Annotated in this window: 117 protein-coding genes, 3 tRNA genes, 3 rRNA genes and 7 pseudogenes (2 of these 130 only partly in view); 56 read left to right on the top strand and 74 right to left on the bottom strand. The window is 49.2% G+C overall.

What is annotated here, in order from left to right; all coding sequences use genetic code 11:
* A protein-coding gene (locus tag DY231_RS19755) for a TIGR04211 family SH3 domain-containing protein (RefSeq protein ID WP_115630971.1) crosses the window boundary here: on the top strand, positions 1 to 518 show its 3' portion. 103 nt of this gene lie to the left of the window's left edge; the window shows 518 of its 621 coding nt (coding positions 104-621); the start codon falls outside the window, past its left edge; its stop codon occupies positions 516 to 518.
* 60 nt (positions 519 to 578) lie between these two features.
* Complete coding sequence (locus tag DY231_RS19760) at positions 579 to 1,826, top strand: multifunctional CCA addition/repair protein (RefSeq protein WP_115630973.1); 1,248 nt, start codon at positions 579 to 581, stop codon at positions 1,824 to 1,826.
* Here the strand turns inward: DY231_RS19760 and DY231_RS19765 are convergent.
* The 8 genes from DY231_RS19765 to folB form a co-directional block, all read right to left on the bottom strand.
* Entirely contained in the window at positions 1,819 to 3,042 is a 1,224-nt protein-coding gene (locus DY231_RS19765; RefSeq protein WP_115630975.1) for an MFS transporter, read from the bottom strand. The two genes, DY231_RS19760 and DY231_RS19765, sit on opposite strands and share 8 nt — an antisense overlap.
* Before the next feature lie 29 nt (positions 3,043 to 3,071).
* Positions 3,072 to 5,552 (bottom strand): phosphoenolpyruvate--protein phosphotransferase, encoded by a 2,481-nt coding sequence (ptsP, locus tag DY231_RS19770; RefSeq protein WP_115630977.1) that lies wholly within the window; start codon positions 5,550 to 5,552, stop codon positions 3,072 to 3,074.
* Entirely contained in the window at positions 5,546 to 8,152 is a 2,607-nt protein-coding gene (locus tag DY231_RS19775; protein ID WP_115630979.1) for a glycoside hydrolase family 38 N-terminal domain-containing protein, read from the bottom strand. The genes ptsP and DY231_RS19775 overlap by 7 nt, the downstream gene beginning before the upstream one ends.
* 125 nt (positions 8,153 to 8,277) lie before the next feature.
* Positions 8,278 to 9,405 (bottom strand): PTS fructose transporter subunit IIC, encoded by a 1,128-nt coding sequence (locus DY231_RS19780; protein WP_115630981.1) that lies wholly within the window; start codon positions 9,403 to 9,405, stop codon positions 8,278 to 8,280.
* Positions 9,398 to 9,712: a PTS fructose transporter subunit IIB gene (locus DY231_RS19785; protein ID WP_115630983.1), complete on the bottom strand. Its 315-nt coding sequence runs from the start codon at positions 9,710 to 9,712 to the stop codon at positions 9,398 to 9,400. Before DY231_RS19785 ends, DY231_RS19780 begins: the two co-directional genes overlap by 8 nt.
* The gene (locus DY231_RS19790) at positions 9,694 to 10,194 is read right to left on the bottom strand and encodes a hypothetical protein (protein WP_115630985.1); all 501 of its coding nucleotides are present in this window, start codon (positions 10,192 to 10,194) and stop codon (positions 9,694 to 9,696) included. Before DY231_RS19790 ends, DY231_RS19785 begins: the two co-directional genes overlap by 19 nt.
* A gap of 147 nt (positions 10,195 to 10,341) precedes the next feature.
* Positions 10,342 to 11,160 (bottom strand): undecaprenyl-diphosphate phosphatase, encoded by an 819-nt coding sequence (gene bacA / locus DY231_RS19795; protein WP_115630987.1) that lies wholly within the window; start codon positions 11,158 to 11,160, stop codon positions 10,342 to 10,344.
* Positions 11,161 to 11,251: 91 nt separating this feature from the next.
* The gene (gene folB, locus DY231_RS19800) at positions 11,252 to 11,635 is read right to left on the bottom strand and encodes a bifunctional dihydroneopterin aldolase/7,8-dihydroneopterin epimerase (protein ID WP_115630989.1); all 384 of its coding nucleotides are present in this window, start codon (positions 11,633 to 11,635) and stop codon (positions 11,252 to 11,254) included.
* A 107-nt stretch (positions 11,636 to 11,742) separates the two neighbouring features.
* Between folB and plsY the strand changes: the two genes are divergently transcribed.
* Complete coding sequence (gene plsY / locus DY231_RS19805; protein ID WP_034493193.1) at positions 11,743 to 12,360, top strand: glycerol-3-phosphate 1-O-acyltransferase PlsY; 618 nt, start codon at positions 11,743 to 11,745, stop codon at positions 12,358 to 12,360.
* A 35-nt stretch (positions 12,361 to 12,395) separates the two neighbouring features.
* Here plsY and tsaD read toward each other — a convergent pair whose 3' ends face one another.
* Positions 12,396 to 13,409, bottom strand: a complete 1,014-nt coding sequence (gene tsaD / locus DY231_RS19810) for a tRNA (adenosine(37)-N6)-threonylcarbamoyltransferase complex transferase subunit TsaD (protein ID WP_115630991.1) — start codon at positions 13,407 to 13,409, stop codon at positions 12,396 to 12,398.
* Positions 13,410 to 13,656: 247 nt separating this feature from the next.
* On the opposite strand from tsaD, the gene rpsU reads away from it, so the two are divergent.
* From rpsU to rpoD, 3 genes are all read left to right on the top strand, one after another.
* The gene (gene rpsU / locus DY231_RS19815; RefSeq protein WP_001144069.1) at positions 13,657 to 13,872 is read left to right on the top strand and encodes a 30S ribosomal protein S21; all 216 of its coding nucleotides are present in this window, start codon (positions 13,657 to 13,659) and stop codon (positions 13,870 to 13,872) included.
* A gap of 166 nt (positions 13,873 to 14,038) precedes the next feature.
* Entirely contained in the window at positions 14,039 to 15,784 is a 1,746-nt protein-coding gene (gene dnaG / locus DY231_RS19820; RefSeq protein ID WP_115630993.1) for a DNA primase, read from the top strand.
* Between the two features lie 153 nt (positions 15,785 to 15,937).
* Entirely contained in the window at positions 15,938 to 17,776 is a 1,839-nt protein-coding gene (gene rpoD / locus DY231_RS19825; protein ID WP_115630995.1) for an RNA polymerase sigma factor RpoD, read from the top strand.
* Positions 17,777 to 17,837: 61 nt separating this feature from the next.
* Here rpoD and mug read toward each other — a convergent pair whose 3' ends face one another.
* Positions 17,838 to 18,344 (bottom strand): G/U mismatch-specific DNA glycosylase, encoded by a 507-nt coding sequence (gene mug, locus DY231_RS19830; protein WP_115630997.1) that lies wholly within the window; start codon positions 18,342 to 18,344, stop codon positions 17,838 to 17,840.
* A gap of 126 nt (positions 18,345 to 18,470) precedes the next feature.
* Here mug and DY231_RS19835 point away from each other — a divergent pair.
* Positions 18,471 to 18,546, top strand: a tRNA-Ile gene (locus DY231_RS19835).
* A 133-nt stretch (positions 18,547 to 18,679) separates the two neighbouring features.
* On the opposite strand, the gene DY231_RS19840 is transcribed toward DY231_RS19835, so the two are convergent.
* Positions 18,680 to 18,898, bottom strand: coding sequence for a DNA-binding transcriptional regulator (locus tag DY231_RS19840; RefSeq protein WP_115630999.1), 219 nt, complete (start codon positions 18,896 to 18,898; stop codon positions 18,680 to 18,682).
* Positions 18,899 to 18,989: 91 nt separating this feature from the next.
* On the opposite strand from DY231_RS19840, the gene DY231_RS19845 reads away from it, so the two are divergent.
* On the top strand, positions 18,990 to 19,403 hold the full coding sequence (locus tag DY231_RS19845; RefSeq protein ID WP_115631001.1) for a hypothetical protein: 414 nt from the start codon (positions 18,990 to 18,992) through the stop codon (positions 19,401 to 19,403).
* A gap of 44 nt (positions 19,404 to 19,447) precedes the next feature.
* Here the strand turns inward: DY231_RS19845 and DY231_RS19850 are convergent.
* The 17 genes and pseudogenes from DY231_RS19850 to DY231_RS19925 form a co-directional block, all read right to left on the bottom strand.
* Positions 19,448 to 19,582: pseudogene (locus DY231_RS19850) on the bottom strand (phage late control D family protein); the annotation flags it as partial.
* Positions 19,582 to 19,710, bottom strand: a pseudogene (locus DY231_RS19855) (phage tail-collar fiber domain-containing protein); the annotation flags it as partial. The pseudogenes DY231_RS19850 and DY231_RS19855, both read right to left, overlap by 1 nt.
* Entirely contained in the window at positions 19,707 to 20,318 is a 612-nt protein-coding gene (locus tag DY231_RS19860; RefSeq protein WP_115631003.1) for a phage tail protein I, read from the bottom strand. The pseudogene DY231_RS19855 and the gene DY231_RS19860, both read right to left, overlap by 4 nt.
* Entirely contained in the window at positions 20,311 to 21,219 is a 909-nt protein-coding gene (locus DY231_RS19865; RefSeq protein ID WP_115631005.1) for a baseplate assembly protein, read from the bottom strand. The genes DY231_RS19860 and DY231_RS19865 overlap by 8 nt, the downstream gene beginning before the upstream one ends.
* Before the next feature lie 4 nt (positions 21,220 to 21,223).
* Complete coding sequence (locus tag DY231_RS19870; protein ID WP_115631007.1) at positions 21,224 to 21,574, bottom strand: GPW/gp25 family protein; 351 nt, start codon at positions 21,572 to 21,574, stop codon at positions 21,224 to 21,226.
* Entirely contained in the window at positions 21,571 to 22,212 is a 642-nt protein-coding gene (locus tag DY231_RS19875; RefSeq protein ID WP_115631009.1) for a phage baseplate assembly protein V, read from the bottom strand. The genes DY231_RS19870 and DY231_RS19875 overlap by 4 nt, the downstream gene beginning before the upstream one ends.
* A gap of 69 nt (positions 22,213 to 22,281) precedes the next feature.
* A complete protein-coding gene (locus DY231_RS19880; RefSeq protein WP_115631011.1) occupies positions 22,282 to 22,731 on the bottom strand; it encodes a phage virion morphogenesis protein in 450 nt (149 codons plus the stop codon).
* Positions 22,724 to 23,191, bottom strand: coding sequence for a phage tail protein (locus tag DY231_RS19885; protein WP_115631013.1), 468 nt, complete (start codon positions 23,189 to 23,191; stop codon positions 22,724 to 22,726). Before DY231_RS19885 ends, DY231_RS19880 begins: the two co-directional genes overlap by 8 nt.
* Entirely contained in the window at positions 23,154 to 23,399 is a 246-nt protein-coding gene (gene lysC, locus DY231_RS25325) for an Rz1-like lysis system protein LysC (RefSeq protein ID WP_256682680.1), read from the bottom strand. The genes DY231_RS19885 and lysC overlap by 38 nt, the downstream gene beginning before the upstream one ends.
* On the bottom strand, positions 23,287 to 23,712 hold the full coding sequence (lysB, locus tag DY231_RS19890; RefSeq protein WP_115631015.1) for an Rz-like lysis system protein LysB: 426 nt from the start codon (positions 23,710 to 23,712) through the stop codon (positions 23,287 to 23,289). Before lysB ends, lysC begins: the two co-directional genes overlap by 113 nt.
* On the bottom strand, positions 23,709 to 24,218 hold the full coding sequence (locus DY231_RS19895; RefSeq protein WP_115631017.1) for a lysozyme: 510 nt from the start codon (positions 24,216 to 24,218) through the stop codon (positions 23,709 to 23,711). The genes lysB and DY231_RS19895 overlap by 4 nt, the downstream gene beginning before the upstream one ends.
* Complete coding sequence (locus DY231_RS19900) at positions 24,202 to 24,423, bottom strand: primosomal protein (protein ID WP_115631019.1); 222 nt, start codon at positions 24,421 to 24,423, stop codon at positions 24,202 to 24,204. The genes DY231_RS19895 and DY231_RS19900 overlap by 17 nt, the downstream gene beginning before the upstream one ends.
* Entirely contained in the window at positions 24,414 to 24,617 is a 204-nt protein-coding gene (locus tag DY231_RS19905) for a tail protein X (protein ID WP_115631021.1), read from the bottom strand. Before DY231_RS19905 ends, DY231_RS19900 begins: the two co-directional genes overlap by 10 nt.
* The gene (locus DY231_RS19910) at positions 24,617 to 25,117 is read right to left on the bottom strand and encodes a head completion/stabilization protein (protein WP_115631023.1); all 501 of its coding nucleotides are present in this window, start codon (positions 25,115 to 25,117) and stop codon (positions 24,617 to 24,619) included. The genes DY231_RS19905 and DY231_RS19910 overlap by 1 nt, the downstream gene beginning before the upstream one ends.
* Before the next feature lie 91 nt (positions 25,118 to 25,208).
* Positions 25,209 to 25,961: a phage terminase small subunit gene (locus DY231_RS19915; protein WP_115631025.1), complete on the bottom strand. Its 753-nt coding sequence runs from the start codon at positions 25,959 to 25,961 to the stop codon at positions 25,209 to 25,211.
* 3 nt (positions 25,962 to 25,964) lie between these two features.
* Positions 25,965 to 27,035: a phage major capsid protein, P2 family gene (locus DY231_RS19920; RefSeq protein WP_115631026.1), complete on the bottom strand. Its 1,071-nt coding sequence runs from the start codon at positions 27,033 to 27,035 to the stop codon at positions 25,965 to 25,967.
* A 31-nt stretch (positions 27,036 to 27,066) separates the two neighbouring features.
* Positions 27,067 to 27,888: a GPO family capsid scaffolding protein gene (locus DY231_RS19925; RefSeq protein WP_115631028.1), complete on the bottom strand. Its 822-nt coding sequence runs from the start codon at positions 27,886 to 27,888 to the stop codon at positions 27,067 to 27,069.
* A gap of 165 nt (positions 27,889 to 28,053) precedes the next feature.
* Here DY231_RS19925 and DY231_RS19930 point away from each other — a divergent pair, with 165 nt between their 5' ends.
* From DY231_RS19930 to DY231_RS19940, 3 genes are all read left to right on the top strand, one after another.
* Positions 28,054 to 29,826 (top strand): terminase ATPase subunit family protein, encoded by a 1,773-nt coding sequence (locus DY231_RS19930; RefSeq protein WP_115631030.1) that lies wholly within the window; start codon positions 28,054 to 28,056, stop codon positions 29,824 to 29,826.
* The gene (locus DY231_RS19935) at positions 29,826 to 30,860 is read left to right on the top strand and encodes a phage portal protein (protein WP_115631032.1); all 1,035 of its coding nucleotides are present in this window, start codon (positions 29,826 to 29,828) and stop codon (positions 30,858 to 30,860) included. Before DY231_RS19930 ends, DY231_RS19935 begins: the two co-directional genes overlap by 1 nt.
* A 545-nt stretch (positions 30,861 to 31,405) precedes the next feature.
* A complete protein-coding gene (locus DY231_RS19940; protein WP_115631034.1) occupies positions 31,406 to 31,717 on the top strand; it encodes a hypothetical protein in 312 nt (103 codons plus the stop codon).
* A 171-nt stretch (positions 31,718 to 31,888) separates the two neighbouring features.
* Here the strand turns inward: DY231_RS19940 and DY231_RS19945 are convergent.
* A pseudogene (locus DY231_RS19945) lies at positions 31,889 to 32,065 on the bottom strand (fatty acid transporter); the annotation flags it as partial.
* A 305-nt stretch (positions 32,066 to 32,370) separates the two neighbouring features.
* On the opposite strand from DY231_RS19945, the gene DY231_RS19950 reads away from it, so the two are divergent.
* The 5 genes from DY231_RS19950 (at position 32,371) to DY231_RS19970 (ending at position 37,290) form a co-directional block, all read left to right on the top strand.
* Positions 32,371 to 33,453, top strand: coding sequence for a DUF1254 domain-containing protein (locus tag DY231_RS19950; RefSeq protein ID WP_115631036.1), 1,083 nt, complete (start codon positions 32,371 to 32,373; stop codon positions 33,451 to 33,453).
* Positions 33,454 to 33,512: 59 nt separating this feature from the next.
* Complete coding sequence (locus DY231_RS19955; RefSeq protein ID WP_115631038.1) at positions 33,513 to 34,619, top strand: DUF1214 domain-containing protein; 1,107 nt, start codon at positions 33,513 to 33,515, stop codon at positions 34,617 to 34,619.
* A 95-nt stretch (positions 34,620 to 34,714) separates the two neighbouring features.
* Positions 34,715 to 35,494, top strand: a complete 780-nt coding sequence (locus tag DY231_RS19960) for a hypothetical protein (protein WP_115631040.1) — start codon at positions 34,715 to 34,717, stop codon at positions 35,492 to 35,494.
* A gap of 37 nt (positions 35,495 to 35,531) precedes the next feature.
* Complete coding sequence (locus DY231_RS19965) at positions 35,532 to 36,542, top strand: DUF1214 domain-containing protein (protein ID WP_115631042.1); 1,011 nt, start codon at positions 35,532 to 35,534, stop codon at positions 36,540 to 36,542.
* A gap of 247 nt (positions 36,543 to 36,789) precedes the next feature.
* Positions 36,790 to 37,290, top strand: coding sequence for a P-loop nucleotide/nucleoside kinase family protein (locus DY231_RS19970; RefSeq protein ID WP_115631906.1), 501 nt, complete (start codon positions 36,790 to 36,792; stop codon positions 37,288 to 37,290).
* A gap of 230 nt (positions 37,291 to 37,520) precedes the next feature.
* Here DY231_RS19970 and DY231_RS19975 read toward each other — a convergent pair whose 3' ends face one another.
* The 9 genes from DY231_RS19975 to DY231_RS20015 form a co-directional block, all read right to left on the bottom strand.
* Positions 37,521 to 37,961, bottom strand: coding sequence for a DinI-like family protein (locus DY231_RS19975; protein ID WP_115631044.1), 441 nt, complete (start codon positions 37,959 to 37,961; stop codon positions 37,521 to 37,523).
* A 109-nt stretch (positions 37,962 to 38,070) separates the two neighbouring features.
* On the bottom strand, positions 38,071 to 40,329 hold the full coding sequence (locus DY231_RS19980) for a replication endonuclease (RefSeq protein WP_115631046.1): 2,259 nt from the start codon (positions 40,327 to 40,329) through the stop codon (positions 38,071 to 38,073).
* Entirely contained in the window at positions 40,316 to 40,597 is a 282-nt protein-coding gene (locus DY231_RS25250) for a DUF5405 family protein (protein ID WP_172588714.1), read from the bottom strand. The genes DY231_RS19980 and DY231_RS25250 overlap by 14 nt, the downstream gene beginning before the upstream one ends.
* The gene (locus DY231_RS19990; RefSeq protein WP_115631048.1) at positions 40,598 to 40,819 is read right to left on the bottom strand and encodes a TraR/DksA family transcriptional regulator; all 222 of its coding nucleotides are present in this window, start codon (positions 40,817 to 40,819) and stop codon (positions 40,598 to 40,600) included. It abuts the gene before it with no gap.
* On the bottom strand, positions 40,819 to 41,049 hold the full coding sequence (locus tag DY231_RS19995) for a DUF2732 family protein (protein WP_115631050.1): 231 nt from the start codon (positions 41,047 to 41,049) through the stop codon (positions 40,819 to 40,821). The genes DY231_RS19990 and DY231_RS19995 overlap by 1 nt, the downstream gene beginning before the upstream one ends.
* A 70-nt stretch (positions 41,050 to 41,119) precedes the next feature.
* The gene (locus DY231_RS20000; RefSeq protein WP_115631052.1) at positions 41,120 to 41,503 is read right to left on the bottom strand and encodes a hypothetical protein; all 384 of its coding nucleotides are present in this window, start codon (positions 41,501 to 41,503) and stop codon (positions 41,120 to 41,122) included.
* A complete protein-coding gene (locus tag DY231_RS20005) occupies positions 41,500 to 41,688 on the bottom strand; it encodes a phage filamentation protein Fil family protein (protein WP_115631054.1) in 189 nt (62 codons plus the stop codon). Before DY231_RS20005 ends, DY231_RS20000 begins: the two co-directional genes overlap by 4 nt.
* A gap of 10 nt (positions 41,689 to 41,698) precedes the next feature.
* Positions 41,699 to 42,208, bottom strand: a complete 510-nt coding sequence (locus DY231_RS20010) for a phage regulatory CII family protein (RefSeq protein WP_115631056.1) — start codon at positions 42,206 to 42,208, stop codon at positions 41,699 to 41,701.
* Between the two features lie 30 nt (positions 42,209 to 42,238).
* Entirely contained in the window at positions 42,239 to 42,502 is a 264-nt protein-coding gene (locus DY231_RS20015; RefSeq protein ID WP_115631058.1) for a hypothetical protein, read from the bottom strand.
* A 129-nt stretch (positions 42,503 to 42,631) separates the two neighbouring features.
* Here DY231_RS20015 and DY231_RS20020 point away from each other — a divergent pair, with 129 nt between their 5' ends.
* From DY231_RS20020 to DY231_RS20030, 3 genes are read left to right on the top strand one after another with little or no spacing between them, the layout of a single operon-like run.
* Positions 42,632 to 43,210: a phage repressor protein CI gene (locus DY231_RS20020; RefSeq protein ID WP_115631060.1), complete on the top strand. Its 579-nt coding sequence runs from the start codon at positions 42,632 to 42,634 to the stop codon at positions 43,208 to 43,210.
* Positions 43,210 to 44,208 (top strand): phage integrase, encoded by a 999-nt coding sequence (locus tag DY231_RS20025; protein ID WP_115631062.1) that lies wholly within the window; start codon positions 43,210 to 43,212, stop codon positions 44,206 to 44,208. The genes DY231_RS20020 and DY231_RS20025 overlap by 1 nt, the downstream gene beginning before the upstream one ends.
* Before the next feature lie 11 nt (positions 44,209 to 44,219).
* A complete protein-coding gene (locus DY231_RS20030) occupies positions 44,220 to 45,974 on the top strand; it encodes an AAA family ATPase (RefSeq protein WP_115631064.1) in 1,755 nt (584 codons plus the stop codon).
* Positions 45,975 to 46,250: 276 nt separating this feature from the next.
* Here the strand turns inward: DY231_RS20030 and DY231_RS20035 are convergent, their stop codons facing one another.
* Positions 46,251 to 47,060 carry a CatB-related O-acetyltransferase gene (locus DY231_RS20035; RefSeq protein WP_115631066.1) on the bottom strand — a complete coding sequence of 270 codons (810 nt, stop codon included), beginning with the start codon at positions 47,058 to 47,060 and terminating at the stop codon, positions 46,251 to 46,253.
* 197 nt (positions 47,061 to 47,257) lie between these two features.
* On the opposite strand from DY231_RS20035, the gene DY231_RS20040 reads away from it, so the two are divergent.
* Complete coding sequence (locus DY231_RS20040; RefSeq protein WP_115631068.1) at positions 47,258 to 47,962, top strand: DUF2461 domain-containing protein; 705 nt, start codon at positions 47,258 to 47,260, stop codon at positions 47,960 to 47,962.
* Positions 47,963 to 48,053: 91 nt separating this feature from the next.
* Positions 48,054 to 49,238, top strand: a complete 1,185-nt coding sequence (gene nepI / locus DY231_RS20045) for a purine ribonucleoside efflux pump NepI (RefSeq protein ID WP_115631070.1) — start codon at positions 48,054 to 48,056, stop codon at positions 49,236 to 49,238.
* A gap of 37 nt (positions 49,239 to 49,275) precedes the next feature.
* Here the strand turns inward: nepI and tauD are convergent, their stop codons facing one another.
* The 9 genes from tauD to DY231_RS20090 all read right to left on the bottom strand — a co-directional run bounded on the left by tauD (position 49,276) and on the right by DY231_RS20090 (position 58,652).
* The gene (tauD, locus tag DY231_RS20050; protein ID WP_115631072.1) at positions 49,276 to 50,124 is read right to left on the bottom strand and encodes a taurine dioxygenase; all 849 of its coding nucleotides are present in this window, start codon (positions 50,122 to 50,124) and stop codon (positions 49,276 to 49,278) included.
* Positions 50,121 to 50,948: a taurine ABC transporter permease TauC gene (tauC, locus tag DY231_RS20055; protein ID WP_115631074.1), complete on the bottom strand. Its 828-nt coding sequence runs from the start codon at positions 50,946 to 50,948 to the stop codon at positions 50,121 to 50,123. The genes tauD and tauC overlap by 4 nt, the downstream gene beginning before the upstream one ends.
* The gene (tauB, locus tag DY231_RS20060) at positions 50,945 to 51,712 is read right to left on the bottom strand and encodes a taurine ABC transporter ATP-binding subunit (protein ID WP_115631076.1); all 768 of its coding nucleotides are present in this window, start codon (positions 51,710 to 51,712) and stop codon (positions 50,945 to 50,947) included. Before tauB ends, tauC begins: the two co-directional genes overlap by 4 nt.
* Positions 51,713 to 51,722: 10 nt before the next feature.
* Positions 51,723 to 52,697: a taurine ABC transporter substrate-binding protein gene (gene tauA, locus DY231_RS20065; RefSeq protein ID WP_115631078.1), complete on the bottom strand. Its 975-nt coding sequence runs from the start codon at positions 52,695 to 52,697 to the stop codon at positions 51,723 to 51,725.
* A gap of 206 nt (positions 52,698 to 52,903) precedes the next feature.
* Positions 52,904 to 53,377 (bottom strand): VOC family protein, encoded by a 474-nt coding sequence (locus DY231_RS20070; protein WP_115631080.1) that lies wholly within the window; start codon positions 53,375 to 53,377, stop codon positions 52,904 to 52,906.
* A 218-nt stretch (positions 53,378 to 53,595) separates the two neighbouring features.
* A 5S ribosomal RNA gene (gene rrf, locus DY231_RS20075) occupies positions 53,596 to 53,711 on the bottom strand.
* A 112-nt stretch (positions 53,712 to 53,823) separates the two neighbouring features.
* A 23S ribosomal RNA gene (locus DY231_RS20080) occupies positions 53,824 to 56,732 on the bottom strand.
* 219 nt (positions 56,733 to 56,951) lie between these two features.
* Positions 56,952 to 57,027, bottom strand: a tRNA-Glu gene (locus tag DY231_RS20085).
* Positions 57,028 to 57,112: 85 nt separating this feature from the next.
* Positions 57,113 to 58,652, bottom strand: a 16S ribosomal RNA gene (locus DY231_RS20090).
* Together the 16S, 23S and 5S rRNA genes with 1 tRNA gene alongside form the textbook arrangement of a ribosomal RNA operon.
* Before the next feature lie 1,221 nt (positions 58,653 to 59,873).
* Between DY231_RS20090 and DY231_RS20095 the strand changes: the two are divergent.
* Positions 59,874 to 60,130: pseudogene (locus DY231_RS20095) on the top strand (helix-turn-helix domain-containing protein).
* A gap of 53 nt (positions 60,131 to 60,183) precedes the next feature.
* Here the strand turns inward: DY231_RS20095 and DY231_RS20100 are convergent.
* From DY231_RS20100 to DY231_RS20155, 11 genes and pseudogenes are all read right to left on the bottom strand, one after another.
* Positions 60,184 to 60,375 (bottom strand): annotated as a pseudogene (locus DY231_RS20100) (Arm DNA-binding domain-containing protein); the annotation flags it as partial.
* 353 nt (positions 60,376 to 60,728) lie between these two features.
* Complete coding sequence (locus tag DY231_RS20105; protein WP_115631082.1) at positions 60,729 to 61,565, bottom strand: DUF4942 domain-containing protein; 837 nt, start codon at positions 61,563 to 61,565, stop codon at positions 60,729 to 60,731.
* Positions 61,566 to 61,647: 82 nt separating this feature from the next.
* Positions 61,648 to 62,136, bottom strand: coding sequence for a hypothetical protein (locus DY231_RS20110; RefSeq protein WP_115631084.1), 489 nt, complete (start codon positions 62,134 to 62,136; stop codon positions 61,648 to 61,650).
* Complete coding sequence (locus DY231_RS20115) at positions 62,133 to 62,441, bottom strand: TA system toxin CbtA family protein (protein WP_115631086.1); 309 nt, start codon at positions 62,439 to 62,441, stop codon at positions 62,133 to 62,135. The genes DY231_RS20110 and DY231_RS20115 overlap by 4 nt, the downstream gene beginning before the upstream one ends.
* 12 nt (positions 62,442 to 62,453) lie before the next feature.
* Positions 62,454 to 62,903 carry a JAB domain-containing protein gene (locus tag DY231_RS20120; RefSeq protein ID WP_115631088.1) on the bottom strand — a complete coding sequence of 150 codons (450 nt, stop codon included), beginning with the start codon at positions 62,901 to 62,903 and terminating at the stop codon, positions 62,454 to 62,456.
* A 94-nt stretch (positions 62,904 to 62,997) separates the two neighbouring features.
* Complete coding sequence (locus DY231_RS20125) at positions 62,998 to 63,816, bottom strand: DUF932 domain-containing protein (protein WP_115631090.1); 819 nt, start codon at positions 63,814 to 63,816, stop codon at positions 62,998 to 63,000.
* Between the two features lie 143 nt (positions 63,817 to 63,959).
* Positions 63,960 to 64,316: a hypothetical protein gene (locus tag DY231_RS20130; protein ID WP_115631092.1), complete on the bottom strand. Its 357-nt coding sequence runs from the start codon at positions 64,314 to 64,316 to the stop codon at positions 63,960 to 63,962.
* A gap of 54 nt (positions 64,317 to 64,370) precedes the next feature.
* On the bottom strand, positions 64,371 to 64,862 hold the full coding sequence (locus DY231_RS20135; protein ID WP_172588716.1) for a hypothetical protein: 492 nt from the start codon (positions 64,860 to 64,862) through the stop codon (positions 64,371 to 64,373).
* Between the two features lie 2 nt (positions 64,863 to 64,864).
* Positions 64,865 to 65,419 (bottom strand): hypothetical protein, encoded by a 555-nt coding sequence (locus DY231_RS20140; RefSeq protein WP_115631094.1) that lies wholly within the window; start codon positions 65,417 to 65,419, stop codon positions 64,865 to 64,867.
* 247 nt (positions 65,420 to 65,666) lie between these two features.
* Positions 65,667 to 66,551 (bottom strand): GTPase family protein, encoded by an 885-nt coding sequence (locus DY231_RS20145; RefSeq protein WP_172588717.1) that lies wholly within the window; start codon positions 66,549 to 66,551, stop codon positions 65,667 to 65,669.
* 109 nt (positions 66,552 to 66,660) lie between these two features.
* A complete protein-coding gene (locus tag DY231_RS20155; protein ID WP_115631096.1) occupies positions 66,661 to 67,449 on the bottom strand; it encodes a hypothetical protein in 789 nt (262 codons plus the stop codon).
* A 291-nt stretch (positions 67,450 to 67,740) separates the two neighbouring features.
* Here DY231_RS20155 and DY231_RS20160 point away from each other — a divergent pair.
* The 13 genes and pseudogenes from DY231_RS20160 to DY231_RS20220 form a co-directional block, all read left to right on the top strand.
* A pseudogene (locus DY231_RS20160) lies at positions 67,741 to 67,937 on the top strand (transposase); the annotation flags it as partial.
* A 343-nt stretch (positions 67,938 to 68,280) separates the two neighbouring features.
* Complete coding sequence (locus DY231_RS20165) at positions 68,281 to 68,922, top strand: inovirus Gp2 family protein (RefSeq protein ID WP_115631098.1); 642 nt, start codon at positions 68,281 to 68,283, stop codon at positions 68,920 to 68,922.
* A gap of 121 nt (positions 68,923 to 69,043) precedes the next feature.
* Positions 69,044 to 69,256 carry a helix-turn-helix transcriptional regulator gene (locus DY231_RS20170; RefSeq protein WP_115631100.1) on the top strand — a complete coding sequence of 71 codons (213 nt, stop codon included), beginning with the start codon at positions 69,044 to 69,046 and terminating at the stop codon, positions 69,254 to 69,256.
* A 140-nt stretch (positions 69,257 to 69,396) separates the two neighbouring features.
* The gene (locus DY231_RS20175; protein WP_115631101.1) at positions 69,397 to 69,831 is read left to right on the top strand and encodes a putative zinc ribbon protein; all 435 of its coding nucleotides are present in this window, start codon (positions 69,397 to 69,399) and stop codon (positions 69,829 to 69,831) included.
* Between the two features lie 53 nt (positions 69,832 to 69,884).
* Positions 69,885 to 70,223 carry a putative zinc ribbon protein gene (locus DY231_RS20180; RefSeq protein ID WP_440898615.1) on the top strand — a complete coding sequence of 113 codons (339 nt, stop codon included), beginning with the start codon at positions 69,885 to 69,887 and terminating at the stop codon, positions 70,221 to 70,223.
* Between the two features lie 75 nt (positions 70,224 to 70,298).
* Positions 70,299 to 70,765: pseudogene (locus tag DY231_RS20185) on the top strand (transposase); the annotation flags it as partial.
* A 408-nt stretch (positions 70,766 to 71,173) separates the two neighbouring features.
* Positions 71,174 to 72,526, top strand: coding sequence for a DUF1173 family protein (locus DY231_RS20190; protein WP_115631103.1), 1,353 nt, complete (start codon positions 71,174 to 71,176; stop codon positions 72,524 to 72,526).
* Complete coding sequence (locus DY231_RS20195; protein ID WP_256682681.1) at positions 72,520 to 73,242, top strand: hypothetical protein; 723 nt, start codon at positions 72,520 to 72,522, stop codon at positions 73,240 to 73,242. Before DY231_RS20190 ends, DY231_RS20195 begins: the two co-directional genes overlap by 7 nt.
* Positions 73,243 to 73,920, top strand: a complete 678-nt coding sequence (locus DY231_RS20200; RefSeq protein ID WP_115631106.1) for a PM0109 family protein — start codon at positions 73,243 to 73,245, stop codon at positions 73,918 to 73,920.
* Positions 73,921 to 74,004: 84 nt separating this feature from the next.
* The gene (locus tag DY231_RS20205; RefSeq protein ID WP_115631108.1) at positions 74,005 to 74,955 is read left to right on the top strand and encodes a DUF5655 domain-containing protein; all 951 of its coding nucleotides are present in this window, start codon (positions 74,005 to 74,007) and stop codon (positions 74,953 to 74,955) included.
* A gap of 446 nt (positions 74,956 to 75,401) precedes the next feature.
* Entirely contained in the window at positions 75,402 to 76,004 is a 603-nt protein-coding gene (locus DY231_RS20210; protein ID WP_115631110.1) for a hypothetical protein, read from the top strand.
* Positions 76,004 to 76,513 carry an ImmA/IrrE family metallo-endopeptidase gene (locus DY231_RS20215; RefSeq protein ID WP_115631112.1) on the top strand — a complete coding sequence of 170 codons (510 nt, stop codon included), beginning with the start codon at positions 76,004 to 76,006 and terminating at the stop codon, positions 76,511 to 76,513. Before DY231_RS20210 ends, DY231_RS20215 begins: the two co-directional genes overlap by 1 nt.
* Positions 76,514 to 76,524: 11 nt before the next feature.
* Positions 76,525 to 77,655, top strand: coding sequence for a beta family protein (locus DY231_RS20220; RefSeq protein WP_115631114.1), 1,131 nt, complete (start codon positions 76,525 to 76,527; stop codon positions 77,653 to 77,655).
* 57 nt (positions 77,656 to 77,712) lie between these two features.
* On the opposite strand, the gene DY231_RS20225 is transcribed toward DY231_RS20220, so the two are convergent.
* Complete coding sequence (locus tag DY231_RS20225) at positions 77,713 to 78,414, bottom strand: sce7726 family protein (protein WP_115631116.1); 702 nt, start codon at positions 78,412 to 78,414, stop codon at positions 77,713 to 77,715.
* A 677-nt stretch (positions 78,415 to 79,091) separates the two neighbouring features.
* On the opposite strand from DY231_RS20225, the gene DY231_RS20230 reads away from it, so the two are divergent.
* Genes DY231_RS20230 through DY231_RS20240 form a run of 3 tightly spaced genes read left to right on the top strand, consistent with a single transcriptional unit; the run spans position 79,092 to position 84,944 of the window.
* Positions 79,092 to 80,660: a type I restriction-modification system subunit M gene (locus DY231_RS20230; RefSeq protein ID WP_115631118.1), complete on the top strand. Its 1,569-nt coding sequence runs from the start codon at positions 79,092 to 79,094 to the stop codon at positions 80,658 to 80,660.
* The gene (locus DY231_RS20235; RefSeq protein ID WP_115631120.1) at positions 80,657 to 81,841 is read left to right on the top strand and encodes a restriction endonuclease subunit S; all 1,185 of its coding nucleotides are present in this window, start codon (positions 80,657 to 80,659) and stop codon (positions 81,839 to 81,841) included. Before DY231_RS20230 ends, DY231_RS20235 begins: the two co-directional genes overlap by 4 nt.
* 4 nt (positions 81,842 to 81,845) lie before the next feature.
* Positions 81,846 to 84,944: a type I restriction endonuclease subunit R gene (locus tag DY231_RS20240; protein WP_115631122.1), complete on the top strand. Its 3,099-nt coding sequence runs from the start codon at positions 81,846 to 81,848 to the stop codon at positions 84,942 to 84,944.
* A gap of 155 nt (positions 84,945 to 85,099) precedes the next feature.
* Here the strand turns inward: DY231_RS20240 and DY231_RS20245 are convergent, their stop codons facing one another.
* From DY231_RS20245 to DY231_RS20280, 8 genes are all read right to left on the bottom strand, one after another.
* Positions 85,100 to 86,365 carry a tyrosine-type recombinase/integrase gene (locus DY231_RS20245; RefSeq protein ID WP_115631124.1) on the bottom strand — a complete coding sequence of 422 codons (1,266 nt, stop codon included), beginning with the start codon at positions 86,363 to 86,365 and terminating at the stop codon, positions 85,100 to 85,102.
* 785 nt (positions 86,366 to 87,150) lie between these two features.
* Positions 87,151 to 89,481 (bottom strand): primase-like DNA-binding domain-containing protein, encoded by a 2,331-nt coding sequence (locus DY231_RS20250; protein ID WP_115631126.1) that lies wholly within the window; start codon positions 89,479 to 89,481, stop codon positions 87,151 to 87,153.
* 11 nt (positions 89,482 to 89,492) lie between these two features.
* Positions 89,493 to 89,825: a DUF5375 family protein gene (locus DY231_RS20255; RefSeq protein WP_115631128.1), complete on the bottom strand. Its 333-nt coding sequence runs from the start codon at positions 89,823 to 89,825 to the stop codon at positions 89,493 to 89,495.
* Entirely contained in the window at positions 89,822 to 90,079 is a 258-nt protein-coding gene (locus DY231_RS20260) for a hypothetical protein (RefSeq protein ID WP_115631130.1), read from the bottom strand. The genes DY231_RS20255 and DY231_RS20260 overlap by 4 nt, the downstream gene beginning before the upstream one ends.
* Positions 90,080 to 90,146: 67 nt before the next feature.
* On the bottom strand, positions 90,147 to 90,584 hold the full coding sequence (locus DY231_RS20265) for a hypothetical protein (RefSeq protein WP_115631132.1): 438 nt from the start codon (positions 90,582 to 90,584) through the stop codon (positions 90,147 to 90,149).
* A 3-nt stretch (positions 90,585 to 90,587) separates the two neighbouring features.
* Entirely contained in the window at positions 90,588 to 90,887 is a 300-nt protein-coding gene (locus DY231_RS20270; protein ID WP_256682682.1) for a derepression protein, read from the bottom strand.
* Entirely contained in the window at positions 90,880 to 91,434 is a 555-nt protein-coding gene (locus tag DY231_RS20275) for a host cell division inhibitor Icd-like protein (RefSeq protein ID WP_115631134.1), read from the bottom strand. The genes DY231_RS20270 and DY231_RS20275 overlap by 8 nt, the downstream gene beginning before the upstream one ends.
* Positions 91,431 to 91,697, bottom strand: a complete 267-nt coding sequence (locus tag DY231_RS20280) for a helix-turn-helix transcriptional regulator (protein WP_115631136.1) — start codon at positions 91,695 to 91,697, stop codon at positions 91,431 to 91,433. Before DY231_RS20280 ends, DY231_RS20275 begins: the two co-directional genes overlap by 4 nt.
* A 550-nt stretch (positions 91,698 to 92,247) precedes the next feature.
* Between DY231_RS20280 and sid the strand changes: the two genes are divergently transcribed.
* The 4 genes from sid (at position 92,248) to DY231_RS20300 (ending at position 95,528) form a co-directional block, all read left to right on the top strand.
* A complete protein-coding gene (sid, locus tag DY231_RS20285) occupies positions 92,248 to 93,051 on the top strand; it encodes a capsid size-determining scaffold Sid (RefSeq protein ID WP_172588718.1) in 804 nt (267 codons plus the stop codon).
* Between the two features lie 2 nt (positions 93,052 to 93,053).
* Positions 93,054 to 93,293 (top strand): ogr/Delta-like zinc finger family protein, encoded by a 240-nt coding sequence (locus tag DY231_RS20290; RefSeq protein ID WP_034497822.1) that lies wholly within the window; start codon positions 93,054 to 93,056, stop codon positions 93,291 to 93,293.
* A gap of 18 nt (positions 93,294 to 93,311) precedes the next feature.
* Positions 93,312 to 93,887 (top strand): phage polarity suppression protein, encoded by a 576-nt coding sequence (locus tag DY231_RS20295; RefSeq protein ID WP_034497820.1) that lies wholly within the window; start codon positions 93,312 to 93,314, stop codon positions 93,885 to 93,887.
* A gap of 267 nt (positions 93,888 to 94,154) precedes the next feature.
* The gene (locus DY231_RS20300; protein ID WP_115631138.1) at positions 94,155 to 95,528 is read left to right on the top strand and encodes a hypothetical protein; all 1,374 of its coding nucleotides are present in this window, start codon (positions 94,155 to 94,157) and stop codon (positions 95,526 to 95,528) included.
* A gap of 66 nt (positions 95,529 to 95,594) precedes the next feature.
* Here the strand turns inward: DY231_RS20300 and DY231_RS20305 are convergent, their stop codons facing one another.
* A complete protein-coding gene (locus tag DY231_RS20305; RefSeq protein WP_115631140.1) occupies positions 95,595 to 96,851 on the bottom strand; it encodes a tyrosine-type recombinase/integrase in 1,257 nt (418 codons plus the stop codon).
* Positions 96,852 to 97,015: 164 nt separating this feature from the next.
* Positions 97,016 to 97,100 (bottom strand) — tRNA-Leu (locus tag DY231_RS20310).
* Positions 97,101 to 97,349: 249 nt separating this feature from the next.
* On the opposite strand from DY231_RS20310, the gene DY231_RS20315 reads away from it, so the two are divergent.
* The 3 genes from DY231_RS20315 (at position 97,350) to sstT (ending at position 101,106) form a co-directional block, all read left to right on the top strand.
* Positions 97,350 to 98,348 carry a Gfo/Idh/MocA family protein gene (locus tag DY231_RS20315; protein WP_115631142.1) on the top strand — a complete coding sequence of 333 codons (999 nt, stop codon included), beginning with the start codon at positions 97,350 to 97,352 and terminating at the stop codon, positions 98,346 to 98,348.
* A gap of 244 nt (positions 98,349 to 98,592) precedes the next feature.
* Positions 98,593 to 99,561, top strand: coding sequence for a TerC family protein (locus DY231_RS20320; RefSeq protein WP_034493062.1), 969 nt, complete (start codon positions 98,593 to 98,595; stop codon positions 99,559 to 99,561).
* A 300-nt stretch (positions 99,562 to 99,861) separates the two neighbouring features.
* Positions 99,862 to 101,106, top strand: coding sequence for a serine/threonine transporter SstT (sstT, locus tag DY231_RS20325; RefSeq protein WP_115631144.1), 1,245 nt, complete (start codon positions 99,862 to 99,864; stop codon positions 101,104 to 101,106).
* Between the two features lie 33 nt (positions 101,107 to 101,139).
* On the opposite strand, the gene DY231_RS20330 is transcribed toward sstT, so the two are convergent.
* The 3 genes from DY231_RS20330 to uxaC form a co-directional block, all read right to left on the bottom strand.
* A complete protein-coding gene (locus tag DY231_RS20330; protein WP_034493058.1) occupies positions 101,140 to 101,685 on the bottom strand; it encodes a YgjV family protein in 546 nt (181 codons plus the stop codon).
* 88 nt (positions 101,686 to 101,773) lie between these two features.
* A complete protein-coding gene (locus DY231_RS20335) occupies positions 101,774 to 103,261 on the bottom strand; it encodes a UxaA family hydrolase (RefSeq protein ID WP_115631146.1) in 1,488 nt (495 codons plus the stop codon).
* An 18-nt stretch (positions 103,262 to 103,279) separates the two neighbouring features.
* Positions 103,280 to 104,689 carry a glucuronate isomerase gene (gene uxaC, locus DY231_RS20340; RefSeq protein ID WP_115631148.1) on the bottom strand — a complete coding sequence of 470 codons (1,410 nt, stop codon included), beginning with the start codon at positions 104,687 to 104,689 and terminating at the stop codon, positions 103,280 to 103,282.
* Between the two features lie 491 nt (positions 104,690 to 105,180).
* On the opposite strand from uxaC, the gene DY231_RS20345 reads away from it, so the two are divergent.
* From DY231_RS20345 to DY231_RS20395, 11 genes are all read left to right on the top strand, one after another.
* A complete protein-coding gene (locus DY231_RS20345; RefSeq protein WP_115631150.1) occupies positions 105,181 to 106,476 on the top strand; it encodes an MFS transporter in 1,296 nt (431 codons plus the stop codon).
* A 126-nt stretch (positions 106,477 to 106,602) separates the two neighbouring features.
* A complete protein-coding gene (gene exuR / locus DY231_RS20350) occupies positions 106,603 to 107,379 on the top strand; it encodes a transcriptional regulator ExuR (protein WP_115631152.1) in 777 nt (258 codons plus the stop codon).
* Between the two features lie 335 nt (positions 107,380 to 107,714).
* Positions 107,715 to 108,377, top strand: coding sequence for a DedA family general envelope maintenance protein YqjA (gene yqjA / locus DY231_RS20355; RefSeq protein WP_034493047.1), 663 nt, complete (start codon positions 107,715 to 107,717; stop codon positions 108,375 to 108,377).
* 12 nt (positions 108,378 to 108,389) lie between these two features.
* Positions 108,390 to 108,767, top strand: a complete 378-nt coding sequence (gene mzrA, locus DY231_RS20360; RefSeq protein WP_115631154.1) for an EnvZ/OmpR regulon moderator MzrA — start codon at positions 108,390 to 108,392, stop codon at positions 108,765 to 108,767.
* Between the two features lie 169 nt (positions 108,768 to 108,936).
* The gene (locus DY231_RS20365; protein ID WP_115631156.1) at positions 108,937 to 109,305 is read left to right on the top strand and encodes a DUF1090 domain-containing protein; all 369 of its coding nucleotides are present in this window, start codon (positions 108,937 to 108,939) and stop codon (positions 109,303 to 109,305) included.
* A 43-nt stretch (positions 109,306 to 109,348) separates the two neighbouring features.
* Entirely contained in the window at positions 109,349 to 109,654 is a 306-nt protein-coding gene (locus DY231_RS20370; RefSeq protein ID WP_115631158.1) for an ElaB/YgaM/YqjD family protein, read from the top strand.
* A 2-nt stretch (positions 109,655 to 109,656) separates the two neighbouring features.
* Positions 109,657 to 110,055 (top strand): phage holin family protein, encoded by a 399-nt coding sequence (locus DY231_RS20375; protein WP_034493038.1) that lies wholly within the window; start codon positions 109,657 to 109,659, stop codon positions 110,053 to 110,055.
* Positions 110,052 to 110,342 (top strand): YqjK-like family protein, encoded by a 291-nt coding sequence (locus DY231_RS20380; RefSeq protein ID WP_034493035.1) that lies wholly within the window; start codon positions 110,052 to 110,054, stop codon positions 110,340 to 110,342. Before DY231_RS20375 ends, DY231_RS20380 begins: the two co-directional genes overlap by 4 nt.
* 198 nt (positions 110,343 to 110,540) lie before the next feature.
* A complete protein-coding gene (locus DY231_RS20385) occupies positions 110,541 to 110,933 on the top strand; it encodes a DoxX family protein (protein ID WP_034493031.1) in 393 nt (130 codons plus the stop codon).
* An 82-nt stretch (positions 110,934 to 111,015) separates the two neighbouring features.
* Positions 111,016 to 112,008 carry a glutathione S-transferase family protein gene (locus DY231_RS20390; protein ID WP_115631160.1) on the top strand — a complete coding sequence of 331 codons (993 nt, stop codon included), beginning with the start codon at positions 111,016 to 111,018 and terminating at the stop codon, positions 112,006 to 112,008.
* Positions 112,009 to 112,112: 104 nt separating this feature from the next.
* The gene (locus DY231_RS20395; RefSeq protein ID WP_115631162.1) at positions 112,113 to 112,496 is read left to right on the top strand and encodes a DUF805 domain-containing protein; all 384 of its coding nucleotides are present in this window, start codon (positions 112,113 to 112,115) and stop codon (positions 112,494 to 112,496) included.
* A 60-nt stretch (positions 112,497 to 112,556) separates the two neighbouring features.
* Here DY231_RS20395 and DY231_RS20400 read toward each other — a convergent pair whose 3' ends face one another.
* Positions 112,557 to 113,335 carry the 3' portion of a LysR family transcriptional regulator gene (locus DY231_RS20400; protein WP_115631164.1) on the bottom strand. Its footprint extends 112 nt past the window's final position, so 779 of the gene's 891 nt are visible here — the last part of the coding sequence; its start codon lies off the right edge, out of view; it ends in the stop codon at positions 112,557 to 112,559.

Below are 113,335 nucleotides of genomic sequence, written 5' to 3' on the forward strand. Positions count from 1 at the left end.
GGGTGCGTAGTGGTCCTGGGGATAATTATCGCTTGCTTGGCACCGTCAATGCGGGCGAAGAAGTGACTCTGCTCTCGAGCAATGAAGAAACCAAATACGGCCAGGTTCGCGATGCGAATGGCCGCACTTCCTGGATCCCGCTAGCACAGCTGAGCACCACACCAAGCCTGCGCACCCGTGTGCCTGACCTTGAAAACCAGGTCAAAACGCTGACTGACAAACTCACGAATATCGATACCACCTGGAATCAGCGTACTGCGGATATGCAGCAAAAAGTGGCACAAAGCGACAGCGTGATTGCTGGTCTGAAAGAAGAAAACCAACAGCTTAAAAATCAGTTGATCGTGGCGAAGAAAAAAGTGGATGCCGCCAACGTGCAGCTCGATGACAAACAACGCGCCATTATTATGCAATGGTTCATGTACGGCGGCGGTGTCGCTGGTTTCGGTCTACTGCTCGGCCTGTTGTTGCCACACATGATCCCAAGCCGTAAGAAGAAAGACCGCTGGATGAACTAATCTGCAACCCTGTATCCTACACTTAGATATTATCGTAATTGGATGCAGGGGCATTAAAGCGTGAAGATTTATCTGGTCGGTGGTGCAGTGCGTGATGGGTTGTTGAACATACCGGTCAAAGATAAAGATTGGGTCGTAGTTGGTGCAACACCGCAAGAGATGCTGGATGCAGGCTTCCAGCAGGTTGGGAAAGACTTCCCGGTGTTTCTGCACCCTCAATCGCGTGAAGAATATGCGTTAGCGCGTACCGAGCGTAAATCAGGCCAGGGATACACAGGTTTTACCTGTTATGCCGCGCCTGATGTCACGCTTGAGCAAGACTTGCTGCGCCGAGATTTGACCATTAACGCGATTGCCCAGGATGAACACGGCGAGTATATCGACCCGTACAACGGACGGGCAGATATCGAAAAACGCCTGCTGCGTCATGTGTCACCTGCTTTCAATGAAGATCCGCTGCGCGTGTTACGCGTCGCGCGATTTGCTGCGCGTTACGCCCATCTTAATTTCCAGATTGCCCCGGAAACCCAGGCACTGATGTCCTCAATGGCCGCCAATGGCGAACTTGAGCACCTCACCCCTGAACGCGTCTGGAAAGAGACGGAAAATGCGCTCACCAGCCGTAACCCTCAGGTTTATTTCGATGTGCTGCGCAAATGTGGCGCACTGAAAGTGTTGTTCCCGGAAATTGACGCGCTGTTTGGCGTCCCTGCGCCAGAAAAATGGCACCCGGAAATAGACACGGGCATTCACGTATTGATGACGCTGTCGATTGCCGCACAACTCAGCCCGGAAGTTGACGTGCGCTTTGCCACGTTATGCCATGACCTCGGTAAAGGTTTAACGCCCAAAGAGTTCTGGCCGCGCCATCACGGGCATGGCCCCGCGGGTGTGAAACTTGTCGAGCAATTGTGCCAGCGTATGCGTGTGCCCAATGAAATCCGCGACCTTGCCAAACTGGTTGCCGAGTATCACGACCTCATCCACACGATTTCCATTTTGCAGCCGAAAACTATCGTCAAATTGTTCGATGCTATCGACGCATGGCGTAAACCCCATCGCGTTGAGCAAGTCGCATTAACCAGCGAAGCTGATGCGCGTGGGCGCACCGGTTTTGAAGCCAGCGATTACCCTCAGGGCAGATTGCTGCGAGCAGCATGGGTTGCGGCGAAAAGTGTGACCAATAAAGAAGTGCTCGATGATGGGTTCAGCGGCCCGGCGATTCGCACTGAGCTTAATCGCCGCCGTATAGCCGCTGTTGAAGCATGGAAAAAAGAAGCAGGGCTGACAACCCCTACGGCTAGCTGATTGCCGGTGGTTGGCGCATTTTCAGGCCAACCCCCATCAACACTAAATACCCAGCGCAAGGCAGTAAAAAACTTAACCGTAAGCCGATGACGTCTACCATCCAGCCTTGCAGGAACGGCAATATTGCGCCGCCAATTCCTGCCATAATCAGAAAAGCAGAAGCGAGGCTGGTTTTATCGCCCAGATTGCGCACGCTCTGGGCGAAAATCACCGGGTACATCAGCGAATTCATTAGGCCCACCAGCAGTAAACACACGCCTCCCCACAGATTTGCGAACCCTATGGCAGCGATCACCAGGATGCCTGCCATGACGGTCGCAATACGAAACGCGCAGATAGCATTCACGCGATGCGCAACCAGGCCGTACAACATTCTCCCGGCAAGCGAACCGCCCCAGTAAATTGCAATCAGCGAAGTCGCCTGTTGCAAGTCGAGGCTCGCGAGCGACTTGTCGCTGAGATAACTCAGGGCGGTCGTCCCAATCGCCACCTCCACGCCAACATAGGTGCCAATCGCCAGCAAGCCCATCACAAAGTGAGATTCACGGAATAACGCTCTGGTGCGTTGGCTCAATCGCTGCATCTGTAGCTGGCGAAAATCAGGCAGATGGCGGGTATATAACAAGACAATTAATCCACATGTCAGAGCGGCAAGTCCCAGGAAAAGCCAGCGTACTGGCTCCTGATGCGCGCCCACACTCACCGGGAAGATGACCAACAGGCTTGCCACCAGCAGTGGCGCAACCGTGGTTCCTGTGGAGTTAATCGCCGAGGCCAGACTCAACCGCCCTGCCGCCGTTTCTTGCGGCCCTAACCGCGTGACGTAGGGATTCGCCACCACCTGCATTGCTGCGACCCCCATCGCCAGGATGAATATCGCCACCAGTACCAGCGAAAACGTCACCCTCCACATCGCCAGCGCCATCAGCAAACAGCCCAGAGCGGCAAACCCCACGGCCAGTATCAACGTCATTTTGTAACCCAGACGCGCCATGAGTGCCGAGCAAGGCAAACACGCCACGAAGGGAGCCAGATAAAACGCCACGTTGACCAGCATCGCGTCGCGGTAGGTCAGCGAAAAGTAGTGATAGAAAAACGGGATCAATACACTGTTGATACTGGTCAGGCAGCCCCAAAGGAAAAAGGCGCACGCCAGAACGGTCAACGGCTGGCGGTGGCTTTGTGATGCATCCGGGAAGGGAGTGGTTAGGGTCATTTCAACATCGTCCGTTAAAAAACAGTCCGTTAAAGTGCCAGTTCAGCCGATAAAAGTTCGGTGATCGCAGAGGCGTCTGACAGCATTTGCAACTGTTCACGGAAGTCGCTGTGCATCAGTTTCCGGGCCAGGCGCGAGAAAATCTTCATGTGATTATCCTGCTCCTGATCATTCACCGTCAGCATGATAACCAGTTGCACATCAACACCTTCGCCCCAACTCAGCGGCGATTTTACGCGCAAAAGAGAAATACTACTGTGCAAAACATGTGGCGATTTACAGTGCGGAATTGCCACGGAAAAACCGAGAGCCGTGGAGAATACGGCCTCACGTTCCCAGATGGCCCGTTCAGCCAACGCGCCCGAAACGACCCGCTGCTGCACTTCCAGGTTATCGGTCAGCAATTTGATGGCTTCTTCTTTGCTGCTAACTGTTTTATCCAGCAACAGCAACTCCTTCGCCAATACGGGCTTGCGCGACTGTGCTCGCAAGAAATGCGCGACGCATTCTGTGACCTCCTCGCAGGTGTCACAGCCTATCGCCGTTTCAAGCAACTGCCGACATTGCTGCACATCCAGCACTTTGAGCGCTTCTTTACATGGCGTGATGGCGCTGGCCGCCATGCTCAATTGCGTCAACCCCATACCGACTAACAGCGGTAACATTTGTTTATCTGCTGCCATTTCACCACACAGACTTATCGCCAATCCTGCTGCCTGCGCACGGTGCGTGATATCTCGCATCAACGCTAAAAATGTGGGATTACGATAGTCATACAGATGCCGGACGTAAGGGTTTCCACGATCGCAAGCGAGAAAATACTGCGCCAGGTCATTGCTGCCGATAGAAACAAAATCAAGATAGTTAGCGGCTTTTTCCAGAAGATAGAGTGTGGAAGGCACTTCAACCATAATACCGAGGTGCCATTCACCAATCGGAATATCTTCCTGCTGCAAGGTTTGCGCAACATGAGCAAACTGACTGTGCAGCCATTGGATTTCAGCAAGTGTCGCTACCATCGGCACCATAATATTCACTGGCCCGACAGCGCTCGCTCGAAGTAATGCGCGTGCCTGAGTGGTGAAAATCTCGTGGAATTGCGGGTACATGCGCACGGCGCGATAGCCCAAAAACGGGTTTTCCTCTTTCGGTAAATCAAGGAAATTACAGGGTTTATCGCCGCCAATATCCAGCGTGCGAATGGTAATTTTCTTACCCTCAGCACTTTTCAATACTTCGCTATACGCTTGATATTGTTCTTCTTCATCGGGTGGTAGGCTGCGTTCACAGAACAACATTTCCGTGCGGAACAGTCCCACACCATCGGCACCGTGGGCAAAGACGCTTTGTGCTTCAATGGCCAGCGCAATATTCGCCAGCACGCTAAAGGTTGTCCCATCTGAAGTCACGACTCGCTGCTCACGCAGCGGTGCGCTCCGCTGCGCAATCGCCTGCTGTTTTTGCGTTTCCAGCCGATACCAGTTTTCCATCGTCGCATCCGGGTTTGCCACCAGCACACCGTAGCGACTATCGAGGAGCAGCATGCTGGCAGTGCGCGTCAGTTCTTCACTCTGGGCCACTCCACACAGCAAGGGAATACCGAAGGAACGCGCCAGAATCACGGTGTGCGAGGTTTCCCCGCCGTCTCCCATCACGATGCCTTTAAGATGCGGGTTACGCAGCCGCAGGAATTGGCCGGGCGTCAGCGTACCGTTGCAGATAACAATGCTGTCTTGTGTCAGCGTCATTTGCGCTTCCAGCGGTCTGCCCAACAGATTAGCGGCAATTCCCTGACAGAGATCGCGAATGTCGATAACCCTTTCGCGCAGATACTGGCTGCTGCTGTTGAGCAACGGCTGGCTCAACTCTTGTGCCGTGAGCGCAATCGCTTGTAATGCGTTACGTGCGCTGGCGTGCGAGAGCAGGCATGATTTGAATGCCGGATCGCTGAGCAATTTAAGCTGAGCCGCCAAAACCTGTGCGGCTCCGGGATCAGCGCTATTCAGTTTTTTTTGCGTTAACACCCAGGCCTCAAGCAATTGTTGCTGCTGGCGGAGAATGTCTGTTTCAGGCTCATGGCGCGAGAGTTCATGAAGATCCACGGAATCAATATGCAACGGGACACCACGTCCAATCCCTTTGCTGACGCCATTGCCACGGAGGTAAACCGGTTGTGCGTGCTCAATAAATACCGGTAGCGGCTGGTTATGCGTTTCCGGTGAGAGTGCCAGCGGTTCGTCGCAATCAGCAAACTCATTTCGCATAAACGCTTCCAGGCACTCAAATGCGGCCTGCTGATCGTCTCCTTCAATCAGAAACTGGCACGAGTCGCCCTGCGTGATATCCGCACCAATCATCCCCAGTACGCTTTTCGCATCGACCTGAGTCTTTTTACTCCGGTTAATCAGCGTAATGGAGGCATTGAATCGTTGCGTACGTTGTTCAATTTCACTGGCAGGACGCGCATGAATACCGTTGGGTAACGCGCAAATAAAGTCGAGGGTTAGCATGTTTTCACCCCTTCAAAATCGATGATGAAAGTGGCTGGCGCACAGCCTGACACCTTGTCCTGCGGGGTTTTCAGCGGCGTTTCTGCAAGCGTTGTGGATGTGACTTCGCCATTTGCGCTGATAACTCCACACGCTTGAGTTTGTGTCGATGGGTTCCAGCCTCGCACCACCAGCGCATCACTTTGTTGTGCCTTTTTCAGAGTGCTGAAATGCAGCTCGGTATCCCAGCTTAAGACGCTGTAATGCGACGGGAAAACGCGACCGTGAGGATTAGTACGAAAACGTGACCAGCCGGTAGCAATCCACGCGTGAAGATTGCCGCGGGCGCGTTCAACGTCACGCCAAAAAACGCTATCTGCGCCGTTATTCATAGCCAGTATGCTGAGTTTGAAATGGTGCATGCCCTGGATTTGCGAATCAGGCGACGGCAAAACCATGCCGGACGCGCGACCTGGACGATAAGGCATATTCGCCTGTCCGAGCCAGCCAACGCTGCGCAGCAACGTCACCGCGATAACATCCTGGCGGTCCTCAGGAATTTGGTATTCACGCAACCCTTTAGTCACCGTACATATTCCGCGCTGCGCGTCGTGCATCATCACCTGACTTTGCATCGGATAGATCGCAACCGGTGCTTCGGTCCACTGCTCATCCTGCCATACCGCCATTTCTGGCGGCAGGTTTGGACGCTCAATCAGACCAAATGGCTGATCGGCAAAGTGCACGTGCTGGGCAACGCCTGTTGGGAGCAATACTTGCACCCGGTGATCGCAAACGGTGTTATTGACGCTGACCTGCACATCCAGCCAGGCATTGCTGTGTGCCAGCGTGACGATCATCGTGATGTCGAGTTCAGCATTGGCACAGCGTTCTTGACGAGCGGCTAAATTCTGCGGCACCGCCATCTGCCAGTTGAGCGTCAGGCTGCTTTGCAACGGCCCTTGTACACCATGGAGCGACGTCAGGAATTCATCGCTGTTGATGAGCCAGTCTTCAAACGGCGGCGAATAGTTGTAGTTATCGCCCGCGTCGCCGCCATCAACCAGTTGCAAAATGTGAGGATAAATCTGCTGGCTGCGTTTGTCGGTAAGCGTCAGGATCCCTTTTTTATCCGCTTCCAGCCGCAGCCATTCATTTTCCAGTTTCACCACTGGTTGAGTCTGCTGGAGGAAGCCCGCGCGAACGCCCTCTTGCAGATAAAACGTCTGATAGCCGCACGCTGGAATATCGGTCACTTCGAGCAGCAACAGGCATTTGCGATACCAGGTGGTTTCAGTGCTGTTCGACAGCTCCTGAACAATGATCGACATATCCTGGCGGCTTTCTTCGATGATTTGCCAACGGCACTCTTTGCCTTCGCTATCGACCACGCGGAAATCTTGCTCGGGTGTGAAAATCGTCAATTCAACCAGGCCATGACTCCTTTGCGGACGCGCGTTAAAGATGATGATTTTCTTGCCGTCCTGCTGCGCTGTAATCCCTTCAGCCAGCATTTTCATATTCAGGTCAATAAGTTGGTTAGCCATTTCCAGGCCGGACTCAAGACGGTTTTTGACCATCGCATTCACGCGGTCTGAGTTGCAGCCTCCGATACTGTCGTGAGCATGGGATTTCATCGCTTCGCGCCAGATACTATCGACCGCATGCTGGGGATACGGCAGGCCAAGCCGCCAGTTAACGGCCAGCAATGGCTCGAGATGCAGGCTGAGTGTCTGTTCGAGTTGCGCATTCAGCTGTTTGATATCCACGCGGGTCGAGAAAATACCGCGGTGAATACGCATATATTTCGGGCTGATAAGCTCGCCCTGATACAGCGGCAGCGGGACGTTAGTCTTTTCCAGCGCCTGGAAAAACTGGCTGAAGCTACTGCCTACAAAGCGATATTCATCCTGCTGTTGATTGAGCTGGTCCAGCATCGCTGGCACGCAGTATTCAAACGGCGACTGATCATTGCCATTGGGCAACAAAACGTGGTCGGTCAGTGAAAAACGAATCTGTTTTGCCAGAACAGGTTCCAGCGCTTTCCACCCGGCGACAGGCTCTTCCGGCAGCCATTTCGCACAACCATAGCCCCACGGAAGCACTGCGGTAGTGACTTTGCTGCCATCAGCTGCCTGCCAGCTGAACTCACTGTGCGGCACATTAAATTCGCTCCAGCCGCGCCAGATGACCGCGTAGTCGATAGCGAACTGCTGTAAAAACATCGGTAACTGCGCACTTTGACCAAAAGAATCAGGCACATAACCAATTGGCATCTTGCCCCCAAAGCGCTGGCAATCGGCCTGCCCCAGCAGTAAATTGCGGGTAATTGATTCAGCCCCCACCACCAGAAAATCGCTCTGCGTATACCACGGGCCTGTCACGATTCGACCCTGTTCGATTAATTTCCGCAACCGGGTTTCCTGATGAGGCGCGACACTTAAATAGTCTTCAATGACGACGGTTTGCCCATCCAGAACAAATGGCCCTAACGTTATATCTTCTTCAAGGCGCTGTAATAAATCGCCCATAAAATAATAAAGCACGGCTTTTGAATCATTCTCAGTAAAATACCACTCACGGTCCCAGTGAGTATGTTGCACCAGATGAACAGTTTTCATATATCGACCTTAACGAGATACTGGAAATAATATTTTCCGCAGCATCACATCTTTATTTTAAATGTAGAAACTCCTGAGACTCAGCGGCCCCATTTATATTCACTCACACACCATTCAATAAGCCGTTAGCGGCTAACTTTAAATTTCGGTGCGGGAGCTACAGCTTTTTCTTCTTTGGTATTAGTAATATTGGACTGATGAAACACCAACAAAGAACCTAGCGCCACTATCGCGGAACCCACGGCTATCGACAGGATATAAATCGGCCAGCCATCGACCGCCAGCCAACCATAAAAACCAGAGATTGGCGCGTGGTTTACCGCCCCTAAACCGACCGCCATTGCCGCGCCCGTCGCGGTGCCGACCACATTGATAACAATGATTTTCGGATTCGCCAGCGCAAAAGGAATCGCCCCTTCTGAGACACCAATCAAGCCCATCAGCGTTGAGGCTTTACCCGCTTCCTGCAATGATTCCGGGAAGCGCTGTTTCCAGATGAGTGAAGCCACACCAAGGCCAATGGGCGGAATGATGATCGCCACCTGAGCCGCCGTGTTCGGGTCGTAAATACCGGATGCCAGCAGTGCCATGGCGGTCGTCACCGCCGCTTTGTTGACCGGGCCGCCGAGGTCGAAACCAACCATGCCACCGACCACCGCCGCGAGAATAATTTTGTTAGTGCCGGACATCGCCAGTAGCCACGCCTCCATGCCACGGTTCAGCGCTGCCAGCGGCGTGCCAATCACAAAAGCCATGATGATACAGGTCAGCAACGTGCCGCCCACGGGCAGAATAAAAATCGGCCCTGCCGAGGCCAGCGAGCGTGGGAGCTTCACTTTTGCCGTCAACAATCGCACCACATAACCTGCCACAAAACCGGCCGCCAACGCGCCAAGGAAGCCGGTTCCAAGATCACTTGCCAGCAGGCCACCCACCATACCCGGAGCAATGCCGGGTTTATTAGCAATCGCAAAGCTGATGTAACCCGCGACAATCGGCAGCATCAAGGACAGTGCTAAACCGCCAAAGCCGTCGAACTTATGCAGCATCTGTACGACAAGGCTCGCAGCCTGTTCATGGCTGGCATCCCATATGTTATCAATGCCATACATCGAAGCCCCGATGCGGGCGATGCCCATGATTACCGCACCAGCAATGACGAACGGCAGCATGTACGACACGCCCGTCATGATGGCGTTTTTCACTTCCGTTCCCGTGGAGGATTTCGCTCCGCCACCCTGAAATTTAGCCATGATTTATCTCCTGCTCGATGGCTTCAAAGACGGCCTCACCAAATTTGATCGGGTCTGCCACGCTGCATTCCAGTTTTAACATGCCATCAAAGCGCTCTTTGTTGTTGATGGCGACATCTGCGGCGATGATCACGCCATCGGCACGCGCCAGGTCGTCTGCGGTAATTTCGTTTTCTGCTCCCATACTGCCCTGGGTTTCGACTTTGATTTCATGTCCGCGGCTTTTGCCGGTGATTTCCAACGCTTCAGCGGCCATGAAGGTATGGGCGACGCCCGTTGGGCATGCAGCTACACAAACGATATACATAATGGTTTCTCTCTCGGGTCGGATTTGGACAATAAAAAAAGCACAATGGCGGTGAGGCGCATTGTGCTTTTTAAGCAATAAAGCAATGGGTTATGAGAATCTGAATTGGCATCTGACTCGCCACTCAAACGATGGCAAACCAGCAATTGATGCACACTGCGGGTGGTGAAGCTGAACGCTAATTCATGGCGAAGTTGTGCAACCAGACGAGCCTGAATAGTGGTATTTACGGTGTTGGAAGCATTCGGGATCGGCAGACGTTGAGCGGAGGCAAAAAGACTCTCACTAGCACAATCCCACAAACGAGACCAGCCGCCGGAAAACTCATCTTCGGTATTTTCCTGAGAAGATTCGTCAGCAACACTCAATGACTGAACAGAGTTGAAACAGCAAAATCCGCTCAGCAACGACTTCACGCTGCTGAATTTCCCCAGCAGACAGAAGAAGCAATAACTGATAAATCGGCGGACTATGGCTGACATATTTCCTCCAGGATAGAGCGTGTGATAATAGTCAGTAAACGGGTAACGTAATGTGATTGCTCGCACAATTTTTTACATTACAATGCCTATGCAGAGGAAATAAAAAAGCCACTCTAAGTGAGTGGCTTTTATTATTAATGGTTAACGTTAAAAGAATACGAAATAAACCACCGCGGCGACAACGAAACGATAAATCGCAAACGGAATAAAAGAAATACGTTTGATAAGTTGCAAGAAAGTTTTAATTGCAATCAGCGCCACAATAAAGGCGGTAATAAAACCAACGGCAAACATAGGCAAATCGGCCATGCTTAAAAAACCGATGCTCTTATAAACATCCAGAACCGTCGCGCCCATCATCATCGGCACGGCCAGCAGGAACGAGAACTCTGACGCGGCATAACGGCTAATACCCATTAACATACCGCCGGAAATTGTCGCACCTGAGCGTGAAAAACCCGGCCACAGCGCTAAGCACTGGAAGCAACCAATCATAAATGCCTGGCGATAGGTGATGTCATCAACGCCAACCGCGCGCGGCTCTTTCGGTTTCAAAAGTTCAGCCGCAATCAGCAACACCCCGCCAACGACTAACGCGTACATCACATTTACAGGATTAAAGAGCGACTTGATGGTATCGTGGAAAATCAGCCCCAGAACCACAGCAGGCACCATACCCAGCAAAATATGGATTAGCGTTAAACGGCCTTTGCCTTCACCTTCGTGCGGTGGACGACCAAAGTGAATACCGATAAGCCCAAACAGGCGACGCCAGAACATCACGACAACCGCAAGGATAGAACCTAACTGGATAACCACTTCAAAAGTTTTTGCTTTGTCACCCTCAAACCCCAACAGATGACCGACGATGATCATATGGCCGGTGGATGAGACAGGTAAAAACTCCGTTAGCCCTTCAACAACACCAAGAATCGCTGCAATAGCTAGCGAGTGCAGATCGCTCATTAATAAATCCTCTAACCCCTAAAACAAACATAAAAAATGCGGCAGCTGCCGCAAAAAGATGACAGTTATGACCAGCCTACGCATATTTGGTTTAACAAATATGACTGGACTCATCGGCTTTCAGATTACTGCCACGCTCAATCACAACTCCAACGTTTGCCGCCTGTGCAACAGCGCCTGGCTTGCTGACTTTTAAACGCACCCACGGTGAGTTAAAGCGGGTTAGCAGCAGTTGAGCCACTTCTTCGGCGACGCGCTCCACAAGTGCAAAACGGCCCCCTGACACATGATTGATAACCGCTTCGCTGACATCAGCGTAGCTCAGGCAATCATTTACATCATCGCTGCTGGCCGCCTGTCGGTTGTCCCACGCCATTTCGATATCGAAGACTAGCTTCTGAGTAATGGTTTGTTCCCAGTCATAAACACCAATGGTGGTGATTACAGTCAGTTGCTCTATAAATACAATGTCCATCACGCCCTGCCCGGTTTTTAGTCACGCCAGATACCACTTCCGGCGAAATATGCGTATTATCCACAGATGCAGAGAATACAACGACACTTTCAAAATGGAACAGCGTTATGAGTGCAATCGCGCCCGTCATGATCCTGCTTGCGTATCTTTGCGGCTCCATTTCTAGCGCCATTCTGGTCTGCCGAGTTGCCGGTTTGCCCGATCCCCGGCTTAACGGTTCCGGCAATCCAGGTGCGACCAATGTCTTGAGACTAGGTGGTAAAGGTGCAGCCGTAGCGGTACTGATTTTTGATGTTCTCAAAGGAATGTTACCCGTCTGGGCAGCTTATGAACTTGGCGTGACCCCGTTCTGGCTAGGCCTGATTGCTATCGCCGCATGTATTGGTCATATCTGGCCGGTATTCTTCAACTTTCATGGCGGTAAAGGTGTGGCGACGGCTTTTGGTGCCATCGCGCCCATCGGTTGGGATTTAACCGGCGTGATGGCGGGAACCTGGCTGTTGAGCGTGCTACTGAGCGGCTATTCATCCCTTGGTGCTATTATCAGTGCGCTGATTGCCCCGTTTTATGTCTGGTGGTTCAGACCAGAATTCACGTTCCCGGTCGCGATGCTTTCCTGCCTGATTCTGATGCGTCACCATGACAACATTCAGCGTTTATGGCGCGGCCAGGAAACTAAAATCTGGAAGAAGCTGCGCAAAAATAAAGACAAAAAAAAGGAGTGATTTCTCACTCCTTCTCGACTGACTCTACAAAGTTATTACGCTGCGGGTAACTCTGCCAGCGGCCAACGTGGACGCACCGTCACACTCAGCTCCCCTGCCGTTCCTGCTTTAAGGCGTATCATGCCCGCATAGGCAATCATCGCGCCATTGTCGGTGCAGAACTCAGGACGCGCGTAGAACACTTCACCCCGGCGCTTTGTCATCATTTCTTCCATGCGCACACGCAGAGTGCGGTTAGCACTTACGCCACCCGCCATCACCAGACGCTTAAAACCGGTTTGATCGAGGGCGCGTTTGCACTTGATCATCAGCGTATCAACGACCGCGTCTTCAAATGCGCGAGCGATATCGGCTCGGGTTTGCGGGTCGGCATCATTGCCACGAATAGTGTTCGCGGCAAAAGTTTTCAGGCCAGAGAAACTGAAATCAAGACCAGGACGGTCTGTCATTGGACGAGGGAAAACAAAACGACCCGCTGTACCCTGAGCCGCCATTTTTGACAGCATTGGCCCACCAGGATAATCCAGCCCCAACAGTTTGGCTGTCTTATCAAAGGCTTCACCGGCAGCGTCATCAATTGATTCGCCCAGCAGTTCATACTGGCCGATACCGGTGACGCTAATCAGCTGTGTGTGCCCGCCGGAGACCAGCAGCGCCACAAACGGGAACTCAGGTGGATTGTCTTCCAGCATCGGCGCTAATAAATGCCCTTCCATATGATGAACCGGCACGGCAGGAACATCCCAGGCAAACGCCAGCGAGCGGCCAATTGTTGCGCCCACTAATAACGCTCCGACCAAACCAGGCCCTGCGGTATAGGCGACACCGTCAATATCTTTGGCGGTTAATCCGGCTTCTTTAAGAGCCGCCTGAATCAATGGCACGGTTTTACGTACATGGTCACGGGAGGCAAGCTCCGGCACCACGCCGCCGTAGTCAGCGTGTAATTTCACCTGACTATACAATTGATTAGCTAATAACCCATTTTCATCGTCATAAATGGCGATGCCGGTTTCATCACAGGATGTCTCTATACCCAATACGCGCATGGCTTTCTCTACCTCAAAGTCTTGCGGCGAAGTTTATGCTTACGGGCTGTCAATGTAAAACTTTGCTCACCTATTGGCCGCAGGTGGTGTATAATCCGCACCCCTGGAAGATTCCGGCCTTAAAAGCCAGGTTTCTGGTTGTCCGGTGCTTTACAAAGCAGCAGTAGTTGCAGTAAAATTCCGCACCATTTTGAAATAGCTGACGCCTAAGTCAGCGGCAAACCGAATTTATCAAAGGTGAGAGTTAATGCCGGTAATTAAAGTACGTGAAAACGAGCCATTCGACGTAGCACTGCGTCGCTTCAAGCGTTCTTGTGAGAAAGCAGGTGTTCTGGCGGAAGTTCGTCGTCGTGAGTTCTATGAAAAACCGACTACCGAACGTAAACGCGCTAAAGCTTCTGCTGTGAAACGTCACGCGAAGAAACTGGCTCGCGAAAACGCACGCCGCACTCGTCTGTACTAATATCCTGGAGGTTCGCACCTCCGGAACAGACCAGTAGTAGTTGTAAAGGCCGTGCTTCCGAAAGGAATGCGCGGCTTATTTTCGTTCATGAACTGACATACTTCCTGCTCTTTCAATTTGCAGCTTTATCGCAAAACAGAAAGAAAGCGAGTACCAAACGGGGCCTATGGCTGGACGAATTCCACGTGTATTCATCAATGACTTGCTGGCTCGCACCGACATCATCGATCTCATCGATGCGCGTGTTAAGCTCAAAAAGCAGGGCAAGAACTATCATGCGTGCTGTCCGTTCCATAACGAAAAAACCCCCTCTTTCACCGTAAACGGTGAAAAACAGTTTTACCATTGCTTCGGCTGTGGGGCACACGGCAACGCCATCGATTTTTTAATGAACTATGACAAGCTTGAGTTTGTCGAAAGCGTTGAAGAATTGTCAGCAATGCACAATCTCGAAGTGCCTTACGAAGCGGGTAACGGACCGAGCCAGATTGAGCGTCATCAGCGGCAAAGTCTTTATCAATTGATGGATGGCCTGAACGCCTTTTATCAACAATCCCTGGCTCAACAATCAGCTGAACCTGCTCGCCAATATCTGGCACAGCGCGGTTTAAGTGCTGAGGTTATTCAACACTTCGCCATCGGCTATGCCCCTCCCGGTTGGGACAACGTTTTAAAGCGTTTTGGCGGCAATAGCGAAAACCGTCAGGCTTTGACGGATGCGGGGATGTTAATTACTAACGATCAGGGGCGCAGTTACGACCGCTTCCGCGAAAGGGTGATGTTCCCCATCCGCGACAAGCGTGGCCGGGTAATTGGTTTTGGTGGTCGCGTGCTGGGCGATGCCTTGCCGAAATACCTGAACTCCCCGGAAACCGATATTTTCCATAAAGGCCGCCAGCTTTATGGCCTGTATGAAGCTCAACAGAGTCAGCCAGAACCGGCACGTTTGCTGGTTGTGGAAGGCTATATGGATGTGGTGGCGCTGGCGCAATACGGCATTTCTTACGCCGTGGCCTCGTTAGGCACCTCGACGACGGCCGACCATATTCAGTTGCTGTTCCGTGTTACCGATACCGTTGTCTGTTGTTATGACGGGGATCGCGCAGGTCGAGACGCCGCATGGCGCGCGCTGGAAACTGCGCTACCTTATATGACGGACGGGCGTCAGTTGCGCTTTATGTTTCTGCCTGACGGTGAAGACCCTGACACGCTGGTACGTAAAGAAGGGAAAGAAGCATTTGAAGCGCGTATGGAACATGCCCAGCCGCTTTCTACGTTTCTTTTTAACAGCCTGATGCCACAGGTTGACTTAAGTTCTCCCGATGGCCGTGCTCGTCTGAGCACCCTTGCATTACCCCTGATAACTCAGGTACCTGGTGAAACACTACGCATTTATCTGCGTCAGGAACTGGGTAACAAACTGGGTATTCTGGACGATAGCCAGCTTGAAAAGCTGATGCCAAAGCTTGCTGAAAACAGTACGCCGCGCCCGGCTCCACAGCTAAAACGCACAACCATGCGTATACTGATAGGATTGCTGGTCCAAAATCCAGAACTGGCACCCAATGTGCCACCGCTTGGCGGTCTGGAAGAAGCGAAATTGCCAGGATTGAAACTCTTTATCGACCTGGTGAATACCTGTCTGGCGCAACCGGGTTTAACCACCGGGCAGCTTTTAGAGCTATATCGCGGCACAAATGAAGCCGCCACCCTTGAAAAACTCTCTTCGTGGGACGATATAGCAGATAAGGACATCGCAGAAAAAACGTTCAATGATGCACTTGAACATATGTTTGATTCGGTGCTGGAGTTGAGATTTGAAGAATTGATGGCACGTTCCAGAACGTCAGGGCTAACGCCTGCGGAACGTGAGGAAGTCCGTGTGATAACACAATCACGCGCGAAAAAGTAAATACCATCGGCTTAACTGCCGAACATTCGTCGGGTAAACCCGAACGCCGCAAGGATGGGCAGCGGCAATAAAATAAGTCAGCCCTCGTTACGTTATTGTTGGCGGTTTCGCCGACCGACACCAACCCTAATACTGAAGTGTGGATACCGTCTTATGGAGCAAAACCCGCAGTCACAGCTTAAACTTCTTGTTACCAAGGGCAAGGAGCAAGGCTATCTGACCTATGCCGAGGTCAATGACCATCTGCCGGAAGATATCGTCGACTCCGATCAGATCGAAGACATCATCCAAATGATCAATGACATGGGCATTCAGGTGATGGAAGAAGCACCTGACGCCGATGACCTGTTGCTTGCTGAAAACTCAAACAACACAGACGAAGATGCGGAAGAAGCTGCCGCACAGGTTCTGTCCAGCGTAGAATCCGAAATCGGGCGTACCACTGACCCGGTTCGCATGTATATGCGTGAAATGGGTACCGTTGAGCTGTTAACCCGTGAGGGTGAAATCGATATCGCTAAGCGTATCGAAGACGGTATCAACCAGGTACAGTGCTCCGTTGCCGAATATCCGGAAGCGATCACTTATCTGCTTGAGCAGTACGACCGCGTTGAAGCAGAAGAAGCACGTCTGTCTGACTTGATCACCGGATTCGTTGATCCGAATGCAGAAGAAGATCTGGCCCCTACCGCCACTCACATTGGTTCTGAGTTAACTACAGAAGAAAATAGTGATACTGACGAAGAGGAAGATGACGACGACGACGCGGACGATGACAACAGCATCGACCCTGAACTCGCTCGTGAGAAATTCGGCGAACTGCGCACGCAGTACGAACGCACTCGCGACACCATCAAAGCGAAAGGCCGTGCTCATGCTGATGCTGCCGCTGAGATTCAGCAACTGTCTGAAGTCTTCAAACAGTTCCGCCTGGTACCGAAGCAATTCGATTACCTGGTAAACAGCATGCGCGTCATGATGGATCGTGTTCGTACGCAAGAACGCCTCATCATGAGATTGTGTGTTGAACAGTGCAAAATGCCGAAGAAAAACTTCATCACACTGTTCACCGGCAACGAAACCAGCGAAACCTGGTTCAACGCTGCTATCGCAATGAACAAGCCGTGGTCTGAAAAACTGCATGACGTTGCTGACGACGTGCATCGCAGCTTGCAGAAACTGCAACAGATTGAAGAAGAAACCGGCCTGACCATCGAACAGGTTAAAGATATCAACCGTCGTATGTCCATCGGTGAAGCGAAAGCTCGTCGTGCGAAGAAAGAGATGGTTGAAGCAAACTTACGTCTGGTAATTTCTATCGCTAAGAAATACACCAACCGTGGTCTGCAATTCCTCGACCTGATTCAGGAAGGTAACATCGGCCTGATGAAAGCGGTTGATAAGTTTGAATACCGCCGCGGTTATAAGTTCTCAACTTATGCAACGTGGTGGATTCGTCAGGCTATCACTCGCTCTATCGCCGACCAGGCGCGTACCATCCGTATTCCGGTGCATATGATTGAGACTATCAACAAACTCAACCGTATTTCGCGCCAGATGCTGCAAGAGATGGGCCGTGAGCCGACACCGGAAGAGCTGGCTGAACGTATGCTGATGCCGGAAGACAAAATCCGCAAAGTGCTGAAAATTGCTAAAGAGCCAATCTCCATGGAAACGCCAATCGGCGACGATGAAGATTCGCATCTGGGTGATTTCATCGAGGATACTACCCTCGAGCTGCCGCTGGATTCTGCAACATCTGAAAGCCTGCGTAATGCAACGCACGACGTTCTGGCTGGCCTGACTGCGCGTGAAGCGAAAGTCCTGCGCATGCGTTTCGGTATCGATATGAATACCGACCATACGCTGGAAGAAGTGGGTAAACAGTTTGACGTAACCCGCGAACGTATCCGTCAGATTGAAGCGAAGGCACTGCGCAAACTGCGCCACCCAAGCCGCTCTGAAGTTCTGCGTAGCTTCCTGGACGACTAATCACATCGCCCTTCTAAAAGCCCTCCTCACGAGGGCTTTTTTATATCTGCAACTCTGCAGACTACCTACCTCTGGCCTTAAGCGAAAGATCCAACGCTCGATAAGACTCGGCGAGATCATCAAGAGTGGCTCGGTTCAAACCGCTGGGATTAGGTAAAATCCACACTTCAGTATCACCAATGCTAATATCCTGTCGCCCCCATTTCGCCCCACGCTGGCTAAAGGCTTGCTCAAACGCCTGCTTACCCAACACGGCAAGAGCCATCGGCTGATAATCCTGCATTTTAGTCACCAGCTCACGCGCACCAGAGCGAAGCTCTTGCAGCTTAACTTCGCTTGCCTGAACCGTCGGTCGTTCGACTAACATCGTGATACCACAGCGCGTATCAAGCAAATGCTGCTCTTCTTCAGGTTTGAGTTGTCGCTCGGTAAAACCAGCAAGATGTATCACCTTCCAGAAGCGATTTCCGGGATGCGCAAAGTGGAATCCCGTGTGCGCTGATGACCTACCTGGATTAATGCCGCAAAACACAACCCTCAATCCGGGTTGCAGGATATCGCTAATCATGACATTTCCTATAGTGATAGATTAAGAAGCAAACATAAGAGATTGATTCATCATTGTTTATAAAAACAGCAGATGTCACGCAATGACTGGATTGAAGCCCAAAGTTACATTATAATCCTGCGCCACGGCCCCTTAGCTCAGTGGTTAGAGCAGGCGACTCATAATCGCTTGGTCACTGGTTCAAGTCCAGTAGGGGCCACCAAATTTTAGCTTTAAAATCATATAATTAAGCCACTTCAAACGAAGTGGCTTTTTTGTTTCTGATTTTCGATGGCGATAGAATGGCGGTAGATTTTTATCGCCATCATAAAAAAACCCGCTCCAGGCGGGTTCTATTACATCCACAGCTGACGCTGACCGGTTGGTAATGGATGTGGTGGCGCAGGATTTACCTTGCCCGGAGTGACGATAAATCGCTCTACGGACTCCATTGTTACAAAAGTGCAACTGCAATTTATGTTAGTGCATTGGTGATAACGCTCTTTAGTATTCTCACTAAGATAGCGGCTTGTACGCGCATGTGCTGCGTGCTGACACTGTGGACAATGAAACATAATCACCCCAAAACTCCCAATAAGTGAATAAATAGTACACCTTAATTCATTAATTGTGAATTTTGATATTTTCTCAAGATAAGGACGTTTTATGTCACCGATTAAACTTACCCTTCTGGGTTCAATGTTAGTCATCTCCTCCTCTGCCCTAGCCCAGAACGTAAACACTAAAGTCCTGAACAAATACCTCGCCCCATGGCAACCTGTCGAAATTACAGCTGAGAAAGAAGGTGTTTTAGTCGCCCTCCCGAGTCGCAGCATTACCCCTGAGATTTACGATTTAGTTATAAAAACTGGCGTCTGTAATTCAATATGGACTAAAGATGCTCCGTCTTCATATCTGGTCGGAGTAAAAAACCTGCATATCACTAATCAATTTAAAGCGACTGGCTACTCTCTTGAGACCCCACTTAATACATGTAAGGAAATGGGGGATCTATCACCAACTGATGCAAAAACACTGATGCTTTCAAAAACCCATTTGTTTACAGGCAGCCTCAAGTAACTACCACAAAACTGACAACCTGCTGCAAAAGCGGGTTGTTTTAGTTAATCTTCATTATCTGCTTCGTAATCAACATCTTTTAACCTCACCTCAAGCTCTAAGGTTGTCGTGAAGCCGCTATTACTGAGTGAGTGCATCACCTTAGTGATCGTCCATGCCTGCTCGTCGATGACGCGCTTGTCGGCAGGGTTCCGCCCCCGTCACCCACCGCAAGCTGTGTCAGGTTTAGCTTTGTCCCCAGCGCTGTCGCGTTAGCCAGCCGCGCAGCGCCCTGATTCGTCAGAATGGCAAAGAATTTCGCGGTCATGCGTTCACTCTCAGGTTATCAATTAAATGGATGGCCGAAGCCGGGTAATAGGTGCCACCGACGGTGATTTCTTCCGGGGTGTACGGGTAAACGGTTAAGGCGTCGCCGTCATAACAACCAGAGCCGATAAAACCTTTACCGTCAGTGCTCAGGCTGATGGCAAGCCCGGTCAGATGACGACTTGCAGGTTTGGCATCCGCAATCAGGCGCTCCAGCTCCTGATACATTTCATCGGTGATGCCGGTATCGAGCACCCCGACGACCAGCCGGAAAGTGCCGGGCGTTTCATTAAGCTGCCACCATTCCCGCACCTCAATCAGATAGCCGAGCGGCTCCACGACGCGACGCAGCGCACTGATGGTGCCTTTATGGCGATGAACAAAATGCGCAGCCGCCACAACGTTGCGTTTGGTGGCTTCCGGCCAGCGCTCATCCCATCGGTCGACGGACAATGCCCAGGCCAGATAAGGCAGCAGACGAACCGGGCAGGTACGCCAGTTCCAGAGCGTACGCAGCGGCACCGGGACACGGTTCAGCTCCGCCAGCGCCTGTGCGGCAGCGACCTCCAGCGTGGAGGAGCCGACGGGTAACAACCTGACGCTACTCATCCGACGCCCCGACACTCAGGGTGTAACCGGTGCAGCTCGCCGCCTGATGCGGGTCGATCACAAGGTCGACGACCGGGCTTGCCAGCGCCACGCGCTGCACCCCTTCCACATGCAGCGCGGCATAGATTGCAGACAGACGAATATCCCTCCCGAGGCGGTGCTGCGTGGCGATATAGGTCTGTAATTTTTGCTCTGCTGCCTGGCGGATGGGTTCCGCTTCCGGCCCCGGATACAGGTGCAGCACCGCCGTGATCTGATAAGAAATAATGTCGGCACTTTGTACCGTCACCCGGTCAGCCACCGGGCGTACATCCTCGGCATTCAGTGCTTTGTCGACGATACGAATTAATTCCTCGCTGGCGGTGCCATCACCCTCTCGTGAGAGCACGGAAATCGTCACGCACGCAGGCGACGGACTTTCGACCGCAATATCAGCGACCCGCCCGTCAGCACTGCGGCCATGGAACTGATACGCCCCGACCGGACCCGCCACGCTTAACCCTTCAAACGACTGCTGTATACGCAGACGGAAATCACTGTCGGATTCCATCACCGCAGCCACCGGCGGGATGGCGGTGTCATCGGCGGGGGTGATCACCAGACGTGTGACGTTATTGTTTGCGCCGAGCACATCGAGGTCGTTTGCCCTGGAAAACGCCAGCATCACCGCCAGCGCCGACTCGTTTACCCGCTGGCGTAACAACAGCTCGCGATATGCGTTTTCCTCCAGCAGCTTGACGATGGGGTCGGATTCCAGCGCCAGCACCCGCGCGACGGCTTCCTGCTCCTCTTCGGGATAAAGGGAAATCAGCGTCGCTTTGCGCTCAGCGAGCAGGGTTTCATAGTCCAGTACCTCGACCACATCCGGGGGCGGTAACTGGCTCAGGTCAATGGTTGCCATAATCTCAGCTCAGGGGAATGGTTAAGGAAAAAGGCGCGCCGCCGGTGCCGGTACGCGTGCCGGTGATGTCGACGAATAACTCGCCTGCGGTTGTGCTTTCAAAAGTGATGGCCGTCAGCCTGACGCGGGGTTCCCATTTGAGAATTGCCATGTAACAGGCCGACATAATTTGCAGGCGCAGCGCCGGGTTATCGGGCTGGTCAATCAGTGCCGACAGCAGAGAGCCATAATCGCGGCGCATCACGCGTGAACCGATAGGGGTGATCAGAATGTCGCGCACGCTCTGACTGATATGTCCGGAATCGGACAAACTCAGACCGGTGGCACGGTTCATGCCGAGATAACGAACGGTCATTTTGTTCCCTCCGTCCAGCTCCCGCCGCGCTCGACGCCGCCGTGGTCATGGTCATCGACCTGCACGCCATTAGATTTGAAGGTGCCGCCGCTGTGCTCGATGTTGCCGCTCATCTTGCCGCCTTTTTTGACCTCAAGCGTGCCGGTGGTCAGCTTGTTTGTGCAGACCACTTCCGGTGTATCAAGGGTGATGCGGGTTGAGGCTTTGACCAGCACAACCGGCACCGTGGCGGTGATGGACTTTGACGCGGTGACATCAGCGGTTTTAATACCGCTCACGGTCAGTGCGCCGGTCTGCGGTTCGTACTCAATCACGGCACCATCAGGGAAAGAAATGTGCAGCGCATCGGCAGAGCCTGACGGTGCGGGATTGTCATCGGAATAAATGCCAGGCAGCACGAAAGCGGTATCCAGTTCACCGCCAATTGCCAGCACTAACACCTGCTCACCGACAGACGGTGCCCACCATGTGCGCGAACGACCCGCGCGGGACGTCAGCCAGTGAAGCCAGTCGGTTGTGATACCGCCGGTTTCCACACGACATAACGCCTTATCGGTGTCGACTTTCGTCACGACACCGATGCGGATAAGGTTTCGCAGTTGACGCGCAAGTTCCTGGATAGATGAGAGAGTATTCATGGGGAAAGGATGCCGCCCGGAGACTCAGGCGGCAACGCAGTAGCGTTTTATGGGGGGCGACACAACAGACTATTGCGAAAGGTGGCTGACTACGATCTCCTCAACGAGTTTTTCTTCTTCCAGGTTGAACCCCAACAACGGGCGCGCCTCATACTGCACGACCTCGCTGTAGCGGTTTGGCTTATCCCGCAATCCATCCTGGTGCACACGCGCCATGCGCTGGACTTTACCGGCAAACTCCACCACCGCAGCGTCATTCGTACCTTTCGCTTTCATATACCGGTTAGTGCGCAATTTGGTAAACATCGCCCGTTTAACCCGGCCTTTTTTGCCTTTCACCGGCTGGCGTTTACGGGCGGCATACGGTGTGCCGTCCGGTGCCTGCTGATTTTTAATGCGCTTTTGCTGCGAGGCTCGCAGGCGCTTTGCCATGTCTGAAGCCATCCGACGGCGCGCTGCCGGTGACAGGCTGGCAATCAGCCCGGCGAGCCTGTCCTCAAAGGGTTTGAACTCACTCATGCCACTGACTCACCAGCTCGCCATGCACATAAAGCTCCATCGGGCGGGTGACATTCTCCGGTAATGGTGGCTCAGGGACGTGCTTCACGTGCAGCGCTTCACCTTCCTGCCTGACCAGCGTGCGCTCGGTCAGCATCAGGCTGATACTCACATCGACACTTTCGTCGTCGTTAATATCGGCAATATACGTGAAGCCTCTTTTTTCCCCCTCATCGGTGGTCATGATGTCGGGCTGATTTTCCCGCAGCCAGGCGTTGACCGGGACGATGAGGTAATCCAGGTCGCCGTGATAATCGGTGACCACGACATTCAGCGTGTACTGATTTTCAAACGACAGCGAGGCCGCAAGTGTGGAGGCGATTTTCCCGCTGTCGATAAAAATGCGCAGCATGTCGGGATTATTGCGCAGCACCGGTGCCGCGTCACAGAGGGCTTTGCGTAAACTGGCGGGCTTGAGCATCGAGTTTGTCCTGGCAATGTTTTGTGGTTTCAGTCTGGGCGGCACAGCTGACCAGTGCCGCCTCAAGCTGGCGAATGTCCGCGCTTAAATCACCGTTAGTGTGCGGGCTGCTTGCCGGTATCGGACACCGCGCCACTTTCGGACAGCCACTGTAAATAATCAGCGGTGGTGGTGAAGGCGGGGCGGGTGTGCAGCCGGATAATGTCATCAGGCAAATCAGACTCATACCAGTCACGCAGTGCTTTATTTTCATTAAGTAACCTCGTCACGGTGTTGCCACGGTTCGCCGCAAGCCGGTTTGCGGTGGCGAGCTGGTTGCGTAAATCGACCTGCGCCTGTTCATTCCGCTGCCTGAGTTTTGCAGCAACATCGAGCTGATTGCGCAGCATGGTTATCTGGGTTTTCTGCTCACCGGCGACACGGTTTGCCTTTTCAAACGAGCAGGTCAGCGTGTTGTTTTCGCGCTTCATCCACATCAGACCGGCGACGGCCAGCAACAGCAAAATCATCAGTGTTTTCATTCCATCCCCCTGAGACAGTAAGCCCGCTCACGTGCGCGGCGGTTTTCCAGTCCGGTATTTTTCTTCCCGTTGACATACACCCAGCGCGGGAACTGGTTGCACGCCTGCGCCCATTGCTGGCGTTTGATAAACGAAACCAGCGTCGAGCGGCAGGCCGCGCCGGTGCCGATGTTAAAAGCAAAACTCACCACTGCGTCATACACCGGCTGCGGCATATCGACAGGCACACAGACGGCGAGGCGGCGCTCGACATTCAGCACGTCGCTGACCAGGTTCTGCGCGGCCTGTCGCTCGGTAATATCGCCTTTTGGCGTAACGCCTGCGGTGTGACCGATGCCTGACGTCCAGACACCGGCGCTGCACTGGTACGGCTTCAGGCGACACCCTTCGAGGTCGGCAATCAGTGCCAGCCCGTCGGGTGAGGTTTTCAGTAAAGAGAAATCCGGCAGCAGAATGGCAAGCGCCAGCACAGCCGCGACACTGCAACGTTTAACGATTGATGCCACGCACCACCTCCTCATTCAGCCCCATTGCGCGCAGATAGCGGAAGGTCTGGCGGCGATACCAGAAATTCACCAGCGCGGTGAAAATCGCGCAGCCTCCGCCGACATACAGCGCCAGTTTTTCCGGCGTCTGCGTACCGAAATACGCCAGTGCCACCGACAGCCAGTAAGTGACAAACGTGGTGATTTTTTCCATAGTCAGTCCCATAAATTCAGGGTCTCCGTGACCGGTGAGGAATCGACATCCGGCAGTTCAACGGCGGTGCCGTGTGGCAGCTCCTCACCGAGTTCTGCAAGACCGGGATTTGCCAGCAACACCGCTTCGACCACACCCTCGGTGCGCCGGTAATGGCGCGCACACAGTGCGTCGAGCGTGTCACCCTGTAGAGCCGTCACCCGCATCAGATTTGCCCGATGATGCAGCGGGATTTATCCTGGAGGCGCGACACCGCCCAGCGCATATCCCGCCACATCTCATCAATGGTGCTCTCGATGCTGTCGGCTTTTTTATCCCCTTTAGCACTCGCATCCACACCGCGATAGTTCTCATACAGCTTGGCGGTGGTCATCGCGGTCACGGCTTGCAGATAGTAAAAACACCGCACACTTTCACCATCAATCGCGTCAGCCGGTATGGCAGCCAGGCTGTCATACCCGAGTGCCATCTGATCACGGCGGTAGTCGCGTAACTCGGCGTTGGTTTCCGCCATCCCGTCAATAATCGCCGCACGCAGCCGCACCGGTGTGATGGTGTGCTCAAGGCGCAGCAGCTCGCGGATGCGCAGCGGCTCAACGTCGGGGAAAAAATCCGTATTTCTAATGGCCGCTTCCGCGACCGGGCGCGGGGGAATAACCACCCCAGCCTGCTGGGTTTCAGGCTTGCTGATAATCACTGTCGTCATGACAACCTCAAAATAGGTGGACGGTGGACGCGGTATCGATGAGGAATAAATCCAGTCTCAACCGACGTGCCGTCCGGCGCGGGGCGCATTCTTAAGCGGTGGTGTTAGCCACTTTGCGGGGGCGACCGCGTTTGCCTGGTGTGGTCGCAGGTTTACGCGCTCGCGGTTTTGTCTTTGGTTTTTTCACGGTGACGGGCTTTGGTTTCAGCGCGCTTTCGAGGCGCTCAATGTCCTTTTTCACCCCCGCCTGTGCATCGAGCTGCATCGCCCTTCTGAGATGGGTGATCGCCTCCACCTGCTGACCGAGGTCACGCTGTACCAGCCCGGTGATTTTGTGCAGCCTGCCGCGCACCTTGTCGGGCATATCGGCGGCGCTGGTCAGCGTCTGGGTTGCCAGCAGCAGACCGACATCCACCGGCTCACCGGCGGCGTGCGCACGCATGGCCGCCAGTGCCACATCCTCGGCGAGCACATACGGTGTGGTGCGTTTGTGCTGGGCTGGCATGGTCAACCCGTACTGCATCGCATAGCGGCCAATCTCCAGCGCACCGGCAATATCACCGGCATCGAGCTTCCATAGCATGACAGTCATCACGATGTCATCCTGCGCGCCTTTGCCTTCGGCCAGTACACCGGCGACCCACGGCGCATAGGACGGCAACAGCGCGCGCTTTTTGTCGGCCTTGCGCTCGATGGAATGAATGGTTTTTAACGTGCGCTGGTCTGCGGCCAGTTTGACCAGCATCTGCTCATAAGCATTTGCATGGCGCAGCGGGTTATCGTCCCGCTGCGCGGTCACAATGGCCGAGACCCGCATCATGTGACGTGCGGCGGGACTCGTCATGGTTTATGCCTCCGTTGCCGGTTCATCTTTCGGCGGCGCAGGGAACTCACCGAGCTGGATGTTTTCAACCAGGCAACCGGCGGCGTAATCCTCGATCACGTAATCAATGTTCATGGATTCGTAGTTTTCGATACGGTCGAGCTTGCCGTTCTCATCAATGATGCGGCGATGACTGTCATCCATGTAGTAAATCGACAGGTTCTCGAGGGTGGTCACCATCAGACCATTCGCCGGGAAGAACGGCACGCGTACGGCTGGCAGGTTGCCGATACGTTTCTGGCTGACAATCACGTCCGCCGCCATCGCTTCGGTGTTGGCCTGCTCCTGGTTCACAATCGGGAAATATTTGTCGGCCAGTAACTGACGGCCACAGATGACCACCAAATCCGGGTCTTCCTGATACCACGGCGCAATCATGGTATTGGTGGCATCCATCACCAGCGCATCGAGGTTGGCGTAATCGCCGTGTTTACCCACGCGGATCACATCCGAAACTGTGCCATCTTCAGCGGTATGTTTGTTCATCACGCGCGCTGGCGCTTCGTTGCGGTATTTCTGCAACCAGCCGACCGCCACGTCCTGCAACAGCGGATTTTTGCTGCGGTCAGACGTCGGCGCACGCTTAATGCCGTTGAAACCGGCCATCATTAAATCAAGCGACTGACGTTTGATAATGGCGTTACGAATACGCAACTGGAAGTCCTGGAAACGCGCCCATAAATCGAGGGTACGAAAACGAATATGGAAATCGAAATTGACCTGATCACATTCGTATTTATTGGACTCCAGCGCGGTGAAATCTTCGGTTTTGCGTTCATCACCACTGGCGGTATCGGCGGTGCTGGCAATCGAGCCGGAGACACCGACACCGATTTTTTCACCCTTCATTTCCGCGACCGGCACCATGTTGATGCGGGTCAAAAAGTCGGATGACTCCTGCATGGTGTTCATCAGCGTTTGCGTGACGGACGGGTCAACGCTGAATTTTTTGGTCATGTCGCCGGTGTCGACGTTGTTGAGCTTCGCCACCTGGGTGAGATAGGCGTTAAATTTAAAGCGGGTTTGTGGGCGCATTGTTTTTCCTGATTAATGAGGTTGTTCGGGGTTAACAGTTGGTCAACACAGAGTCGCCATTGCCGCCGCTTGCCGGTTCGCGACGACGTTGCGTAAAGCTCTCGGTGTTATCGAGTGAGGTTTCCAGCGTGGAGAGTTCGCCTTTCAGGGTGTTGAATGACAGCTCCATCGCATTCAGGCGTTGCTCAGTGGCGTCGTGGTTGGCCTGCACCTGCTCAGTAACTACCGTCACCGCTTCGTGCACATCGTTAAAACGCGCATCGTCATCAGCCTGTTTACGGCTGAAAATGCCTTTCACGGTGTCGGTCAGTTTGGTGAACAGGGTGTCGGGCTGGTCTTCAAATTCCAGCTCGGCCAGTGTGGCAACCGAGAACAAATCCTCCGGACGTTCCTTGCGACCAGAAAGCGGATTGGTTTTGGCACGCGAGCAGAATTCCAGATATTCAGTGCCGAGGCTTGCCGGGTCGTCGGTGACAGCCAGGCCAATCAGATAGCACTTGCCGGAGTTGGAGAAATTCGGGCGGATCTCCATCGAGGTGTAAACCTTCTGGCCTTTGCCGACCATTTCCACCAGATTCGCCAGCGGGGTGATGCGGGCGAACAGCGCGAGCTTGCCGTTGAGCGCGGAATCATCGTCGATGGTCTCGGCTTTCAGCTCGGTGACATCGCCGTAACGGCAAAACGGGCTGTCAGGTAACACACTGGTGATGTGCTCGAGATTGATGCGTGCGCCGTAGACACGCGGGTCGAATGAATCGGCCATTTCCTGAATATCGGTGCCGCTGATCACGCGACCGTCGCAGGTGTCACCTTCGACGCCGATGCGGAACCATTTAGAAACTTTCTTTGCCATGTTCAGGAGTCCTGAGTGTGGGGTGATTGGGTCAGGCTTAGTTTCCTGACTCTGCACCCGGCCTGCCATTCATCCCGGATGGCTTACCCCTGACACAACAGCACCTTAGCGCGCATCGCACCCCGCTTCAGTAGCCTTGCCTCTGTCGAATAACGCGAGGCAAACATGACCATCACCACCGATACCTCCATTCTTAAAGATCCACGACGACAGGCGTCACTGCTCTACTGGCAGGGGTTTTCCGTGCCACAGATTGCCGAAATGCTCGGACAGAAACGCCCGACAGTGCAGAGCTGGAAACAGCGCGACGGCTGGGACGGCATCGCGCCGATCACCCGAGTCGAAAACAGCCTCGAAGCACGATTAATTCAGCTGATTACCAAGCCGAAAAAAGACGGCGGCGACTTCAAAGAAATCGACCTGTTAGGCCGACAGATTGAGCGGCTGGCGCGGGTGAATCGCTATAACCAGACCGGCAGTGAGGCCGATTTAAATCCCAACGTGGCGAACCGCAATAAGGGCGAGCGTAAGAAGCCGAAAAAGAACTACTTCAGCGACGAGGCTATCGAAAAGCTTGAGGAGATTTTCTTTGCCGAATCCTTTGAATATCAGCTCGGCTGGCATCAGGCGGGGCTGCAACACCGTATCCGCAATATCCTTAAATCCCGCCAGATTGGCGCGACGTTTTATTTCTCACGTGAGTCACTGCTGCGCGCGCTGAAAACCGGCCATAACCAGATTTTCCTCTCAGCATCCAAGACGCAGGCGTATGTGTTCCGCGAGTACATCATCCAGTTTGCGCGCCTGGTCGATGTCGACCTGACCGGTGACCCGATTGTCATTGGCAACAACGGGGCAAAACTGATTTTCCTCGGCACCAATTCCAACACCGCACAGAGCCATAACGGTGACCTGCTGGTCGATGAGATTTTCTGGATACCCAACTTTCAGAAGCTGCGCAAAGTGGCATCGGGAATGGCATCACAACAGCACCTGCGCTCGACCTATTTCTCGACCCCGTCGACGCTGGCGCATGGTGCGTACCCGTTCTGGTCAGGCGAGCTGTTTAACAAAGGCCGGTCGGATAAAAGCGAGTGTGTTGACCTTGATATCAGCCACACGGCGTTAAAAAACGGCATGGCCTGCGCCGATGGTCAGTGGCGGCAGATTGTCACCATCGAGGATGCGCTCGACGGTGGCTGCGACCTGTTTAACCTCGACACGCTGAAGCGCGAAAACAGCGCCGAGGATTTCCGCAATTTGTTCATGTGTGAATTTGTCGACGACAAAGCGTCGGTGTTTCCGTTCGAGGAGCTGCAACGCTGCATGGTCGACAGCATGGAAGCCTGGGCGGATGACTGGCAGCCGTTCGCCACGCGTCCGTTTGGTTATCGCCCGGTGTGGATTGGTTACGATCCTTCACACACCGGCGACAGTGCCGGATGTGTGGTGCTGGCTCCGCCAGTGGTTGCCGGTGGCAAATTCAGGATTCTGGAGCGCCACCAGTGGAAGGGGATGGACTTTGCCACCCAGGCCGAATCCATCAAAAAGCTGACAGAAAAATACCACGTCGAATATATCGGCATCGATGCGACCGGCATCGGTCAGGGTGTTTACCAGCTCGTCAGAGCCTTCTACCCGGCAGCGCGTGAAATCCGCTACAGCCCCGAGGTGAAAACCGCGATGGTGCTCAAAGCCAAAGACACGATTGCGCGCGGATGCCTGGAGTACGACGTGAGTTACACCGATATCACCGCCTCGTTTATGGCTATCCGTAAAACCATGACCAGCAGCGGGCGCAGTGCCACCTATGACGCCAGCCGCAGTGAAGAAGCCAGCCACGCCGATGTCGCGTGGGCAACCATGCACGCGCTGTTAAATGAGCCACTCACCGCCGGTAGTGGCCACGCATCCACCTCAATTCTGGAGTTCAACTGATGGCGAAGAAACGCAAACATCACGCAGCAAAAAATACCATCACACCACCGGCTGCTGCACCGAAAAAAATGGAAGCCTTTACCTTTGGTGAGCCGTCGCCGGTGCTCGATCGCCGTGACATTCTGGATTACACCGAGTGCGTCGGTAACGGGAAATGGTTTGAGCCACCGGTGAGTTTTACCGGTCTTGCCAAAACGCTGCGCGCTGCCGTTCACCACAGCTCGCCGATTTACGTAAAGCGCAATATTCTGGCCTCAACCTTTATCCCGCACCCGCTGTTATCACAGCAGGATTTCAGCCGCTTTGCGCTGGATTTTCTGGTGTTCGGCAATGCGTTTCTGGAAAAGCGCATGAGTGTTACCGGCAAGCTGTTACGGCTGGAAACCTCACCGGCCAAATATACCCGCAAGGGTACCGGCGAGGATGCGTACTGGTTTGTGCAGTCGTTTGTCACCCCGCATGAGTTCGCGCCTAGCTCCGTGTTCCACCTGCTGGAGCCGGATATCAACCAGGAGCTTTACGGCCTGCCGGAATACCTCAGCGCACTTAACTCGGCCTGGCTGAATGAATCGGCAACGCTTTTCCGTCGCAAGTATTACCAGAACGGCGCGCACGCCGGTTACATCATGTATGTGACGGACGCCGCGCAGAGCAGCACGGATGTGGAATCCCTGCGCGAAGCGATGCGCAGCTCAAAAGGATTAGGCAATTTTAAAAACCTGTTTTTCTACGCACCCAACGGCAAACCGGACGGGATTAAAATCGTGCCGCTCAGTGAAGTGGCGACCAAAGACGATTTCTTTAACATCAAGAAAGCCAGTGCCGAGGACTTAATGAGCGCACACCGCGTACCGCCACAGATGATGGGTGTCATCCCCAACAATACCGGTGGTTTCGGTGACGTAGTGAAGGCCGCACAGGTGTTTGTGCGTAACGAGCTGACGCCGCTGCAGGAGAGAATTAAAGAGGTAAACGAATGGATTGGTGCCGAGGTGATCCGCTTTAAACCTTACGAGCTGACACCCGCCGAATAACTTCCGATTGCAGCCGCTGATATAGCGGCTCTTTTGCACCCTCGCCTCACGCCCTCAGACGCGCTACACGGTGCGTACACCGCCAACCACACCCAAGCGAAACGGCACACCCAAAAACGCCATCACGATGTGCTCAGGCGCAAATTAAATAAAATAAATACCACGCCAGCGCGCAATGCTATCCCCGCCACGCCTGCCCGCTTAATGTGTCGATTTTAATGCAGGTGCATGACCACTCGACATCCACGCCAGCTCTGGCGGCGCGCGGCCAGAACAGGCAAACATGACGCATGCAAAACCATGCATCTGATGCATGCACAGCTAAAAAACGGGGAAATCGAAGAAAGTTGGTATAAAAAACGGGGTCTATTCGCAAACAAATTTAAAAGTCAGCTCTGAGCGAACAACGGACGTTAGGCTCACACGGACATAATCAGTTTGTCGGAAGAACTCTAAATGTGAATAGTTCAGTTTGGCAGAATGCTTACTGTTTCACTTGAGGTCTGCTATTTTTAATTCCTTTAAACAACAGTCAGGTATGAGAAATGATCGTCAGAACATGGCATGGTTGTGTTCCGCTAAAACACGCAGAGGGTTTTGCTAAGCATCTTGAGAACACAGGTGTGGAGCATTCAAGAAGTGTAGAGGGAAACAAAGGCGCATTCGTGAGAAGGGAAACACAGGGCGGTTGGGAGCATTTTTTCCTTGCCACCTACTGGCAGGATCTGGGGGCGGTAAAGGCCTTCGCGGGTGAAAATTATCATGTGGCAGTGACATACCATGATGACGAGGAGTTTGAATTGCTTTCCGATCCCTACGTTTTCCAACATGAGGTAGAAACTACTTCACCGCTCTAGCTGTTTCTTCGGGTGACGCTGCCTGTCACCGGATTGCACATCACATTCCTTCTGCTCACCTTCGGATAAACTACTGGATGTCATGTCCGCCTCACGTCCTGAGACATCCAGCAACCGCGCCTTCGGACTGCATAGAGCGAGAAGCGGACTTAGCCGCTATCAAGAAGCCCATAGCCGTGTCATCCCTGCCGGGTTGGTCACTATTGTGGAAGCGTCCTGAGCACGCGCGGCCTGCCCCGCTCCCGCCAGAGCCGTATCTTCGGTACCTATCTCGTAAAAATAGAGCGCGCTCGCATGAGTTGTCTGCGAGAAAAACAGACCGAGACACATCAGCATCGGTTTTTTCATTTGCCACCTGATTATTATTGTCATTATTGAAATAGTTAATGCTAATAACAGCGTAGATTACGCCATTCAAATATCCACAGTTACGATGTTCAGCCCTGCAATATCGATTACATAGCTGAAGCGATCAAATAACCACTAGCCCTGTTTCCCGCTCGTTAGCGAAGAGGCATTCATCGCCAGGCAAACCGCATATTTACATCCAGCTTTAACGTGTTATTTCACTCTTTGCGGAAATATCAAATGTAAAATCTCAAATCTAAACTACTATTTTCAATAACATTCCCAGCCCCGGAGGTTGCAATTTTATGAAAAAGGTACTTTGCCTGAGTATGCTGGCTTTGTGTGTCAGTAATGCATGGGCTGCGGACGCTATCAGTCTTGATAAGGTCCGCGAACTCGAAACGACGCTTGTCGGGAAAAAGGATGTCAGTGTCACCCCTGAAAACTATGCTTTTGCCGAACTCGACGTGGCGATGAACGAAGAAGTGAAACATGGTGCAACGAATAAGTTTTATCACCACCGTATGCCAATGGAGATAGATAAGCAGCCTGCGGTATTAATGAACCGCGATACTCTCTATTCTTTTGCCATTATTGATGCTTCTCATGGTGCGACAGTTCACGTTCCCGAAGGGGATGGTCGTTATATTTCTCTGCACGTGATGGATCATGATCACACCACTGAACATGTGTATTACGGCGCAGGTGATTACAAAATTGACCCTGACAAAGCGACTCATTTCCTGGTTCTGAATATTCGCACTCAGGTGAATCCAAACGATCCGGCTGACATCCAGAAAGCACATGTCATTCAGGATGAATATAAGGTCACCTTCCCGGACGGCTACACGCCAAAAGCGTTCAAGATGATTGACTGGAACACAGATGAGCTGAAAAAACTTCAGGCCCATTATCGCCAGCTCGCAGATAAACGTGGCGTCAGTAAAACGTCCGGCCCACGTGGTGATTATCCGCAAGAGGATGTGAATATCGGTGCGGCAGTGGCCACGGGATTACTGCCTGACAAAGATGCCTGGTACTCATTTAATACCTATAAGGTGGATAAAAATACCTGCTATACCGCGACCTATCAGGTTCCGGGAATGGCAAAACCCGATCTCGGTTTTTATTCCCTGACGATTTACGGTGATGACCTGTACCTGCATAACGAAAAAGGGTCCAGTCTTTCTAACAAAGAACTGAAACTCGACTCGGGCGGAAAAACGTTCACCATGCATTATGGTACTGAGCAAACCTGCGGAAAAGACGCGCAAAATTTGCTTATTGCGCCAACGGATAACTGGACACTGGCTTTACGTGTTTATTTCCCAACCCAGGATATTCAGGACAATAAATATAAACTTCCTGAACCAAAGCCGGTGAAGTAATTCATTCCCAGGAGGAAGGCTGAGCATTCAGTCTTCCCCGTACCCTGAAGAAGATATCTATGAAAACAACATTACGCGCTTTAGCAATCGCTGTCGCCATGCTAACCAGTTCTGCAGTACTTGCCGTCGATACTGGTGTACAGGCTGACGGACAAGTCACGGCCCAGAACCCTTCGTTCGCCGCGACCAACGGTGTCAAGGTCACTATGGATAATCTTATCCGAGCCGAAACAGCCAAATATTTCGCCGCAGAGACATTAACGTCAGGGGGAAATAAATTCCGCCATGAACGTAAGGGTATTGATCTAAAAAATCAGACGGTTATCCGCTCAAATTTCGATTTGATTTATTCGTACGGTGTTTTCGATACCAAAGATGGATTAACAGTTTCAGTTCCTGCTTACGATCTTTATCAGAGTGTACATATTTTCGATGAGGATCATTTCACTATCGCCGTGGTTTATCCGGGGCAAACCGTCACCGTTAAACAGTCGGACTTAACACACGGTCGTTTTGTTTATCTCTTCATGCGCACTCAGCCCAGGAGTCTGGACGAAAAAGGAATAGCAGAACTGAATAACCGACAGGATATGGTGAAAGTAAGTTTTGGGGGCACGCCTGAACCCTATAAAAGTGACGTGAAATACGATGTTGATTCCTTCAACAAACTGCGTGCTGAAATTGTTCGCCGTGGTCCGAAAGAAGCGGTGATTTATAAAGGTTTTGTCTCTAAAGGGGATAAAATTATCACTCCACAATACCAGTTAGTGAATATTGGCGGTTGGGGTGGGCTACCGGCAAAACACGCTTTTTACTGGGTAGTGGCTCCGGCTGATGAAGACGCGAAGAATGCACAATGTAGCTCGACCACCATACGTCCTCTTCCCGTTCAGTATGACAAAAATGGTTACTGGTCCTTGACGGTTTACAATGCTGAAGGCTGGGTTAAATCTGACCCATTTGTGATTAATTCACATCATGCCAAAGCGAATAAAGATGGCAGCTACACGCTTCATTTCAACTGTGGCGACAAGGCGATTAACAATTTCCAGACTACGAAGAACTGGAACGCATTAATGCGTGCCTACTTGCCAAATTCTGTTGACGATATTCTTAAATTCTCCAAAGACATGCAGGAGAATCATCCTGTCATTAGTCAGAAATAACCTGCTATTAAGAGAAGTATCGTCAGGTCGACGGTATTTCTCTCCCTCAGGTTAGACCGCCGATAATTATTTATTACCGTGGTGAGGCATAGTCCGTGAATCTAACAAAACTACTTTTTGCACTTTCTCTGCCATTGGTCGCACATGCTGCTGAAGAACACGCACCGGATGCCGCACAGGCAAATAACCCTCTGGCAAATATGACTGCATTCAATATGCAGAACTACTATATCGGCGATATCAGCGGGACGGACAAAGATGCCAACCAGTTCTGGTTTCGTTACGCACAGCCTTTTTCTCTGGGAGAAAGCAACTGGTTGTTACGTGCTTCTCTTCCCGTTAACACCTATCCTTCTCCGCCTGACGGAGGGCATCAGACCGGGCTGGGTGATCTGAACCTTTTCACGGCGTATCTGATTGATACAGGCAATCCGGCCATCAGTTTTGGCTTCGGGCCTCAGCTTACTGCACCAACCGCGACGGAAAATTCTCTCGGCAGCGAAAAATGGTCAGCTGGGCTGGTTAACGTACTCTTCGATGCCAGTTCACCCAAAATTCAGTACGGTTATCTGGCGTCATGGCAGCACAGCTTTGCCGGGGAAGGGGATCGCAGTGACGTAAACCTGGGCGCATTCCAGCCCTTTGTCTTCTATCAACTGGGCGGCGGTACCTATCTGAGATCTGCACCTATCTGGAACTATAACTTCCAGAATGACAGTTACGGCATCCCTCTGGGGCTGGGCGTGGGGCAGGTCATAAAACAGGGCAAGACGGTTTATAACTTCTTCATTGAGCCACAAGGCTCCGTTGCCGATCGCGGACCCGGGCAACCACGCTGGCAAGTTTTTGCCGGTCTGAACCTTCAGTTCAATTGACACGAAAGCGTATTACTCACTTATACCAGAGGTCATAATGATAAAAGTAAATGCCATACTGATGACGACATTGATAATGGGCTCTTCAGCATACGCTGCTCAAACAGTTACCCCAGAAAACTATGCCCGTGCCGAAGTTGACCTTTCTTATCAAAACGTGGTTAACGACGTTGGCAGCAATAAATTCCGTCATGATCGCACACTGATGCCGCTGGATAAGCAACCTGCAGTGACCATGAACCGCGACACAATTTACTCCTTTGGCGTCTACTATGTTCCGAATGGCACGACGGTAACGTTGCCAAAATCAAAAGATGGCCGCTACCAGTCGGCAATGATCATGCAGAATGATGACTTCACCGATCAGGTCTTTTATGGCCCGGGTACTTTTGAGATAAAATCAAAAACCGAGTTTGCGGCAATCGTGGTGCGCACTCAGGTGAATCCAGGCGATCCGCAGGATATTGACTATGTCCATAAGTTACAGGATGAAATAACCGTTAAATGGCCTGCAGGTACCAAAGTTAAGTCTTATACGCCTGTAGACTGGGATAAAGACAGCCTGATGACGTTGCGTAAACAGTACCAGGCTGAGGCTGCGAAATTACCTAACTTCAATGACACCGCAGGTGCACGGGGTAAAATTGACCCGAAAATGCTGCGTCTTAGCGCCTCTGTCGCGCTCGGTTTGCTTCCCGCAGAAGACGCAGTTTACCTCTATCGTGATTTTGGTCTGAGCGGGGATAAATGCTACAAAGCTACCTACAGCAAACCAGATTTCAATGAAGGTGGTTTCTTCTCCTTCACGATGTATGGTGCGGATAAATACCTGCACGATGAGAATTCTATTCTGAATAACCGCACCATTAAATTCGATCCGGATGGCAAATTCACTATTTACTATGGTCCTAAAAAGGTCTGCGGTACGCAGAAAAACTGGCTACCCACTCCTGGAGATAACTGGTATCTGGGAATGCGTATTTATCGCCCTGGGGAGTCTGTCATTAATGGTTCTTATACCGTACCGACACCTGTCGAAGTGAAATAAGATTGTGAACGCGGGCCAGGTAAAACTGGCCTTTGTGTATTCCCGATGTCTTTGCATCAGGTGTTTCTGTCGGAGTGACTCTTAACACTAAGCGCTCTTTCGGCGGCTGTGAGCGAAAAGCGGACACGCCAAGTATTAACACGAGCAGTAATACTCTTCAGTTGTCATATCGCTACGGCATGAAATCCCACAATTCATGGCCCAGTGTGTTTTAATACTGTTGGATTTCATCGTTCTAGGACAAGTTATGCTAATCATCTTCAGTGGTTTGCCTGGAAGCGGGAAAAGCACTATCGCTCAGGCTTTGACAAAGCAGTTAAATGCTCTTTACTTGCGAATCGACACGATTGAGCAGGCCATACTTAAAGCCGAAGAAGATGGCCGTGAAATGGGGCCTACTGGTTATTTTGTCGCTTACTCACTCGCCAGAGAAAACCTGCTATTAGGAGCAACAGTAATCACTGACTCAGTTAACCCACTGGCGTTAACCCGTGATGCCTATCGAGAAATAGCTTTATCGGCAAGAACCGATTTTTTAGAAATTGAGATCGTATGTTCCGATATGATTGAGCATCGTAAACGAGTGGAAACAAGGGTGTCACAAGTCGAGGGGTTAACCCTGCCAGATTGGAAATATGTTACCGATTTGACTTATGAACCATGGAACAGAGAACACCTCATTTTAGACTCGTACAGTTTATCCAGCGATGAATGTGTATCAAGGATCATCAAACTTCTTTCGCGATGACTTGGTCTTGAGAGGCTCCCCAACAATTATTATGGTGGGTAGTTAGCAATGTCCGCTCCTGGCACAAAGCTGCCTGTCAGATTAGGTTAAGCTCGTAGGCCGTAACAGAGTCAGACAAAATCTGAGCTAATACATATTACGGTACCCATGATTTTCCTATGTATGTAATCCCCATACAAACAATCCCATGCTATCAAACATGGGATCAAGGTTTGTACCATTTTCAGTAACTAACGCCAGCTCTCATCTTCCCAAACTTCCTGAAGTATATTATCCAGCGCTTCACGGTCAGAATCCTTATCAAACCCCACCAACTCTACGCCTGTCGTCGAACCTTTTTTGACTACGACATGCGTTGATGGGAAAACAGACTGTATTCGCCTGGTCAACTCGCCTTGGAAAGCATCTACAATCTGCTGGCCAATTTGTTGGTCTTTATCCAACGTGATGTTTACTCTTACCTCCCCCACTCGTTTTAATCTTTCTTCAAAGGGCGTAGGAGCAAAAACCACTGAAAAAGAGTCACTTTTTAATAAGTTCCCCCTCGCAATTTCAGCAATTAAATTCAAGGCAATTTCACGGTCTCTTTCCTGACAAGCGCCTTCAGCCGTTAAACGCGCAATCATTTCGACCCGCTCAATCATAACGTGCTCATTCAACTCTCTATCCACACATCCTCCATCGCGAGATACTGTATATAAACACAGTAACATAAATTAACTGAATGTGCGAAATGAAATCATCAAGAAATACATTGTATGTGCATGATAAAGATGAATATTAATGGCACTTTTTCATGGCTGACTCTGCTAAATACGTTACACGGCTTACGATTTCCTGAGCTTTAGCATGATATTTCCTGGCCTTTGCATGTTGGGATGGAGCAGCGGAAAAGATTTCTCCAGCGGCCGAACCTTTCAGCCATTTACCATCAAAGCTACTGCGACCACCGGCAATCAGGTGCAACGCTTCGCCCCGGCTAATGGTAACGCCAGTGGTCAAATGTATCTCGCTGACCGTTTTTTCTATCACACCGTTCTGCTCATCCAGTCCGTGAATAAATTTTCTTCCGGTAGGCGATTTGGGCTTCCTTATTCGGTTCGTCAACTCTCGTTTTTCACGCCGACTAAGTGGATTTAATAAATCCAACTCCGGTAGGTCGCTTTCGCTTCCCGTACAGTTATTGACAGAACTCCGAGAGGGCGAAGGTTCGCCCTTAACGTCAACGGCCAAATCAACAGCACGTTTCGGGACAATCTTCCACTGCGTGAGTCGGGTTAAAATCGGAGCATCAGAACCTATGGCGGCATCATAGACACCACGAATCAAGACGGTTTCCTCTCCGTACTGGTTCAGGTCGTCGCGTGCCTCATAAAGTGTACGCACCTGTAAATCGTCGCGGCGCACAAACGGGCCGCCCTGCGCATTAACATAGCCAGCCCAATCACCGGCGTCAGCTGCATCATGCACGGCAGCAAATTCAACGCTCAAGCCATGAGCCGCATTGGTATCAGCCATGCGGCGTAATTCACGATAAACCGTAACCGGCGCACCGCCGAGAAATTGAAATTGACGGATATGCCAGCGCGCCGCCCAGGCCGAAACGGCGGGAGCTGTTTCTTTCAGCAACTCGCCGCTTTCGTCATCTTTTTCATTGTCGAGTGCATAGCCATCAATGTTTTTAGAAATGTATTTAGCGATATAGCCTGTAGCGCTACCTTTCTCCGGATCTATTGCCTCGGCATGGAAACGCGCCTTTCTGGCCTTTTCACTTTTCAGCTCGGTAAAGTCTTCTTTCCAGGCATAATCACGAATAATACAGCGAACGCGCTCCACATCTTCCGGCAGCATGAACATGAGCATATGCCAGTGCGGTGTCGCATCGTGGTGAGGTTCGGCGACACGTATCCCGAAGATACGAATTTCTTCGCGGTGTAGTTTGGCGCGGATACGCGCCCACAAATCGGTTAAATAACACTGAGTGTCAGCAGGGCTGGCACCCCTCCATTTAGCGTTACGGTAGCCAGCTTTTGTTGTGGCGTGATATTTTGATGGTGCTGTGATTGTGTAGAACTCGCCGACGTAGCCAAGCTCATTGCAGATATTTTCAAACCCTCGGATGCGGGTCATCAGTTCACAACGACGGATGGCGGGGTTAGCAACAGAACCATCATATTTTTCAATCAGGCTGATGCGATTGCCGTCCTCGTCCTCAAGCTCTAGCCCTTTAAGAAACTCGCGCGTGCGACGCTTTTGCTCTCGCCAGTCTGTGACACAGTTTTTACTTGCGTAAACCTGCTTAATCTTGCTCACAGTCCCAACCGCAATTTGCAGGTGCTCACGCCATGATGAAGCGACACGACGAAGGCGGCTACGCCACCACGTCTCTGTAAACATGCGGATAACCGCCGGGGCAATATCATCCTGATCCACATACTTCTTTGCTACTCGCTCCCAATGCGGAGGGGTGACATTGAACTGCAATGCAATTAAGCCTGCCTGGTTATACCAGGTATAAAGAGTTTTTAGCTCACCAAAACCCGAGTCATTAATATTTGCCAGCTCAGAGCGGGTAAAGTTCGCGATATCAGCGGCCAATAAATCAATGTCAGCTCGGGACATGTCCGGCAGGCAATTATATCGGCCAATCATATTGATTAGCCGTAAATCCATATATTCATGTATTTCGGTATCAATGCGGCAGCCAGCAATCCCGGTGTTAACACCAGCACTAACACCAGCAACATGATATTTGCTTGTAACAAGCTCAATGCGCGACAATACCTTTTTGCAAAAGCTAATTAAAAAAGCATTGGCTCGCCGATTCCCCTGCTCCCGCTCAATCATTTCCACAGTGCGATAAACATCGAAACGAATACTTTTAGGAAGACGAGAAATAGCTTTTCTTGCATGCAGCAAAGCTGCGAACATACGGTCGCGGCGGTGTTGTTGCTCATATGTTAGGTATGGGCTGGCTATTGCTGACCGTGGAGCATTCCAAGGATAAGCATAATTTACCGTGGTGCTAGGCGTCAGCATAATTGCCTTTTATGGCCTCGCTACATAAGCGCCCTACACGCTCAATCTCTGCCGCCATAACATGAAGAGAAGAGATATCAGAACCTTGAATATGATGATGAACCAGACCAGAAATGAGCTGGTTCAGCTTCGGGTAATAACCGATAGTATCGAGCCATTCCTCACCGGCTTTTTTTCCTGACTTTACGACCTTCTTCTCATTCAGAATGAATTGATATTGGTCGCTGGTAATCACCCATTTGTCGCCAATTTCGATACGAATGCTCATTTAAACACCTCTGTAATGCTTTGATTTGAGTTCTACAATTTGTTGGCATGTCACGCATAAGCCCACGCCCGGAATTGCAATGCGGCGAGCTTCTGGGATTGGTGCGTCACATTCTTCGCAGAGGAAACGAGAAGGCAAAGCGATACGGCTACATGCATTTTTGATATGTCGATCGCGGTCTTCTTGCTCACGTTGTTGCGCTAAATCCATTGAGTCGGCCATTAGTACAGCTCCATTGCTTGATGGCGATATGTCTCGCTTTCCTGAAAAAGCAAATCCAGCACTTCATTTATCTCAAGCTTATTGGCTCTAATGTGGTTCGCTAAATTCAGAATTCGAGAGGCCATTACCTCAGCTCTGGCGCGTCGCTCCTCACTTTTTGCGTCTGCGAGTAGCTGCTTAAGCTTGGATACTTCATTTTTTCTTGCGTTACTGCTTTCGGTATTACGCATATCTCTTTCTCCTAAATTGGGGCATAAGAATGCCCGGCGGGTTTACGCCTAATGTTCTGGAATGGATTAATTACTCAGCTAAATAGCAGTCGTGTTTTGAAAATCTTGCCGGGAGTAAACTTCCCCAGCGGGTAATTTCATTCATTGAACGGATAATCAACAAACGTCGCGCTTGGTCGAAAAACTCAAACGGCTTGCCGATTTCATCAGGTTTGAATGAGGACGGCTCCAGGCGGTTAGCCAGGGTCAGAACAACAAATTTAAAGTTGTTATCGAGCTTATTAAAATTGCGCAGCGCCGTGTTGTTGGTCGCTTTTAATTGCAGACGAAAACGCGCGAGACATTCATCACCGCTCATTTTTAACGGAGCATCAATCCGCGCATGTATCAGATACACATTGTTAAACGCCGTTTGCGGTGCCTTTACGGATTCAGCCAGAGCAGCACTTTTCATTGAGTCCTCCAGCGCTTAATTAGTCTGGTAACGAGTGATGGCTTGCGAGTACGCAGCCCATTTAACAATGCAGACTGGTCGCGGCTCGGGTGCCAGCGGTGGTTGTTCTCACCCATAATCCAGCCGTGGCCATAACTCATGGACGGGCTTTGGCGTTTCAGTAATGAAGCGAATGACGGTTCCATATGCATCACCTCAAATCAGGCCAAACGATGCGCCGATACCGCTCATGGTATCGACCACGCTCGACATTGCGGGGTTGGCCTGGAGTCGTGCCTGTAATGCCAACGCAGAGAGTGACAACATCCGAATACCAGCGTTAACACTCTCAATCATGTTGTACTTATGCTCGGGAGTAAGGCGTTCAGTGGATGCTGCACCATTCGCCAGTTCCCCTAATTCACTCATGGCTCGCATGACATAGTGCTGTAATTTATCTTTCGCTAACTCGTTAACTGGCACACATGGCAGGCAGTGAATTTGAGCCAGGAACCCATCAACAAGAATTGAGTCTTCCGTCAGGTCGGTAAGCAGCCATAACTCAGGCGGGGTAAATTGGTGAGGTTGATCCGGGTTTAGCTTGTTGCGTAACGTCTGCACATTCATGCCAGCTCGCTCTGCCAGTTTCGCCATATTGTGACGCAGAGCGAAAGCCCGGCACGCTTCGTCATAATGTGGATGTTTGGAAACCTGAAAATCAAACATGTCTCATCCTTATAATTCACATAAAGTGAATTAAGCGCCTATGACGAGTTGAAAACGAGAATGACCTAACGCTTTACGCAACTGATCTTCTTTCCAGCGAGCGTAATAGATGCGAATTGGGCCACCAGCTTTCTTGCAGCCCTTGCGGATTGTGCGTGGTTCGATTGGTACTTGTGGGTTATCGCCGGTAGTCCAACGATAAGCAGTACGTTCAGAAACACCTTCCAACTCTGCAAACTGTTGCAGGCTGACGATAGGTGCAGGCACTTTGATGATTGCGATTTCAGAAGCCATGTTGCATGATTCCCTATTTGCCAAAGATTGCAATTGATACGCCTGTTTTTGCCAACGTTCGCCATCAATTGCGTGGGTTTAGCCAAAATATATCTCCCAATTGAGAGATAGTAAATAGGTTTTATCGAAATGAGAATAGATTCTTTAGGATGGAGCAACGTAGAGGTCTTGGATCGAGTCTGCAAGGCGTATGGGTTTTCTCAGAAAACACAGTTAGCTAACCACTTTGATATAGCATCCAGTTCGCTATCGAATAGGTACACTCGAGGAGCCATCTCTTACGATTTCGCAGCACATTGTGCACTCGAAACCGGAGCTAATCTTCGCTGGTTATTGACTGGAGAAGGGCAGCAATTTGATGAATCAACTTCACCAAAAGAGAGTCAAAAACTTGACGTATTCACATTAAGTGAAGAAACACTTAAAAATGATGGAACTCTAAGTATTGACGGCCAGTTTTTCTCAAAACCCTTATCAAATGGAATAGCTGTTCGATTTGATGGAGAACTTCACTTTATCGACAAGTCAGCCTCGTTATCCGATGGTTTATGGTTGGTTGACATAGAAGGGGCAATCAGCGTCCGTGAGCTAACAAAGCTGCCAGGAAGAAAGCTGCACGTTGCTGGTGGTAAAGTTCCCTTCGAATGTGGACTTGATGATATACAAACATTAGGTCGTGTAGTGGGTGTATACAGCGAGGTTAATTAATGACTGTCCGTAAAAATCCCGCTGGAGGCTGGATTTGTGAACTCTATCCAAACGGAGCGAAAGGAAAACGCATAAGAAAGAAATTTGCCACCAAAGGCGAGGCGTTGGCCTTTGAACAATACACTGTACAAAACCCGTGGCAGGAAGAAAAAGAAGACAGACGCACGTTAAAAGATCTGGTTGATGCATGGTATAGCGCTCACGGCATTACTCTGAAAGACGGCCTTAAACGTCAGTTAGCAATGCACCACGCCTTTGAGTGTATGGGTGAACCGCTGGCACGCGATTTTGATGCGCAGATGTTTTCCCGCTACCGGGAAAAGCGGTTAAAAGGTGAGTATGCCCGTTCAAATAGAGTGAAAGAAGTATCGCCTCGCACTCTTAATCTTGAACTGGCCTACTTCCGGGCGGTATTCAATGAGTTAAATCGCCTCGGTGAATGGAAGGGTGAAAATCCGCTGAAAAACATGCGCCCTTTCCGCACAGAAGAAATGGAAATGGCCTGGCTAACTCACGATCAGATTGCACTACTGCTCGGGGAGTGCAAACGGCATGACCACCCTGATTTAGAAACAGTGGTCAAAATCTGTCTCGCCACTGGTGCTCGGTGGTCTGAGGCCGAGAGTCTCAGAAAAAGCCAGTTCGCGAAATACAAAATTACCTACACCAACACAAAGGGCAGAAAAAACCGAACCGTTCCTATTAGCAATGAGCTTTATGAATCATTACCTAATGATAGATCTGGTCGGCTCTTTAGTGATTGTTATGGCGCGTTCCGGTCAGCGCTGGAGAGAACAAACATCGAATTACCAGCCGGACAACTTACGCACGTTTTACGCCACACGTTTGCCAGCCACTTTATGATTAATGGCGGTAATATTCTTGTGCTTCAGAGAATATTAGGCCATACCGATATAAAAATGACAATGCGATACTCTCACTTCGCTCCAAATCATTTAGAAGATGCAGTAAAACTGAATCCTATTCATAACTATTAAAGGAGATTCCCGTGACACAAGCAGCTAAAGTTTACATTTCAGAAATATTATTCTCAAGCGGGCAAAAAATTTCATTTGAAGAAGATGAAAAAATAATAATTGTTGGCCCCAATAATAGTGGGAAATCACAAACCCTAAGAGAAATCATTGAAATAAGCTCTTCTGCGACAGTAAAAACTGGGCAGGTAATTAAAAAAATAAGCATGCACAAACAAGGTTCAATACAAGACTTGGAAAACCTACTAAAAAAGGGAGGTGCATTCATAAATAACAATTACATATATGGTGGTCAATCGATATATTACGGATGGCTATCCTCATGGGAGGATAAAGATCGGCTAACTAATATCTGTCCAATATTCATAAAGAATGTCACTGCAAATGATCGGTTAAGCATTTGTAATCAACAAAACAGTATTGCACCTGACGCACCTAAATCTCGGCCGCAACATTACCTCTATGAAAATAGTACATTAATGTCGCACATTAGCATGCTGTTCAAAAAAGCATTCAACAAAGACATCATGTTTAATTATCGAGGTGGCAGCGTTTTACCGATTCACGTAGGTAAGCTTCCCACTATTGATGGACTGGTAGATCGAGTCAGCGATGAATATGTAAATTTAGTAAGGCAAAATCCACTTCTTGATATGCAAGGCGATGGCGTAAAAAGTTATGCAGGGATTTTGTTTGAATGTGTAGTACAGAAACTCGATGTAACAATGATTGATGAGCCAGAAGCATTTCTTCATCCGCCTCAGATGAGAATGCTTGGAGACACATTATCCTCAGAAGTAGAAAAACAACTTTTTGTAGCCACTCATAGCAGCGATATATTAAGAGGTTTTTTAGAAGGTACAAAAGGGAACGTTAAAATCTTACGAATTCAACGTGAAGACGATACAAATGTTGTGCATATAATTGATAAAAAATCAGTTGAGCAATTATGGTCAAAACCAGTTCTTAGATATTCGAATGCATTGGATTCATTATTCCATGAGCAAGTGATAATATGCGAGGATGACAGTGACTGCCGGTTATTTAACTTCGTCGCAGATTATTTAGAGAAAAATAGTGACAATGTTTACCCTGACACCTGTTATATCCCAACAGGTGGAAAGCATGCTGTTGCTGGAATAGTTGAGGCATTACGCCCCTCTGGAGTACCTGTAAAAGCAATTTTTGACTTTGACCTAATATCAGAACGAAACACTTTAACCAGAACGTTAAATGCATTCGGTTCTGAGGGTGTTCAAAAAGATGAAATCATAAAACTATGGGAAAGAATTAATTCAGCAGTTACACAGTCCCACAAGCCACTAACACCAGATGAGTTTAAAACACAACTCTTAGATTGTATTAGTGAGATGCCTGCAGATAAAATATCAAAAGGCAAAGTTGAAGAATTGTTCAAACAGAGAAAACCATGGCATGACGTCAAGGTCAATGGATTCAATGGATTACCAAAAGGAGAAATACGTAAAACTTATAAAGAGTTAGAAGAAAAATTAAAATTCTTGGGTATATTTTTAATACCTGTCGGCGAGATTGAGAACTTTAGTGCCGAAACAGGTTTACATGGCCCATCCTTTGTAGAAAAGTTCTTATCATCTCGAGATGTCGAAGACTCAGAGTTGGCTCCGTTGAGAGATTTTGTTCATTGCGTCTATAGCACAAAGATTAGCTCGTTCAAACCAACTGGTATTAGTGATGAAACCCATTCTAATGGCGATAAAGTGGCGACAGAAATGGCGGACGCTGGCTAATTAATGGCAAATGATGGCAGTCTATGTCAATGAAAGATAAAGTAAATCATTGATTTTCGGTTGTTCTACTAGGAACTCATAATCGCTTGGTCGCTGGTTCAAGTCCAGCAGGGGCCACCAAATAAAACAAGGGCTTACGTGAAAACGTAGGCCCTTTTGCTTTTCTGGGTATCTATAGAATATTTTCAGGAAGTCAGCATCGAGACCAATGGTTAATGAACAACCACACATCTCGGTTAAAACCGCCCGCGATGTTCTTTGCAAAAGCAAAATGGTTCAGAGTGTGCGGAATACCTCTGAAAGATGGAATTTTTTGTAATTCACTCGGTTTATGCTCCCGGAGGAAATCCTTTCATTCATTTCTTTTACAAAGTAATCGATATCATCGCATCTGTTATTATCAGGTAGATCCGTATAATGATAATCCCACCATTTTAATTTTAATAATTGGTTGATGACATCTGCTTCGAATCTATATTTCATTACTCTTGCTGGAACCCCAGCGACTACCGCATAAGGTGGTACATCTTTCGTCACAACTGAATTAGCAGCGATAATCGCACCATCCCCGATAATTATTCCACCTTTAAGAACAACATCATTTCCAATCCATACATCATGGCCTATGACAGGATTTTTTGGAACGGTATTAAAGGGCTTCAATACCCATTCACTATCAAACTCTGCTTTCGCAAACTTATCAAAATTACCATTATATGTGAGCATGTGCGTTGTGAATCTGTTCATGGGGTGGTTTCCTCCCATAATCTTCACATTGTTTGCAATGCTACAAAACCTGCCGATGTTTACGTTACCAGTAAAATGACAAGTTGGAAAAGAGAAAGCCCCAACGCTCGAAAAATTTTTATAGGGCATCGTCGAATATTGTTCAGCAACAACATTTTCTTCAATTGTAACTTTCTCACCTTTACTGAAAGTTAGAACATTCCTTTCTTTATATATTTTCTTACCTCTGTGATTCAGGAAAATATCATTATCCAGGCAATACTCGTAATGCCTTTTAGTCCATCTGAACGTGTACCCTTTTTTGTTATTTTCTATAAAATTAAAAAGTTTTATTTTCATATGATTTAATGTTTTTTATATTCAACAGCAGGTAAGCGATTATAATACTTACGTTTAATATCCTGATGAAAGCGACAATAACATGCGTCTGGTCTCAGCTTCAAGCCCAGAAGTATTGATAATCCTCTTTGCTTTTTTCTCATTAAGATCAATGCTAACGGTTGCTGATCAACTGGATCAATAAGGGTTTATCGAGAATGACGACTCAAGCATCTCCCTCTACAAGTACGACGTTCACCGCAGCCAGCATGCAATTCCTGAACAAGCTCGCACAAAATAACTCTCGCGAGTGGTTTAAAGAGCATCAGGATGAATACGAACATGTTGTCAGAACCCCTGCTTTGCGGTTTATCGAGCAAATGCAGCCAGGCATTCTTGCCATTTCAACAAAGCTCACTGCGGTGCCAAAAAAAGTAGGTGGCAGTCTTATGCGCCCGCAGCGAGACAGCCGTTTTAGCAAGGACAAAACACCCTACAAAACTAATGTTGGCATCCAGTTTCGTCATTTCCAGGGGAAGGATGTCCATGCCCCAGGATTTTATCTGCATATTGCTGAGGAGGGCTGTTTTGTTGCCGCTGGTATCTGGCATCCGGAGTCAAAAGCTTTAAATGCAATTCGAGCCTGTATTGATGAAAATCCCAACGCGTATCAAAAGGCGTTAAAAACACTGCAAGACCAGGGGTTTATCATGGATGGGGACAGCTTAACTCGCCCGCCAAAAGGCTATGACAAAACGCATCCCCTTTTAACTGAATTGAAACGTAAAGACTTTATCGCCGTCAAAAATATCGATTTTGCAGAGCTATGCAAACCAGGTGCTATCAATTTTTGCACTGAGCAGTTTCAGTATTGTGCGCCGCTGATGGCATATCTGTGTTTTGCCCTGGAGCTGGATTTTTAGATTACTGCGAAAAAGTTGCCAAAACGTTAAATACGTCACACTTACGGTGCTACACTACGCGGCTAAATTGAAAATCGTGCCGGGTGGAAAAATGAGTGAGCATATAGATGGGATAAACGAACCGAGGGCCGTCACGCGGCCTAATTGGTCAGCGGTATTTGCCGTAGCATTTTGCGTGGCATGTTTGATTACCGTGGAGTTTTTGCCTGTCAGTTTGCTAACGCCAATGGCACAAGAACTGGGAATATCCGAAGGTGTTGCCGGGCAGTCCGTTACGGTCACCGCTTTTGTCGCGATGTTTGCCAGTCTCTTTGTCACAAGCGTTATTCGTTCTACCGACCGCCGCTTTGTGGTGTTTCTGTTCGCCATCCTGCTCACCCTCTCCTGCCTGTTGGTTTCGTTTGCTGAAAACTTCACGATGCTGTTGATTGGCCGCGCCTGCCTGGGGGTTGCGCTAGGTGGTTTTTGGGCAATGTCTGCCTCCTTAACTATGCGCCTGGTTCCAGCGCGCACGGTGCCAAAGGCACTGTCGGTTATCTTTGGCGCGGTATCCATCGCGCTGGTGATCGCCGCACCGTTAGGTAGTTTCCTGGGGGGAATTATCGGCTGGCGTAATGTATTTAACGGCGCTGCGTTGATGGGTGTGGCCTGCATTATTTGGGTGTGGAAAGCGCTACCGTCGCTGCCTGGAGAGACGACGCAACAGAAGCAAAATATGTTTGGCCTGCTTAAACGCCCCGGCGTGCTGGCAGGTATGGCCGCTATTTTTACGGCTTTCGCGGGTCAGTTTGCCTTCTTTACTTATATTCGCCCTGTCTATATGACACTGGCCGGATTCGACGTCGACGGTCTGACGCTAGTGCTGTTGAGTTTTGGTATTGCCAGTTTTGTCGGCACTTCGCTTTCAGCAGTATTTCTCAAACGTTCGCTGAAAACGGCTCTGGCTATCGCACCGCTGATTCTGGCATTGAGCGCAATCACGCTGGTCTTGTGGGGTTCGGATAAAATTGTCGCTTCCGCTATCGCCATTATCTGGGGCTTCGCCTTTGCTCTGATTCCAGTTGGATGGTCAACATGGATCACCCGCTCACTTTCGGATCAGGCAGAAAAAGCAGGGTCGATTCAGGTCGCTGTCATTCAACTGGCAAATACCTGTGGCGCCGCGATTGGCGGCCTGGCGTTGGATAATCTCGGCCTGCTTTCGCCGTTGGTATTGTCAGGCAGTTTAATGTTGTTAACAGCATTGTTAGTCGCCACGAAAGTGCGCGTGAAGTAAGTGTTTCGGGTGGCGCATTGCCACCCTGAAAATCGCATTATCCCCGCCAGAAAGGTTTGTCCCCTAAAATCGTCGCACGATGCATAATGCGGCGAGCCGGAAGATAATCGGCGTTCGCGTAATGCTGCGTGACGCGGTTATCCCAGATGGCAATATCATTTTCCTGCCAGCGCCAGCGCACCTGGAACTCGGGTTTTGTAATATGCGCGAACAGGAATGAGAGCAACGCGTCACTCTCTTTTTGTGAGAGATCGACAATCCGCGTTGTGAATCCTTCATTCACAAACAACGCCTGCTTGCCGCTTACCGGATGTGTTCGAATCACCGGATGCAGTAGCGGAGGATTTTTGACCACGGCTTCGCGCCAGCGCTGGTGTTCTTCTTCACTGCTCAGATACTTATATTCCTGGAACGATTTCCTGAAATCATGCTCTGCTCGCAGCCCGGACAATAAGCGCTTGAACGGTTCCGATAGTGCCTCATACGCAGCAATGCCACTGGTCCACAATGTATCACCACCAAATTCTGGCAACTGCTTTGCCGCCAGAATCGCACCGGCTGGCGGCGTTTCGATGAACGTCACGTCAGTGTGCCAGTTGTCATTGTCCGGCGGGTTATCGTTGTGCGTATCCAGCACGATAATCTCCTCCACGCCTTCCGCATGTGGATAAACCGGGTGGATGTGCAGATCGCCAAAGCGCTGCGCCAGTGTACGCTGCTGGGCTGGCGTAATCAGCTGGTCGCGCAGAAACAACACCTGATGGCGGATTAGCGCATGATAAATCTGTTCAAACTGGTTATCGGTCAAACCGCGGCTCAGCGTGACACCGCTCACCTGCGCGCCAATGTATGGCCCCAACGGCAAAACATTCACTTTTTCACTCATTGCCCTTCTCCATGCCATGGGGTTAAACGGCGCTGCAAGGCGCGTAAACCCAGCTCTAAACAAAATGCGATAACTGCAATCACGCCGATGCCTGCAATCACTACATCAGTTGCCAGGAATTCACCGGCGGACTGAACCATAAAACCTAATCCTCGTGTGGCAGCGATAAGCTCCGCCGCGACCAGGGTTGACCAGCCAACGCCAAGCCCGATACGAAAACCGGTCAGGATTTCCGGCAGCGCGCCGGGCAAAATCACATGCCAGACCACCTGAAGGCGTGATGCGCCTAGTGCTTCAGCTGCCCGAACGCGTACCTGTTTTACACTGCGCACGCCAGCCATCGTCGACATCGCAACCGGCGCGAATATCGCCAGGTAAATCAGCAAGATTTTCGATGTCTCCCCGATGCCAAACCAAATCACCATCAGCGGCAGATAAGCCAGTGGTGGCACCGGGCGATATAACTCAATTAACGGGTCGAGAATGCCGCGCACCGTTGGGCTAAGCCCCATCGCAATACCCACAGGGATGCCAATCAACACAGCCGCCAGCAACGCGGTAAGAATGCGCAGCAGGCTGGCGGCAAGGTGTTGCCAGAGCGTGGCATCCATAAAACCTTGAGGCCCGGCGATGCTAATGAGTTTTGTCAGCACCTGGCCTAGAGGCGGTAAAAACAGCGGGCTAATCCACTGCTCAGCAGCGATCCACCACCACAACAAAATGATGGCGGTGAGCGTCGCAAGGCTTAGCGTAAGCTGGCGCGAGAACGGCCAACGCAACGCCAGCCGTGTGCGGCGGGCCTTATCCTGAATAACGATGCTCATAAAAAGCCCTCGCGTTGTTCAAACACCCGGCTCAGCACGTACTCACGCTTCGCGATAAATTCAGGGTCAGATTTGATGCTGCGGCATGGCTCGCCTTCCGTAAATCGGCGGCCAAAATCAAGCGGCAAACGTTCCAGCACGCGCCCAGGCCCAGGAGAAAGCAGCACCAGTTCGGTCGCCAGGAAAACCGCTTCTTCAATATCATGTGTAATCAGTAGCACCTGACGGCGGCTTTCATGCCAGAGTTTTAGTAACAATGTCTGCATCTGCTCGCGGGTAAATGCATCCAGCGCCCCAAAAGGTTCATCGAGCAATAAAAGTTGCGGACGAGTGGCGAGCGCACGAGCAATTCCCACGCGCTGACGCTGCCCGCCGGAGAGCTGCCAGATGGCGCGTTTCGCCTTATCTTCCAGACCCACTTTGCGCAGCATATCGAGGGCAATTTCCTCACGCTGCGGCCTCGGTTGCCCGGCAAGTTGCAGGCCAAACGCGACGTTATCCAGCACCGTGCGCCACGGTAATAATCCTTCATGCTGGAACACCACACCGCGTTCAGCGCCTGGCCCCGTAACCTGTTTCCCCGCAAGAGTGATATTGCCAGAGTGGTAAGGAACAAATCCTGCTATCAGGTTTAGCAGCGTAGTTTTCCCACAACCGGACGGGCCCAGGACCACCATTAACTCGCCCTCGTCCACCGTCAGATTGATATCATTGAGAACGGTTTTTCCGTCGTAATCTGCGCTTAAATGCGAAACCTGTAACATGGCTAACTCCTTACTGCGCCAGTGTTTTCACGAAACGGTCGGTGACGAATTGGCTGTAATCCGTTTCCACCGCCGGGACTTTACCCTGCGCTTTCAGGAACTGTGCGGTGTCGACAATCGCTTTATTTACCGGGCCGCTGAGCTGCTCAGTTTGCTGGCTGGCGGTGAGGTAAGTATTACCCTTCACCAGTACCGGAACGTCGCTTTCTGGCACGCCACTCAGGCGAGAGAGTTTGCTCAGGTTGTCCGGCTGCTTCAGCCATTCATCTGGGTTATCGATATAGCTTTTCTGCGCGGCGAGAGCGCTTTTAGCGAAGGCTTCCACCACTTCCGGATGTGCCCTGGCAAAGTCTTTACGCACGACCCAGACATCCAGTGTTGGTGCGCCCCACTTGCCTACTTGTGCAGAATCAGTCAACACCGTGCCATCTTTCTCCAGCTCGTTGACCGCAGGTGCCCAGACATAAGCTCCGTCGATATCACCGCGCTGCCAGGCGGCAATTATTGCCGGCGGCTGAAGATTCAGAATCTCAACCTGGCCGGGTTTTATTCCCCAGTGTTTCAGCGCTGCCAGCAAACTGTAATGTGTGGTGGAAATGAACGGCACGGCAATACGCTTGCCAATCAAATCTTTCGGGTTGGTGATGCCTTTTTTTACAACCAGCGCTTCGGAGTTACCTAACTGCGAGGCGAGCAGGAACACTTCGATAGGCACTTTTTGGCTTGCTGCCACCGCAAGCGGGCTGGAGCCGATATTGCCGATCTGTACATCGCCCGACGCCAACGCACGCACAACACTTGCGCCGCTGTCGAATTTACGCCATTCAACTTTCGCGCCGCTATCTTTGGCGAAAGCGTTATCAGCCTGTGCGACTTTGGCGGGTTCAGCGGATGTTTGATACGCCACGGTGACATCCACCGCGAAGACCGGCGTTGCGATAAGGGCTAGTGCTGCCAGCCAGAGAGAATGTCGTTTCGCTACCATGATGAGTGCTCCTGTATTTTTGATAGGAGCAGTATTTCTAATGGCGAGAATTAGATAAAAGAATTAAAAATTATCGCTAATGCGTTTATGTTTTTAGATGAATTTTAGGGAAGGATAGTTGGGGAATGGGAATCGAAATGGAGTGGTCTTCAGGAAAATGATACGGGCCACAAGGCCCGTAGTGATCATGTATTAGCTAAGGATTATCAGCTAGTTATCGCAGCCTTGATTGCAGCAACGTCTATTTTCTTCATCGACATCATCGCTTCAAATGCGCGCCTGGCAGTGTCTCCGCCCGTGGCCAAAGCTTCGGTCAACACGCGCGGTGTAATTTGCCAGCTGATACCCCATTTATCTTTGCACCAGCCGCATTCGTTTTCCTGGCCACCGTTGTCGACAATTGCGTTCCAGTAGCGGTCCGTTTCTGCCTGATCTTCGGTTGAGATTTGGAAGGAAAAGGCTTCACTATGTTTGAAATGTGGTCCGCCGTTGAGGCCGATGCATGACACACCCGCAACGACAAACTCGACAACGATTGTGTCTCCAGCTTTTCCATCCGGATAGTCGCCGGGGGCTGGGATGATGGCACCCACGCTGCTGTCTGGAAAGGTTGCAGCATAGAAATGAGCGGCGACTTCCGCATCATGGTCATACCAAATACAGATAGTATTCTTAGCCATAAGTTAGCCTGCTTGTCATGTTCTCAGTTCCGATAACCGTACCCGCAGTGCCTTATTAGCATGCGCCTTTTATGTCTACCACCCATAAGTATGTACCGGATCTGGTTCATGTGGCTGAAAGAGGTGTGTTCTGTGGTCTGTATCGCTTAACGGATTTGCATAAATCGCAGACAGCAAAAAGCCCTGTACGTCAGTACAGGGCTTTCCACTTATTTGGAGCCTGGCAGTTCCCTACTCTCGCATGGGGAGACCCCACACTACCATCGGCGCTACGGCGTTTCACTTCTGAGTTCGGCATGGGGTCAGGTGGGACCACCGCGCTGTTGCCGCCAGGCATATTCTGTTTCATCAACCGTTATGTTATCCACATAACCATCGACTTAAAATCTCGGTTCAAGCTGAAAATCAAATGCTTAGTCTCTCAACCAAAACACCTTCGGTGTTGTAAGGTTAAGCCTCACGGATCATTAGTACTGGTTAGCTCAACGTATCGCTACGCTTACACACCCAGCCTATCAACGTCGTAGTCTTCAACGTTCCTTCAGGGGAATCAAGTTCCCAGGGAGAATTCATCTCGGGGCAAGTTTCGCGCTTAGATGCTTTCAGCGCTTATCTTTTCCGCATTTAGCTACCGGGCAATGCCATTGGCATGACAACCCGAACACCAGTGATGCGTCCACTCCGGTCCTCTCGTACTAGGAGCAGCCCCCCTCAATTCTCCAGCGCCCACGGCAGATAGGGACCGAACTGTCTCACGACGTTCTAAACCCAGCTCGCGTACCACTTTAAATGGCGAACAGCCATACCCTTGGGACCTACTTCAGCCCCAGGATGTGATGAGCCGACATCGAGGTGCCAAACACCGCCGTCGATATGAACTCTTGGGCGGTATCAGCCTGTTATCCCCGGAGTACCTTTTATCCGTTGAGCGATGGCCCTTCCATTCAGAACCACCGGATCACTAAGACCTGCTTTCGCACCTGCTCGAGCCGTCACTCTCGCAGTCAAGCTAGCTTATGCCTTTGCACTAACCTCACGATGTCCGACCGTGATTAGCTAACCTTCGTGCTCCTCCGTTACGCTTTAGGAGGAGACCGCCCCAGTCAAACTACCCACCAGACACTGTCCGCAACCCGGATCACGGGTCTACGTTAGAACATCAAACATTAAAGGGTGGTATTTCAAGGTTGGCTCCATGCAGACTGGCGTCCACACTTCAAAGCCTCCCACCTATCCTACACATCAAGGCTCAATGTTCAGTGTCAAGCTATAGTAAAGGTTCACGGGGTCTTTCCGTCTTGCCGCGGGTACACTGCATCTTCACAGCGATTTCAATTTCACTGAGTCTCGGGTGGAGACAGCCTGGCCATCATTACGCCATTCGTGCAGGTCGGAACTTACCCGACAAGGAATTTCGCTACCTTAGGACCGTTATAGTTACGGCCGCCGTTTACCGGGGCTTCGATCAAGAGCTTCAGCTTGCGCTTAACCCCATCAATTAACCTTCCGGCACCGGGCAGGCGTCACACCGTATACGTCCACTTTCGTGTTTGCACAGTGCTGTGTTTTTAATAAACAGTTGCAGCCAGCTGGTATCTTCGACTGCCTTCAGCTCCATCCGCGAGGGACTTCACCTACCGACAGCGTGCCTTCTCCCGAAGTTACGGCACCATTTTGCCTAGTTCCTTCACCCGAGTTCTCTCAAGCGCCTTGGTATTCTCTACCTGACCACCTGTGTCGGTTTGGGGTACGATTCGTTGTTACCTGATGCTTAGAGGCTTTTCCTGGAAGTGCGGCATTTGTTACTTCAGCACCGTAGTGCCTCGTCATCACACCTCAGCGTTAGATAAGAGTCCGGATTTACCTAAACTCTCCGCCTACATGCTTAAACCGGGACAACCGTCGCCCGGCTAACATAGCCCTCTCCGTCCCCCCTTCGCAGTAACACCGAGTACAGGAATATTAACCTGTTTCCCATCGACTACGCCTTTCGGCCTCGCCTTAGGGGTCGACTCACCCTGCCCCGATTAACGTTGGACAGGAACCCTTGGTCTTCCGGCGAGCGGGTTTTTCACCCGCTTTATCGTTACTTATGTCAGCATTCGCACTTCTGATACCTCCACCAGACCTCACAGTCCAGCTTCAACGGCTTACAGAACGCTCCCCTACCCAACAACGCCTAAGCGTCGCTGCCGCAGCTTCGGTGCATGGTTTAGCCCCGTTACATCTTCCGCGCAGGCCGACTCGACCAGTGAGCTATTACGCTTTCTTTAAATGATGGCTGCTTCTAAGCCAACATCCTGGCTGTCTGTGCCTTCCCACATCGTTTCCCACTTAACCATGACTTTGGGACCTTAGCTGGCGGTCTGGGTTGTTTCCCTCTTCACGACGGACGTTAGCACCCGCCGTGTGTCTCCCGTGATAACATTCTTCGGTATTCGTAGTTTGCATCGGGTTGGTAAGCCGGGATGGCCCCCTAGCCGAAACAGTGCTCTACCCCCGAAGATGAGTTCACGAGGCGCTACCTAAATAGCTTTCGGGGAGAACCAGCTATCTCCCGGTTTGATTGGCCTTTCACCCCCAGCCACAAGTCATCCGCTAATTTTTCAACATTAGTCGGTTCGGTCCTCCAGTTAGTGTTACCCAACCTTCAACCTGCCCATGGCTAGATCACCGGGTTTCGGGTCTATACCCTGCAACTTAACGCCCAGTTAAGACTCGGTTTCCCTGCGGCTCCCCTATACGGTTAACCTTGCTACAGAATATAAGTCGCTGACCCATTATACAAAAGGTACGCAGTCACCCCATAAAAGAGGCTCCCACTGCTTGTACGTACACGGTTTCAGGTTCTGTTTCACTCCCCTCGCCGGGGTTCTTTTCGCCTTTCCCTCACGGTACTGGTTCACTATCGGTCAGTCAGGAGTATTTAGCCTTGGAGGATGGTCCCCCCATATTCAGACAGGATACCACGTGTCCCGCCCTACTCTTCGAGTTCACAGTATGTGCATTTTTGTGTACGGGAGTATCACCCTGTACCCTGCGACTTTCCAGACGCTTCCACTAATACACAAACTGATTCAGACTCTGGGCTGCTCCCCGTTCGCTCGCCGCTACTGGGGGAATCTCGGTTGATTTCTTTTCCTCGGGGTACTTAGATGTTTCAGTTCCCCCGGTTCGCTTCGTTAAGCTATGTATTCACTTAACGATAGTGCAACGAATTGCACTGGGTTTCCCCATTCGGAAATCGTCGGTTATAACGGTTCATATCACCTTACCGACGCTTATCGCAGATTAGCACGTCCTTCATCGCCTCTGACTGCCAGGGCATCCACCGTGTACGCTTAGTCGCTTAACCTCACAACCCGAAGATGTCTCGTAAGACACAATCGTATGTTGCGAAAATTTGAGAGACTCGAACACACCGCATTTTCCTTTCTTATTACGGAGAAAGGAAACAGTGTGTCGTTTCAATTTTCAGCTTGTTCCGGATTTTTAAAGAGCAATATCTCAAACGTGACTCGAAAGTCAGTTTTGAGATATGTGTGATAATGTCTTTCACATCATTATCTTAAGATGGCGTCCCCAAGGGGATTCGAACCCCTGTTACAGCCGTGAAAGGGCAGTGTCCTGGGCCTCTAGACGATGGGGACACGATATCCCGTTTAAGGGATCGCTTGCTCATTTACTTCTATCAGACAATCTGTGTGAGCACTACGCAAGTTCGTATCTATTAGGTAAGGAGGTGATCCAACCGCAGGTTCCCCTACGGTTACCTTGTTACGACTTCACCCCAGTCATGAATCACAAAGTGGTAAGCGCCCTCCCGAAGGTTAAGCTACCTACTTCTTTTGCAACCCACTCCCATGGTGTGACGGGCGGTGTGTACAAGGCCCGGGAACGTATTCACCGTAGCATTCTGATCTACGATTACTAGCGATTCCGACTTCACGGAGTCGAGTTGCAGACTCCGATCCGGACTACGACGCACTTTATGAGGTCCGCTTGCTCTCGCGAGGTCGCTTCTCTTTGTATGCGCCATTGTAGCACGTGTGTAGCCCTACTCGTAAGGGCCATGATGACTTGACGTCATCCCCACCTTCCTCCAGTTTATCACTGGCAGTCTCCTTTGAGTTCCCGGCCGAACCGCTGGCAACAAAGGATAAGGGTTGCGCTCGTTGCGGGACTTAACCCAACATTTCACAACACGAGCTGACGACAGCCATGCAGCACCTGTCTCAGAGTTCCCGAAGGCACTAAGCTATCTCTAGCGAATTCTCTGGATGTCAAGAGTAGGTAAGGTTCTTCGCGTTGCATCGAATTAAACCACATGCTCCACCGCTTGTGCGGGCCCCCGTCAATTCATTTGAGTTTTAACCTTGCGGCCGTACTCCCCAGGCGGTCGACTTAACGCGTTAGCTCCGGAAGCCACTCCTCAAGGGAACAACCTCCAAGTCGACATCGTTTACGGCGTGGACTACCAGGGTATCTAATCCTGTTTGCTCCCCACGCTTTCGCACCTGAGCGTCAGTCTTTGTCCAGGGGGCCGCCTTCGCCACCGGTATTCCTCCAGATCTCTACGCATTTCACCGCTACACCTGGAATTCTACCCCCCTCTACAAGACTCTAGCCTGCCAGTTTCGAATGCAGTTCCCAGGTTGAGCCCGGGGATTTCACATCCGACTTGACAGACCGCCTGCGTGCGCTTTACGCCCAGTAATTCCGATTAACGCTTGCACCCTCCGTATTACCGCGGCTGCTGGCACGGAGTTAGCCGGTGCTTCTTCTGCGAGTAACGTCAATCACTGTGGTTATTAACCACAATGCCTTCCTCCTCGCTGAAAGTACTTTACAACCCGAAGGCCTTCTTCATACACGCGGCATGGCTGCATCAGGCTTGCGCCCATTGTGCAATATTCCCCACTGCTGCCTCCCGTAGGAGTCTGGACCGTGTCTCAGTTCCAGTGTGGCTGGTCATCCTCTCAGACCAGCTAGGGATCGTCGCCTAGGTGAGCCATTACCTCACCTACTAGCTAATCCCATCTGGGCACATCTGATGGCAAGAGGCCCGAAGGTCCCCCTCTTTGGTCCGAAGACGTTATGCGGTATTAGCTACCGTTTCCAGTAGTTATCCCCCTCCATCAGGCAGTTTCCCAGACATTACTCACCCGTCCGCCGCTCGTCACCCAGGAGCAAGCTCCCTGTGCTACCGCTCGACTTGCATGTGTTAGGCCTGCCGCCAGCGTTCAATCTGAGCCATGATCAAACTCTTCAATTAAAAGCTTGATTTGCTTCAACTCGTGAAGCGGTGCTCAAAAATTAACTTTCGTAATAATTCAACTAAATGAATTACTGCTTGGTCACTCTTCAAGACTTGATATTTTTTTGATACCCGAAGGTATCTGAGATATCAATCCTGCGAGTGCCCACACAGATTGTCTGATAAATTGTTAAAGAGCAGTGAGTCAGGCGCTTTCGCTTGCTAACTCGAGGTGGCGTATATTACGCTTTCCTCTTTCAGAGTCAACCCTTAATTTCAGGATATTTGACTCTCATCGCCGCCGTTACTCTGTGATGTTGTTCACATGTTCCGTGTCGATGGAGGCGCATTATAGGGAGTTCTTCTGAGGCTGCAACCCTAAATATGCAGTAATTTTACTGACTGCTGCAATCCCCAGCAAAACCCCGCCTTATACGCAGTTGTGCACAAAGTTATCCACAAAACTGGTCGCCTCCCCTTGATAAACTCACCTAAAAGTCAGTAATAACGTCATCAGCACCACCAGAAACGCCCCATGAAGACGCATTTTTCTGCCTCACCGTTTATTTATATCCTTCGTGAAGCCGAGGTTGGCGTTCTTAACCGCGAGATCTGCCTTAAACATGCATCTCCTGTTCTTCCTTCTATATATAGAAGGCGTAAGAAGTTTGGCGACATGGAGAGCAAGGCTTTTGATGGCGGCAGCATCGTGCGTGGATGTATCCGGTCTTTCTCAAGTGAACGGTTGTTACTGCCGAGCCACGATGAACCCCACACGCATCGTTCCTTTATAAGTACACTTCGGGCTTTCGGTACTACCTGCTTTCGGCCTGCGTCGATTCGCAGTTGTGTTATCAGCTTAAACACAGCAAACCTGTAAACAGTACGCGACCCGGTAATGTACGTTGCACGATGATGTCTTTGTCGGCCCACTCGTGAAGATTCAAAGACTCTGCATTATTGGCACCACCTGATTATGGGCTGCGGGAGTACGGTACTAATAGTGCATATCTGTAGGGGCGAAGTGATTGCTGCCGGGAGCGTAATAAAGCGGGAAATCGTTTAGCCGGGGATTTACGCGGGGAACCCGGCTCGGTTGTTGCGTGTGATTTAGCTTTTCATAGTTCTTTTACTCCATCTTTGAGCGGCTACGATCTTCGTAGTATCCAGACCTTTTCGTTCCTTCTAAATTAATCCTCGATCTAATAGAAACCCTTACAGGCATAAATGGAGGGAATCATGACAAACGGTTGGCATCAGGCAGATATCATCGCGGGTTTACGTAAGAAAGGTACGTCGCTGGCAGCACTTTCGCGAGCGGCTTGTTTGAGTTCATCTACGCCGGCGAACGCTTTAACGCGACCCTGGCCAAAAGAGGAATTCTTGATTGCTGATGTACTTGGGGTGCTCCGTCAGAAATTTGCCCGGAAAAGTATTTTGGGGAGGACGGGAAACCGTTTGATCGAGCGAGTTTAATTAGAAAGGCGAGATCATAGCCTAAGGGGGCGAAACTCACTTAGCAACGTGTCCATGAATGTTGGGCAAGATCAGTCGGCCATACACCGAAAGCTAATATGTTTTCTTTCTTATCCACTGACCAGAGGTACTTCATGCGCCAGTATTTAGATCCTTTACTCGTCACCTCAAGATACAAAACGCCACCTTCGGCCATTTTGTAGGTTTTCTCTTTTGGTATGGCTGTTTCGACTTGCGCGCCTTGAGCTTCATTTTGGGGGCTCATTTTCAATCGAAGTGAAGATGCTCCCAATTACGTCCCCACAAATGTCCGGATTGCAACGGATGCCCTCGGACGAATCAGGACCAAAAAAAAGCCTTTCGGCTTTATTTTTAATAAATTACGGACTATTACGGACGTTCTCGAACATTCAAATTGTGCGAAGGCCGGACTCGCCAATCAATTTCAACCATCTGAATTATAAGTAAATAAATTGAGACACCACTATCTTGTATACTCACTTATATACTCAATTGATTTTGACATAAAATAACTTAAAATCAATAAGTTAGTGAATTTATGGTTTTGAGATTTTACGTGATTTTTCTGAAGAAAAACAGATTTTAGAAATGCCTAGATTAGATGCTTTGCGCTAACATTCCGGGGTAGTGTTTCGCAATTATGTCATTCATCTTGTCGATTAGCTCTGGGCGCTTAAACGTCAAGTGCCCGGTACCCTTCTGGAAATATCGAATACTGAAGTAATCATCTTCATACGACTGCTGGCTCGGCTTATCACGCACATGTTCTATAAGTCGGATAGTTATGTCGCCCCGGTTATCAGGGATTAGTTTACCATCCAACAAAAACAGCATCCGTTCCAAATCGGCCAACTGATCTCGTCGCCAGCCCCAATTCAGACTGTAGCCCCAGCGATTATGAGAAACCAGATTGTTGATGATGATCTTTTTTCCAAAACTGCACGGGCTATTAGTTTTGTAATCCCAAGACAGTCCCTTAAAGACGTTGATGATCCCCCGCTCAAATACCTCCAGTTTACTGTGATGTAGCTGCTCGAATGTGCTGAGAATGTTCTCCTCACTAATGGCTGGCAAATCACCCTCTTCCAGATTTTTCCGCCATTGGTCGCGAGCCTGCGCATCCATCAATGCCATCATGCCAGATTTCAACATCAGATCACGCCAGACACTACAATCAATGCTTCGAGTAATGGCGGGCATCGCTTCACTCACTGGCTTGGTCAGCCTGCAATCATGACGATGCCCTTGTTGCATTGCCCAGTCTTCGGCTATCCCACCGCCAATCCTGCTGGTCAGTTCAGAAATATCATTGAGGTTTTCAATCAACGCGCCAATCTGCTTGAGTGCGGCATCGCGACCCATGACGATCCGCTCGATATTGGTCGAGCAGATTAGTTCAGTATGGTCAGTTAGTACTTCAGGTTTTGTCTGCATAATTAGTTTTCCATGCACAAAAGCAAACACGCCTGCCGGGAATGGCTGGCGCATTATGATAGGAGAGTGGAGACAAGAAAAATCAGGCGTTCAAATCAGGAATGCGGCTCGCAAGATTTAAATACTTAGCGATCCAGTCAGCTGTTTTTTGCCAGTCAGAGAAAGGAATATCAGTATTTATCTGCCAGGTGACAGGGCAATAGTAGTTAGCTAATAGAATAACCACCCTGACCAAAAAACCATAAGGCAGGTTATTGGTATTACAGCGATAGTCGGCTGTTTGATGCATACCGCGAGTCAGTATAAATGCATCCCCTGCCTGCTGGCGGGCTCCGCTTCCGTTAAATGAAATAACGCCTAGCCCAATTAAGCTATCGTCAAACCGCAGCGACGTATTACCTGAATGCTCGCAGATGGTCAGGCTGGGATAACCTGTGGTTTGCGATTGCGTTCTTATGAAGCGATAAGCGAAAGTCACGGCCCTGCATAGATCCAGCCACGCGTCTGGTTCAGCCTCCTGAACCTGTTTGATACGATATATTCCAGTATTGGAGGAAGTGTTATCGTTCATGGCCTCTCCTCTTTTATTTGAGAAAATATTCCGGTAGCCCGCCGCGCACGCAGAACATCGACGACCTTGAGGTAAGGCTCTTCCCAGGAAAAACCATCGCGGTCTGTTCGTATTAATGCATAGCGTTCAACCTGGAAATTCACCGCATCTGCCAGCGAGATCCCCGCATCGATATGTTCCTGTATGACCTGGCTTTCACTAAACGGCGTATCGTTTAGCGTCAGGCCATAATGTTGCAGGAACAGATATGCCAGCAGAGTTTGCCAAGCTTCAGTCGGTGTCACAGCTTTAGAAATGGAAGTCATCAGAATGTATCCTCACAGCCAGCCGCGTTCCGCAAAAGATATCGATTCACCGTGTCCGATGACCACATGGTCCAGCACCTTGATACCCATCAGAGTTGATGCTTCGATCAAACGGTCTGTCACGGAACGGTCTGTACTGCTGGGCTCCGCAGAGCCTGATGGATGATTGTGTGCAAAGACCACTGCTGCCGCGTTGTGGCTTAAAGCCGTTTTAATAATTTCTCGTGGATAAACAGATGTGGCGTTGATGGTGCCCAATGACGTCATTTCACTGGCGATAAGGCGGTGCTGAGTATCAAGATATAGCACCATAAACACTTCACGTTCCAACTGCTCCAGTTGCAGACGTAGGTACTGCAGGGTCTCGGCGCTGGAATTAAAACTAACGGGTTTCTGTTTCATCTGTTTTTCAAGCAAGGTCAGCGCCATCTGGATAACGCGCTGGTGGGTTTGATATTGCATGTGGAGAACTCCAATAAAAGAAAAGCCGCTATCCGGTGAGATAGCGGCCTTATCGGGATGACATTCAGTGAATTAAAAATAGATAAGAGAAGGCTCAGGAGGCCAGCTCCAGCATTTTTTCAGCCATAACCCAAAGGGCCCGGTTGAGCTTCACATCGCCATCGATACCTTTCACGGCGCGAGTATGGGCACGCTTGCCTTTGGTCGTTCGCCCCGACAGTCCACCTTTAATCAGGTTTTCCTGGATACGCTGATATGTGGTCCAGAGATCGGTACTTTCGTCCTGCCAGCGGCGAGCACTGAGAATTTGTGATTCGGTCACCGGCTGATGCTCTTCGCCAAAGCGATAAGTCAGCGCAGCTTTTGCCAGCGCCTGCTGTGCCGGTGCCGGTAACAACAGTGATTGCATGGCGTCGCGTTTCTCCTCTACCCGGTCAAATATCCCCAATACTTCGTATGCTCCCTCGATAACCTTCTCAACCACGTTGCCTTTATGCGGCACGCGCACTTCCCCAAAACTCTCACCGCAAATCAGCCCATTTTGGCAAACTGATCTAAAGAGTCCTGGCAGCATCTGGTACGAGCTGGAGCCGTCGTGGGAATTAAGGAGGATAATCTCAGGGACCTGATTACCTGTGATTTGACCTTCACGGCGCAGGCGAAGCATATGTTTGGTGTGCTCGCGTTTGTTTGGGTCACGTACGCGGGTTTGACAGGCAAAGAACGGCTGGAAGCCTTCACGCTGCAGGTTGTCTAAAAGTGAGATAGTCGGGATATACGTATATCGCTCACTGCGCGACTCGTGTTTCTCTTCGCTGAATACGCTGGGTACATAGTGTGCAAGCTCATCACGTGTCAGCGGGCGGTCGCGGCGTACAAGATTGGCTGCTCCAAAGCGGCTGGCTAATCGCATGGTTAACTCCTTATTTGGCATAAAAAGAAAAGGGCTGCCCCTCCCGAAGGAGGAACAGCCCTGTCAGTGCAGTAATGTATGACCGGCTATGTATTTACCGGTGGAGGTTTTGGACCCGTTTTATCCAGGCTGTAATACCACTGTTATTTCCAGTTGAAGGTAAAGGCACCTTTACTGGTTTGTACGCTTAGCTCCAGAGGACGACACTGCGTGAAGTTGCTGTTACTGGGTGTGGTAAAGGACAGCGTCTGACCGTACTCCAGACGTTTGTTCACATTCTGTCCCCTCCCCGACATTGAAATCAGACAGTTACCCCGGTTCAGGGTGATTGACTGGATAGTAATGTCATTTTCAAGGCTGGTCAGCGTCAGTTGCCAGACTGGAAAATTAACTTTCGGGAGATAAGTTCCCTGGGTATTGACAGACAACGGTGCATTATCCGCCAGCGCAGGAAGCGCGACGGTAAGTAGTAGGGTGATAAGCAGGGTTTTAAACATCATTAAAATTCCTTATTAACAACGGGTTGTATTCTGGCGCATAGGCCAGATGCAGCATCAGAAGCCATTGGCCTGGGCAACCCCGTCATCCGCCAATGCGTGGCTGATGTTGTTCACCACCGTATGAGGGTCGAGCTTTACCTCTGCCAGCAGTTTTCCGGTGTCCGGAGCGCCCTTAAATACATAAAGTGAAGCTACTGGCTCACCCTCATCGTTTGTTCCAGCGGATACCTGGTAGCGGGTTTCTCCGTTACGAACAGTGAATTCCTGAATACTGATGACCTGATTGATCTGGTACGCGTAAGTGGTGCTGGCCGCTGGAACAGTAATATCCATCTCTTTATTTGTTGCTCCGGTTTTGCCAAAGGAATAAGACACGTGCAGGGTATCAATACAGATTTCGACTTCTTTGTTATGGTTGAGCGTCTGCGCATAAAAGACCGGCTTTACACAGCGCGGACCTTCAGCCTGGACAGCGTTCATACATGACAGCAACAGCCCGGTGCTTAACAGCAGAACGCTGACGATACTTTTTAATTGATCTGTCATTTTTATTCCCCCAGTTCGGGTAATACGACATAAATATCCCTGCCCCTGACTTCAATGGTCATTGGCTCCTTGTTACCGGTGTTCATCAGTGCCTGAGCCCGATAAAAACGCTCGCTGACCTCTTCCTTTAAATCTGTTACGCGAATACAGCGTTCATCAATGCCTTCACGTTGCATGATCTGGCTAACAGTAGAACAGGCGCTCTTTGCAAGTTGTTCGGTACCCGACTGCTTTTTAAAATGATTACCGGCCACTGCTGACAATACGGTGCAAATCAGCCAAACCTGTAACAAACGCCAGGGTTTCCCCTGACGCTCGTCCCGTTGTCGCAGATAAACCATCGGTAATAGGAAATATAAAAATGAAGGTGCGCGTTTTTCTTGTTTCATCAAGCTGAGTCGGTCCAGCAGCACCCAAATAAGGGAAAGCACCATATACAGGCCAAGGGCAATCTCTGTAGGGCAGAAAATGGCGAAGGGTACCCAGAGTATTGGAAGGCCAATGGACAAACACCAGGCGTAGGTGTCTTGCTTGAGAAACGGATAAGGTTTCAACATAGAGAAATATTCCTTTATTAATAATTAATTAGTAAATATTGGGATTAAACGACCTCCCCAGCGAGGGGATCGTATCGGGATGTAAAGAGGAGAGATAATCGTTAGTGAAGATCAATAAACCGAAACCGATCGTTGAAAACTATCGGAAATAACGATCAAAAATAACAATTCAATAGTCTCAGACTATTATTATTTTATGTTCGATCGGCGAAACAGATCGAACGCGTGAGCTGCTGACCGTGAGAAATCAGAACAGGAGATGCCAGACGGCACGGACAACAGAAAGCAGCCTTTGGCGAAGCCGTTTAAACTGACGGACCAGCACACCAGTGGTTTGCATTGCACAGAGCGCATCATCGAAAATATGGCCAACTCCACGGGCAAAGTTGTCCTGCGCTGTGTTGATAACATTCTTCGTACGATACTCAGGCTCAAGCTGACGGGTAACCGCACTGCTGGCGTTATCCGGCAAAGCACGAATGAAGGTTTCTGCCCAGAGGAGCATATTGAACCCCTCCGACGCCGATACGGCCAGAACAGGATGCTGGGGGGAAAACAGGGCATTGATCTGCGCTATTTTTACCTGCAGGTGCTGTTGCTGAAGTAAAGAAGGTTGGTGGGTGACGAGATCCCACTCCCGGCAAGGCTCTATTTTATCGGCCTGGTTGAGGACGAACAGAAAACCAGCGGGATCTGCCCCCTGAGAAATCAATTGATTATAGCAACGGATATCATCATTCCACGCCCGGTCATCCGCCTTCAGCACCCAGATAATCAAGTCCAGTTTACCCAGCCAGTGTTGATATAACCCTGTATAAATGCGGTCAAGTTCCGGCGTTTCACCTATTCCAGGAAAGTCCACAATGAGTAAGACATACGGCGCAAGGCTCAGTTGATAACGCCCTATCTGTCGGGTACACCCCTTGACTGCGCTGACTTTGGCGGGTGGCGGGGTAAATAGGGTATTGCAGAGGCTGGATTTACCCACACCGGTTTTACCCATAATGCCAATCGTTGGCTCGTAATGAATACACCGATGTATATGTTTGAGAATGGCAAGGGAGAGGTATTCAGGGAGAAAGGAGAGTGGTTGTATCAAGGCAGAGATACCTTGTTCGGTTTTATCTGGCACGTTAACCTCCGTGATTTGAAATTACAAAACGGCAGAAAAATCTGCTGCCGTTCTCATGGAGATAATATAGGTTTGAAAACATTTACAACTAAAAACCTCAGATGCCGACTTATCCGAAATGTCTTTTTTTCTGCGTGTCATTCATTGGCTTCAGTCTGACTCTGTCTTTATTGAAGGTGATATCAACTCCTTTGAGCAAAGGGAAAGGAAACTTGTCTGATGGGAAAGCTTTAGCGGTTGTTCGTACAGGGATGAAAAATGCACCGACAGTTTCCAGGGGTACAATTTCTGCCAGTTGGCATAATCCCATATTCTTTCTTACTCTGGATTTTGAAAGGTCTCTGAATTTAATATATTGGATATTTTCGAAATCATATTTACCCCACCACCTCGCCCATTCAGACCGAGTGACATGGATGAGGGTACAGTTTGCTAAAAAATTACCCTCGCAATTTCCAGTCTCTGAGACATTACTATTATAGTAACAAGTAACATAGGTTTTAATCACAACCAAGAAACTCTCATCATAGCTAGGATTGTTGAAGTTTGAAGAGATATGTTGATAGATCTTTTCATCAATTTCCTTCATCAAACTTTTGTGATCAAGTCTCTTTTGAGTTGCTTTACTCTCTAGTGAAAATGCAGGCAGGGCTATAAAGGAAATCAGTCCGCTAACCTCAATCCTTCTTGAACTGGTGTACTCAGGATAAATTCGAACCACACCGACTTCTTCCTGATTTAATTCAACAGAAGCTGCGTTTTCTCTTTCACGTGTTACCAGTGAATAAAGATAGTGTGAAGCACTTTTCTTTCCATTCGGCTTTGCGGCTTTATCCCTCAGAAACTTATCGGTTTCATCATCAGAGTAGTACATCGTCGCCTTGTATTTATAACCCATTTTTTCGTACCTCTCTCCATAGCAACAGCATCAAAATTAATACTCCTTCGGTAACTGCTTAAGCTTTCCTCACCCAAAATGGTCATCGCTAGGTGCTGGTCAAAAAACGATGTCATCGCATAATTATGACCTACTTTTAGGTTATATAAAATATTTAAGTAACCTATTTAAAAGTGACCTATTTTAGATTTATATGTTGGCAATCATGTAAATACATGAAAACCACTTTGCGCGTGATAATGAACAGTAACTCTAGGTTTTCTTAAGAAGATTGCAGTCAAAACAGAAGAGCAGCAGAGTGAAACCTGTAAGCGCCTGATGGAAATTCCCGGCGTGGGGCCGTTAATTGCCACGGCGGAAGTTGCCACCATGGAAGAAGCATCAGCATTCAAATCAGGGCGTGAATTCGCTGCTTATGTAGGTCTGGTACCGAACCAGACTGGTTCCGGTGGAAGTGCGCCTGCAGGGGGATAAGCAAACGTGGTGAACCACTTCAGACAACGTATAAGCGCAAGAGGAATATGAGCTAAATCCTTCGAAAAGTTCAACGATAACTCGGGAGTAATTTCAGCAGGTTTACAGGCTCGTCGAGGCCTGATTTTGGCGAATCCTTCTACTATTGCAAACTGCCTTTATCCACTCGCCCTTGTCTCCGTATTGTTAATAATGGCCATTAAGTCATCTAAAGATATAGGGGTATGAATAGAGCTATTAGTACGACATAACCACCTGTATGCACTTGAGTACCGTCAGTACAAGAGAGGCTGACACTCAGTAAAAAATTACCAGAGATCCGATGAACTGAACTCAATCAGCTAAGGACTCAACGTAATGAACAAGAAGAAATCAGATAAATGCACACCTAATGAATACTATGTCAAAAGGATCAGCGAAACGGTAGATAAAGCCCTGGCGGACTATCCGCGTGTGATGGCTGTCAGATTTGACCTTCGCTTCCCTGACGAAGAAGACAGGATGGATTGCCCTACACGCTATTACGACGCTCCCGATGTTATTTCCAACTTTATTGCCTCAGTGAAATCCCAGATTGAAGAAGACATTAAGCGCAAGAGAAAAGCAGGTAAGACAACGCTGACCTGTAAGGTAAGGTTCGTATGGGTGCGAGAACTCAATCAGGATGAAACAAAGCACCACTATCACGTTCTTCTGCTACTTAACAAGGATGCCTATCCCTGGCCTGGTAAAATACAAACAGAACCGATGTTTAATTTTTACAGCATCTATCAAATCGTGATTAACGCCTGGATCCGGGCAATTAAACGTGATGACCATGAAAAAAACCATCATGGGCTTATCCATCTTCCAATCAGGGGTTTTTATTCTTTAAATCGTAATAAACCTCACTTTAAGGCTGATTACGAAGCATTAATTGAGAGAGCAATATATTTGGCTAAAGAATTTAGTAAAGACCACTCAGACGGCAGGCGTAATCTGGGTTGTTCTCAGGGGTAAGCAGCAAGAAAGTATTTTATTACTCACATGTGAATGTTGAGAAGGAGAAAGTGCCAACGGTCAATCAGACCTATACGGCACATCTCCATACCTCTAAACGTTCCATATGGAGACCGTCATTATGACAACTCAGAATAACTTACCCTTCCAGCTCAACGACGAGCTTGTCGATATGGTATTCATCACCACCTACACAAAAATGACGGATAAGTGGTTCTACAAACTTATTCAGGATGGCGTCTTCCCGAAACCCATCAAACTCGGGCGCAGCTCCCGCTGGCTCAAAAGCGAAGTGGAAACCTGGATGCAGCAGCGTATTGCCCAGTCCCGCTAATAATCCCCAACTCAGCCATTTACCGCTAAATCACCGCCCATCCATATGAACTAAATCACGCCGTCATACACACCCCCGCTAGTCTGCCCATACAGGGACGGCTTTTGCCTGCGTGCTGTCTGGCGGTAAGGAACAACATCATGTATGCCAAATCTTTTATTGCCCATGCTTCACGTGGACGCCTGACCTCAGCTGCCACAGCAAAAACATACCCTTACAACCGCTACGTCTGTCACTTGTGCAAAAGTGCGTTGGCCTTCCATCCAGAGTGGGGCACGCATCGCCCCTGGTTTGAACATACCGCAGATACCCTAACTAAGAACGGGCGTGAACACTGCCCCTACATAACTGTCGTTCTCGATGAATTGAACCTTATTCAGAGGCTGCGACGTCTGGTGAAAGATACACACCCTGTGGTGCGTAAGGCTGATTGGCAATGTGCTGGTTGTGGTCGCCACTACCATGGAGAACGCTACTGCCTCAGTTGCCGTACGGGTACTTACAGTAAGGAAGTGGCGTTGTCACCAACGCTAAAGCCTGACACCGTAACGGGAGGTGCCGCATGCGCATGCTGAAGTGTTATCTGGCAAGCGACAGGGTCGGGCAATTTGTTATAGCCAAAGATGCGATGCGCTCACCCGGCAGCGCATGGACCTGTGTCTCGTGCGGTTGTCCATTGGTGCTTCATGCTGGCATGCCCGGTGAGTCGCCCTGGTTCGAGCATGACCAGCACACCGTCGCCACGAATGTACTGATGAAATGCGCGCACTTAGATCCCCAGGTCAAGGCCGACGTCCGGTTAAACCAGCTACGCAAGGCTATCGGCGAGCTAGATGCTCATGCCAGCGTGCTGTCATGGTACTGCGCGTGGTGTGGCAGCCATTATCATGGGGCCAAATTATGCAGCGCGTGCGGTACCGGAATATATAGTATTGAAGAAGTAAACTGGCAGGCGAATTACGCCTGAATTGCCCGTGCGGCTCAATGTCATTAGGCGATACTGCTTCCTATGACAAACATTCTTACACCCGCGAATGCTTGGGGATATTCTGTTGCCGACGCTTCAGAACGACTTGGTGTTTCAGCACACCGTCTTTATAAATGGCTGCGTTCAGTAAAACCTCATAAAAGCGGGCATCAGGCTCAGGATTTACTGGATGCAAGGACGGAGATCCTCAGGCTGAAAGCGCAGCTTAAACCCACTGAGGAAGAGCGGGATATCCTGAAAAAGGCAGCGCGGTACTTTGCAAGAGAGCCCGACTAAAGTACCGCTTCATCAACGATCACCGTGATATCTGATCGATCGCCGCGATGTGTCGGGTTTTGAAAGTTGCCCGTGCCGGATTTTACGTCTGGCTTCATTGTCCTGTCTCTGCAGGAGAAAAGGATAACCAGCGATTATTACAATTAACCCGCGACTCTTATGCACTGAGCGGCGGTATTTACGGCTATTGCAGGGTTCACTGCGACCTACGTGAAGTCGGTAAAGCGTGCAGCAGAAATCGGGTGGGCTTTCAGCGTATTGCCGCTGATGTTCAAAGGCTATGAAAATGGGGATGAGAATAGTGACATCAAAACTGTGGTGCCCGAGATACCTCAGGAAAGCGTCGCCTCTGGAGGAAACTGCACCTTGCGGTGGACGCCGCAGATATGACTGAAAGTGTACGGATTGCCTGAGAAAATGACTAGTAGGGTTTGTTTTATCTAAACCCGATTTATTCTGCAAACCCTAGTGAACCATAACGTCGCTTTTGACTTAACGCCCAATAATCAACATAGCATGACCACTATATGGCACTATTGTTATTGACCTGTCTCTTGCAAATCTATGATTATGATTTAAATAGAGGAAAACTGAACAATCATGACTACTGCGTTAAGACATTAATTGGGAAAAAATCATAACAGGAGAGCACCATGCCAAGGAAAGAGCAATCCAAAGTCTGCATACACCTTTTAGAAAAAGAAAAGCCCTATTACTTTCCACTAGAACAGCAAAAAACCACTACAGATTCCTTTTTTCAGCATGCGTTGAAACTTGCCTGGGATAATCACAATTACATTGCAACCTGCTGCTGTGATCCGGCCCAGGAACTTAAGCTATATGTAAGAAGCAACAAAGGTTCCAGTCCATTTACTCTCTGTCGTAACCCAAACACTGGCCCCAGGCACAAACCGTCCTGCTCTTACCACTCGCGTCTAAATACAGATGGTGGTGCAAAAGCATATTCATCATCGGCTGTCATAGAAGAGGAGGACGGGACCCTGCGTATCGGACTGGATTTTTCGTTACGCGTATCGGCGGCTGACTCTGGATGTGCAACTCCTGCTGTAATGCATCCTCCAAGGGAAAAAAAACAAGTAAAGCGCCTTGGGAAGATGAAGATGCTAGGTCTACTTCATTTACTTTGGGAGAACACGGGATTAAATGAATGGGCCCCATGGCTTGAAGGCAAGAGAAGGCTTACAACAGTCATGACCCGGTTGCAAAAAGAAGCCAGTAGCATTAAACAAGGCCGCACAGTTCTGGCCGATGTTCTATTGCTACAAGGGAACGAGCATACCAATAAGAAGGCTGTAAGTTACGCCTGCGCAAACAGTCGTCGTCTGATTGTCATCTCAGAGCTTAATGAATGGTCTCCAGCTCTGATTGCTAGCAATAATCTCCCTTTGGTTGGAACCACGAAGACCAGTCCCCCTGCAGGGATGCCATATCTAACCATCGATAACTCACGTTGGGAAAGTGCCTTAGCCAGATTTCCACGTGATGTAGCATGGTGGCAGCGCGGGGGTAAAATTATCGCAATTGCCGTTACAGACGTGCCAAAAGAGAGAAAATCTGCCAAGTCTAACCGAGTATATTTTTACGCATGTGTTCGTCAGGTTGTTTTAATGATGGTGAGTGAACGATGGATCCCACTCGATTCATCTTACGAAGGGATTATTGAAGAAAAGTTGGCTAAGGAACGACGCCAGTTTACCAAGCCATTGATCTATGATTCAGCGGAAGACCAGTACCATCCCGATTTCCTATTAACGGATGTCAACGGTTCAGACTACGTTCCGCTCGAAGTATGGGGGCGTGATACTGAAGATTATTTACAGCACAGGGCAGTGAAAGAAGAATGGTATCAGCAGGAATTTGGCGACGCCTGGTGGTCATGGGACGCTGTAAGGGATCCGAGAAGCGAAGAAATACCGACCTTCCCACTGCGAAAGGAATGCTACGAATCCAAGTATCCAGTAGAAAAAAGGGAAACCAAGTGTTAAATGCCATTCTGGAGGGGAAAGCGGGCAGAATAACGCTCAATGAAGGGATACCGCAAAGCTGGCGAACAGTTTTTCAGTCCTATGAAGATTTACTGACTGCAGCAATCTGGAGCCGCATTAACTATTTGTCACCTGCCGCAATGGATCATTTCTTTTCAACATTGCTGGGGATAAACAGTGACAGTTGGGGAGCATTTGAAACCATCACCTTTTGGCCCAAATATGCTTTTCCCAAGCAAGTAGACGAAAAGATAAAGCTTAACCTTTCTGGCCAAAAAAGATTCGCGGAACCCGATCTGGTGATCGCTTTCGAACATACAGCACTGATAGTTGAAGTGAAACCACCGGCGGGCGGCATGCAATATCAGCAGCAATGGCGAAAAGAACTTTATACCTATTTACAAGATGATGACGCCAAAATTAATGTCCATTTTCTGGCACTGGGCAATTTACCCGCAGCAGCAGAAACTTGGTTTAGCGAATTGAAAGCAGAGTTTCCGCAAGTAGATTTCCATGGCATCGAATGGCGTAAGCTCAGAGAGATATTCCAGCACTCAGAATGGGAAGCGCCTCAGGATAAACGCATCGTTGCTGATTGCCTGAAAGCACTTGCGCTCTACGGCATCCGGGAACCTCTACTCCCTTGGCAGCGATTCCATCAATTTCTGGCGAATACACAACTACCCTCTGAATACTCATTATTGAAGGAACAATAAATGACGCACGATCCTTTTGCTCAAGTCCGCCAAGCCCACCGTATTTGCGGGGCGTATTACCAACAAATACTGCCGATGATCAATGAAGTTGCGCAGAAAATGGGAACATCATTTTTGCTATGGGATACATGGAGTTTCAGCAAACCTCCTCGTCGCGGAGCTAATCCACTGGAGAGTTGGACATGGGACTACTTGCCGATGATAGATGTTTCGTTTGTATTTAGTAAACAGGAACAACCCAATTCACCGATGACGATAAGCGACTATGTACTCGATTTTAAACTGGTTACAGACAGCGAACTGGAGTATGACCAGCGCGTATTGGTGTACCCTAAAGACGAAGAGCCATTGGCAACTAAGCTAAAAACATCAGTTGAAGAAGCCAAAAGCTATCTGAATATTTATCTCTTTTCTGCTGTGAACGATGATGTAACATACTCATCGCCAGAAGAAATGTGGAACAACTATGATGGCTATCCTGATGCTAATTCAAAGATACAGTTTTCTGATGATAACCAAATTCAAGGTATCGGGTTTTCAGTGCCGTTGCTTGAAATTGCTAATGACAAAGGTGTGAATATGCTAGAAGAAAGGATTTCTAAACATAGGGAATATCTTTTGGTACGGCGAGATTCCGACTGTATCCATACCTCATATACCCATCAGACTTATGACTAAGTAGCATTCAGTCTTGGTAGGAGTTTATACGGGTAGCAACGCGACCGTCTTTACATCTAATTGCAAAAATCACAGAGATTCTAAATGAGCGATATCCAACTATTTCGGTATGGCCCCTCCGGTGTAAGCGAGCTTTCAGGTAAAGCCGCTACAATTGAAAAAGAGCTGCAATCTCTTATCGAAGCAAACATGGAAGCCTTTCTAGGCGTGCGTTTCCTTGCCAGCGAATATAGCACTGGTAAAACTCACCGTGGTAGAATCGATTCACTTGGGTTAGATGAGAATAACTGCCCAGTCATTGTTGAATATAAACGTCATAGCAACGAAAATGTCATTAACCAAGGGCTTTTCTATTTAGACTGGCTACAGGATCATCAGGCAGAATTTCGCTGGTTGGTAATGGATAAGCTAGGCAAGGAGACAGCTGAATGCATTGATTGGTTAGGTACTCGCCTGCTTTGTATTGCGGCAGATTTTAACAAATACGATCAGCACGCTGTACAGCAGATCAATCGAAATATCAGCTTGATACGTTATAAACTTTTTTCCGAAGACCTACTAATGTTTGAATTGGTTAATGCAATAACGGAAAAACTGTTACAACCGACGATGTTTGCAGATGTTCAGCCCAATAAACAGGCCAAGTTGGTTGAGACGGCTACAACCGAACGCCACGATTTACATCAGAACCGGATTGCCATGGCATCACCCGAACTACTAGCTCTATACCAAGAAGTTTGTGACTACTCTGAATCGCTTGGAGATGATGTTCAACGTAAAGAATTGAAATTTTATACTGCCTTCCAAAAAATAAAGAATTTTGTGAGCCTTCAAATTTGGGCACCACAGCGTGACCCTCAGCTTCGTCTTTATTTAAAACTCAACCCGAGAGAAGTCGAATTATCACAAGGGTTCATCCATGATGTTACTGATAAAGGACACTGGGGAACTGGAAACTTAGAAATCATAATACGGACTAAGGATGATTTAGATAAATCTAAACTTTTTATTGAGAGAGCGTATCACGAGAATTAATATTTTTATCAATCTGGCTTTTGGACCATGAAAATGTTTCTAGTGATAATTCATGCATATTTTTACACACCTAACTAATATACATTACTAGGTAATGTGTTACCCATTTACAATCGTCATTGCTAACTATTGGGAATATAAAATCGTTACTCGAGTTAGAAAATCATTAGGGCTTAACTCATTGTACGTTATCATTGCTACTGAGCTGTTATTCGAAATATGTTGTCAGCTGGGTTTTAGGGCGACATGGGGGGTAGAACTACTGCAATAAAAAAATAAAAAATATTTTCATATTAAAATCAAATACTTATATTAACCATTTCATCACAAACAGCCTGAACAGTCAGATTTCTGGTGTTACTTAACAATCTCTGGGCAAAGAAGTTTTCATATTAACTAAAGAGGTAGTACAGTATGAGTATGGCTAACCCAACCTCATCATTTAAATGAATAAAGTACTCTATTTATATCTTTTATTGATTCTGACATGCACGATGCCACACGTTGTTAGCGCTCAGGCAACAGCGGTTGAAGGCCGTCAACCTGATATCACGGTCCCAGCATCAAGCACACACACTGAGAAACTAGATCTAGAAGAAAGTGCAAACCAAAAATTACAATCTCAAAACATCCAAGCATTAAATTATTTAATTAATGATCAAAAGCAACAAATTTTAAGTATGCAAGAAAAAATTGATAAAATTGAAGACGATAGCGGCCTTAATTTTGCTGTGTGGTCAGGGATTTTATTAACCTCTGTTGCAGTAATCCTAACAGCCTTGGGTATCGTCATGGCCTTATTTTCATTTTTTGGTTATAAAAAAATGATCAATAGTGCAAAAGATGCTGCCACAAAAATCTCTACACAAAAAGCGTCAGAAGTGACTGAAAAATTAGCTCCAGAGGTTACTGAAAGTGTTTTACTCAAGTTAATTGACCAAGGAAACTTTGATGCTTTAATTTTTGATGCAGTGCAAAAAGTAACATATCGCGGAATTGCATTTTCATCGGGTGATATGCTTGACGATAATAAACAGGAGGAGGTGTAATGAAATTAACATACTCAAATGAATGGATTTCTCTCCCTGAAGAACAGGCTTCATTAATAAGAAAGCATCAACATCAATTTCCAATTGCAGTTGGTTCTATAGCAAAGGAATTAGGAATTACTGTAAAAAGGTCTACTTTAGCGGCTGGGATATCTGGTGAAATAAAAGAAGATGATGGAAATGTCGTAATCAAGGTAAATAGACATGATGTAAAAGAGCGTCAACGGTTTACCCTTGCTCACGAAATAGCCCACTTTTTACTTCATCGTGATCGTATTGGCGATGGAATTACTGATGATATTTTATATCGTTCGAAGCTATCGGATTTCATGGAGGTCCAAGCAAACCGTTTAGCTGCTGATATACTTATGCCGAGCCATCTCATTCAACAAAAGCTTAAAGAGTTAACACAATCTTCAGAGCTCAGGGAAGAAGAGAAGTATGAAAAATTAGCTGATGCTGCAGAGGTTTCTACTACGGCAATAAAAATTCGCCTTGGTAAAATTTAATGGGAGTTGGAATGTTTCTATTAGAAGATCGTTTTGATTTTAAATATGCACCCATTCTAGCTTTGAGTCTTTCAGAAATGGAAGCATTAGAGCAGCTTCCTGAAAAAGATAAGGATTTAATCTTACCCATATTCCCTTTAAAAGGCTGGATGAGCTCTCAATTACTAGAGAACACTTTAAAAAAAATAAAAAAAACAATTGGAGATAGAAAATGGATAGCATATTTTGATAATGACTATCTATCCGGCAATAAGAATTTTATGCTTACAGGCTCTTATCCTAGAGAAGTATTCAACCAACTTGTTGAGTTAAAAAAACCAAGTAATGGGTATAATAATTGGTACAAATTCTTGAAGGATATTCCTGAGGCTATCCCAACAGTTTTCCTTGATGATTTATCGCAACTAGAAAATCAGATAACACAATTGATTAGTTTAAACAGAGGACTAACATTTGTGTTCGAAGTAAAAAAACTAGCTCTTACTTCTTATAATAAAACTATCGACACTATATTAAAATTAAAAGTTATTGATTTTTTATTTGTGTATGATGTAGGTACGATCGGGAATGACTATAACGAATACTACCAACCGCTGCTAAACCTAATAAGCAAAACAAGAGAGTTGATTCCTTTTGCAAGAATTTCAATCTCAGGCACTTCATTTCCTTCTAATTTTGCTGGCTATCATAAGGGTGAAAATTCTATATATGAAAGATTGTTATTTAATAAATTGAAAGGTGCTATAGATTTTTATCCTACAATTTATTCGGATCGTGGTAGTGCCCGGATAGAAAAACAATCAGGCGGTGGGAATCTTCCTCCTCCAAGAATTGATTATGCATTAAAAAATGATTGGCGTTTTATACGGCGTGAATTTAATGACTCTAAATCTCCAGAAGATGGTGAGAAAGAACATCTTTATTCTCTTTGTGCTATAGAAATTATGCAGCAGGATTACTGGTCGAAGAGTTTGCATTTATGGGGGACTCAAATGATCGAGTTAACATCTAAAAAGGAAAAGTTTGGGATAAATACACCACAAAAGGCTACAGCTGTCAGAATTAATCTTCATTTATATACACAATTGCATTATGATTATGTACTTGAAGAGATCGACACTGATGAAGATTGGGAAGATTAAATAAACCCCAAGCCGAAGACTGAATTATTATCTTAAGCAATTGTCTTCGGCCATTGGTTATTTTAATTGCTCTAATATACTTCCTTTAACTATAGAGTGCGATTTTTGTATTTTGGAGTAAGGACTTAAGAATTTTAAATCGTTGGTAGTCACTTTATTTAGCACACCAACATTCTCTAAAAAACTATCCGATGTCAATTTAAACCTCTGAGATATTGTATTTATTACAAATAGCTTTAATTTTCCATACGAAATTTTATGGATATTTTCCGTAAGAATTTTCTTTATTTCATTTTTACCTTTCTTACCTGATGGTATTTTAAAATCACTAGCTAACTTCCTCATGTCTTGAACTCTAAGCAAATCAAGATAATCCGCTTTGTTTCCAATCTTCGAAAGTTTCCCCCTTTTCTTGATGGTTACCTTCTGTTCTAGCACTTCCCATACTTCAATATCATCACCAACCAACTTCAATATGTTTGCTAAATGCTTAGGTGTTGTAACGACAATCGTTTTATCAAAATATTGACGGTATTTTTCAAGTTGACCAGATAATCTATAAAGACTATCTGCATCACTTTTTATTTCATAAGCTATTATTTTATTATCTGTTATAACAGCAAGGTCTACTCGTCTTGAAAATGAATCAATAGTTAATTCATTAATGATAGTAACACCTTTTTTGAATTCACTTTTATGAAGCAAATAATTTAATACAGTTTTCTTAATTTCTTTTTCGAAGGTGTTAAAATTGCTCATACTGTCGCCATTTGAATAAGTCTACGTTAGAATTATCAACTAAATTATCCGCTACGCAAGGCATTTTACATCCACTGATAAGTTACAATTCAGGCTAAATGTCTGATCTACATAGAAACTAACAACCTCACACCTCTTTTCAAGATATTGCGCATGTTTGTAATTTCTGCAAGTCGCATGTTTCCTACAGGGGCAGGAGCTGGCTATGTCCATGCCGAGTTAAGTAAAATGGGATTCATTATGCAGCGGGAAATATGTCCTGTTAGTATTCATGTAAGCCCCAAAAACTCCATCAGCCGATTAGGGCTTTCCTGTGAGACCGGTTTTATGCACTAATCGCATCGAACAAAAACCGGGAGTGTGCCCATTAATAGGCCTGATAAATTCTAACAAGGCTAAAGACTGTTCCGACATCGAGTCATTTCATTTTCATTACCTCGTCAGCTATCTCCTAGAGCTGTTTTTCAAAATTAATAACCTCCCGGAAAAACATAATTCCTGATTTCGTCCCCTTCCCAGTAAGCACGATAACTTGAGTTACCGTCTTGGTAAAAAAGCTTCCGGAATGAATAGACCTTTACAAACAAACGGCTCCCTTTGTTGATACTCACTCAGTACCCTTCTCATGAGTGAGGGTGGTATGATACGGCATCAACTCTCTAGCTAATTGACTCATTATGAACAAGAAAGAACAAGAACGTGACGAACTTCACCGCACTATCTGGAAAATTGCGAATGATCTGCGTGGCAGTGTCGATGGCTGGGACTTCAAATCTTACGTACTGGGGATGTTGTTCTATCGCTACATCTCCGAGAACCTGACCGGCTATATCAACCATGAAGAGCGCCGTTTCGGTAATGCCGACTTTAGCTACGCTGAACTGGATGACGAAGATGCAACGGAAGGTCGTGACGTCACTATCGAAGAGAAAGGCTTCTACATTCTACCTTCTGAGCTGTTTGAAAATGTGCGCAAGCAGGCCAAAGACGATAATAACCTCAATGAAACCCTGTCAAAGGCGTTTCGTAACATTGAAGCATCAGCCAAAGGCGCTGCCAGTGAAGATGACTTTCGCGGACTGTTTGATGATGTTGATGTTAACAGCAATAAGCTGGGTGGCAGCGTCGCACAGCGTAACGCGTTGCTTGTCAAAATCATGGATGCCATCAGCAAACTGAAGCTGGGAGACTATCAGGACAACACCATTGATGCGTTTGGTGATGCTTATGAGTATCTGATGGGAATGTACGCCAGTAATGCCGGGAAATCCGGTGGCGAGTTCTTTACCCCACAGGAAGTATCCGAGCTGCTGGCAGAAATCACGGTAGTCGGTAAAAAGACGGTTAACAAGGTTTACGACCCCGCCTGTGGCTCCGGCTCACTGCTACTGAAGTTTGCTAAGGTATTAGGCAAAGAGAATGTGAAGCAGGGCTTCTACGGGCAGGAGAAGAACATCACTACCTATAACCTGTGCCGTATCAATATGTTCCTGCACGACATCAGCTTCGACAAGTTCGATATTGCTCACGGCGATACACTGATGGAGCCAAAACATCAGGATGATGAACCCTTTGATGCCATTGTTTCTAATCCGCCGTATTCCATTAAGTGGGAAGGGAAAAGTAATCCTTTACTCATTAATGACCCGCGTTTTGCCCCTGCGGGTGTATTAGCACCAGAGTCCAAAGCTGACCTGGCCTTCACCATGCACATGCTACATTCGCTATCCACCAAGGGCACAGCTGCAATTGTTGAGTTTCCTGGTGTGCTGTATCGCGGTGGAGCAGAACAAAAAATCCGTCAGTATCTGGTTGATAATAACTACGTTGACTGCGTGATCCAGCTTCCGGCGGATTTGTTCTTTGGAGTGACGATTGCCACCTGCATTATCGTGCTGAAGAAGAGCAAAAAGGATAACAAAACCCTGTTTATCGACGCGTCCAAAGAGTTCGTTCGTCCTGGTAACAAAAACAAAATCAGCGACAAGCACCGTAAAAAAATCCTCGATGCTTATATTGCCCGCGAAAATGATGATCACTTTGCCCGCTTGGTGGATAACAGTGTTATTGCTGCTGAGAATAACTACACTCTGGCGGTCAGCAGCTATGTGGAGCAGGAAGATAACCGTGAGGCCATTGACATCACGGTATTGAATGCTGAAATCGAGACTATCGTAGAAAAACAGCAGGCTCTGCGTATCGCCATTGATGCCATCGTGGCAGATCTTGAAAGGACGGGTGCATGAGCCAGATTGAGAAGCTGATTGCTGAGCTTTGCCCTGAGGGGGTGGAGTGGAAACCGCTGAGAGATGTGGCCGCTTATTCAGATACCCGTATTAACGCGATAGATCTTGATGATAGTAGTTTTGTTGGTGTTGATAACCTGTTGCCCGATAAGGCTGGAAAAACTGTTGCTAAATATTTGCCGAATACAGCAAGGCTGACTTCATATGAAAAAGGCGATGTTCTTCTTGGTAATATCCGACCTTATCTGAAAAAAATATGGCTCGCTGATAATAATGGCGGCTGTAGTGGTGATGTTCTTGCTATCCGTATAGCTAAGAAATTTACAAGCAGTATTAGCTCTGAATATCTTTATTACTTGTTATCGTCAGATTCTTTTTTTGCTTACAACATGCAGCACGCAAAAGGCGCGAAAATGCCTCGAGGAAGTAAGTCTGCAATTCTTGAGTATGAAATTCCTGTGCCACCCCTCGCAATCCAGCGAGAAATAGTTGACATCCTCGATAAATTCACTTCGCTAGAAGCAGAACTAGAAGCGGAGCTGAAAACGAGGAAAAAACAGTATGAGTTCTATCGTAAAGCGTTGCTCAAGTTTGATGAACGCGACAATGTTCAGTGGATGACACTGAATGAAATAGGCAAAATATTGATGTGCAAGCGTGTGTTTAAAAATGAAACCAGCAGCGATGGTGAGATACCCTTCTACAAAATTGGAACTTTTGGCAGTGTGCCAGACGCTTTTATTCCGCGCGAACATTACGAAAAATATAAAAATAAATATCCGTTCCCAAAACAGGGGGATGTATTGATTTCAGCAGCTGGAACGATTGGTCGCACAATCACTTACGATGGCATTGATGCTTATTTCCAAGACTCTAACATAGTCTGGATTGATAATGATGAATCGCTAGTTAGCAATAAATATTTGTGGCATTGGTATCAAATTATTGAATGGTCAACGGACGGCGGGACTATCAAAAGGCTTTATAATACAAATATTCGTCAAACGAAAATAGCAGTTCCACCACTCGAAGAACAGTGTCGCATCGTTACGATACTGGATAAGTTCGATGCACTGGTGAACAATATTTCCATCGGTCTGCCTGCTGAAATAGCCGCTCGTCGTAAGCAGTATGAGTATTACCGGGAAAAATTACTGACTTTTAAACGCAAAGAGGCGTAATGCGATGACCTGCTATAATGTGATTGCCGAAAACCCGCAGAGCACCGTTGTGGCGGAATACATTCCAGCGAAGCGTGATGAACAGGGTTACCAGTCGGAAGCATCGCTGGAGCACGCCTTTATTGAGTTGCTTGCAGAACAGTCGTATGAGCGTGTGACTCTCCATGATGATGCGACAATGATAGCGAACCTGCGCCAGCAGTTATCCTTGCTCAATGATTGCGAATTTTCTGAACAAGAGTGGGCGTATTTCTTCCAGAATGATATTGCCAACCCCACAGCCAGTATTGCCGATAAAGCGGCCATCATTCAGGAAGACCCGGTCCGCTTGCTTATCCGAGATGATGGTACGACTAAAAATATCCGACTGATTGATAAAGACAATATTCATAACAACCGCCTTCAAGTGACTAACCAGTACGCCACTGACGGTGGCAACTATGACAACCGTTATGATGTCACCATCCTGGTTAACGGCTTGCCACTGGTACATGTGGAGCTGAAACGGCGTGGTATCGCCATTCGTGAAGCATTCAACCAGATAAATCGTTATCAACGAGACTCTTTCTGGGCAGACAGCGGGCTGTTTGAATATGTGCAACTATTTGTTATCTCTAACGGCACTTACACCAAGTATTACAGCAACACGACCCGGTTTGCGCATGTCCGTGAACAGCAACCAGGACGTAAACGCTCTGGCAGTAAAACCAGTAACAGTTTTGAGTTTACTTCGTGGTGGTCGGATGCCAAAAACCACGCCATTACTGACCTGATGGATTTTGGTAAAACTTTCTTCGCTAAACATACTTTGCTGAACCTGCTAACCCGTTATTGCGTCTTCACCTCAGACAGGCTGTTGCTGGTGATGCGTCCCTACCAGGTAGTGGCGACCGAGAGTATTCTCAGCAAAGTCAGGGTTGCGTATAACCATAAACAGCAAGGAACCCGTGATGCGGGTGGCTACATCTGGCATACCACCGGTTCAGGTAAAACATTAACATCGTTTAAAACAGCACAACTGGTCAGTAAACTGTCGTTTGTCGATAAAGTTCTGTTCGTGGTTGACCGTAAAGACCTCGATTATCAGACAATGAAGGAGTACGACAAATTTCAGAAAGGTGCTGCAAACAGCAACAGCAGCACTAAGGTGCTGAAACGTCAGATGAGTGACGCCTCCTGTAATATTATTATCACCACTATTCAGAAGCTGGACCGGTTTGTAAAACTGAACAGTAATCATGAGATGTTATCCGGCAATGTGGTGATGATTTTTGATGAGTGTCATCGTTCACAATTTGGTGATATGCAGGCCGCTATCAAGAAAGCCTTCAAAAAGTACTTCCTGTTTGGGTTTACCGGTACGCCAATTTTTGCCCTCAATGCCCGCAGTGGCGGTAACGTCAAAGAGAAGACAACCGAAGATCTGTTCGGAACAAAACTTCATACCTACACTATCGTTGATGCGATTAACGATAAAAACGTCCTGCCGTTCCGTATTGATTATATCCGCACCATGAAAGAGCGCGATGATCTACCGGATCGTCAGGTTAAAGCCATCGATACTGAAAGTGCGCTGATGGCACCAGCACGTATTGAAAAAGTGACGCAGTATATTCTTGAACACTTTAGCCAAAAAACCAGCCGCCATGAGAAAGCCTACAGCCACAGCGTGTTGTTGAATGTGGAAGAGACGGCTTCGCAGCGTGACCGTACAAAAATCAGAGAACAAAAAGCCCTGCAACGCATTAACGGCTTTAATTCCATTCTTGCGGTGAGCTCGATTGAGGCGGCAAAAGCGTACTACCGTGCTTTTTCACACCAACAGGCATCACTGCCTGATGCACAACGTTTGCGGATAGCGACAATATTCAGCTACGGGGCTAATGAAGAAGAACTTGATGGCGTAGTAGAAGAGAACCCGGAAGATACCAGCAAACTGGATGCGCCTTCTCGTGAATTTCTGGAAGGAGTGATCTGTGACTACAACGGCTATTTTGGTACTACCTACGATACTAGTGCCGAACGTTTTCAGAATTACTACAAAGATGTCTCTTTGCGGATGAAAAACCGGGAAATTGATTTACTGATCGTGGTGAATATGTTCCTCACTGGCTTTGATGCCACCACGCTTAATACGCTATGGGTGGATAAAAACCTGAAGATGCATGGCTTGATTCAGGCATTTTCACGTACCAACCGAATTCTGAATAGCATCAAAACCTTCGGTAATATCGTCTGCTTCCGTAATCTGGAAAAAGATACTAACGACGCCCTACGGTTATTTGGTAACAGTGAAGCCAAAAGCGTGGTGTTGTTAAAGCCCTTTGCTGATTATTACTTCGGCTATGACGAGGGTGATAAGCATGTGGCAGGTTATGTGGAGATTGTGGCAGAGCTGCGTGATAAATTTCCTCCCGGTGAAATCATTATCGGTGAGCAGGACCAGAAGTATTTTATCAACCTGTATGGGCGATTGCTGCGTGTCACGAATATCCTTAATGCATTTGATGAGTTTGACGGTCAGAGGCTGCTGTCAGAACGAGATATTCAGGACTACTCCGGCGAGTATCAGGACATTCGCCACGAGCTACTCAGTAATATCAAACAGGATAAGACGAATATCGCCGATGATGTGGTATTTGAGCTGGAGTTACTGAAGCATCAAGAGATCAATATCGACTACATTCTGATGTTGATCCAACAGTACCGGGATGAGAACAAAGAGATCAAAGCCGAGGTCAGTCGTGCGGTGAACGCCAGCGTTGAACTGCGCAGCAAAAAGGATTTGATCTCAGCGTTTATCGATAAAATGACGCCAACCACGCAGGTAGCACAAGCCTGGCCGCCGTTCATTCATGCGGAAGAAGTGAAAGAGCTGGAGCAAATTATCACCGTAGAAAGGCTCGATCCTGAGAAGACCCGCAAGCTGGTGAATGAGGCGTATCAGCGCGGCAACATACCAGAAACAGGTACAGCGGTATCCAAACTTCTGCCCCCCGCATCTCGCTTTACGAAAGGCGGCAATCGTCAGGAAAAACGACGCACGGTGATTGATAAGCTGAAAACGCATTTGGAGCGATTTTTGGGGATGGTGAGTCAGTAATGATAATTTGTATTAGCTCAGATCTGGGCTGGCTTTCATCGGTTGCACCTAAACCAAACTGATATTGGCGTCTTGTGTGTATATTCAAAATATCCTACCTGTTCAAATAGGTAGGATGGATATATTTCTGGTTACTAAAGAAACTTGTTAATTCATTATTTCATCGGGTTATTGATCTTTGCATAACCAAATGGACTAATGGTTTTTTCTCTATTAGCATCCAGATAATCAGCCCACCACTGCAGCATTAACCTGCGCTCTCCCAAATGCTCTGCCTTATGAATGTAAGACGCACGCACGGAGTTCCGCTCTTGATGACTCATCTGCCGTTCTACCGCATCTTTAGACCACATCCCAGACTCAATCAATGAACTACAGGCCATGGTTCTGAAACCGTGACCACAGACTTCAACTTTCGTGTCATAGCCCATAATTCGTAGTGCATTATTAACTGTGTTCTCACTCATCGGTTTACGCGGGTCATGATCGCCAACGAAAATTAAATCGCGATTACCATTTAGCCGTTTTATTTTCTCAAGGACTGTAAGGGCCTGCCGAGATAAAGGCACCAGGTGCGGTGTACGCATCTTTGACCCACGGTGTGAATGCTTAACACCTTCCAGTGGTTCGCGGTCTGCCGGTATCGTCCACATTGCTGTCTCGAAGTCGATTTCTGACCAGCGGGCGAAGCGCAGTTCACTTGAACGGATAAAGACCAGCAAAGTCATCTCTATAGCCAAACGAGTGAGTGGTCTGCCGGTGTAAGTGTCGATGCGATGAAGTAGTTCAGGAGTACGGCTAAGCTCTAAGGCGGGACGATGTTGCCGTTTTGCTGTAGCGACGGCTCCTGCCATTTCCTGCGCAGGGTTGTAGTCGGTCAAACCGCTTTGTACGGCATAGCGCATGATTGCTGTTGTGCGCTGTTGCAGACGCGAAGCCACTTCAAGACGACCTGACTTCTCTACCGCTTTGATAGGTGCCAGCAAATCGCGAGTTTTAAGTTCGGTGATATTGTGTTTGCCAATGGCCGGGAAAAGAAAGTCTTCCAGGGTTTTCAAAACACGATTGCTGTGATCTTTTGACCACTTCTTATTAGTTGCATGCCATTCCCTAGCAACCACTTCGAAGGTGAAGACTTCTTTCGCCAACTCTTCTTTTACTGCACGTTTTTGTTCGCGGGGGTCAATGCCTGCGGCAACCAGTTTTCTGGCTGCTTCTCGTTTATGTCTGGCATCAGCCAGAGATGTCTCTGGGTATACACCAAAGGCCATCAGGTGTTGCTTGCCGCCAAAGCGAAAGCGGAAACGCCAGTATTTGGAGCCGTTAGGGTGTATCAGCAAAAACATGCCATCGCCGTCTACTAGCGAGTATTCCTTTGCCTCAGGTTTTGCCGAACGCACCTTGGTATCAGTCAGGGCCATGATGGTATTCCTTCCATATGCTGCCGTGAGTATATAAGCATTATCGAACCAGCATATATACTCGGTTCTATACTCACAAGCATGTTGATGTGGGGTAACTCAGATTGACGTCGGTTGACTGAAAAGCGGGGCAAAGTCTTGCGGGGACTGGATTTTAGGCATAAAAAAAGACCTCAGTTGAGGTCTATTTACATACTAATGGTGCGAAGGCCGGACTCGCCACACCAACCAATCAATTGATATATAACAATTATTTTTATTAAATTTTTTATGTGCCCCCTTTTGTGCCCCCACTAAAAATTGCGTAAATCTCATTCCTGCTACCCTTTTGGTTTCAGCAAGATGACCAATCACTCCCCTTCCCCGGTTAGGTTCCGTGATACGGAACCTAACCGGACAGTTGACTAAACATTTTGCAATGACCAGAACACCTCATTTTTTATAAAAAAATCTTTTTTCCATTTAACTGTTCACTCTGTTCACCCTACATTTTTATTATTTAAAATCATTATGTTAGGTGGTGATCATACGGTGAAGGGTGAACAGTCCATTGTTCACCTTACACGGTCAGGCTGATCGTAAGGGGTAAGCGGGTTCCAGGATGCCGGCGCTCTTTTCAGGAAAAAAACTTTTTTTCGGTTTAACTGTTCACTCTGTTCACCCTGTGCTTTTATTATTTAAAATCATTACGTTAGGTGGTGAACAAACGGTGAAGGGTGAACAGTCCATTGTTCACCCCGGCCATGTTCGGGTGTAAAAAAACCGGCTTGCGCCGGTTATGTGGGTTAAATCGCGAGGGTGTCATCGCACTTGGGTAGCCAGTCGGGGTTGCTTTCCTCTGCCAGCATCAGGTTGGTCTGTGTTCCCTGTTTCGTGTGCCGCTTCTCATAGTTCACTCCATACTCTTTGAGCATCATCGGCAGCCCCAGCCCGAACATTTTCAGGCTCAGTACATTCTTGTACCCGTTCGCCTCCATATAAGTGAGGTAGGCATGGTAAAGATAGTTACGGGGCTGTCGCGGCACGATATTGGCGTTACCCATATACATCCCGGTTGGCTGTGCCAGTGCTTCAAGGTAGCCGCAAAAATCGAATACCGGATCGGCATCGCGTTTGATGCTGATAGCCTCGTCAGAGTTCTGCTGTGCCTGGAGCAGGTTGCGAGCTGTGGCAGGCTGGCTGAACTGCTGCATAAGCTGGCGCACTATCACGGCCAGCTCTCGTGAGATTTTATCCCGGAGCTGCGGGTCGCGTTCTTCCGGGGCTATCTGCTCCGGGAAGTGCAGTATCACCCGGCGACGGGAAACACCGCCGCTGCGGTCGGTAAAGCGCATCGGGTTGTTGTTCACCGCCAGTATCACCGCCGGGATATGTGTCGAGTAAGCGTCACGGTATTTCGGGTCGACCGAGACCGCATCGCCGCCGGTAATGGCTTTAATCCCCGCACCGTCACCGCTCCATTTCTCCTGGTCAGGAAGAATAATCAGCGAGTAGCCAATCACCGCTGCACGTTCGCGGGATGATTCCAGTGTCTCGATGGTGGCCGAGGTTGTGTTGTCCTTCCCGGCAAGCATCGTCGCAATTTCGGCCATGATACTTTTCCCGCTGCCCCCTGGTCCGGTCACTTCGAGAAAGAGCTGCCAGTCGTAGCGGTTCGCCAGCACCATAAACAGAGCGGCGAGAATAATATCGCGCTTCTGCGCGTTCCGTCCTGCGGCACGGTCGAGCCACTGCCAGAAATGCGGCGCATCGCGCTCCAGTGTTTCACCGGTCACCGGCGGGGTGAAATCCACATCACACAGGGTGCGCAGCCAGTGCGTTTTACTGTGCGGGTTGAAAATGCCACTGGTCGTGTCGAGTACGCCATTACGAAAACCGATTAAACGCCGTGCCGGGGCTTCATGCTGCGCGAGAATCAGTTTCAGGGTGTCTACCACCGCCGAGATTTTCCCCGATGAAAAACCCGCGCCGATACGCTGGAACAGTGCCGCCACATCGCGGGCAAATTGCGTGGACGGCAGCACTTTCCAGGCACCGGCTTCATAGCGGGAAATTATCTCGCCGTTCGGGTCAACGGCCAGCGCATGGCCGTAATGTTCAGAAACGCGCATCGCCTTTTCACTGGTACTCATGGCGGTAAATTCGGCCTCGCTCATTTGCTCGAACGGACTTGCCGCCGGTGTCTTTAATACCTCCTGTAATGCGCTGCGGGTAGCTTCTTCGCCGTACTGCATAAACGCATCATTCCAGTCACCAAATACCGGCGGCAACGCAACCACACCCTGACAGGTATTTGCAGCGGCTGCGGCTTTGGTCTGCCCGTCGCCGTTGAGGTCACGGTCGGCAGCAATGATGAGCTGCTGCGCCGGGTGGCGTTCCCGGACAAGGCTTGCCAGAGAAAGAAGGTTCACGGACGAGAGCGCCACCAGAACGGTATCGCCGGTGAGCTGGTTCACCGTCAGGCCGGTGGCGTAACCCTCCGCTAACCAGAGCCGTTTTGAGGCGGTGTTTTTCCCCTCGATGGTGTGGCAGGTGCCTTTCACCTGACCGCCTTCCAGCGTGCGTTTGGTGCCACCGGCGTTAATGAGCTGGAGGTTAACCAGTTTCCCCTCCGGGGTGTGCAGCGGCACAAGCACATCACCAGCACGATAGGTAATAGTCGCCACTTTATGCGTGGTGGTCAGCACCTGACAGGCTCGCTGTGCTAACCCTTTGCGGGTGAGATAGGCATTGCCGGTGGCGGTGCGGCTGCTTTCCAGCAGACGGGCGGCGAGGGTTGCGGCCTCCCTCATCGCTTTATCACTGTCCGGGGCGGTGGCGACTTCATCCGCTGGCACCGGCGGCAGATTGCCGGTCACGCTGTTGACCTGGCTTGCGGCTTCCGTGACCGACACGGCCAGCGCTTTTGAGACCAGGCTCAGGCCGTCACCGGCTCCGCACTGGTTACAGTACCAGGTGCCGCGCCCGTCTTTGTCGTCAAAGCGGAAACGGTCTTTACCCTGGCAGACCGGGCAGGGCTGATGACGGTTAAGCACCACATTCACACCCAGCGCCGGGAGGATGTGCGGCCACTGGCCTTTAGCGGCATTCACGGCTTCGGTAACTTTCATGTTCATTATTTTTTTCCTTACGGTTGCGCCGGTTGCGCCGGTTGCGTTAAGTGGCGGGTGCAAAGTTCATCCATGACGGCCAGCCCGAGAAACGACAGCGCCGGTGTGGTTTTCAGTGCGCCGCTTTCCAGTAAGTCCTCCAGTAATGCACAGGCAATTTCCCGGCCTTTCTCCAGACCGTGCTGGCGCAGATAAAATCCCTCCAGCTCACCGGCAATGGCATCCTCCACCGCGCCGAGCGTGAGCTGTGGAAAGCGTTTCTGTTGCTGGCAGATATTGAGCCAGGCACAGGCCACGGTGCGACGGTAGAGCGCTGCGCGCAGAACGGGTGAAAGTGGCATTCTTTTCATTGGTTTTTCTCCGGAGCCATCCAGCTCATGTGGCAGCGTTCGACCACACCGTCGAGCTGCGTGGTCATCAGAAACAGCAGTGAAGCGAGTTGTGTCTGTTGTGCCGGGGGCTGGCTCAGTACGGTGCATTCCTGATGCTCCAGCAAATCACCGGCAAACTGGCCGACACGTAATAAATGTTCCAGGCAACGCAGGTCATCCAGCGTAATGGTGGCGTTAATTCCTGACGGTGTTCCCGGCTGCGTGATATCCATGTTTCGGTCTCCTGAGGGTGTGCGAAGCCCTGTGCAGATACGCACATAAATTGAATGAGTGATTTAATTACAGGTAATGGCGGTAACTGTTATCCGGCTCAGGGCGAGGAATATCACGCCACGAATACACCACCGGGATATTTTTTATTACCGGTTTATTCTCTTCCGGATAAATATCAATATTCCGTTTACGCCAGATTTGTAATACCGGGTCATTCGTTATTATGTTCAGCACGGTATAGCGGTTCTCAGGGTTTCGCTTAAACACGTCAGGACGAATACAGGTAAATTCCCGCAGAAAGCGCCCGAGCGGTATCTCGATAATCTGACCATCTGACTCAATACGAATAAGGATGGTGTAAGGCTTGCGGAACGGATTCCAGACCATATCCGGGCAGCGGTAAGGCAAATCCCAAGGAATGCCATCGGCCAGAATCCCCACCACCGTCACAGCGGCATAAATATCCGTGCGGTATTTTTCACCCGGCTGAGGAACATCAAACATGGTTTATTCCCCGCCGTGTAATTCAGACAGACCACCCTGCGACAGAAATTCCTGACACAGCCCTTTCGCTTTTAATTCCTCCAGCACAAAACTGATGTCTTCATGCAGATAGCTGAATATCTGCGGAATATAGAGCTGGTGTAAGCCGCTCATTTCCCGGCGCTGTAAATCACCGCCGACAAACTGCGATACGGCACTGGCGCGGTTAAGTTTGTGGTACGCCTCGATACTCAGATGAGCAATGACGGGTTTTTCGTTACCACGACGGGCTGAGACATTTTTAGATGGGGTTGCGTTATGCATGCGCCACCTCCGCAACAGGCAGACGGGCGGCAAAGGAAAGAATGTAATCACGGACAAGGGAAAGACGGGCGGCGTGCTCATCACCGGCGACGGTGCGGAGCATAGAAACGCGGCTGGTGCGCTCGGTTCGACGAACGGCGGCAAAAACAAAGACAAATTGCGGGTGAGTCGGGGCGAGGGTCGAAGCCATATGGGCAACCTCCTTGAAGTAGTTTGAAAAACTACCACCGGAAACGCCAATTTCACTGGTGGTAGCCCGGACGGGGTTGGCGTAACCGGCCTTCAAGGAAACCGGCCAGCCCGAAGGCTGCCCCGCCCGGGCCACCATTATTTGAGCGAGACTACGGTGTAAACACCACAGCCCGAAAAACAGGTGTGCCTGAGCAACGACGTAAAAAAACACGCATGGCGCGTGTCGTGTCGCCTTGAAGTCATTCGGAACGCCAATTCCGGCTGCCGATTTTGCGACAGCGGAAAAACTATAACCGCAAACCTGGAAGGGATGCAAGCCAGGGAAAGGGGCTTTTTGAAAACCGGGCTGATTCATGCGTCACATCCCCGGTTACGTTGTGCGATACGTTCGCTCATCCAGGCTGTGACTTCTGACTGAAGCCAGGCGACATTTTTTCCACCGAGGGAGACCTGCGCCGGGAACGCATTGCGGGCGATTAAATCGTAGAGCGTGGAGCGGGACAGCCCGCACTGATGAATGACTTCGGGGAGGCGTAAAAAACGCTCCTGATTCGGGGCAGAAACTGGCGGCAGATGCGCGGCTGGCGCGGAAGATGGTGCGGAAAAAGCGGTGTGCATAAAGCTACCTCATAACAGTCCATAGAGATCCGGTCGTGTCCGTCCGGCTTCGGGTAGCTCTCTATTTTGTGAATATTTTCCCTCATTGCAACAAGGGGAATATGTGTGGGTGGGGAAACACAGTGGCTTATTTTTATACAAAAAAAGTTTGAATGGGGTTGAGTGGTCTTAAGTGGGGTTGAATGGTGATCCCTGTCCCCCTCTTGTTAGTTTTAGTGTTACTTATGCTTGATATTAATAGGAATAAACAATCAAAAGAAGTCCTGTATGTTTTTCCACCGGGTGAACAGTGGTGAACAGACGGTGAACAGTCAGACCTCGATTGTTCACCCTCTAATTTACTGTATTACTTATCTTTTTTTTAAAGGTGAACAGAGTGAATAGTTAATAGTAAAAAAATAATAAAAGAGGGGGGTATGTTCCTGAGACCTTTCCTCTGGCAAGCCGGTTTTCAGGTCTTCTTGTGTCATATCTGGTACATCCGGAGTGGCTCACTGATGTTGTGCCATCACAGGCAGAATGACGTCAGGTTGAAAAAACGGAGAACTCAATGATGAAAACTGACTCACTCAACACGGCAACCAAAGCCACCAGTAGCGCGCAGGATGGAAAAACGCAGAACGGCGTCAAAAATACGCTGAATACGCTGAACGGACAGGAAAGCCAGGTTCTCACTGCCGCACTGACCCGCGACCTGAAATCATTCGGCGAGGCGAAATCCCGACATACCGCAAACATGCTTGAGCTTAATGAGATTGGCACCGCCATCAGCCGCAGCGAGAAGGAGCGACAGGTCGCACTGGAAGAAAGTGAGGAAGCAGAACACAGCTGGCGCAGCCGGTTCCGTGCCCTCAAAGGTGCCATTACACCGGAAATGAAAAACGAGCACAGCCAGCGGATTGCTAATCGCGAGCTGGCGGAGGAGTTCACCGCGCTGATTGGCGAACTGGAAACAGATAAAACCCGCGCCATGCTCAGTGCCTGCGCATCAGGCAAGGCCTATGTCGAGGCACACCGTACCGCTTTTAGCACCTATGCCAACAATGAATGGAATGCGGCAATTAAAGACCTGAGTCCAGCCCTGATCCGGGCATTCTGCCTGCGCCTGCGCGAGCTGGAAATTCAGGGGAATGAGGCACCGAAAAGAACGCTGGTACAGGAGCTGGGCGACCGCATTCTCAGCCAGAGCCAGCTCCACAGTTTCAGCATGGAAAATGAACCCGTACTTTCTCAGCTTGGCCTGTACCGTCCTGCACTGACCGGCGTCGATATGAATCTCTACGACAGCCCCATCAAACGGTCGATGATAGCCAAAGAGCTGGCAGAGAAAGCAGACAAAAAACAGGAGGGCTGATCATGATGCACTGCCCGTTTTGTAGAAATTCGGCGCATTCACGCACAAGCCGTTATCTGTCTGACAGCGTCAAACATCGCTACTACCAGTGCCAGAATGTGCTTTGTTCAGCAACGTTCCGCTCAATGGAGTCCGTTGAGTCGATTATCCGCCAGCCAGTAGCCGGTGATGAACCGGCTGATGAATTTATCCAGGGTGAAATGGATAAAGCACCGAAACAGCGACCGTCAGCAACACAATGACCAGCCGGGGATAAATCCATGAGCGACACACCATTACAGCAGGCCTTTGCCGTGTGTCAGGCGAATAAAACCGCCTGGCAGAATAAAAAAGATGAACTGAAAGCGGCAGAGACTGCGCTGGATGAACAGCTTGCACCGGGACATCCCCGGAACGCAGAGCGGATTACTTATCTGAGTGAATATATCGACGTTAAACAGTGGGAAATCACCTGTGCGGCGGGGCGTTATATTCGCTCGCATGAAGCGGTACAGCACACCAGTATTTGTCATTCACTCAATGCATTTATGAAGCAAAACGGGGCAGCACTGGTCAGTACGCTGGCACCGGAATTAATGGGGATTAATCAGCTTCCGGCGGCAATCCGCGAGCTGGCCATACGGCGAGCGACGCATTACGTCGGGGAAGCCCTGCGGGATTATCTGGCGACCGGCCCGGAAATTCATTACACAGCGGAAAACAGCGACATTTTGACAGCCATCGGATTCAGGCCTGATAAGGCTTCGCGGGCTGATACTCAGCAGAAATATACACCGGCACAAAACCATGTTTACGCGCACCGGCAGACAGAACTGAGCCAGCAACCACCCGCATAAAATCGACCTGAAAACACCGCCATTTAATTCAATTAAACCATGCATTACGGTGCATGGTTTTGCATGTAAAACCCCGTATTTTTCACACCTCATCACCCCAGTGCTGGCGCGGCTCCGGGGTGTTCATGCACCTGCATTAAAAGTCACCCATGAAGCGGGCAGGCGTGGCGGGGATAGCATTGCGCGCCAAGTATCGCTTGATCTTTTTACCCAATGAATTTAAGAGTAAACTTCTGTCTTTCTTTACAAATAAAATGGATTTATTAAATGCATGAAAAATTGCTTGAACTTCATGAGAAGTTAGAAAACCTTCATACTGCGGTTAATGCAATTGCATTCCCTAATGAAAATCTGATTGAGCTGGGTCAATATACGTTTCCATTTCTCAGTGCAGAGGATCTAAAATATCTTCCGAGAATGCTTGCAAAAAAAATTGAAAAAATAAAAAAATACACCCCTACGGCAGCTGACATATCATCAATTGATGCAATTATTGAAGCAATAAGTGAAGGACAACCTAACTTACAATATTTAAATCATAGTCAGGCAAATGTTTCATGCACTGCAATACAATCTTATTTAGTATCAATGCTATTCATCAGCAATGAAATAAATGAGCTATTTTCATTCGAGGTTTTAGCAAACAGAGAACTACTTCCTAAAAGAATCCTAAACAGGTTAGAACTTTATAATTCTAATTTAAACTCCATCTCTGAGAAAACAGGAAATATTGAAGAAAAAATAAACACAATAAATGAAGCTTATGATGCTGCTGAAGGTCTGCCTACCACTTTAAAATCATTACGGGAGACTAATGAGGAAATATCCGTTCTAAAAGAAAGCTCAATTGAAAGTGAAAGTATCATTCAAAAAAACCTTACAAGCTCTTCTGCTGCAATAGATGACATCCATCAAACAAAAAATGAAGTAAAGCAACTTAATGAAAACATAATAAAAGAAGCGGAAAAATATTTAAATGCTCTTAAAATAGAAGCTCAAAGCTATATAGATAAATGTGAAGAAGCTTTTAGAACCACGACATCAAAAGGTTTAGCCGGTGCATTTGAGGATAAAGCAAAAAAACTAAATAAAAGTATCCAGTTTTGGGTTGCTGGCCTTGTTGGTGCTTTAATATCAGGTGCATTAGTAGGTTATACACGCTTGCATGCATTGGAGGCCTATTTAGCAGATCCCAACTCCACTGGTCTCAAACTTTTAATACAGTTGATATTATCTATTTTAAGTGTTGGTGGGCCGTTATGGTTTGCATGGCTTGCCACAAAACAAATAGGTCAACGATTTAGGCTTGCTGAAGACTATGAGTTTAAAGCATCTGTATCAAAAGCCTACGAAGGATATAGAAGGGAAGCATTACAGCTAGATGAAGATTTCTCACAGCGTTTATTTGGCAATGCATTAACTCGTTTAGAGGAGCCACCATTACGTTTTGTCGAAGACACCGCACATTCATCACCATTGATGGAAATATTATCCTCTGATAATTTCAAAAAACTTATTGAGCAAGGGGGTGATAAAATTGATTTGGTTCTTGAAAAGGCGGGATTACAGAAAAAAAATAGTGAAAAAAAAGATAATCCTATAGACACCAAAGAATTTAAAAATGAGGATGAAGAAAAGTAACCTTACAAATAAGCCATCAGGAACATGTTAGCTGATGGCTTATTTTTCCTCAGTCAAACACAATAGCTATAATAATTTTGCATAGTCGTAAGGCCCTACATAACCCTTACCACAATGATATAAATAATCTGCCCACCATTGCACCATCAACCTACGTTCATCCAAATGCTCAGAAGTATGGATATAAGCAGCCCGCACATTATTACGCTCAGAATGGCTTAACTGCCGTTCTATAGCATCATCACTCCACAAACCTGACTCACCTAAAGCCCCACGCGCCATTGTTCTGAATCCATGTCCGCATACTTCCGTTTGTGTGTCATAGCCCATAGCCCGGAGTGCATTATTCACCGTGTTTTCGCTCATAACTTTGTTTGGATCGTGATCTCCTGGAAACAGCCTCGGATTATCCCCACTGAGCTGCTTCAACTCATCCAGCAAAGCTAAAGCCTGAGTGCTTAACGGAACGATATGTTCCTCCTTCATCTTCATCCCACGATAGGAGTAACGCACACCTTTGATTTCCTCACGCTGCGCCGGTATACGCCAGCAAGCGTTATCAAAATCAAACTCATCCCATCGTGCAAATCGCATCTCACTGGAGCGAACGAAGGTAAGTAGAGACAACTCGACTGCAATACGCGTCATTTTGCGGCCACGATAAGCAGCAAGACGGGCGAGGAACTCAGGGAATCGACTTGAATGTAAGGCGGGATAATGACGAGCTTTGGCCGAGGTTAGCGCTCCAGCCATATCACTGGCAGGATTAGAATCTATGTAATCGTTCTGAACGGCATAACGCATGATAGCCGTGACCCGTTGTTGCAACCGCTGTGCTACATCGTGTTTTCCACTGGCATCCACGACTTTAATTGGTGCTAAGAGATTGCTGGTTTTGAGTTTACGAATATCAGCAGAGCCAATATGTGGGAAGAGATAAAGTTCCAGATAACGGAGCACACGCGAGCTATGGTATTCACCCCACCGCTTATTACTGGCGTGCCATTCGCGCGCGATAGTTTCAAAGGAATAGGCACCGGAGGTTTCAGCTTGGGCTTCTTTCTGCTCAGCTTTGGGATCTATTCCTTGAACCAAGAGTTTTTTAGCTTCATCACGTTTTGCTCGTGCCTCGGCAAGAGTGATTGTCGGCCAGACGCCGAATGCTAATCTGTCTTCTTTCTTATCCACTGGTCGCCGGTACTTCATGCGCCAGTATTTAGATCCTTTGCTCGTCACCTCAAGATACAAACCGCCACCATCGGCCATTTTGTAGGTTTTCTCTTTTGGTTTGGCTGTTTCGACTTGGCGGGAGTTGAGCTTCATTTTGGGGGCACATTTTCAATCGAAGTGAAGATGCCCCCAATTATGCCCCCACCAATGCCCGGATTGCAACGGATGTGCTCGGACGAATCGGGACCAAAAAAAAAGCCTTTCGGCTTTATTTTTAGTAACTTACGGACTGTTACGGACGTTCTCGAACATTCAAATGGTGCCGAAGGCCGGACTCGAACCGGCACGTCTTTCAACGGTTGATTTTGAATCAACTGCGTCTACCGATTTCGCCACTTCGGCACGAAGAGGTATGCGGAAAACGTTGGGGATTATACCTGTCGCGCTTAACCTTGCAAGCCCCATTCTACTGTTTACGTGCTAAGTGCTGAAAAAACCAGCGCATCATCAGTTGGTTGTACCCTTAAGTCTTCACAAAGGCTTAATAACGGCACCAAAAGCCAACAAAATCTGCAACGCCCACCACTGGTTTTCCCCATACATCGTGATAGTCTTTCAGACACACCCCGCCTTCGGAGATAGCACCCGTTTATGATACGCCTCGCTGTTATTGGAACTAACTGGATCACCCGTCAGTTCGTCGATGCTGCCCACGAAAGTGGCAAATATAAACTCACCGCGGTGTACTCCCGCTCGCTGGAACAGGCGCAAAGTTTTGCCAGCGACTATCCGGTAGAACACCTATTTACCGATCTGAATGCGATGGCGAAGAGCGACGCGATTGATGCGGTGTACATCGCCAGCCCAAATTCTCTGCACTCCCCGCAAACGTTGTTGTTTCTCAGCCATAAAAAGCATGTGATTTGCGAGAAGCCACTGGCGTCTAATTTGCGTGAAGTGGAAGCGGCTATTGCCTGCGCGCGTGAAAACCAAGTGGTTTTGTTCGAAGCATTTAAAACTGCCAGCCTGCCAAACTTTATCGCGCTGCAACAGGCGTTGCCGAAAGTAGGCAAGATCCGCAAAGTGCTGCTCAACTATTGCCAGTATTCCTCGCGCTATCAGCGTTATCTCGATGGCGAGAACCCTAACACCTTTAATCCTGCATTCTCCAACGGCTCGATTATGGATATCGGTTTTTATACGCTGGCCTCGGCGGTTGCGCTGTGGGGCGAAGCGTATTCGGTTCATGCGACCGCAAGCCTGCTGGAAAGCGGCGTCGATGCGCACGGTTCGGTGCAGATGAATTACGGCGATTTCGATGTGAATCTGCTGCACTCAAAAGTGAGCGACTCCACAATCCCAAGTGAGATTCAAGGCGAAGCCGGTTCGCTGGTGATTGAGAAAATCTCTGAATGCCAGCGCATCACCTTTATTCCCCGCGGTGGCAAACCGCAGGATCTGACGCTGCCACAGCATATTAATACTATGCTGTATGAAGCCGAAGTCTTTGCTCGTCTGGTCAATGACAACGAAGTGAATCATCAAGGTCTGGTTACGTCGCGATCTACTGCGGCATTGAGTACCGAGATCCGCGCACAAACAGGCGTGAAATTCCCGGCGGATGATGTGTCGGTGCAGCTACCGGCGTAAAGGTGTGTAAAAGCGGGGTAGCAGCATGTTGACGGATTGTAGCATTCGTAATATTTTGTTACCCGCAAAGGGGAGTAACTTCATTGTCGGTTAATCGTCATTACGGTGTGAAAGCACCCGGTTACCGAGCAACGTTTAAAACGTTGTAAGTGAGACCTTGCCGGAAGGCGAGATCCCTGTTGCAAGCATTAGCGGCTGGCGTCTTCCGACGTTGGCCGTTTTTGTTTTTATAGGAATCATTTTTATGAATAGTGTCGGCACTCCATTACTGTGGGGCGGTTTTGCCGTCGTGGTCGTCATCATGCTGGCTATCGACCTCCTTCTTCAGGGACGTAAAGGCTCGCACACCATGTCCATGAAGCAGGCGGCCGTCTGGTCCCTGGTCTGGGTTTCGCTTTCGCTGCTGTTTAACGCAGCATTCTGGTGGTATCTCACCGGGACATCTGGCCGTGAAGTGGCGGATACACAAGCTCTCGCCTTCCTCACCGGCTATCTGATTGAAAAAGCGCTGGCGGTGGATAACGTCTTCGTCTGGCTGATGCTGTTCAGCTACTTTGCTGTTCCTGCTGCATTGCAGCGCCGCGTGCTGGTTTACGGTGTGCTGGGTGCGATTGTACTGCGTACCATCATGATATTCGCGGGCAGCTGGTTGATTTCCCAGTTCGAATGGCTGCTGTATGTGTTCGGCGCGTTCTTGCTGTTCACCGGTATCAAAATGGCGCTGGCGAAGGAAGATGAAGGCGGCATTGGCGATAAACCGCTGGTGCGTTGGATTCGTAGCCACCTGCGGATGACCGATAAAATCGAAGGCGAGCACTTCTTTATTCGTAAGAACGGTATTTTGTTCGCAACGCCGCTGCTGCTGGTGCTGATTCTGGTTGAACTGAGCGACGTGATTTTCGCGGTCGACAGTATTCCGGCAATCTTCGCGGTCACGACTGACCCATTCATTGTGCTGACGTCGAACCTGTTTGCCATCCTCGGCTTGCGTGCGATGTACTTCTTGTTGGCTGGCGTGGCTGAACGCTTCTCCATGCTGAAGTACGGCCTGTCGATTATCCTGGTGTTCATCGGCGTGAAGATGATGATTGTCGATTTCTACCACATCCCAATCGCGATTTCGCTTGGCGTCGTGGGCGGTATTCTGGCGTTGACGTTAATTATTAACGCTATCGTGAACTACCGTAACGATCAGAAGAGACTCGCGAAGTAATATTTTTTGTCGGATGACGCTATCGCTTATCCGACCCACGAAAAGCTTCATGACCCTGCCCTGGTGGCAGGGTTTTTCTTTTTATAGCATCCGCTGTGAGAAATGTTGCTAATGTCACGAATTTGTTAATTATTAGTTATAAAACCTAGCCTGTGTCGAAATAATCAGTGATTACTACTTACTACCCCGCGACATTTCCTTATACTCGACCAGGCAAACACATTTCTTTACATCCGGTCAAAAAAGTACCTCAGAGTACCGACACAGGATGGGACGACATACAACACAGGAAGGTTATTCATGGCTACACAATCTCCGGGTATTCTTAAACGCCTGGCACAAGGCAGTCTGGTAAAACAGATTCTCGTCGGTCTGGTGCTGGGTATCGCACTGGCGGCAATTTCAAAACCTGCGGCTATTGCTGTCGGGTTGCTCGGAACACTGTTCGTCGGCGCACTGAAGGCTGTTGCACCGGTGCTGGTTCTGATGCTGGTGATGGCGTCTATCGCGAACCATAAGCACGGCCAGAAAACCAGCATTCGCCCGATTCTGGTGCTCTATCTTCTGGGAACATTCACCGCCGCGTTAACCGCTGTAGTGGTCAGTTTCCTGTTCCCGTCCTCGCTGCATCTGGTGACTGGCGCGACGGATATCACACCACCGTCAGGCATTGTGGAGGTTCTGCGCGGCCTGTTGTTGAGCATGGTTTCCAACCCAATTGATGCTTTGCTGAAAGCCAACTACATCGGGATTCTGGTATGGGCTGTGGGCCTGGGCTTCGCGCTACGCCACGGTAATGAAAGCACCAAAAACCTGATTAACGATGTTTCCGACGCGGTGACGTTCATCGTGAGAGTGGTGATTCGCTTTGCCCCAATCGGTATCTTCGGCCTGGTAGCATCAACACTTGCAACGACAGGCTTCGAAACGCTGTGGAGCTATGCGCAACTGCTGCTGGTACTGGTTGGCTGTATGTTCGGCGTGGCGCTGATCATCAACCCACTGCTGGTGTTCATCAAAATTCGCCGCAACCCGTACCCGCTGGTGTTCGCTTGCCTGCGTGAGAGTGGCGTAACCGCCTTCTTCACCCGTAGTTCTGCGGCCAACATTCCAGTGAACATGGCGCTGTGCGAGAAGCTGAATCTGGACCGCGATACCTATTCTGTATCCATCCCGTTAGGCGCAACCATCAACATGGCGGGCGCAGCAATCACTATTACCGTACTGACTCTGGCGGCGGTGAACACGCTGGGCGTGCCGGTGGACTTGCCAACCGCACTGCTGCTGAGCGTTGTGGCTTCATTGTGTGCTTGCGGAGCTTCTGGTGTGGCGGGTGGATCTTTGCTGCTAATCCCACTGGCGTGCGGCATGTTCGGTATTCCGAATGAGATTGCTATGCAGGTGGTTGCAGTCGGCTTTATCATCGGCGTGTTGCAGGATTCTTGCGAAACCGCACTGAACTCCTCCACCGACGTGCTATTTACCGCAGCGGCTTGCCAGGCTGAAGATGCACGCCTGGCGGACAATAATCCGTTACGCGGTTAATGCTTAAAGCTCCCTGTCTTGCGAGGCAGGGAGTTATCCTTCTTGTTGCTGCACCTCTTTTTCGACCTTAAACGGGTCAATACCCCGCCTTTGCATCCGCCAGAAACGAATAATATTCAGGCCGTTCATCACCAGAAAACTCCCTTCGATTAACGTTCCACCAATCGAGCCAAGCCAGAAGTTATGCGTCACCCAGCAAGCGGTAGAGCACCACATCACGCAGCGTGTGGTCAGTCCTTTGCAACGGAATAATGCCCAGGTACTGGCGACGGTGCCGAATATCGGCAGCAATTCCATGGCGTGGTTAAATTTAGATAGCCCCAACCCAAGCGTCAGCGCGATAAAAATCCCCATCACCCACAGGCTGCGAGTGCGCAGGGAAATCACGGTTCGGATTGCGTTAAGTTCCGCGCTCATGCCCGCCGGGCTTGCGCCCATCAAGAAGAAATGAATACCGATAATGGCGCTGTAACCCGCCAACTGTAACTTGAAGCGCCGTTCATCACGGTTAACGAACGTGGTAATACCAACCACAAAGGCGAGAACCCCGACGCCCTGGGCAACCCAATACGCGGTCATGACAAATCCTTGTGAGTAAACATGAGGCGAAAAAAAACGGCATTCCGAATATCAAAATGCCGTTTCATGTTAGCACCTGCTCAACGCTTTACAACGTGACGCCGCTCTTAAAGATAGCCAACTCGCGGAAATCATTACGTTCGTTACAGGTTTTTTTACCGTTAGCGATATCAACAATGGTGTCGATAAACTCAGTCAGCAGTGTATTCATGTCGCTGCCGTGCAACAGTTTGCCTGCGTCAAAATCGATCCAGTGTGGCTTTTTGGTTGCCAGCTCACTGTTGGTGGCGATTTTAACCGTTGGCACAAAACCGCCGTACGGTGTGCCGCGTCCGGTGCTGAACAGCACCATATGGCAACCTGCGCCAGCCAATGCACTGGTGGCAACAGCATCGTTACCCGGCGCGCTTAACAAGTTCAGGCCAGGCGTTTTCAGGCGCTCGCCATAACGCAGGACATCAACCACTTCGCTCTCACCGGCTTTTTGCGTACAGCCGAGGGATTTTTCTTCGAGCGTCGTGATACCGCCAGCTTTGTTCCCTGGTGATGGATTCTCGTAGATCGGCTGGTTGTGTTCGATGAAGTATTGTTTAAAGTCGTTCACCATGGTGACGGTTTTTTCAAACGTCGCTTCATCGCGGCAATGGCTCATCAGAATGCGTTCAGCGCCAAACATTTCCGGGACTTCAGTCAGCACAGTCGTGCCGCCATTAGCCACCATGTAGTCGGAGAAACGGCCAAGCATTGGGTTCGCCGTAATACCGGACAAACCGTCTGAACCGCCGCATTCCAGGCCGAACTTCAGCTCGCTGATTTTGCCTGGTTCACGTTTGTCGTGACGCATGACTTCGTACAGCTCTTGCAGCTGCTCAAGTCCGGCTTCAACTTCGTCATCCTGCTGCTGGCAAACCATAAACTTCACGCGGGACTCATCAAATTCACCCAGCGTTTCACGGAAAGCGCTCACCTGGTTGTTTTCGCAACCCAGGCCAATCACCAGCACCGCACCCGCGTTCGGGTGATGCACCATGTTTTGTAGCATGGTGCGGGTGTTAACGTGATCTTCACCCAGCTGTGAACAACCGAATGGATGACTGAACAGGAACACGCCGTCGATATCTTCGGCGTCGTTATTCTGTTTCAGGAAACGGTTCTGGATCTGACGCGCGATACCGTTAACACAGCCTACGGTCGGCAAGATCCACAACTCGTTACGCACACCCACATTACCGTTTTCACGGCGGTAAACACTCACTTCACGGTCTGCCGCCTGACTTGCAAGAGACTGGAAATCAGGTTGATAGCTATACTCATCCAAATCGTTCAGATTAGTACGCGCGTTGTGTGAGTGAATGTGCTCCCCGGCTTCGATAGTCGCCAAAGCATGGCCAATCGGTAAACCATATTTAACGACGTTCTCACCTTGCGCAATGGTCACCAGCGCAAATTTATGGCCGCGAAGCACCGGCTGGCGCAGAGTTACCTCTGCACCTTCTACGGTAACGACTTCACCTTCGGCCAGGTCCACTAACGCAACGGCGACGTTATCTTGCGTATGGATCTTGATGTATTGCATATCAACCTCAAAGCCTGATTAGTTCAGTTCAATGCCAAAGTAGTCTCGGGCGTTGTTAAAGCAGATGTTTTCTACCATGCTGCCCAGCAGTTTGATGTCTGCTGGCGCTTCGCCTGCTTCCACCCAACGGCCAATCATCTGGCACAGAATGCGACGGAAGTATTCGTGGCGGGTGTATGACAGGAAGCTACGGCTGTCAGTCAGCATGCCCACAAAGCGGCTTAACAGACCCAGTTGCGCGAGCTGCGTCATTTGACGCTCCATGCCATCTTTCTGGTCGTTGAACCACCAACCGGAACCAAACTGCATTTTTCCAGGCATACCTTCGCCCTGGAAGTTGCCAATCATGGTGCCCAACACTTCGTTATCGCGTGGGTTCAGGCAATACAGAATGGTTTTTGGCAGTTCGTTGTTTTCGTTTTGCTTGCTGAGCAGGCGAGAAAGTTCTTCAGCCATTGGGCGGTCGTTGATGGAGTCAAAGCCCACATCAGGCCCCAGCAGTTTGAACTGACGCAGGTTGTTGTTACGCAGCGCACCGATGTGGTACTGCTGAACCCAGCCGCGACGGGTGTATTCAGCCGCCAGCCAAACCAGAACCGCAGTTTTGAACTGTGCAGTTTCGTGGTCAGTTGGTGTCGCACCGGAAAGACGACGCGCCAGGATGCCATCCAGAGTCGCTTCGTCTGCTTCTGCAAACAAAACAACGTCTAATGCGTGGTCGGATACTTTACAGCCGTGTGCCGCGAAGTGGTCCAGACGCTTGCTCAGTGCAGTTTGCAGGTCGCTGAAACGACGGATGTCGGTATCAGAAACTTCAGCCATTTTGCCCATGTATTCAACGAAAGTGCCTTGCTCGATGTTGAACGCTTTGTCCGGGCGCCAGCTTGGCAGCACTTTGGTTTCAAATGCGTCGAGCGCGATTTGGCGATGGAAACGCAGGTCGTCGATTGGGTCATCCGTGGTGCCGACCATCTTCACGTTCATCTGCTTCATGATGCCACGCGCAGAGAAGCTATCCTGAGTCAGCAACTCGTTACATTCGTTCCAGATTTCATCGGCAGTAGTTGGGGAAAGCAGTTTGCCGGTGATGCCGAAAGGACGACGCAGTTCGAGGTGAGTCCAATGGTAGAGCGGGTTACCGATAGTGTGCGGAACAGTCGCGGCCCAGGCATCGAATTTCTCACGGTCAGACGCATCGCCAGTACACAGACGCTCTTCCACACCGTTTGCACGCATGCCGCGCCACTTGTAGTGATCGCCTTTTAACCAGATGTCATACAGGTTTTTAAAACGATAATCTTCAGCAACCTGCTGTGGTGGCAAGTGGCAGTGATAGTCAAAGATTGGCTGATCGGCTGCAAACTCATGGTACAAACGGCGAGCGAATTCGGTATCAAGGAGAAAATCTTCAGTCATAAACTGGGCCATTGTAGGGTTCCTCTGTTCATAGCAGTTCGATGCTTGCGCATAATGCAAATAAAGTTATCACACCAATTTCTTGAGACCGAGTGGATTTTTGAGGTGCACGTCACAAAAACCATACTTTTATTGTTAATATAGTGTTTAAAAAGAACCCTTATCCCGCGCCAGTTCTGGCCCGCAAGCCCCTACCCCCTTAGAGTGAGCTGATCGACACTTTTGTGATATCACTCAACTTTTGAAGCTGTATGACAAGTTATCTTTCCTGCCGTCGCAAAACAGACGTAATGGATTTACTTCAGACGCTGACATCAATAACAGCGCATCACGGTACGGAAACCGAATTTGCCACTGGATAGTTTTTTATATGGCAAGGTACGGGTCGTACTGGGTAATACCCCCGGTAATGAACCCCTTCTAAAGAACAGACGACCTGGCAGCAATGCTGGACGTTTACCACATGTTATGTGGTTGATTACAAAGACGGGATGAGATTCCAAATGGGAAAGATTAAAGGCTTGCGTTGGTACATGATAGCTCTGGTAACCATGGGTACCATACTGGGTTATCTGACTCGTAACACAATTGCAGCGGCAGCACCTACGCTGATGCAAGAGTTGCATATTTCCACACAGCAATATTCCTACATTATCGCCGCCTATTCAGCTTGCTACACCATCATGCAGCCTGTTGCGGGTTATGCGCTTGATGTGTTGGGTACAAAAGTCGGTTACGCCTTCTTCGCTGTCGCCTGGGCAATCTTCTGCGGTGCAACTGCACTGGCAGGGAGCTGGGGCGGCCTGGCTATCGCTCGTGGTGCGGTCGGTGCTGCTGAAGCAGCGATGATTCCTGCGGGCCTGAAAGCCAGTAGCGAATGGTTCCCGGCTAAAGAGCGTTCAATCGCCGTAGGTTACTTCAACGTCGGCTCTTCCATTGGCGGCATGATTGCTCCTCCATTAGTGGTCTGGGCGATTGTGATGCACAGCTGGCAGATGGCATTCATCATCTCTGGTGTCCTGAGCTTTGCATGGGCAATGTGCTGGTTGATTTTCTATAAACACCCACGTGACCAGAAACGTCTTTCCGAAGAAGAACGTGAATACATCATTGGCGGTCAGGAAGCTCATCACCAGACCAACAACAGCAAAAAAATGAGCGCATGGAAAATCCTGCAGAACCGTCAGTTCTGGGGTATCGCCCTGCCACGTTTCCTGGCAGAACCAGCGTGGGGGACTTTCAACGCCTGGATCCCATTGTTCATGTTTAAAGCTTACGGCTTCGACCTGAAGCACATTGCGATGTTTGCCTGGATGCCAATGCTGTTTGCTGACCTGGGTTGTATCGTTGGCGGCTACCTGCCACCGCTGTTCCAGCGTGTGTTCGGCGTAAACCTGATTGTGTCTCGTAAACTGGTTGTGACCATGGGTGCGATTCTGATGATTGCCCCAGGGACTATCGGCCTGTTCACCAGCCCGTACGTTGCAATCGCCCTGCTGTGTGTGGGTGGCTTTGCTCACCAGTCACTGTCTGGCGCACTGATCACACTGTCTTCTGACGTATTTGGTCGTAACGAAGTGGCAACCGCAAACGGCCTGACCGGCATGGCGGCCTGGACTGCAAGCACCCTGTTTGCACTGGTTGTTGGCGCACTGGCTGATACCCTTGGCTTCAGCCCACTGTTTGCCGCGCTGGCCGTGTTCGATATCCTCGGTGCTATCGTTATCTGGACCGTGCTGCAAAACAAACCTATCAGCGAGTTGAATGACACGCAGAAGCCGAAACAAGCCTTAGCGTAATCGGCATCAAAAAATGCATATCAAGCCGCCCCATGGGCGGCTTTTGTGTATCTGGAATGTGGAGCCCACGTTTGAAAAGTGGTATAACAAATAGGGTTACCCGCAGGACTTTTCCCGGAGCTACAGATGGAAGTTATGGAACCACGTCGTCTTTATCAGCAATTGGCCGCTGAACTTAAACAACGCATCGAAAACGGTGTTTATCTCGTTGGGGAAAAACTCCCGGCAGAGCGTTTTATTGCTGAAGAGAAGAACGTGAGCCGCACTGTGGTTCGTGAAGCGATTATCATGCTGGAAGTAGAAGGTTACGTCGAAGTCCGCAAAGGCTCTGGCATTCACGTGATGTCAAACCAGGCTAAATACACCAACCTTCCTGATGAACAGTTTGAATTCGCAAGCTTTGGGCCTTTTGAGTTGCTGCAAGCGCGCCAGTTAATCGAAAGCAATATTGCAGAATTTGCCGCCACCCAGGTCACGAAACAAGATATCGTGAAGCTCATGGAAATTCAGGAAATGGCGCGTAATGAGCACAATTTCCAGGATTCAGAGTGGGACCTTCATTTCCACACACAAGTGGCTCTGGCGTCGCAAAATAGCGCTTTGGCCGCCATCGTTGAGAAAATGTGGAGCCAGCGAATTCATAACCCGTACTGGAAAAAGCTTCACGAGCACATCGATAAACGCACCGCTGATAATTGGTGTGACGATCATGATCAAATTCTTAAAGCACTGATTCGTAAAGACCCGCATGCCGCTAAACTGGCGATGTGGCAGCACCTGGAAAACACCAAGCAGATGCTGTTTGACGCAACCAGCGATGATTTCGAATTCAATGCTGACCGCTATTTATTTGCTGATAATCCTGTCATTCATCTCGAAACGGCAGCAAACGGTCAAAAATAGTCATTTTCCCGCGCGAGGGTAAGCAAACCAACCAATAGTGTCAGCGTTTGTAAATACCCTCGCCAGCCCCTCCGCGAGTCATCAAAATCAATCCTCAACAAAGCACAAATACTGTGACGCATGAGCCAGAGCTTTGTTACAATTAGATGCAATTTCATTGTCGGTGTAAGCTTTGCCTTTCACCAGCCTGGTCGTATTCACACGGAGTGGTGCCACGAGCAGGCGATTAATAATGGAATGCATATCGGCAACTACACAAGAAACACAACAAAAAAGCCGAGTTCAGCCAGGCTGACTTTGATCAGCGGTCTTAACCGATGTGCCAGGAACACTGAATGGAACTTTTGACGCAACTACTGAACGCTCTGTGGAGCCAGGATTTTGAAACGCTCGCCAATCCAGGAATGATTGGCATGCTTTACTTCGTTTTATTCATGATTTTATTCCTTGAAAATGGCCTGTTACCGGCAGCTTTCCTGCCTGGTGATAGCTTACTGGTCCTGGTTGGCGTGCTGATTGCCAAAGGAGCAATGGGTTTTCCGGAAACCGTTTTACTGTTAACCACCGCAGCGAGTCTCGGTTGCTGGCTCAGTTATATTCAAGGGCGCTGGCTTGGGAATACGCGAATCGTGCAAAACTGGCTTTCGCACCTCCCCGCTCACTATCACCAGCGTGCGCATAACCTGTTCCATAAACATGGCCTGTCCGCATTACTGATTGGTCGTTTTATCGCTTTTGTTCGCACCCTGCTACCCACTATCGCGGGTTTATCGGGTCTGAATAATGCGCGCTTCCAGTTCTTTAACTGGATGAGCGGCCTGTTATGGGTGCTGATCCTCACCACGCTGGGATATCTGCTCGGAAAGACGCCGGTATTCCTGAAATATGAAGATGCGTTGATGTCCTGCCTGATGCTGTTGCCAGTGGTGTTACTGGTCATTGGCCTGTTCGGTTCGTTGATTGTGCTCTGGCGTAAAAAATACGGTAACCGCAGTTAGAGAGGGATGACGATGAACATACGCTTTTTTCGTGGCTTTCGGGCCACGATGCTCGTCAGTGCGATTGTGCTGGGTGCTGTACTTATCTGGTCCGGCATGCAACGCACTGAATCCACACTTGAAATACGCTCAAGCCAGCAGGGTATCAGCATGCCTGATGGCTTTTTTGTCTGGCATCACCTTGATGCCAACGGTATTCGCTTTAAAAGTATTACCCCTGAAAATAATTCTTTATTGATTAAATTTGATTCAAGCGCGCAAAGTGAAGCCGCCAAAGCCGTGTTGTACAAGACACTGCCGCATGGCTATGTCATCGCTCAACAAGAAGAAGATGTCAGTGCCAGCGCCTGGCTTACACGCGTACTTAATGAAAATATCCGCATTGGTTAGCCCTTTCCTGAAATCCTAATTTGTTAACAGGGATTGGGTTTTTACTCAGTTTCTGACTATGCTTGTTTTGACTTAAATCGCTACAAATCATCATTTTCGTCTGATTTCTGGATCTTTGTGTGTTTTACCTTGCGGCTAAACGTACATTCACAATGGAAGGTTTTTTATCATGAACACTCGTACCGTATTGGCTATCGCCTTGTTATCTCTGACATCTGCCGCACATGCTAGCTCGCTGTGCAGTGAAAAAGAACAAGATATCCAGCGAGAAATTGGCTATGCGGAGAAACACCAGAACCAGAGTCGTGTTGATGGGCTTAATAAGGCGTTGAAAGAAGTCCGCGCCAATTGCACAGACAGCAGTTTACGCGCAGCGCATCAGAAAAAAATCACCGAACAAAAAGCCGAAATCACCGAGCGTAAAGCTGACCTGAACGAAGCGCGCGCGAAAGGCGACGCGGATAAAATTTCAAAGCGGGAGCAAAAACTGGCCGAAGCTGAACATGAGCTGAAGACCTTGCAGGCCCGTGATTACTAAGCATTCCAACTGAGAAGACTTAATAAAAAACCAGGAGAGAACTATGTCTAAAGATACTACTTCAGAACATTTGCGCGCTGAGTTGAAATCCCTGGCAGATACCCTTGAAGAGGTGCTAAGTGCCTCAACGGATAAGTCGAAGTCCGAACTCGAAAAATTGCGTGGCAAAGCTGAAAAAGCCCTGAAGGAAAGCCGTGTGCGCCTCGGTGATACTGGTGATGTACTTGCCAAACAAACCCGAGAAGCGGCGGCAAAAGCTGACGATTACGTTCGTGAAAATCCATGGACTGGCGTTGGTATTGGGGCGGCGATTGGCGTCGTGCTCGGTGTCCTACTGACTCGCCGTTAATTATGCCTGAATCCCATCAACCTCAAGGGCCGGGAAAAGGCGTCCTCGGAATCGGTCAGCGCCTCGTCACCATCATCGTTGGGATGGTGGAGACACGCGTGCGACTTGCCGTTGTCGAACTGGAAGAGGAGAAAGCGCATCTCGTCCAGTTGCTGCTAATGCTTGGGTTAACCATGCTATTTGCCGCATTTGGCTTAATGAGTCTGGTGGTGTTGGTTTTCTGGGCGGTCGAACCGCAATATCGTCTGAATGCCATGATTGCGACAACCGTCGTATTGCTGGCATTAGCCTTTATTGGCGGGATCTGGACGCTCCATAAATCGCGCCAGTCCACGCTCCTACGCCATACCCGACGCGAGCTGGAAAACGACCGTGCGCTACTGGAAGATGACAAGCCATGAGTGACCGCAAGCTGAATAGACGCAAAGCATTTTTACTCAGCCAAATTCAACAACAGCGGCTGGATTTAAGTGCGGGTAAACGCGACTGGCTTGAAGCGACAGGCTCGTATGACCGGGGCTGGCTCACATTTATGAGCCTGCGCAGTTATGCGTTGATTGCCAGCAGCGTGATGGCTATCTGGACAGTGAAGCATCCCAGCTTCTTTATGCGCTGGGCCAGACGCGGATTTGGTGCCTGGAGCGCATGGCGCCTGGTTCGCAACACTATCCAGCAGCAAACGCATTAATCTAAAACGCCGCCTTCTCAGGCGGCCTTTTTATTTGTCAGTAATATTGAAGAACATCGACAGAATTCCTTGCTAACAATCCCTTAACGCCCCGCTTATTATTCCCCATATCAACCGCAGTGACCGCTAACTACCGGAAATTGCAAAAACAAACATCCCTGGGCTGATAGCACCCAAAGAGATTCGCTGGAGAGTAAAATGAAAAAATTAGATGATGCAGGTGTACTGTTAGCTCGTGTCCTGATGCCGATTCTGTTCATCGTCGCAGGCTGGGGCAAAATTAATGGTTATGCCGGTACTCAACAATATATGGAAGCGATGGGCGTTCCAGGGTTCTTACTGCCACTGACCATTCTGCTTGAGTTTGGCGGCGGCCTGGCGATTCTGTTCGGTTTCTTTACTCGTACTACAGCGATTATTACCGCGGTGTTCACGATTCTGACAGCATTCTTGTTCCATGGTGATTTCAGCCAGGGCATGAACTCAACCATGTTTATGAAGAACTTCACCATCGCCGGTGGTTATCTGTTGCTGGCAATCTTCGGACCGGGTGCATACAGCATCGACCGCCTGCTGAAGAAAAACTGGTAAGGCTCTATACTTAGTTTCACTAAAAGCGAAGGTTAATCCCTTCGCTTTTTTGTTTTTAACGTCTACGAAGAGGAATGAAAACATGGGACAGCTCATTGATGGCGTCTGGCACGATGTCTGGTATGACACCAAATCGACCGGTGGCAGCTTCAAACGTTCAGAGTCTGCATTTCGTCACTGGCTGACCGCAGATGGCGAGCCGGGTCCGAGCGGTAAAGGTGGTTTTGCCGCGGAGAAAGACCGCTACCATCTGTATGTTTCCCTCGCCTGCCCCTGGGCGCACCGCACGTTAATCATGCGCGCTTTGAAAGGCCTCGAGTCTTTCATTTCTGTATCCGTGGTTAACCCGCTGATGCTGCAAGATGGCTGGACGTTCGACGACAATTTCCCGAATGCCACCGGCGATGGCTTATATCAGCACGAATATCTTTATCAGCTTTATCTGCAAGCTGACCCCGATTACACCGGGCGCGTCACCGTTCCCGTTTTATGGGATAAGAAAACGCAGACGATTGTCAGCAACGAATCCGCTGAAATCATTCGTATGTTGAATACTGCATTTGATGCCAAAGGCGCTCGCGCCGGGGATTACTACCCAACGGCATTACGCGGCAAGATTGACGAGCTGAATGGCTGGATTTACGACGCCATCAATAACGGCGTGTATAAAGCAGGTTTTGCCACCTCACAAGAAGCCTACGATGAAGCCGTGACCAAAGTGTTTGAATCCCTGGCACGCGTCGAGCAAATCCTCGGTCAGCATCGTTATTTAACGGGCAACCAGCTCACAGAAGCCGATATTCGCCTGTGGACAACACTGGTGCGTTTCGACCCGGTCTATGTCACACACTTTAAATGCGACAAACACCGCATTAGTGATTACCTGAATATCTACGGATTCCTGCGCGATATTTATCAGATGCCTGGCATTGCTGAGACCGTCGATTTCGCACATATCCGTAACCATTATTATCGCAGCCACAAAACCATTAACCCAACCGGCATTATTTCTGTCGGGCCTGCTCAGGATTTAAATGAGCCACACGGGCGCGACGAGCGGTTTAACCCGGGTTGATAAAATTCACCCAAGCTATGATTTACGTAAAATCCATTCACAGCTATTCTTGAATTAGATCGCTTACAGATCAAGTAATTGATTACTTTTAAGGCAGGCTAAAAATGGATTGGTATTTCAAAGTATTAAGAAATTATGTTGGCTTCAGTGGACGTGCGCGCCGTAAAGAGTTCTGGATGTTCATCCTCGTCAACCTTGTTCTGACTGGCGTATTGAGCATTCTGGACAAAATGTTAGGGCTGCGGATTGCGAAAGATGAAGGTCTGCTCACGACCATTTATGGCGTGCTGATATTCCTGCCTTACTGGGCCGTGCAGTTCCGCCGCCTGCACGATACCGATCGTTCAGCATGGTGGCTGCTGTTGCTGTTAATCCCGATTGTCGGCTGGCTGATTATTCTGGCGTTTAACTGCCAGAACGGCACGCCGGGTGAGAATAAATTCGGCAGCGATCCGAAAGCAATGGATGCTCGATTAGTCAGCGAATAATGCTTTGCCCCCTCACCCTACCCCTCCCTGAGCGAGAGGGCCGGGGTGAGGGCATAGCCACTACTTCAATAATTTTGGAATTTCACGCAGGCACCAGGCTTTCGCCTCACCCATGCTATCGCGTCGCCACGCCATAATAATGTCAATTTCATTGGTATATTCAGGACTCACCACGCGCAAACGTCCCTCGGCAATATCCTGCTCCACCAGGGGATAAGGCATCGTCGCCACACCCAAACCTGCCAGCAGCGCCTGGCGTTTATCTTCCATGCTGCTCACCGTCAGGCGCGGCTGTTTATCCAGCAACTGCACCGTGATTACCGGGCGTTCACGCGCGGTATCCGCGACCGCAATACCGCGATATTTCACACGAGTGACTTCCGAAAGTGGCTCCGGCTCGTTGTGGATCGGGTGGTCAGGTGCCGCGACATATACGCTCAATATTTTGTACAACTTGCGCGAGTTAATTTCTGACGACGAACGAAAATGCATATCCGGCGCAATCACGATATCCGCACGCCCTTGCTCTAAACGCTCCCACGAACCTGCCAACACTTCCGTAATAATCGAAAGCTGGGTGTCGGCTTTGGCGGCCAGTTTTTCTACTAACGGATACAGTTTCGCCGTAGGCACCAGCGCCTCGGTCACAATGGTGAGATGCGTTTCCCAACCGCGCGCCAGCGCTTCCGCATCGGTAGTGAGTTTTTCAGCAGCTTCGAGCAAAACTCGCCCGCGTTCGAGCAGCATGCGCCCGACGTTAGTAAATTTGGTGCGATGGCCTGAACGGTCAAACAGCACGACATCCAGCTCTTCTTCCAGTTTCTGCATGGTGTAACTCA

The organism is Buttiauxella agrestis (genome assembly GCF_900446255.1).
GTDB lineage: Bacteria > Pseudomonadota > Gammaproteobacteria > Enterobacterales > Enterobacteriaceae > Buttiauxella > Buttiauxella agrestis.

Bases quoted from the DNA above. Each gene is read 5' to 3' on its own strand.
- DY231_RS20115 (WP_115631086.1), bottom strand. From the start codon at position 62,441: ATGACTTCCATTTCTAAAGCTGTGACACCGACTGAAGCTTGGCAAACT.
- DY231_RS20305 (WP_115631140.1), bottom strand. From the start codon at position 96,851: ATGAAGCTCAACTCCCGCCAAGTCGAAACAGCCAAACCAAAAGAGAAA.
- DY231_RS19885 (WP_115631013.1), bottom strand. From the start codon at position 23,191: ATGCTCAAGCCCGCCAGTTTACGCAAAGCCCTCTGTGACGCGGCACCG.
- mug (WP_115630997.1), bottom strand. From the start codon at position 18,344: ATGATTAGCGATATCCTGCAACCCGGATTGAGGGTTGTGTTTTGCGGC.
- DY231_RS20005 (WP_115631054.1), bottom strand. From the start codon at position 41,688: ATGGAACCGTCATTCGCTTCATTACTGAAACGCCAAAGCCCGTCCATG.
- rpsU (WP_001144069.1), top strand. From the start codon at position 13,657: ATGCCGGTAATTAAAGTACGTGAAAACGAGCCATTCGACGTAGCACTG.
- tsaD (WP_115630991.1), bottom strand. From the start codon at position 13,409: ATGCGCGTATTGGGTATAGAGACATCCTGTGATGAAACCGGCATCGCC.
- DY231_RS20130 (WP_115631092.1), bottom strand. From the start codon at position 64,316: ATGATGTTTAAAACCCTGCTTATCACCCTACTACTTACCGTCGCGCTT.
- DY231_RS20110 (WP_115631084.1), bottom strand. From the start codon at position 62,136: ATGAACGATAACACTTCCTCCAATACTGGAATATATCGTATCAAACAG.
- dnaG (WP_115630993.1), top strand. From the start codon at position 14,039: ATGGCTGGACGAATTCCACGTGTATTCATCAATGACTTGCTGGCTCGC.
- DY231_RS19910 (WP_115631023.1), bottom strand. From the start codon at position 25,117: ATGACGACAGTGATTATCAGCAAGCCTGAAACCCAGCAGGCTGGGGTG.
- DY231_RS19840 (WP_115630999.1), bottom strand. From the start codon at position 18,898: ATGTTTCATTGTCCACAGTGTCAGCACGCAGCACATGCGCGTACAAGC.
- DY231_RS20230 (WP_115631118.1), top strand. From the start codon at position 79,092: ATGAACAAGAAAGAACAAGAACGTGACGAACTTCACCGCACTATCTGG.
- DY231_RS19905 (WP_115631021.1), bottom strand. From the start codon at position 24,617: ATGCGGGTGACGGCTCTACAGGGTGACACGCTCGACGCACTGTGTGCG.
- DY231_RS20105 (WP_115631082.1), bottom strand. From the start codon at position 61,565: ATGCAGACAAAACCTGAAGTACTAACTGACCATACTGAACTAATCTGC.
- DY231_RS20225 (WP_115631116.1), bottom strand. From the start codon at position 78,414: ATGAGCAATTTTAACACCTTCGAAAAAGAAATTAAGAAAACTGTATTA.
- lysB (WP_115631015.1), bottom strand. From the start codon at position 23,712: ATGAAAACACTGATGATTTTGCTGTTGCTGGCCGTCGCCGGTCTGATG.
- DY231_RS19880 (WP_115631011.1), bottom strand. From the start codon at position 22,731: ATGAGTGAGTTCAAACCCTTTGAGGACAGGCTCGCCGGGCTGATTGCC.
- DY231_RS20210 (WP_115631110.1), top strand. From the start codon at position 75,402: ATGAATAAAGTACTCTATTTATATCTTTTATTGATTCTGACATGCACG.
- DY231_RS20315 (WP_115631142.1), top strand. From the start codon at position 97,350: ATGATACGCCTCGCTGTTATTGGAACTAACTGGATCACCCGTCAGTTC.
- DY231_RS20320 (WP_034493062.1), top strand. From the start codon at position 98,593: ATGAATAGTGTCGGCACTCCATTACTGTGGGGCGGTTTTGCCGTCGTG.
- DY231_RS20000 (WP_115631052.1), bottom strand. From the start codon at position 41,503: ATGAAAAGTGCTGCTCTGGCTGAATCCGTAAAGGCACCGCAAACGGCG.
- DY231_RS20025 (WP_115631062.1), top strand. From the start codon at position 43,210: ATGACTGTCCGTAAAAATCCCGCTGGAGGCTGGATTTGTGAACTCTAT.
- DY231_RS20175 (WP_115631101.1), top strand. From the start codon at position 69,397: ATGTATGCCAAATCTTTTATTGCCCATGCTTCACGTGGACGCCTGACC.
- DY231_RS20180 (WP_440898615.1), top strand. From the start codon at position 69,885: ATGCGCTCACCCGGCAGCGCATGGACCTGTGTCTCGTGCGGTTGTCCA.
- DY231_RS20170 (WP_115631100.1), top strand. From the start codon at position 69,044: ATGACAACTCAGAATAACTTACCCTTCCAGCTCAACGACGAGCTTGTC.
- DY231_RS20010 (WP_115631056.1), bottom strand. From the start codon at position 42,208: ATGTTTGATTTTCAGGTTTCCAAACATCCACATTATGACGAAGCGTGC.
- DY231_RS20155 (WP_115631096.1), bottom strand. From the start codon at position 67,449: ATGGGTTATAAATACAAGGCGACGATGTACTACTCTGATGATGAAACC.
- DY231_RS20040 (WP_115631068.1), top strand. From the start codon at position 47,258: ATGACGACTCAAGCATCTCCCTCTACAAGTACGACGTTCACCGCAGCC.
- DY231_RS19865 (WP_115631005.1), bottom strand. From the start codon at position 21,219: ATGGCAACCATTGACCTGAGCCAGTTACCGCCCCCGGATGTGGTCGAG.
- ptsP (WP_115630977.1), bottom strand. From the start codon at position 5,552: ATGCTAACCCTCGACTTTATTTGCGCGTTACCCAACGGTATTCATGCG.
- DY231_RS20240 (WP_115631122.1), top strand. From the start codon at position 81,846: ATGACCTGCTATAATGTGATTGCCGAAAACCCGCAGAGCACCGTTGTG.
- DY231_RS19970 (WP_115631906.1), top strand. From the start codon at position 36,790: ATGCTAATCATCTTCAGTGGTTTGCCTGGAAGCGGGAAAAGCACTATC.
- DY231_RS19950 (WP_115631036.1), top strand. From the start codon at position 32,371: ATGAAAAAGGTACTTTGCCTGAGTATGCTGGCTTTGTGTGTCAGTAAT.
- DY231_RS20385 (WP_034493031.1), top strand. From the start codon at position 110,541: ATGAAAAAATTAGATGATGCAGGTGTACTGTTAGCTCGTGTCCTGATG.
- DY231_RS19780 (WP_115630981.1), bottom strand. From the start codon at position 9,405: ATGGCTAAATTTCAGGGTGGCGGAGCGAAATCCTCCACGGGAACGGAA.
- DY231_RS20290 (WP_034497822.1), top strand. From the start codon at position 93,054: ATGATGCACTGCCCGTTTTGTAGAAATTCGGCGCATTCACGCACAAGC.
- yqjA (WP_034493047.1), top strand. From the start codon at position 107,715: ATGGAACTTTTGACGCAACTACTGAACGCTCTGTGGAGCCAGGATTTT.
- DY231_RS20335 (WP_115631146.1), bottom strand. From the start codon at position 103,261: ATGCAATACATCAAGATCCATACGCAAGATAACGTCGCCGTTGCGTTA.
- DY231_RS20255 (WP_115631128.1), bottom strand. From the start codon at position 89,825: ATGAAAAGAATGCCACTTTCACCCGTTCTGCGCGCAGCGCTCTACCGT.
- DY231_RS20260 (WP_115631130.1), bottom strand. From the start codon at position 90,079: ATGGATATCACGCAGCCGGGAACACCGTCAGGAATTAACGCCACCATT.
- tauA (WP_115631078.1), bottom strand. From the start codon at position 52,697: ATGGTAGCGAAACGACATTCTCTCTGGCTGGCAGCACTAGCCCTTATC.
- DY231_RS19915 (WP_115631025.1), bottom strand. From the start codon at position 25,961: ATGACGAGTCCCGCCGCACGTCACATGATGCGGGTCTCGGCCATTGTG.
- DY231_RS19845 (WP_115631001.1), top strand. From the start codon at position 18,990: ATGTCACCGATTAAACTTACCCTTCTGGGTTCAATGTTAGTCATCTCC.
- uxaC (WP_115631148.1), bottom strand. From the start codon at position 104,689: ATGGCCCAGTTTATGACTGAAGATTTTCTCCTTGATACCGAATTCGCT.
- exuR (WP_115631152.1), top strand. From the start codon at position 106,603: ATGGAAGTTATGGAACCACGTCGTCTTTATCAGCAATTGGCCGCTGAA.
- lysC (WP_256682680.1), bottom strand. From the start codon at position 23,399: ATGACATTATCCGGCTGCACACCCGCCCCGCCTTCACCACCACCGCTG.
- DY231_RS20295 (WP_034497820.1), top strand. From the start codon at position 93,312: ATGAGCGACACACCATTACAGCAGGCCTTTGCCGTGTGTCAGGCGAAT.
- DY231_RS20020 (WP_115631060.1), top strand. From the start codon at position 42,632: ATGAGAATAGATTCTTTAGGATGGAGCAACGTAGAGGTCTTGGATCGA.
- DY231_RS19920 (WP_115631026.1), bottom strand. From the start codon at position 27,035: ATGCGCCCACAAACCCGCTTTAAATTTAACGCCTATCTCACCCAGGTG.
- DY231_RS25250 (WP_172588714.1), bottom strand. From the start codon at position 40,597: ATGAGCATTCGTATCGAAATTGGCGACAAATGGGTGATTACCAGCGAC.
- sstT (WP_115631144.1), top strand. From the start codon at position 99,862: ATGGCTACACAATCTCCGGGTATTCTTAAACGCCTGGCACAAGGCAGT.
- DY231_RS19995 (WP_115631050.1), bottom strand. From the start codon at position 41,049: ATGCGTAATACCGAAAGCAGTAACGCAAGAAAAAATGAAGTATCCAAG.
- DY231_RS19930 (WP_115631030.1), top strand. From the start codon at position 28,054: ATGACCATCACCACCGATACCTCCATTCTTAAAGATCCACGACGACAG.
- DY231_RS20190 (WP_115631103.1), top strand. From the start codon at position 71,174: ATGCCAAGGAAAGAGCAATCCAAAGTCTGCATACACCTTTTAGAAAAA.
- DY231_RS19940 (WP_115631034.1), top strand. From the start codon at position 31,406: ATGATCGTCAGAACATGGCATGGTTGTGTTCCGCTAAAACACGCAGAG.
- nepI (WP_115631070.1), top strand. From the start codon at position 48,054: ATGAGTGAGCATATAGATGGGATAAACGAACCGAGGGCCGTCACGCGG.
- sid (WP_172588718.1), top strand. From the start codon at position 92,248: ATGATGAAAACTGACTCACTCAACACGGCAACCAAAGCCACCAGTAGC.
- DY231_RS20380 (WP_034493035.1), top strand. From the start codon at position 110,052: ATGAGTGACCGCAAGCTGAATAGACGCAAAGCATTTTTACTCAGCCAA.
- DY231_RS20330 (WP_034493058.1), bottom strand. From the start codon at position 101,685: ATGACCGCGTATTGGGTTGCCCAGGGCGTCGGGGTTCTCGCCTTTGTG.
- DY231_RS19765 (WP_115630975.1), bottom strand. From the start codon at position 3,042: ATGACCCTAACCACTCCCTTCCCGGATGCATCACAAAGCCACCGCCAG.
- DY231_RS20375 (WP_034493038.1), top strand. From the start codon at position 109,657: ATGCCTGAATCCCATCAACCTCAAGGGCCGGGAAAAGGCGTCCTCGGA.
- DY231_RS19860 (WP_115631003.1), bottom strand. From the start codon at position 20,318: ATGAGTAGCGTCAGGTTGTTACCCGTCGGCTCCTCCACGCTGGAGGTC.
- DY231_RS20245 (WP_115631124.1), bottom strand. From the start codon at position 86,365: ATGGCCCTGACTGATACCAAGGTGCGTTCGGCAAAACCTGAGGCAAAG.
- DY231_RS20035 (WP_115631066.1), bottom strand. From the start codon at position 47,060: ATGAAAATAAAACTTTTTAATTTTATAGAAAATAACAAAAAAGGGTAC.
- DY231_RS20265 (WP_115631132.1), bottom strand. From the start codon at position 90,584: ATGTTTGATGTTCCTCAGCCGGGTGAAAAATACCGCACGGATATTTAT.
- mzrA (WP_115631154.1), top strand. From the start codon at position 108,390: ATGAACATACGCTTTTTTCGTGGCTTTCGGGCCACGATGCTCGTCAGT.
- DY231_RS19955 (WP_115631038.1), top strand. From the start codon at position 33,513: ATGAAAACAACATTACGCGCTTTAGCAATCGCTGTCGCCATGCTAACC.
- DY231_RS19935 (WP_115631032.1), top strand. From the start codon at position 29,826: ATGGCGAAGAAACGCAAACATCACGCAGCAAAAAATACCATCACACCA.
- DY231_RS19965 (WP_115631042.1), top strand. From the start codon at position 35,532: ATGATAAAAGTAAATGCCATACTGATGACGACATTGATAATGGGCTCT.
- DY231_RS19775 (WP_115630979.1), bottom strand. From the start codon at position 8,152: ATGAAAACTGTTCATCTGGTGCAACATACTCACTGGGACCGTGAGTGG.
- tauC (WP_115631074.1), bottom strand. From the start codon at position 50,948: ATGAGCATCGTTATTCAGGATAAGGCCCGCCGCACACGGCTGGCGTTG.
- DY231_RS20070 (WP_115631080.1), bottom strand. From the start codon at position 53,377: ATGGCTAAGAATACTATCTGTATTTGGTATGACCATGATGCGGAAGTC.
- DY231_RS20140 (WP_115631094.1), bottom strand. From the start codon at position 65,419: ATGTTGAAACCTTATCCGTTTCTCAAGCAAGACACCTACGCCTGGTGT.
- DY231_RS19875 (WP_115631009.1), bottom strand. From the start codon at position 22,212: ATGAATACTCTCTCATCTATCCAGGAACTTGCGCGTCAACTGCGAAAC.
- DY231_RS19790 (WP_115630985.1), bottom strand. From the start codon at position 10,194: ATGTCAGCCATAGTCCGCCGATTTATCAGTTATTGCTTCTTCTGTCTG.
- DY231_RS20300 (WP_115631138.1), top strand. From the start codon at position 94,155: ATGCATGAAAAATTGCTTGAACTTCATGAGAAGTTAGAAAACCTTCAT.
- rpoD (WP_115630995.1), top strand. From the start codon at position 15,938: ATGGAGCAAAACCCGCAGTCACAGCTTAAACTTCTTGTTACCAAGGGC.
- DY231_RS20275 (WP_115631134.1), bottom strand. From the start codon at position 91,434: ATGAATCAGCCCGGTTTTCAAAAAGCCCCTTTCCCTGGCTTGCATCCC.
- DY231_RS20250 (WP_115631126.1), bottom strand. From the start codon at position 89,481: ATGAACATGAAAGTTACCGAAGCCGTGAATGCCGCTAAAGGCCAGTGG.
- DY231_RS20125 (WP_115631090.1), bottom strand. From the start codon at position 63,816: ATGCGATTAGCCAGCCGCTTTGGAGCAGCCAATCTTGTACGCCGCGAC.
- DY231_RS20365 (WP_115631156.1), top strand. From the start codon at position 108,937: ATGAACACTCGTACCGTATTGGCTATCGCCTTGTTATCTCTGACATCT.
- DY231_RS19980 (WP_115631046.1), bottom strand. From the start codon at position 40,329: ATGCTGACGCCTAGCACCACGGTAAATTATGCTTATCCTTGGAATGCT.
- DY231_RS19870 (WP_115631007.1), bottom strand. From the start codon at position 21,574: ATGACCGTTCGTTATCTCGGCATGAACCGTGCCACCGGTCTGAGTTTG.
- bacA (WP_115630987.1), bottom strand. From the start codon at position 11,160: ATGAGCGATCTGCACTCGCTAGCTATTGCAGCGATTCTTGGTGTTGTT.
- DY231_RS20390 (WP_115631160.1), top strand. From the start codon at position 111,016: ATGGGACAGCTCATTGATGGCGTCTGGCACGATGTCTGGTATGACACC.
- DY231_RS20370 (WP_115631158.1), top strand. From the start codon at position 109,349: ATGTCTAAAGATACTACTTCAGAACATTTGCGCGCTGAGTTGAAATCC.
- DY231_RS20165 (WP_115631098.1), top strand. From the start codon at position 68,281: ATGAACAAGAAGAAATCAGATAAATGCACACCTAATGAATACTATGTC.
- tauB (WP_115631076.1), bottom strand. From the start codon at position 51,712: ATGTTACAGGTTTCGCATTTAAGCGCAGATTACGACGGAAAAACCGTT.
- plsY (WP_034493193.1), top strand. From the start codon at position 11,743: ATGAGTGCAATCGCGCCCGTCATGATCCTGCTTGCGTATCTTTGCGGC.
- DY231_RS20205 (WP_115631108.1), top strand. From the start codon at position 74,005: ATGAGCGATATCCAACTATTTCGGTATGGCCCCTCCGGTGTAAGCGAG.
- DY231_RS20120 (WP_115631088.1), bottom strand. From the start codon at position 62,903: ATGCAATATCAAACCCACCAGCGCGTTATCCAGATGGCGCTGACCTTG.
- DY231_RS20215 (WP_115631112.1), top strand. From the start codon at position 76,004: ATGAAATTAACATACTCAAATGAATGGATTTCTCTCCCTGAAGAACAG.
- DY231_RS19900 (WP_115631019.1), bottom strand. From the start codon at position 24,423: ATGGGACTGACTATGGAAAAAATCACCACGTTTGTCACTTACTGGCTG.
- DY231_RS20270 (WP_256682682.1), bottom strand. From the start codon at position 90,887: ATGCATAACGCAACCCCATCTAAAAATGTCTCAGCCCGTCGTGGTAAC.
- DY231_RS19925 (WP_115631028.1), bottom strand. From the start codon at position 27,888: ATGGCAAAGAAAGTTTCTAAATGGTTCCGCATCGGCGTCGAAGGTGAC.
- DY231_RS20235 (WP_115631120.1), top strand. From the start codon at position 80,657: ATGAGCCAGATTGAGAAGCTGATTGCTGAGCTTTGCCCTGAGGGGGTG.
- DY231_RS20280 (WP_115631136.1), bottom strand. From the start codon at position 91,697: ATGCACACCGCTTTTTCCGCACCATCTTCCGCGCCAGCCGCGCATCTG.
- tauD (WP_115631072.1), bottom strand. From the start codon at position 50,124: ATGAGTGAAAAAGTGAATGTTTTGCCGTTGGGGCCATACATTGGCGCG.
- DY231_RS20200 (WP_115631106.1), top strand. From the start codon at position 73,243: ATGACGCACGATCCTTTTGCTCAAGTCCGCCAAGCCCACCGTATTTGC.
- DY231_RS20395 (WP_115631162.1), top strand. From the start codon at position 112,113: ATGGATTGGTATTTCAAAGTATTAAGAAATTATGTTGGCTTCAGTGGA.
- DY231_RS19990 (WP_115631048.1), bottom strand. From the start codon at position 40,819: ATGGCCGACTCAATGGATTTAGCGCAACAACGTGAGCAAGAAGACCGC.
- DY231_RS19785 (WP_115630983.1), bottom strand. From the start codon at position 9,712: ATGTATATCGTTTGTGTAGCTGCATGCCCAACGGGCGTCGCCCATACC.
- DY231_RS20135 (WP_172588716.1), bottom strand. From the start codon at position 64,862: ATGACAGATCAATTAAAAAGTATCGTCAGCGTTCTGCTGTTAAGCACC.
- folB (WP_115630989.1), bottom strand. From the start codon at position 11,635: ATGGACATTGTATTTATAGAGCAACTGACTGTAATCACCACCATTGGT.
- DY231_RS20220 (WP_115631114.1), top strand. From the start codon at position 76,525: ATGTTTCTATTAGAAGATCGTTTTGATTTTAAATATGCACCCATTCTA.
- DY231_RS20345 (WP_115631150.1), top strand. From the start codon at position 105,181: ATGGGAAAGATTAAAGGCTTGCGTTGGTACATGATAGCTCTGGTAACC.
- DY231_RS20015 (WP_115631058.1), bottom strand. From the start codon at position 42,502: ATGGCTTCTGAAATCGCAATCATCAAAGTGCCTGCACCTATCGTCAGC.